This is a genomic window from Streptomyces canus (genome assembly GCF_030816965.1).
In the GTDB taxonomy this organism is placed as follows: domain Bacteria; phylum Actinomycetota; class Actinomycetes; order Streptomycetales; family Streptomycetaceae; genus Streptomyces; species Streptomyces canus_E.
Genome location: NZ_JAUSYQ010000002.1, coordinates 3009293 through 3121531, shown reverse-complemented (window position 1 = coordinate 3121531; position 112239 = coordinate 3009293). Strand labels below are relative to the sequence as shown.

Annotated in this window: 107 protein-coding genes, 1 tRNA gene, 1 other RNA gene and 1 pseudogene (2 of these 110 only partly in view); 48 read left to right on the top strand and 62 right to left on the bottom strand. The window is 70.7% G+C overall.

The window, feature by feature from the left end:
- Positions 1-73, bottom strand: the beginning of a protein-coding gene (locus tag QF027_RS15325; RefSeq protein ID WP_306981971.1) for a TerD family protein. It extends 725 nt beyond the left edge of the window; only the first 73 of its 798 coding nucleotides appear in the window; its start codon is at positions 71-73; the stop codon falls past the left edge of the window.
- 206 nt (positions 74-279) lie between these two features.
- Here QF027_RS15325 and QF027_RS15320 point away from each other — a divergent pair, with 206 nt between their 5' ends.
- The 3 genes from QF027_RS15320 to QF027_RS15310 are packed head-to-tail and all read left to right on the top strand — an operon-like array spanning position 280 to position 4771.
- Positions 280-1443, top strand: coding sequence for an HpcH/HpaI aldolase/citrate lyase family protein (locus QF027_RS15320; protein WP_306981972.1), 1164 nt, complete (start codon positions 280-282; stop codon positions 1441-1443).
- 23 nt (positions 1444-1466) lie between these two features.
- A complete protein-coding gene (locus QF027_RS15315; RefSeq protein WP_307075100.1) occupies positions 1467-3947 on the top strand; it encodes a phosphoribosyltransferase in 2481 nt (826 codons plus the stop codon).
- On the top strand, positions 3947-4771 hold the full coding sequence (locus tag QF027_RS15310) for an HAD family hydrolase (protein ID WP_306981975.1): 825 nt from the start codon (positions 3947-3949) through the stop codon (positions 4769-4771). Before QF027_RS15315 ends, QF027_RS15310 begins: the two co-directional genes overlap by 1 nt.
- On the opposite strand, the gene QF027_RS15305 is transcribed toward QF027_RS15310, so the two are convergent.
- Both QF027_RS15305 and QF027_RS15300 read right to left on the bottom strand, forming a co-directional pair.
- Positions 4746-5378, bottom strand: coding sequence for a DedA family protein (locus QF027_RS15305; protein ID WP_307075098.1), 633 nt, complete (start codon positions 5376-5378; stop codon positions 4746-4748). The two genes, QF027_RS15310 and QF027_RS15305, sit on opposite strands and share 26 nt — an antisense overlap.
- A gap of 57 nt (positions 5379-5435) precedes the next feature.
- A complete protein-coding gene (locus tag QF027_RS15300) occupies positions 5436-5660 on the bottom strand; it encodes an FmdB family zinc ribbon protein (RefSeq protein ID WP_053850450.1) in 225 nt (74 codons plus the stop codon).
- Between the two features lie 382 nt (positions 5661-6042).
- Between QF027_RS15300 and QF027_RS15295 the strand changes: the two genes are divergently transcribed.
- Positions 6043-7407: a carbohydrate-binding protein gene (locus QF027_RS15295; RefSeq protein ID WP_307075096.1), complete on the top strand. Its 1365-nt coding sequence runs from the start codon at positions 6043-6045 to the stop codon at positions 7405-7407.
- A 98-nt stretch (positions 7408-7505) separates the two neighbouring features.
- Here the strand turns inward: QF027_RS15295 and QF027_RS15290 are convergent, their stop codons facing one another.
- Both QF027_RS15290 and QF027_RS15285 read right to left on the bottom strand, forming a co-directional pair.
- The gene (locus QF027_RS15290) at positions 7506-8882 is read right to left on the bottom strand and encodes a hypothetical protein (RefSeq protein WP_306981985.1); all 1377 of its coding nucleotides are present in this window, start codon (positions 8880-8882) and stop codon (positions 7506-7508) included.
- Between the two features lie 80 nt (positions 8883-8962).
- A complete protein-coding gene (locus QF027_RS15285; protein WP_306981987.1) occupies positions 8963-9733 on the bottom strand; it encodes a DUF4097 family beta strand repeat-containing protein in 771 nt (256 codons plus the stop codon).
- Positions 9734-10121: 388 nt separating this feature from the next.
- Here QF027_RS15285 and QF027_RS15280 point away from each other — a divergent pair.
- Positions 10122-10193, top strand: a tRNA-Val gene (locus tag QF027_RS15280).
- Between the two features lie 48 nt (positions 10194-10241).
- Here QF027_RS15280 and QF027_RS15275 read toward each other — a convergent pair.
- Both QF027_RS15275 and QF027_RS15270 read right to left on the bottom strand, forming a co-directional pair.
- Complete coding sequence (locus QF027_RS15275; RefSeq protein ID WP_306981988.1) at positions 10242-10580, bottom strand: hypothetical protein; 339 nt, start codon at positions 10578-10580, stop codon at positions 10242-10244.
- A gap of 88 nt (positions 10581-10668) precedes the next feature.
- Positions 10669-11922, bottom strand: a complete 1254-nt coding sequence (locus QF027_RS15270; protein WP_307082372.1) for an MFS transporter — start codon at positions 11920-11922, stop codon at positions 10669-10671.
- A gap of 272 nt (positions 11923-12194) precedes the next feature.
- Here QF027_RS15270 and QF027_RS15265 point away from each other — a divergent pair, with 272 nt between their 5' ends.
- Positions 12195-12620, top strand: a complete 426-nt coding sequence (locus QF027_RS15265; RefSeq protein ID WP_306981990.1) for a DUF6003 family protein — start codon at positions 12195-12197, stop codon at positions 12618-12620.
- Positions 12621-12641: 21 nt separating this feature from the next.
- Here QF027_RS15265 and QF027_RS15260 read toward each other — a convergent pair whose 3' ends face one another.
- The 3 genes from QF027_RS15260 to QF027_RS15250 all read right to left on the bottom strand — a co-directional run bounded on the left by QF027_RS15260 (position 12642) and on the right by QF027_RS15250 (position 15024).
- Complete coding sequence (locus tag QF027_RS15260; protein ID WP_307075094.1) at positions 12642-13607, bottom strand: YihY/virulence factor BrkB family protein; 966 nt, start codon at positions 13605-13607, stop codon at positions 12642-12644.
- Positions 13608-13668: 61 nt separating this feature from the next.
- The gene (locus QF027_RS15255; protein ID WP_307075092.1) at positions 13669-14217 is read right to left on the bottom strand and encodes a YciI family protein; all 549 of its coding nucleotides are present in this window, start codon (positions 14215-14217) and stop codon (positions 13669-13671) included.
- Between the two features lie 33 nt (positions 14218-14250).
- A complete protein-coding gene (locus tag QF027_RS15250; protein ID WP_307075090.1) occupies positions 14251-15024 on the bottom strand; it encodes a hypothetical protein in 774 nt (257 codons plus the stop codon).
- A gap of 112 nt (positions 15025-15136) precedes the next feature.
- Here QF027_RS15250 and QF027_RS15245 point away from each other — a divergent pair, with 112 nt between their 5' ends.
- On the top strand, positions 15137-16333 hold the full coding sequence (locus QF027_RS15245) for an MFS transporter (protein ID WP_306981997.1): 1197 nt from the start codon (positions 15137-15139) through the stop codon (positions 16331-16333).
- A gap of 83 nt (positions 16334-16416) precedes the next feature.
- On the opposite strand, the gene QF027_RS15240 is transcribed toward QF027_RS15245, so the two are convergent.
- Positions 16417-17421 (bottom strand): alpha/beta fold hydrolase, encoded by a 1005-nt coding sequence (locus QF027_RS15240; protein ID WP_307075088.1) that lies wholly within the window; start codon positions 17419-17421, stop codon positions 16417-16419.
- 148 nt (positions 17422-17569) lie between these two features.
- Here QF027_RS15240 and QF027_RS15235 point away from each other — a divergent pair, with 148 nt between their 5' ends.
- Positions 17570-18082, top strand: a complete 513-nt coding sequence (locus tag QF027_RS15235) for a GNAT family N-acetyltransferase (protein ID WP_307075086.1) — start codon at positions 17570-17572, stop codon at positions 18080-18082.
- Between the two features lie 71 nt (positions 18083-18153).
- Here the strand turns inward: QF027_RS15235 and QF027_RS15230 are convergent, their stop codons facing one another.
- On the bottom strand, positions 18154-19068 hold the full coding sequence (locus tag QF027_RS15230; protein ID WP_307075084.1) for a ketopantoate reductase family protein: 915 nt from the start codon (positions 19066-19068) through the stop codon (positions 18154-18156).
- A 116-nt stretch (positions 19069-19184) separates the two neighbouring features.
- Between QF027_RS15230 and QF027_RS15225 the strand changes: the two genes are divergently transcribed.
- Positions 19185-19415, top strand: coding sequence for a DUF2277 domain-containing protein (locus tag QF027_RS15225; RefSeq protein WP_306982003.1), 231 nt, complete (start codon positions 19185-19187; stop codon positions 19413-19415).
- Between the two features lie 541 nt (positions 19416-19956).
- On the opposite strand, the gene QF027_RS15220 is transcribed toward QF027_RS15225, so the two are convergent.
- The 5 genes from QF027_RS15220 to QF027_RS15200 all read right to left on the bottom strand — a co-directional run bounded on the left by QF027_RS15220 (position 19957) and on the right by QF027_RS15200 (position 25910).
- Positions 19957-20568 (bottom strand): DedA family protein, encoded by a 612-nt coding sequence (locus QF027_RS15220; protein WP_306982006.1) that lies wholly within the window; start codon positions 20566-20568, stop codon positions 19957-19959.
- Between the two features lie 172 nt (positions 20569-20740).
- Positions 20741-21190: a DoxX family protein gene (locus QF027_RS15215; protein WP_306982008.1), complete on the bottom strand. Its 450-nt coding sequence runs from the start codon at positions 21188-21190 to the stop codon at positions 20741-20743.
- 87 nt (positions 21191-21277) lie between these two features.
- A complete protein-coding gene (locus QF027_RS15210) occupies positions 21278-23317 on the bottom strand; it encodes an FAD/NAD(P)-binding protein (protein WP_307075083.1) in 2040 nt (679 codons plus the stop codon).
- A gap of 197 nt (positions 23318-23514) precedes the next feature.
- The gene (locus QF027_RS15205) at positions 23515-25194 is read right to left on the bottom strand and encodes an alkaline phosphatase D family protein (RefSeq protein ID WP_307075081.1); all 1680 of its coding nucleotides are present in this window, start codon (positions 25192-25194) and stop codon (positions 23515-23517) included.
- A 71-nt stretch (positions 25195-25265) separates the two neighbouring features.
- Positions 25266-25910 (bottom strand): HNH endonuclease family protein, encoded by a 645-nt coding sequence (locus tag QF027_RS15200; protein WP_306982015.1) that lies wholly within the window; start codon positions 25908-25910, stop codon positions 25266-25268.
- A gap of 343 nt (positions 25911-26253) precedes the next feature.
- On the opposite strand from QF027_RS15200, the gene QF027_RS15195 reads away from it, so the two are divergent.
- On the top strand, positions 26254-26844 hold the full coding sequence (locus tag QF027_RS15195; protein WP_306982019.1) for a TMEM165/GDT1 family protein: 591 nt from the start codon (positions 26254-26256) through the stop codon (positions 26842-26844).
- Positions 26845-26862: 18 nt separating this feature from the next.
- Here QF027_RS15195 and QF027_RS15190 read toward each other — a convergent pair whose 3' ends face one another.
- Both QF027_RS15190 and QF027_RS15185 read right to left on the bottom strand, forming a co-directional pair.
- On the bottom strand, positions 26863-27873 hold the full coding sequence (locus QF027_RS15190; RefSeq protein WP_307075079.1) for an RNA-guided endonuclease InsQ/TnpB family protein: 1011 nt from the start codon (positions 27871-27873) through the stop codon (positions 26863-26865).
- Positions 27867-28097: a hypothetical protein gene (locus QF027_RS15185; protein ID WP_306982023.1), complete on the bottom strand. Its 231-nt coding sequence runs from the start codon at positions 28095-28097 to the stop codon at positions 27867-27869. Before QF027_RS15185 ends, QF027_RS15190 begins: the two co-directional genes overlap by 7 nt.
- Positions 28098-28416: 319 nt before the next feature.
- On the opposite strand from QF027_RS15185, the gene QF027_RS15180 reads away from it, so the two are divergent.
- Positions 28417-29085, top strand: coding sequence for an HAD-IA family hydrolase (locus QF027_RS15180; RefSeq protein ID WP_306982025.1), 669 nt, complete (start codon positions 28417-28419; stop codon positions 29083-29085).
- A gap of 67 nt (positions 29086-29152) precedes the next feature.
- On the opposite strand, the gene QF027_RS15175 is transcribed toward QF027_RS15180, so the two are convergent.
- Positions 29153-30097, bottom strand: a complete 945-nt coding sequence (locus QF027_RS15175; RefSeq protein ID WP_306982028.1) for a peptidoglycan-binding domain-containing protein — start codon at positions 30095-30097, stop codon at positions 29153-29155.
- A gap of 160 nt (positions 30098-30257) precedes the next feature.
- Between QF027_RS15175 and QF027_RS15170 the strand changes: the two genes are divergently transcribed.
- From QF027_RS15170 to QF027_RS15155, 4 genes are all read left to right on the top strand, one after another.
- Positions 30258-32303: an MDR family MFS transporter gene (locus QF027_RS15170; RefSeq protein WP_307075076.1), complete on the top strand. Its 2046-nt coding sequence runs from the start codon at positions 30258-30260 to the stop codon at positions 32301-32303.
- Between the two features lie 84 nt (positions 32304-32387).
- Positions 32388-33083, top strand: coding sequence for a hypothetical protein (locus QF027_RS15165; protein ID WP_307075074.1), 696 nt, complete (start codon positions 32388-32390; stop codon positions 33081-33083).
- A gap of 5 nt (positions 33084-33088) precedes the next feature.
- A complete protein-coding gene (locus QF027_RS15160) occupies positions 33089-33739 on the top strand; it encodes a hypothetical protein (protein ID WP_307075072.1) in 651 nt (216 codons plus the stop codon).
- 157 nt (positions 33740-33896) lie between these two features.
- Positions 33897-34289, top strand: coding sequence for a hypothetical protein (locus QF027_RS15155; RefSeq protein ID WP_306982035.1), 393 nt, complete (start codon positions 33897-33899; stop codon positions 34287-34289).
- A gap of 10 nt (positions 34290-34299) precedes the next feature.
- Here the strand turns inward: QF027_RS15155 and QF027_RS15150 are convergent, their stop codons facing one another.
- Together QF027_RS15150 and proP are read right to left on the bottom strand one after the other, a co-directional pair.
- Positions 34300-34971 carry an O-methyltransferase gene (locus QF027_RS15150; protein WP_306982037.1) on the bottom strand — a complete coding sequence of 224 codons (672 nt, stop codon included), beginning with the start codon at positions 34969-34971 and terminating at the stop codon, positions 34300-34302.
- Between the two features lie 86 nt (positions 34972-35057).
- The gene (gene proP, locus QF027_RS15145; protein ID WP_307075070.1) at positions 35058-36422 is read right to left on the bottom strand and encodes a glycine betaine/L-proline transporter ProP; all 1365 of its coding nucleotides are present in this window, start codon (positions 36420-36422) and stop codon (positions 35058-35060) included.
- A gap of 311 nt (positions 36423-36733) precedes the next feature.
- Here proP and QF027_RS15140 point away from each other — a divergent pair, with 311 nt between their 5' ends.
- Complete coding sequence (locus tag QF027_RS15140; RefSeq protein WP_307075067.1) at positions 36734-38782, top strand: bifunctional glycosyltransferase 87/phosphatase PAP2 family protein; 2049 nt, start codon at positions 36734-36736, stop codon at positions 38780-38782.
- Here QF027_RS15140 and QF027_RS15135 read toward each other — a convergent pair.
- Positions 38769-40007, bottom strand: coding sequence for a cytochrome P450 (locus QF027_RS15135; protein ID WP_306982043.1), 1239 nt, complete (start codon positions 40005-40007; stop codon positions 38769-38771). The genes QF027_RS15140 and QF027_RS15135 overlap by 14 nt on opposite strands.
- A 241-nt stretch (positions 40008-40248) precedes the next feature.
- Here QF027_RS15135 and QF027_RS15130 point away from each other — a divergent pair, with 241 nt between their 5' ends.
- On the top strand, positions 40249-41418 hold the full coding sequence (locus QF027_RS15130) for a steroid 3-ketoacyl-CoA thiolase (protein WP_307075066.1): 1170 nt from the start codon (positions 40249-40251) through the stop codon (positions 41416-41418).
- Here QF027_RS15130 and QF027_RS15125 read toward each other — a convergent pair.
- On the bottom strand, positions 41402-41584 hold the full coding sequence (locus tag QF027_RS15125; RefSeq protein WP_307075064.1) for a DUF397 domain-containing protein: 183 nt from the start codon (positions 41582-41584) through the stop codon (positions 41402-41404). The two genes, QF027_RS15130 and QF027_RS15125, sit on opposite strands and share 17 nt — an antisense overlap.
- The gene (locus QF027_RS15120) at positions 41565-42392 is read right to left on the bottom strand and encodes a helix-turn-helix domain-containing protein (protein WP_307075062.1); all 828 of its coding nucleotides are present in this window, start codon (positions 42390-42392) and stop codon (positions 41565-41567) included. Before QF027_RS15120 ends, QF027_RS15125 begins: the two co-directional genes overlap by 20 nt.
- Before the next feature lie 93 nt (positions 42393-42485).
- Between QF027_RS15120 and QF027_RS15115 the strand changes: the two genes are divergently transcribed.
- The 4 genes from QF027_RS15115 to QF027_RS15100 are packed head-to-tail and all read left to right on the top strand — an operon-like array spanning position 42486 to position 44475.
- A complete protein-coding gene (locus tag QF027_RS15115) occupies positions 42486-42878 on the top strand; it encodes an ATP-binding protein (protein ID WP_306982052.1) in 393 nt (130 codons plus the stop codon).
- A gap of 7 nt (positions 42879-42885) precedes the next feature.
- On the top strand, positions 42886-43509 hold the full coding sequence (locus QF027_RS15110; RefSeq protein WP_307075060.1) for a DUF6461 domain-containing protein: 624 nt from the start codon (positions 42886-42888) through the stop codon (positions 43507-43509).
- A 44-nt stretch (positions 43510-43553) separates the two neighbouring features.
- On the top strand, positions 43554-44009 hold the full coding sequence (locus QF027_RS15105; RefSeq protein ID WP_307075058.1) for a hypothetical protein: 456 nt from the start codon (positions 43554-43556) through the stop codon (positions 44007-44009).
- Between the two features lies 1 nt (position 44010).
- A complete protein-coding gene (locus QF027_RS15100; protein WP_307075056.1) occupies positions 44011-44475 on the top strand; it encodes a pyridoxamine 5'-phosphate oxidase family protein in 465 nt (154 codons plus the stop codon).
- A 48-nt stretch (positions 44476-44523) separates the two neighbouring features.
- Here QF027_RS15100 and QF027_RS15095 read toward each other — a convergent pair whose 3' ends face one another.
- Positions 44524-46791 carry an XRE family transcriptional regulator gene (locus QF027_RS15095; protein WP_307075054.1) on the bottom strand — a complete coding sequence of 756 codons (2268 nt, stop codon included), beginning with the start codon at positions 46789-46791 and terminating at the stop codon, positions 44524-44526.
- Positions 46792-46897: 106 nt separating this feature from the next.
- On the opposite strand from QF027_RS15095, the gene QF027_RS15090 reads away from it, so the two are divergent.
- A complete protein-coding gene (locus QF027_RS15090) occupies positions 46898-47731 on the top strand; it encodes an alpha/beta fold hydrolase (RefSeq protein WP_306982061.1) in 834 nt (277 codons plus the stop codon).
- A gap of 15 nt (positions 47732-47746) precedes the next feature.
- Here the strand turns inward: QF027_RS15090 and QF027_RS15085 are convergent, their stop codons facing one another.
- On the bottom strand, positions 47747-48445 hold the full coding sequence (locus tag QF027_RS15085; protein ID WP_306982064.1) for a YoaK family protein: 699 nt from the start codon (positions 48443-48445) through the stop codon (positions 47747-47749).
- A gap of 68 nt (positions 48446-48513) precedes the next feature.
- Between QF027_RS15085 and QF027_RS15080 the strand changes: the two genes are divergently transcribed.
- Positions 48514-48699 carry a hypothetical protein gene (locus QF027_RS15080; protein WP_307075052.1) on the top strand — a complete coding sequence of 62 codons (186 nt, stop codon included), beginning with the start codon at positions 48514-48516 and terminating at the stop codon, positions 48697-48699.
- A gap of 13 nt (positions 48700-48712) precedes the next feature.
- Here the strand turns inward: QF027_RS15080 and QF027_RS15075 are convergent, their stop codons facing one another.
- From QF027_RS15075 to QF027_RS15045, 7 genes are all read right to left on the bottom strand, one after another.
- A complete protein-coding gene (locus tag QF027_RS15075; protein ID WP_306982068.1) occupies positions 48713-49132 on the bottom strand; it encodes a transglycosylase SLT domain-containing protein in 420 nt (139 codons plus the stop codon).
- A gap of 285 nt (positions 49133-49417) precedes the next feature.
- Positions 49418-50227, bottom strand: coding sequence for an ECF transporter S component (locus tag QF027_RS15070; RefSeq protein WP_307075050.1), 810 nt, complete (start codon positions 50225-50227; stop codon positions 49418-49420).
- Complete coding sequence (locus tag QF027_RS15065) at positions 50224-52041, bottom strand: ABC transporter ATP-binding protein (RefSeq protein ID WP_307075048.1); 1818 nt, start codon at positions 52039-52041, stop codon at positions 50224-50226. Before QF027_RS15065 ends, QF027_RS15070 begins: the two co-directional genes overlap by 4 nt.
- On the bottom strand, positions 52038-53129 hold the full coding sequence (locus tag QF027_RS15060) for an energy-coupling factor transporter transmembrane component T (RefSeq protein WP_306982074.1): 1092 nt from the start codon (positions 53127-53129) through the stop codon (positions 52038-52040). Before QF027_RS15060 ends, QF027_RS15065 begins: the two co-directional genes overlap by 4 nt.
- Positions 53119-53748 (bottom strand): SCO2322 family protein, encoded by a 630-nt coding sequence (locus QF027_RS15055; RefSeq protein ID WP_307075046.1) that lies wholly within the window; start codon positions 53746-53748, stop codon positions 53119-53121. Before QF027_RS15055 ends, QF027_RS15060 begins: the two co-directional genes overlap by 11 nt.
- Entirely contained in the window at positions 53745-54935 is a 1191-nt protein-coding gene (locus QF027_RS15050) for a prenyltransferase/squalene oxidase repeat-containing protein (RefSeq protein ID WP_307075044.1), read from the bottom strand. The genes QF027_RS15055 and QF027_RS15050 overlap by 4 nt, the downstream gene beginning before the upstream one ends.
- A gap of 243 nt (positions 54936-55178) precedes the next feature.
- Positions 55179-56204, bottom strand: a complete 1026-nt coding sequence (locus QF027_RS15045) for an MBL fold metallo-hydrolase (protein WP_307075042.1) — start codon at positions 56202-56204, stop codon at positions 55179-55181.
- 168 nt (positions 56205-56372) lie between these two features.
- On the opposite strand from QF027_RS15045, the gene QF027_RS15040 reads away from it, so the two are divergent.
- From QF027_RS15040 to QF027_RS15030, 3 genes are all read left to right on the top strand, one after another.
- On the top strand, positions 56373-57830 hold the full coding sequence (locus QF027_RS15040; protein ID WP_307075040.1) for an aldehyde dehydrogenase: 1458 nt from the start codon (positions 56373-56375) through the stop codon (positions 57828-57830).
- Positions 57831-57836: 6 nt separating this feature from the next.
- Entirely contained in the window at positions 57837-58070 is a 234-nt protein-coding gene (locus QF027_RS15035) for a ferredoxin (protein WP_307075038.1), read from the top strand.
- Positions 58071-58381: 311 nt separating this feature from the next.
- A complete protein-coding gene (locus QF027_RS15030; RefSeq protein ID WP_307075037.1) occupies positions 58382-59245 on the top strand; it encodes a tetratricopeptide repeat protein in 864 nt (287 codons plus the stop codon).
- Between the two features lie 10 nt (positions 59246-59255).
- Here QF027_RS15030 and QF027_RS15025 read toward each other — a convergent pair whose 3' ends face one another.
- Positions 59256-59936: a TetR family transcriptional regulator gene (locus tag QF027_RS15025; RefSeq protein WP_373431004.1), complete on the bottom strand. Its 681-nt coding sequence runs from the start codon at positions 59934-59936 to the stop codon at positions 59256-59258.
- A 161-nt stretch (positions 59937-60097) separates the two neighbouring features.
- Between QF027_RS15025 and QF027_RS15020 the strand changes: the two genes are divergently transcribed.
- Genes QF027_RS15020 through QF027_RS15010 form a run of 3 tightly spaced genes read left to right on the top strand, consistent with a single transcriptional unit; the run spans position 60098 to position 63326 of the window.
- Positions 60098-61531 (top strand): glycosyltransferase family 4 protein, encoded by a 1434-nt coding sequence (locus QF027_RS15020; protein ID WP_307075035.1) that lies wholly within the window; start codon positions 60098-60100, stop codon positions 61529-61531.
- Positions 61525-62259: a class I SAM-dependent methyltransferase gene (locus QF027_RS15015; RefSeq protein ID WP_280857262.1), complete on the top strand. Its 735-nt coding sequence runs from the start codon at positions 61525-61527 to the stop codon at positions 62257-62259. The genes QF027_RS15020 and QF027_RS15015 overlap by 7 nt, the downstream gene beginning before the upstream one ends.
- Positions 62256-63326, top strand: a complete 1071-nt coding sequence (locus QF027_RS15010; protein WP_306982091.1) for a prenyltransferase/squalene oxidase repeat-containing protein — start codon at positions 62256-62258, stop codon at positions 63324-63326. The genes QF027_RS15015 and QF027_RS15010 overlap by 4 nt, the downstream gene beginning before the upstream one ends.
- 83 nt (positions 63327-63409) lie before the next feature.
- Here QF027_RS15010 and QF027_RS15005 read toward each other — a convergent pair whose 3' ends face one another.
- The 6 genes from QF027_RS15005 to QF027_RS14980 all read right to left on the bottom strand — a co-directional run bounded on the left by QF027_RS15005 (position 63410) and on the right by QF027_RS14980 (position 69407).
- The gene (locus QF027_RS15005) at positions 63410-63703 is read right to left on the bottom strand and encodes a hypothetical protein (RefSeq protein ID WP_028807437.1); all 294 of its coding nucleotides are present in this window, start codon (positions 63701-63703) and stop codon (positions 63410-63412) included.
- 40 nt (positions 63704-63743) lie between these two features.
- Entirely contained in the window at positions 63744-64754 is a 1011-nt protein-coding gene (locus QF027_RS15000; protein WP_306982094.1) for an LLM class F420-dependent oxidoreductase, read from the bottom strand.
- Positions 64755-64858: 104 nt separating this feature from the next.
- Complete coding sequence (locus QF027_RS14995) at positions 64859-65695, bottom strand: DUF5336 domain-containing protein (protein WP_307075032.1); 837 nt, start codon at positions 65693-65695, stop codon at positions 64859-64861.
- Positions 65696-65760: 65 nt separating this feature from the next.
- The gene (locus QF027_RS14990) at positions 65761-66678 is read right to left on the bottom strand and encodes an N-acetylmuramoyl-L-alanine amidase (protein WP_307075030.1); all 918 of its coding nucleotides are present in this window, start codon (positions 66676-66678) and stop codon (positions 65761-65763) included.
- A 22-nt stretch (positions 66679-66700) separates the two neighbouring features.
- Positions 66701-67354, bottom strand: coding sequence for a class I SAM-dependent methyltransferase (locus tag QF027_RS14985; RefSeq protein ID WP_306982100.1), 654 nt, complete (start codon positions 67352-67354; stop codon positions 66701-66703).
- 319 nt (positions 67355-67673) lie between these two features.
- On the bottom strand, positions 67674-69407 hold the full coding sequence (locus QF027_RS14980; protein WP_306982102.1) for an MFS transporter: 1734 nt from the start codon (positions 69405-69407) through the stop codon (positions 67674-67676).
- Between the two features lie 136 nt (positions 69408-69543).
- On the opposite strand from QF027_RS14980, the gene QF027_RS14975 reads away from it, so the two are divergent.
- Positions 69544-70791, top strand: coding sequence for an MFS transporter (locus QF027_RS14975; RefSeq protein WP_307075028.1), 1248 nt, complete (start codon positions 69544-69546; stop codon positions 70789-70791).
- A gap of 34 nt (positions 70792-70825) precedes the next feature.
- Here the strand turns inward: QF027_RS14975 and QF027_RS14970 are convergent, their stop codons facing one another.
- Positions 70826-71458 carry a response regulator transcription factor gene (locus tag QF027_RS14970; protein WP_306986708.1) on the bottom strand — a complete coding sequence of 211 codons (633 nt, stop codon included), beginning with the start codon at positions 71456-71458 and terminating at the stop codon, positions 70826-70828.
- Between the two features lie 410 nt (positions 71459-71868).
- The gene (locus QF027_RS14965) at positions 71869-73224 is read right to left on the bottom strand and encodes a sensor histidine kinase (protein ID WP_307075025.1); all 1356 of its coding nucleotides are present in this window, start codon (positions 73222-73224) and stop codon (positions 71869-71871) included.
- 284 nt (positions 73225-73508) lie between these two features.
- On the opposite strand from QF027_RS14965, the gene QF027_RS14960 reads away from it, so the two are divergent.
- From QF027_RS14960 to QF027_RS14950, 3 genes are read left to right on the top strand one after another with little or no spacing between them, the layout of a single operon-like run.
- Entirely contained in the window at positions 73509-74420 is a 912-nt protein-coding gene (locus QF027_RS14960; RefSeq protein ID WP_307075023.1) for a MaoC/PaaZ C-terminal domain-containing protein, read from the top strand.
- A gap of 31 nt (positions 74421-74451) precedes the next feature.
- A complete protein-coding gene (locus QF027_RS14955; RefSeq protein WP_069759340.1) occupies positions 74452-75528 on the top strand; it encodes a Zn-dependent alcohol dehydrogenase in 1077 nt (358 codons plus the stop codon).
- Positions 75529-75536: 8 nt separating this feature from the next.
- On the top strand, positions 75537-76481 hold the full coding sequence (locus tag QF027_RS14950) for a 3-oxoacyl-ACP reductase (RefSeq protein WP_306982109.1): 945 nt from the start codon (positions 75537-75539) through the stop codon (positions 76479-76481).
- 55 nt (positions 76482-76536) lie between these two features.
- Here QF027_RS14950 and QF027_RS14945 read toward each other — a convergent pair whose 3' ends face one another.
- Both QF027_RS14945 and QF027_RS14940 read right to left on the bottom strand, forming a co-directional pair.
- Positions 76537-76689, bottom strand: coding sequence for a hypothetical protein (locus QF027_RS14945; protein ID WP_086724430.1), 153 nt, complete (start codon positions 76687-76689; stop codon positions 76537-76539).
- 97 nt (positions 76690-76786) lie between these two features.
- On the bottom strand, positions 76787-78052 hold the full coding sequence (locus QF027_RS14940; RefSeq protein WP_307075020.1) for a hypothetical protein: 1266 nt from the start codon (positions 78050-78052) through the stop codon (positions 76787-76789).
- 197 nt (positions 78053-78249) lie between these two features.
- Between QF027_RS14940 and QF027_RS14935 the strand changes: the two genes are divergently transcribed.
- The 3 genes from QF027_RS14935 to QF027_RS14925 are packed head-to-tail and all read left to right on the top strand — an operon-like array spanning position 78250 to position 81062.
- Positions 78250-79098, top strand: coding sequence for a Nif3-like dinuclear metal center hexameric protein (locus tag QF027_RS14935; RefSeq protein WP_306982113.1), 849 nt, complete (start codon positions 78250-78252; stop codon positions 79096-79098).
- A complete protein-coding gene (locus QF027_RS14930; RefSeq protein WP_306986709.1) occupies positions 79095-79838 on the top strand; it encodes a zinc ribbon domain-containing protein in 744 nt (247 codons plus the stop codon). The genes QF027_RS14935 and QF027_RS14930 overlap by 4 nt, the downstream gene beginning before the upstream one ends.
- 12 nt (positions 79839-79850) lie before the next feature.
- Complete coding sequence (locus tag QF027_RS14925) at positions 79851-81062, top strand: bifunctional RNase H/acid phosphatase (RefSeq protein WP_307075018.1); 1212 nt, start codon at positions 79851-79853, stop codon at positions 81060-81062.
- On the opposite strand, the gene eda is transcribed toward QF027_RS14925, so the two are convergent.
- Together eda and yaaA are read right to left on the bottom strand one after the other, a co-directional pair.
- Positions 81045-81686 carry a bifunctional 4-hydroxy-2-oxoglutarate aldolase/2-dehydro-3-deoxy-phosphogluconate aldolase gene (eda, locus tag QF027_RS14920; protein ID WP_307075016.1) on the bottom strand — a complete coding sequence of 214 codons (642 nt, stop codon included), beginning with the start codon at positions 81684-81686 and terminating at the stop codon, positions 81045-81047. The genes QF027_RS14925 and eda overlap by 18 nt on opposite strands.
- A gap of 79 nt (positions 81687-81765) precedes the next feature.
- Positions 81766-82548 (bottom strand): peroxide stress protein YaaA, encoded by a 783-nt coding sequence (yaaA, locus tag QF027_RS14915; protein WP_306982119.1) that lies wholly within the window; start codon positions 82546-82548, stop codon positions 81766-81768.
- Positions 82549-82625: 77 nt separating this feature from the next.
- Between yaaA and QF027_RS14910 the strand changes: the two are divergent.
- The 6 genes and pseudogenes from QF027_RS14910 to QF027_RS14885 all read left to right on the top strand — a co-directional run bounded on the left by QF027_RS14910 (position 82626) and on the right by QF027_RS14885 (position 88583).
- Positions 82626-84058: pseudogene (locus QF027_RS14910) on the top strand (RNB domain-containing ribonuclease).
- A 168-nt stretch (positions 84059-84226) separates the two neighbouring features.
- Entirely contained in the window at positions 84227-84805 is a 579-nt protein-coding gene (locus tag QF027_RS14905; RefSeq protein ID WP_306982123.1) for a Uma2 family endonuclease, read from the top strand.
- Between the two features lie 50 nt (positions 84806-84855).
- The gene (locus QF027_RS14900; RefSeq protein WP_307075014.1) at positions 84856-85671 is read left to right on the top strand and encodes an AraC family transcriptional regulator; all 816 of its coding nucleotides are present in this window, start codon (positions 84856-84858) and stop codon (positions 85669-85671) included.
- Between the two features lie 18 nt (positions 85672-85689).
- Positions 85690-86691 carry a DMT family transporter gene (locus tag QF027_RS14895; RefSeq protein ID WP_307075012.1) on the top strand — a complete coding sequence of 334 codons (1002 nt, stop codon included), beginning with the start codon at positions 85690-85692 and terminating at the stop codon, positions 86689-86691.
- 514 nt (positions 86692-87205) lie between these two features.
- Positions 87206-87606, top strand: an RNA gene (gene rnpB / locus QF027_RS14890) — RNase P RNA component class A.
- A 521-nt stretch (positions 87607-88127) separates the two neighbouring features.
- On the top strand, positions 88128-88583 hold the full coding sequence (locus QF027_RS14885; protein WP_307075010.1) for a VOC family protein: 456 nt from the start codon (positions 88128-88130) through the stop codon (positions 88581-88583).
- Between the two features lie 92 nt (positions 88584-88675).
- On the opposite strand, the gene QF027_RS14880 is transcribed toward QF027_RS14885, so the two are convergent.
- From QF027_RS14880 to QF027_RS14865, 4 genes are all read right to left on the bottom strand, one after another.
- Positions 88676-89092, bottom strand: a complete 417-nt coding sequence (locus QF027_RS14880; RefSeq protein ID WP_306982131.1) for an OsmC family protein — start codon at positions 89090-89092, stop codon at positions 88676-88678.
- A gap of 207 nt (positions 89093-89299) precedes the next feature.
- Positions 89300-89806 (bottom strand): SsgA family sporulation/cell division regulator, encoded by a 507-nt coding sequence (locus tag QF027_RS14875; protein WP_307075008.1) that lies wholly within the window; start codon positions 89804-89806, stop codon positions 89300-89302.
- A gap of 543 nt (positions 89807-90349) precedes the next feature.
- Positions 90350-90985, bottom strand: a complete 636-nt coding sequence (locus QF027_RS14870; protein ID WP_306982136.1) for a hypothetical protein — start codon at positions 90983-90985, stop codon at positions 90350-90352.
- A 273-nt stretch (positions 90986-91258) separates the two neighbouring features.
- Complete coding sequence (locus QF027_RS14865) at positions 91259-92125, bottom strand: RNA polymerase subunit sigma (RefSeq protein ID WP_307075007.1); 867 nt, start codon at positions 92123-92125, stop codon at positions 91259-91261.
- Between the two features lie 387 nt (positions 92126-92512).
- Here QF027_RS14865 and QF027_RS14860 point away from each other — a divergent pair, with 387 nt between their 5' ends.
- Both QF027_RS14860 and qcrB read left to right on the top strand, forming a co-directional pair.
- Positions 92513-92785: a WhiB family transcriptional regulator gene (locus QF027_RS14860; protein WP_306982140.1), complete on the top strand. Its 273-nt coding sequence runs from the start codon at positions 92513-92515 to the stop codon at positions 92783-92785.
- 172 nt (positions 92786-92957) lie between these two features.
- Entirely contained in the window at positions 92958-94574 is a 1617-nt protein-coding gene (gene qcrB, locus QF027_RS14855) for a cytochrome bc1 complex cytochrome b subunit (RefSeq protein ID WP_306982142.1), read from the top strand.
- Between the two features lie 123 nt (positions 94575-94697).
- On the opposite strand, the gene QF027_RS14850 is transcribed toward qcrB, so the two are convergent.
- The 3 genes from QF027_RS14850 to QF027_RS14840 form a co-directional block, all read right to left on the bottom strand.
- Positions 94698-95195 (bottom strand): Ohr family peroxiredoxin, encoded by a 498-nt coding sequence (locus QF027_RS14850; protein ID WP_307075005.1) that lies wholly within the window; start codon positions 95193-95195, stop codon positions 94698-94700.
- A 238-nt stretch (positions 95196-95433) separates the two neighbouring features.
- Positions 95434-96330: an RNA polymerase sigma-70 factor gene (locus tag QF027_RS14845; protein ID WP_307075003.1), complete on the bottom strand. Its 897-nt coding sequence runs from the start codon at positions 96328-96330 to the stop codon at positions 95434-95436.
- Between the two features lie 102 nt (positions 96331-96432).
- Positions 96433-97266 (bottom strand): class I SAM-dependent methyltransferase, encoded by an 834-nt coding sequence (locus QF027_RS14840; protein ID WP_307075001.1) that lies wholly within the window; start codon positions 97264-97266, stop codon positions 96433-96435.
- Positions 97267-97524: 258 nt separating this feature from the next.
- On the opposite strand from QF027_RS14840, the gene QF027_RS14835 reads away from it, so the two are divergent.
- The gene (locus tag QF027_RS14835; protein ID WP_307074998.1) at positions 97525-98142 is read left to right on the top strand and encodes a DUF5134 domain-containing protein; all 618 of its coding nucleotides are present in this window, start codon (positions 97525-97527) and stop codon (positions 98140-98142) included.
- 24 nt (positions 98143-98166) lie between these two features.
- Here the strand turns inward: QF027_RS14835 and QF027_RS14830 are convergent, their stop codons facing one another.
- The 3 genes from QF027_RS14830 to QF027_RS14820 form a co-directional block, all read right to left on the bottom strand.
- Positions 98167-99558, bottom strand: a complete 1392-nt coding sequence (locus QF027_RS14830; RefSeq protein ID WP_307074996.1) for an aldehyde dehydrogenase family protein — start codon at positions 99556-99558, stop codon at positions 98167-98169.
- Positions 99558-100655 carry a phenazine antibiotic biosynthesis protein gene (locus tag QF027_RS14825; protein ID WP_307074994.1) on the bottom strand — a complete coding sequence of 366 codons (1098 nt, stop codon included), beginning with the start codon at positions 100653-100655 and terminating at the stop codon, positions 99558-99560. Before QF027_RS14825 ends, QF027_RS14830 begins: the two co-directional genes overlap by 1 nt.
- Positions 100656-100987: 332 nt before the next feature.
- The gene (locus tag QF027_RS14820; RefSeq protein ID WP_306982157.1) at positions 100988-101920 is read right to left on the bottom strand and encodes an SDR family oxidoreductase; all 933 of its coding nucleotides are present in this window, start codon (positions 101918-101920) and stop codon (positions 100988-100990) included.
- A 266-nt stretch (positions 101921-102186) separates the two neighbouring features.
- Between QF027_RS14820 and QF027_RS14815 the strand changes: the two genes are divergently transcribed.
- Positions 102187-102921 carry an alpha/beta fold hydrolase gene (locus QF027_RS14815; RefSeq protein ID WP_306982159.1) on the top strand — a complete coding sequence of 245 codons (735 nt, stop codon included), beginning with the start codon at positions 102187-102189 and terminating at the stop codon, positions 102919-102921.
- 217 nt (positions 102922-103138) lie between these two features.
- Here QF027_RS14815 and QF027_RS14810 read toward each other — a convergent pair whose 3' ends face one another.
- Both QF027_RS14810 and QF027_RS14805 read right to left on the bottom strand, forming a co-directional pair.
- Complete coding sequence (locus tag QF027_RS14810; RefSeq protein WP_307074992.1) at positions 103139-103426, bottom strand: hypothetical protein; 288 nt, start codon at positions 103424-103426, stop codon at positions 103139-103141.
- Positions 103427-103770: 344 nt separating this feature from the next.
- Positions 103771-104277, bottom strand: a complete 507-nt coding sequence (locus QF027_RS14805) for a nucleotide triphosphate diphosphatase NUDT15 (protein WP_306982163.1) — start codon at positions 104275-104277, stop codon at positions 103771-103773.
- A gap of 238 nt (positions 104278-104515) precedes the next feature.
- Between QF027_RS14805 and QF027_RS14800 the strand changes: the two genes are divergently transcribed.
- Positions 104516-105052 carry a GNAT family N-acetyltransferase gene (locus QF027_RS14800; protein WP_307074990.1) on the top strand — a complete coding sequence of 179 codons (537 nt, stop codon included), beginning with the start codon at positions 104516-104518 and terminating at the stop codon, positions 105050-105052.
- 295 nt (positions 105053-105347) lie between these two features.
- Positions 105348-108170: an ATP-binding protein gene (locus QF027_RS14795; protein ID WP_307074988.1), complete on the top strand. Its 2823-nt coding sequence runs from the start codon at positions 105348-105350 to the stop codon at positions 108168-108170.
- A 53-nt stretch (positions 108171-108223) separates the two neighbouring features.
- Here QF027_RS14795 and QF027_RS14790 read toward each other — a convergent pair whose 3' ends face one another.
- From QF027_RS14790 to QF027_RS14780, 3 genes are all read right to left on the bottom strand, one after another.
- Positions 108224-110149, bottom strand: a complete 1926-nt coding sequence (locus QF027_RS14790; protein ID WP_307074986.1) for an AfsR/SARP family transcriptional regulator — start codon at positions 110147-110149, stop codon at positions 108224-108226.
- Between the two features lie 300 nt (positions 110150-110449).
- On the bottom strand, positions 110450-111286 hold the full coding sequence (locus QF027_RS14785; protein ID WP_307074985.1) for an alpha/beta fold hydrolase: 837 nt from the start codon (positions 111284-111286) through the stop codon (positions 110450-110452).
- A 231-nt stretch (positions 111287-111517) separates the two neighbouring features.
- A protein-coding gene (locus QF027_RS14780; RefSeq protein WP_307074983.1) for a prolyl oligopeptidase family serine peptidase crosses the window boundary here: on the bottom strand, positions 111518-112239 show its 3' portion. Its footprint extends 1252 nt past the window's final position; 722 of the gene's 1974 nt are visible here — the last part of the coding sequence; its start codon lies off the right edge, out of view; it ends in the stop codon at positions 111518-111520.

The following is a 112239-nucleotide window of genomic DNA, read 5'->3' as shown; positions in this document are numbered from 1 at the left end:
CCCAGCGCAGCACGGCACGTACCGTGGTGGCTTCCAGCGGGACGTTCGACCCTTTCAGCATGGCGTGCGTCATGCGGTCATCCTGCCCTCTCGGTCCTGGTCACGACAACGCGGGGGTGCGGGGCACCGGTTCATGTCGTACCGGTGTCGACAAGGTCGTGTTTGTCTGCGTTACCTGAAATTCATGCCCGGTGGGAACCTCAGACATGGGTACCTACGTACTATTACCGGCCACCTGTGAACGGTTCACAGGCGGCACAGCCGTCACGGGGGAGTCATATGCGTCATTTCGGGCACATCGCCCCTGAGGTGCGTCAGCGCCTCTTCCACCAGGAGCCCTGCGAGTTCACCGCCGATTCCTCGGCCCGGCTGCTCTCCGCGGCTCTGGGCGCCACGCTCTACAGTCCGGCCACGCGGCCGCGGCTCGCCGACGACATCGTCAAGCAGACCGGACGCGGCGTGGTCTCGATGGTGCTGTGCCTGGAAGACTCGATCGGTGACGACGACGTCGCGGAGGGCGAGGAGAACCTCGTCCGGCAGTTCACGGACCTCGCGGACCGGCAGGTGGACCTGCCACTGCTCTTCATCCGGGTCCGCCACCCCGAGCAGATCCCCGATCTCGTACGACGGCTCGGTCCCGCCGTCCGGCTGCTGTCCGGATTCGTGCTCCCGAAGTTCACCGAGGAACGCGGCATCCCCTTCCTGGAGGCGCTCTCCGCCGCCGAGGTGGCGAGTGGACACCGGCTGTTCGCCATGCCCGTGCTGGAGTCTCCGGAGCTGCTCTACCGCGAGACGCGCGTAGAGACCCTGGAGGGCATCGCGCGCGCGGTCGACAAGTACCGCGACCGGGTCCTGGCGCTGCGCCTCGGCGTCACCGACTTCTGCTCCTCCTACGGCCTGCGCCGCGCCCCCGACATGACCGCCTGGGACGTCCAGATCGTCGCCTCCGTGATCGCCGACGTGGTGAACATGCTGGGCCGCGCCGACGGCACCGGCTTCACCGTGACCGGGCCGGTCTGGGAGTACTTCCGGGTCCAGGAGCGCATGTTCAAGCCGCAGCTGCGCCGTAGCCCCTTCCTGGAGGGACAGGCCGAGGAACTGCGCGAGGCGCTCATCGAGCACGCCATGGACGGCCTGCTGCGCGAGATCACCCTCGACCAGGCCAACGGACTGCTCGGCAAGACCTGCATCCACCCCTCCCACGTGCTGCCCGTGCACGCACTGTCCGTGGTCAGCCACGAGGAGTTCAGTGACGCGCAGGACATCCTGCGGCCCGAGCGCGGCGGCGGCGGGGTGCTGAGGTCGCAGTACACGAACAAAATGAACGAAGTGAAGCCGCATCGCGCCTGGGCCGAACGGACCCTGCTGCGCGCCGAGGTCTTCGGGGTGGCCAACGAGGACATCGGCTTCGTGGAGCTGCTCGCCGCCGGAATCTCCGGCTGACATTCGTGAACACCAAGGGACGCATGAACAAGGCAGTGAACGACCAGGTCTGGTCGGGGACGTGGGTCGCCGACCGGCTCGGCGTCGAACTCGTGGGCGACAGCCGGCTGACCGACCTGCTGGGACTGGCGCTGCGCCGCAACCCCAAGCGGGCCCATCTGCTGGTCTCCAACGTGCTGGGCAAGCACGTCCCGCAGTCGCCGTCGGTGGTCTACGGACAGGGCTTCGCGCTGGGCCGCAGGGTCCGGGACCTGCTGGGCGACGAGGAGGCGGCCCGGGCGGTCGTCCTCGGCTACGCGGAGACGGCGACAGGTCTCGGCCACTCCGTCGCCGACGGCATCGCTCTCGCCCCCTACCTCCACTCCACCCGCCGCCCGGTCCCCGGCGTGGCCCCCGCGGGCGGCTTCGAGGAGTCCCACTCCCACGCCACGTCCCACCTGCTCCTCCCGGAGGACCCCGCGCTCCTCGCCGGCGACGGCCCCCTGGTGCTGGTCGACGACGAGTTCTCGACGGGCAACACGGTCCTGAACACGATCAGGGATCTGCACGAGCGGTATCCGCGGGGCCGGTACGTGGTGGTCGCCCTGGTGGACATGCGGTCGGAGGAGGATGCGAGTCGACTGGACGACTTCGCCGGCGAGATCAACGCGCGGGTGGACCTGGTGGCAGCGGCTTCAGGCACCGTACGCCTGCCCGACGGCGTGCTGGAGAAGGGGCAACATCTGGTCGCCGAGTACGAAAGTGCCGTAGGGGCGCGGGGCTGTGTTGAATCTGCGGCTACCGCCGCGCGGGCGCGACCAGCCCCCACCCGCCCGCACCAGGCAATCAACCGCATAGACCTGTCGTGGCCCCGAGACCTCCCCGACGGCGGCCGTCACGGTTTCACTCCGGCGCACCGAATACGCCTGGAGTCCGCGCTTCCCGCCATGGCCGCAAGGCTCGCCGAGGCCCTCCCGGCAGACGCCCGCCGCGTACACGTCCTCGGCTTCGAAGAGCTGATGTACGCCCCCCTGAGATTCGCCCGCGAACTCGAACAGGTCGCTGAAGGTGTGGAGGTGACCTACTCCACGACCACCCGCTCACCCGTCCTGGCCGTGGACGACCCCGGTTACGCCATCCGCACCCGCCTCGTCTTCCCGGCCCACGACACCCCGGCGGACGGCCCCGGCGACCGCTACGCGTACAACGTCGCCGGAGCAGGTTTCGACACCGTGATCGCCGTCGTCGACGACACCGCCGACACCCCCGAACTGCACGCCCCCGACGGCCTCCTGGCCCAACTCGCCGCGCACACCCGGCAGGTCGTCCTCACCGTCGTCCCCAGCTACACCCCCGAAAGGCCCCCCATGCTCTCCGAGCCCCTCCGCGGCCCCGCCTTCTCCTCGTACGCCCCCGAGGAGGTCGGCTGGCTGCTCCAGGACCTCTCGGACGTCACGCTGGAGGCGCCGACCGAGGAGCGCGAGGAGGCCATCCAGAGCGGTGGCGCGCACTACGCGGAATCGCTGCCGGTGGAGTACCAGCCGAGCGACCAGTACCAGGAGCTGTTCCGGACGGCCCTCCAGGAGTCCTCCGCGAGGCTCGCCCAGGCGGTCGGCGCGGTGACGGAGATCGTGCTCCAGGAGCGCTCGCCCCGCCCCGTCCTGGTCTCCCTCGCCCGCGCCGGCACCCCCGTCGGCGTCCTGATGCGCCGCTGGGCCCAGTTCCGCCACGGCCTCGAACTGCCGCACTACGCGGTCTCGATCGTCCGGGGCCGCGGCATCGACGCCAACGCCCTGCGCTGGCTGGCCGGCCACCACGACCCCGCTGACGTCGTGTTCGTCGACGGCTGGACCGGCAAGGGCGCGATCACGCGTGAACTGGCGGAAGCGATAAAGCAGTTCGAGGCCGAGGGTGGTCCCGTCGGGTTCGACCCGGAGATCGCCGTACTCGCCGACCCGGGCTCGTGCGTGAAGACGTACGGCACCCGCGAGGACTTCCTCATCCCCTCCGCGTGTCTCAACTCCACGGTGTCCGGCCTGATTTCGCGCACGGTCCTGCGTGCGGACCTGGTCGGCCCGGACGACTTCCACGGCGCGAAGTTCTATCGCGAACTCGCCGGCGCGGATATGTCGGTGGAATTCCTGGACGCCGTCGCCGCCCGCTTCCCCGAGGTCGCCGAGGCGGTCGGCGCACAGGTCAAGGAGCTCCTCGCCGGCGACCGGGAGCCCACCTGGGAGGGCTGGGCGGCCGTCGAACGCATCAGTGAGGAGTACGGCATCCACGACGTCAACCTCGTCAAGCCGGGCGTCGGCGAGACCACCCGGGTGCTGCTGCGCCGGGTGCCCTGGAAGATCCTGGCGCGGGCCGGTGCGGGCGCCGACCTGGACCACGTACGCCTGTTGGCCGAGCAGAGAGGTGTCCCGGTGGAAGAGGTCGCCGAACTCCCGTACACCTGCGTGGGGTTGATCCACCCCAAGTACACGCGGGGCGCGACGGGCGCCGACGGCAGGGCGGTGACCCTCTGATGCCGACGCAGCCTCCGGTGCTCGTGGCGAGCGACCTCGACCGTACGCTCATCTACTCCGCCGCCGCCCTGGCGCTCACCATGCCGGACGCGCGGGCGCCGAGGCTGCTCTGCGTCGAGGTGCACGAGAGCAGGCCGCTGTCGTACATGACGGAGACCGCGGCCGGGCTGCTCTCCGAGCTCGGGGACACGGCGGTCTTCGTGCCGACGACGACCCGCACCCGCAAGCAGTACCAGCGCATCAACCTGCCGGGCCCCGCGCCCACTTACGCGATCTGCGCGAACGGCGGCCACCTGCTGGTCGACGGCGTCACCGACCTCGACTGGCACACCCGCGTCACGGCCCGCCTCGCCGACGAGTGCGCACCTCTCGAGGAGATCCGCGCGCACCTCCAGGAGACGGCCGATCCCCTGTGGGTGCGCAAGCACCGGATCGCCGAGGATCTCTTCGTCTACCTCGTCGTCGAGCGTGAACTGCTGCCCGAGGACTGGGTGAAGGAGCTCGCGGTGTGGGCCGAGAACCGCGGCTGGACGGTCTCCCTCCAGGGCCGCAAGATCTACGCCGTCCCCAAGCCGCTCACCAAGAGCGCGGCCATGCGCGAGGTGGCCCGGCGCACCGGGGCCTGCGTGACGCTGGCCGCGGGTGACTCCCTGCTGGACGCCGACCTGCTCCTCGCGGCCGACCGGGGCTGGCGGCCCGGACACGGGGAGCTGGCGGACGTGGGCTGGACGGCTCCGGCGATCACCGCGCTGCCGGAGCGGGGTGTCGCGGCGGGGGAGCGGATCCTGCGCGAGTTCCTCAGGACGGCTCGGACACCTCAGTAGGACTCGGCCGGCCTCGCCGCAGCAGTCGTACGGCGACGAAGGCCACGACCGCGAGCGCGGCGAGCGCGAGGACGACCTTCGAGTACGCGGACACCACGTCGGTGACCTGGGTCCAGTTGGCGCCCAGGGCGTGGCCCGCGAGGACGAACGCCGTGTTCCACAGGGCGCTGCCCAAGGTGGTCAGCGTCAGGAACACGGGCAGCGGCATGCGTTCGACGCCGGCCGGGACGGAGACGAGGCTGCGGAAGACCGGGATCATCCGGCCGAAGAACACCGCCTTGGTGCCGTGGCGCAGGAACCAGGCCTCGGTCCTCTCGATGTCCGAGACCTTGACGAGGGGCAGCCGGGCCGCGAGCGCCACCGTGCGGTCCCGGCCGAGGAGCGCGCCGACGCCGTAGAGCGCGAGGGCACCGATCACCGAGCCCGCCGTCGTCCACAGCAGCACGGCGACCACGCTCATCCGGCCGGTGCTCGCCGCGAAGCCGGCGAGCGGCAGGATCGCCTCGCTCGGGATCGGCGGGAAGAGGTTCTCCAGGGCGACGGCGATCCCGGCACCGGGCGCGCCGAGCGTGTCCATGAGGCCGTTGACCCAGGCGATGGCTGACATGGGCACACGCTAGGGAGGCCGACCTGAAGGCAGCCTGAAGAGGGGTGCGTACGGCGGTCAGCCGCAGCAGCCTCCGCCGCAGCAGCCGCCTCCACCGCCCCCACCCGCCTGGGGCGCCGGGGCCGACGCGGACGCCGAGCCGCCCACCGCCACCGTCGACAGCAGCTTCACCGTGTCGTCGTGGCCCGCCGGGCAGTCGGCGGGGGCGGAGGACTCGGCCATGGGACGGCTCAGTTCGAAGGTGTCGCCGCAGGTCCGGCAGCGGTACTCGTAGCGAGGCATGAGCACAGGTTAACCGGCGCCCCGGCTGGGTGCCCGAATTCTGATCTTTGTTCGATTAGTGTCATCCCGAACTGCTCGCCGCCGCCCGGTACTTCGAGCGGCGCCGCTTTCTCACGGTCACCGCGGCGAGGATTCCCAGCGATCCGTTCACACTCGACCGCAAGCAGGAGCGGGCCGACTTCAGGAACCGGGCCTCCAGCCCGCCTGAGGAACTGCCGGGCACCGGCGGCCGGTGTCGGCCCGCCGGCATCCCGTGCTCCGCCGGGCGGCCCTTTCTTGTCGTCCGATGCGTGGAACGGGCAGGAAGCGGACATCGTCTGTGGCGTTCTCGGCAAAACCTAGGGATTCGAGACCTTTTGTACTCGCACCGAGGAGATGCCTGATGGTCCACAGACACGCTTCGGCCGGCTGTGCCGCGTTGACGCTGCTCAGTGCCCTCGTGCTCACGGGGCTGCCCGCGGCCGCGGCCGTAGAGCCCCCCGCGCCGACGCCGGCGCCCTCCGCCACCGGGACGCTCGACGCGAACAATCCCTCGCCCGCGGTCCTGCGGGCGCTGAAGCGTGATCTGCGCCTGACCGAGGATCAGGCCAGGACGCGCCTGGTCAACGAGGCCGAAGCGGGCGCTCGCGCCGGCCGCCTCCAGAACGCGCTGGGCAAGCGGTTCGCTGGAGCGTGGGTGAGCGGCGACACCTCCGCGGACCTGACGGTCGCGACCACCGATGCCGCGGACACCCCCGCCATCGAGGCCGGTGGAGCGCGGGCAGTGGTCGTCAAAACCCCGCTGCAGGACCTGAAGACCGCCAAGGCGAAGTTGGACGCCTCCGTGACCGGCGAGGCCCTGGACACGCCGGTCCGCTACATCGACGTTCGGACCAACCGGGTGACGGTGCAGGCGAAGAGCCGCGGCGCCGCCAACACGCTCATCGCGGCCGCCGGCGTCGACAGCGCGATCGTGGACGTCAAGGTGTCGGCCGACCAGCCGCGCGCCCTGTACGACATCCGGGGCGGTGACGCCTTCTACATCGACGGCACGGCCCGCTGTTCCGTGGGATTCGGCGTCACCAAGGGCGACCAGCAGGGGTTCGCGACGGCCGGCCACTGTGGGAAGGCGGGGGCGAAGACCACCGGGTTCAACCAGGTCGCCCAGGGCACCTTCCAGGCGTCCGTCTTCCCCGGGCGGGACATGGCATGGGTGGGCGTCAACAGTGACTGGACCGCGACGCCCGCCGTCAAGGGGGAGGGCGGCCAGGACGTTCAGACCGCCGGCTCGGTGCAGGCCCTGACGGGTGCCGCGGTGTGCCGGTCCGGTTCCACCAGCGGCTGGCACTGCGGCACGATCGAGCAGCACGACACGAGCGTCACCTACGCCGAGGGCACCATCGACGGCGTGACCCGTACGACGGTGTGCGCGGAGCCGGGCGACTCCGGTGGCTCGTACATCTCGGGAGCCCAGGCCCAGGGCGTCACGTCCGGGGGTTCCGGCGACTGCACGAGCGGCGGAACGACCTTCTACCAGCCGATCAACCCGCTGCTCAGCACCTACGGCCTCACTCTCAGGACAAGCACCGGAACGAGCGGTGCCACCGTCCCCGAGGACGGTCAGACGGGTGGCTGGGCCGCGGGCCGGGTGTACGAGGCGGGCGCGCGGGTGACCCACGACGGCGTCTCCTACGAGTGCCTGCAGCCCCATCAGGCACAGGCCGCGTGGCAGCCGGCCCTCGCTCCGGCCCTGTGGCAGCGCGTCTGAGGACGCGGTGCCGAGAAAGCGGCGGCAAAAAGGGAGATTTGTCTGTCTCGTGCGAGATTCAATCTCCCGCTCGTGAGTAGTCGACGAGCGACGCACTCTCAGTGCGAGCCCCCGCGCTCCTCACGGATCTGCGAGACCACCCGCGCCACCGTCTGCCGTACCGCTTCCGTCTCGGTCAGGAAGTGCCAGTAGTCGGGGTGGCGGCCCTCCAGGGTGCCGATCGCCCGGTCCAGGCGGGCCACGGAGTCGTCCAACGGGCGGGCGTGCCTGGGGTCGGGGGTGTTGCGGCCGCTCATGGCGAGGCGTTGGGCGTCGCGGATGGCGAAGCGGGTGCGGTCGATCTCCTGCTGGGGGTCCTTCTGCACGGCGTTCAGCCGGCGCAGCCGGTCGCCGGCGGCGGAGACGGACTCGTCGGTGGTGTTGAGCAGGGCGCGGACCGTGGAGAGCAGGGAGGTCGCGTCCGGCCAGCGCTGTTCGTCCCGCGCGGCGCGGGCCTCGCGGAGTTTCTGCTCGGCCTGCCGTACGTTCTCCGTGGCCTGGTCCGGGACGTGCTGGAGGTCCTGCCAGCAGGCGGCCGTGAACCGGCGGCGCAGTTCGCTGAGCACCGGGTCGACCTGGCCCGCGCGGGTGGTGAGGGCCTCGGCGCGGGTGCGCAGGGAGACGAGCCGGTGGTCGATCTCCGCGGCCCGTTCCGGCAGCCGCTCGGCCTCCACCCGGATCGACTCGGCCTCCCGCGCGACCCGTTCGGCCCGCTCCAGGGTCTGCGGCACGCCGTGCTGTCCCGCGCCCTGATTGAGCTTGGTCAGTTCGGGGCCGAGGGCGGCGAGCCGGGCGGCGAGGTCGTCCGCCTTCAGCCCCGACTTCCGTACGGCGTCCAGGGCGTTGGAGGCGGCCAGCAGCCCCTGCCGGGCCCGCTCGACCGCCGGGGCGAGGCGGGCGAGCTGGGTCTCGGCCTTGCCCAGCAGCGGTCCGAGGCTGTCGCCGAAACGGTCCAGCTCCCGCTTGACGTTGACGAGGTCGTCCTTGGCCCGGGTGAGCTCGGTACGCGCGTGTGCGGCGACCGAGGCCTCCAGGTCGTCCCGGTCGAGATCATGGGCGTCGACGGCCTCGATGTAGTGACTACTGGCCTCGTCGATCCGCCCGCTGATCGCCTGGAAGTCGGCGACCGCCCGCCGGGCGGCGGGGGAGTCGTCCACGGCCGTGATGGTCTCGATCGAGATCCGCAGATCCCGCTGGGCGGTGTCCAGTTCGTAGAACGCGGCGGCGGCCGCGTCCTTCGCGGCCTGCGCCTCGGCCCGCTGGCTCTCCGCCCGTCCGCCGAACCAGCGCCGGGTGCCGCCGCCGGCGAACGCGGCCGGCAACGCGAGTGCGGCGAACAGGGGCAGACCGACGAGGGTGAGGGTGTCCTTGAGCGCCTGGCGGTGTGCGCGCGGCACCGACGACGACGAGTACGGCTGCGATGGTGTCGCCGTCACATCCCTCTCCCGTGCTGTGGTCCGTCCTGGCGGTGCCCGGTGTCATTCTCCCACCGGTAAGGGACGAACACACGGCCCGGTTAGTTCGCGGTTCGCACCGTGACCTTCCCGTCTCCGCTCTGGGCGGACACCACGTGGTCGCTGGAGTCGGACCGGGGCACGGACACGTCGACCCCTCCGTCGCCGGTCTTGGTGTCCACGCGGTAGGTGGCCTTCGGCAGCTCGACGGTCACGGAGCCGTCACCGCTGCGGGTCTCCACCCGGTCCGGTACGGCGCCGAGTTCCAGGTGGAGCGAGCCGTCGCCGGTACGGGCGGTGATGCGGCGGGAGGTGACGTCCGCCCTCATGGAGCCGTCGCCGGTGTGCAGCTCCAGCGGCCCACTGGAGTCGGTGACCCGCACGGAACCGTCGCCGGTGCTGATGCTCAGCGGCCGGGTGAACCCGCGGGCCCGCACACTGCCGTCGCCGTCCTGGATCTTCACGCTGATGTCCCGCGGCACCTCGATGCGGTGCTTGGCGGCGCAGTCGGCGACGACACCGCTGCACTTCATGCGCAGCACCAGCCGGTCGTCCTTCATCGACCAGGTCACCTCGGGGTCCTTGCCGACGGCGACGGTCCCCTGGAACCAGCGGGTGACCTCGACCGTGCCCGCCTTGTTCGAATCGGCGGCGACGATCTCCAGCGCCGAGTCGTCGGAGTCGACGGTGAGGGTGCGGCCGTGGAGGGCGAAGGACTTGTGGTCGGGGGTCTTGTCGTCCCCGGCGGAGGCGCCGCAGGCGGTGGCCCCCGCGACGACGAGCGCGACGACTCCGGCCGCGGTGGCGGCACGTACGGGAACGGAACGGACCATGACGATCTCCCCCTGATCTAGCCCTGGACGGGCGGCCGCGGGCAGTCCGCGACCCTGCTTCGACCCTAGGGACCGGGGCTCCCGCGGGGGATCCGGGTCGCTCCCGGATCGAGGGTGGGGTTTTCCCCCGTATCAACCCTGACTCCTGCCCTGACTCCGCCGGGCCCCGGCCAAGGGTTTGCAGCTGCTTCCCGGAGAGCGTGATTGAGGTCGAGTTGGCTCGATCGGGTGATGATCGGCCCGCAGGCTTGCGGTGCCCTGGGCCGATCGGGCTGACGTGATCATGCGATCTGGGACGCCGGGTACGGTGCCGGCGTGCGGGGCCCCCGCTCCACCGGAGCGGTTTGCGGGACAGGGTCCCGGGCAAGGTAGGCTGTCGACTCGTCTCGGGTGCGTAGCTCAGGGGTAGAGCGCCTGCCTTACAAGCAGGATGTCGGCGGTTCGAAACCGTCCGCGCCCACACCGGAAAGAGGACCCCGGCCGATCTTCGGCCGGGGTCCTTTGTCGTTCAGCCGGTTTCCGGCCTGCGGGACGCGTGCTTCAGCTTGGTGCGGGCGTCCACGCGTTCCGATGTCGCCACTTCCGTCCAGAAGCGGTGGGTGGTGACGAAGACCGCGAGTTCGTGTTCGCGCTGCCGGAGCTTTTCCACCTCGGCCTGTTCGTCGGGCGTCCAGCCGGGGGAGGCGGGGCGCTCCACCTTCCGCCAGCCGTTGCTGTCGCTGAAGCCGTCCAGCGGCGCGACCGACCAGGGAAGCCGCTTGAGCAGGGCCGACAGCTCGGCCCGGACCTGATGCAGCTCCTCCTGACCGGCGAGGAGGTCACTCGGAAAGTCATAGGTCGTAGCCACGGCACAATGCTACGCCTGTTCGATTTTGGGTTGCGAGTGGCTTCGGGAGGTTCATGCGAACGGGGGCGGTCGGTCCCGCCCACCGGCATCAGGGTGACGTCGGGTCGGTGCGTCCTTCGCGTGCTGGAAGCGACCGTCCCAGGCGAGCGAGCGGGGACAGGGCCATCACCACCGGGGACAGCAGCATGCCCGCCGCCGTCACCAGGAGACTGGTGCGCAATCCCCACTCCTGCGCGAGGAATCCGCCGAGCAGGGAGCCGAGCGGGGTCATCCCCATGCCGACGAACGTGATCGTGGCGGCCGCGCGGCCCTGCATCCCGTCCGGGGTGGCCGTCTGCCGGACGGCCATGACCGTGACGTTCACCAACTGGCCACCCGCCCCGAACACGAAGCCGACCGCGAGGAGCACGGGAAGCGTCACCGCGGTGGAGCCGTGCAGCGCGGGCACGCACAGGAACGCGCCGTCGCCGAGTGCCGCCGCGGACATGAGCACCACGCCGTAACCGAACCGGCCCGGCAGCCGGGCGGCCAGCACCGAGCCCAGGAGCGCGCCCGGCCCCGTCGCCGCGAGGGCCAGCCCGACGGCGGTGCCCGACAGGTGCAGCTCCCGCGGCAGGAAGAGCAGATAGACGGTCATCATGGCCGCGAAGCAGAACTGGAAGGCGGCCGAGGCCAGGCACACGGTCCGCAGCAAGGGGTCGCCGGCGACGAAACGGAGGCCCTCGTGGATACGCCGCCCTGTGCGAGGGGGCCGTTCCGAATGCGCCGGGATCGATTCGCGGTGACGGATCCGCCGGATCGACAGGAACGACAGCGCGAAGAACAGCGCGCCGGCGGCTGCGGCGATCGGCGCCGACAGCAGTGACACCAGCGCACCGCCGAGGGCGGGACCGCCGATCTGGGCCGCGGACCGGCTGCCCTCGAGCGCGCTGTTGCCCCGCACCAGCTGATCACGTCTCACCAGCCGCACGAGAGACGCCTGGTAGGCCACGTCGAAGAACACGGACAGGGCTCCCACGGTGAAGGTGACCACGAGCAGCGCGGGCAGGCCGAGCAGACCGAGGAGACCGCCCAGGGCGGCGGCGCCCAGTGCCAGGGTCCGGCCGGCGTCCGTCAGCACCATCACCGTGCGGGTCCGCCATCTGTCCACCCACGCGCCGACGAAGAGCGTGAGCAACAGGATCGGTGCCTGCCCCACCGCTCGCAGGACACCCAGCTGGCCGGCGCCGGCGTCGAGTGTCAGGACGGCGAAGAGCGGCAACACCAACAGAGTTGTGTGTTCACCGAGTTGGGAGGCCGTCTGGCCCACCCAGAGGCGACGGAAGTCACGGTCCCGCCACAGACTCGACGGGGCAGATCGAATGGAATCGGGTATATCGGAGGAAAAGGACGGCACGGAGATCCTCGGATCGAAGGCTGGCTGTGCCGCACCATCGAGGGCAGCACGCGATGACAGGCCGGTCACGGCCTACGACGTCAACGCGCGCTCGGAAAACCGGGCATGTCCTCGCTCCTCTTCGGTCACTCGCCGAACCAGAACATTAGCCGTGCGAGGCGGGGTAATGGGATGCCGATCAGCCCCTGTTGAGGAGCAGTACGGAGAAGGAGCCGAGGATGACCGACGACGCCTACCTGTTCCTGCTCGACGACGCGTCCGCGCAACTCGGCGTGGCCCCCGCCGCCGTCGGCGATCTCGCGTGCCTGGAGACTCCCGCGGTGCGCGCGTGGCTGGACGCGCAGGGGACCACGGCGACCTCCCCGCACCTGCGTCTGCTGCCACCGGAGGAGACCGCCGCCGTGCCCGAGGGGGCCGAGCGGCTGCCGGTGCCGCTGAGTGACGAGGAACTGAGCCGGGTCCGCCACCACCTGGCGCCGGAGTCGCTCGCCGGGGTCGAGGAGGAGCTGCTGGCCTACCGCGACTGCGCGGACGGCCGGGACGGCCTGATCGGACGCGCACTGGCCGCCGGCGTGCCGGCGCACCGCATCGTCGAACTGACCGGCGTGGACCCCGCGACGGTCACCGCCGCCGCGGAAGGCTGACGACGAGACCGCCGTCCGGCCTCACATCCCCGGGCCGGGATCCGGATGGACGACCGACTCGACGCCGGCGCGGGCCGCCTCCAGCTGGGCGGCGAACGCGATGCCGAGGAAGAGCGCGACGGCGGTGAGGTTGGCCCACAGCAGCAGGGCGATGAAGGCGGTGAGCGGCCCGTACACGGCGCCGAAGGCACCGCTCTCCTCGACGTACAGGGCGAGCAGCCAGGTGGCCGCCACCCACAGCAGCAGATGCACGGCCGAGCCGAAGGCCAGCCAGGTGTAACCGGGCTGTACACGGCGCGGCGACCAGCGGAAGATCACGGCGGAGGCCACCCAGGCCAGCGCGAGCCCCACCGGCAGGTCCAGCACACCCCACCAGCGCGGCCCGCCGCCCTCCCGGCCCGCGGACTCGGCCACCGCGTCGCCCACCGCCTCTCCGGCCACCAGCACGACGAACCCCAGCACCAGGGGCAGACCGGCGGCGAGCGCGAGCACGATCCCGCGCGCGTACTTGCGCGGGAAGGGACGGTCGCGCTCGATGCCGTAGATCCGGTTCGCGCCGCGTTCGATCTGGCCCATGGCCGAGGCGAGGTTCAGCAGCGCGAAGCCCAGACCGAGCCACAGGGCGAGCGTGCTCCAGACATCGCCGTGCGCGGTGCGCCGGGTCCCGTCGAAGGCGTCCTTCACGATGTCGGCGCTCGCGCCCGGCACGATCCGGCCGAGTGTGAGCTCGATGATCCGGCCCACGCCCTCCGTGTGCACCGACGTGGCGAGGCCGACCAGCGCCACGGTGCACGGAACCAGCCCGAGCACCACCTGGAAGGCGAGGGCCCGGGCATTGGTGAAGCCGTCGGCATAACGGAACCGCGCGAAGGAGTCGGCCAGCAGCCGCAGCCCGCCGTAGTGGCGCAGGGCGGTGAAGGCCTCGTCTCCGGAGAGCTCGTCCCCGATCATGTCCCTGGTCTGCGGGACGCGGACGGCGGTACCCATGGCGTGGACGCTCCTTGCTCGGACGGCTGGTCCCTGTGCGGTTGCCCCGAGAACCAGGTTGTCAGCGTCGCCCGCCGAACTCCCACTCGTGGACCTCCAGCGCGGCGTACCGGTCCGCGGTCAGCACGGCCCGTGCCCGGTCCGGATCCGGGGCGCGGACCAGGGCCGCCGTACCCAGCCAGGTGGTGGCGTCGTCCGAGAGGAGGGGGCCGTAGGCGATCAGGTCGTCCCTTTCGGGCGGTACGGCGACGTCGGCGGCCTCTCCCGAGCCGAGACCGAGCACCAGGTACCGGTCGCCGCCGGTCCGGCCGCCGGGGAAGTCCCGCATGGTGCGGCCCAGCAGGTTCCGCCAGCGGCGCAGCAATACGTCCCGGTACGCGCCGGCCTGGTAGTTGGGCTCGTCGAACGCGAACGCGCGGGCCGCGGCGGGATCGGGCAGCTCGACGATGTGCACGCTCCCGGTCGGGGTCTCACCGTCGGCGGCGAACGTCGGCCCGCGGGCGATCAGTTCGGCCGCGTACCGATCCATGTACGACCAGTGCGCTTCCGCCAGCTCCTCACGCAGAGGCAGGGAGCCGGGCCGGTCACGGTGGTAACAGAAGAACTCCATGACCACGGAGCCTCGTCCACGGGTGGCGTCATCTCAACGGCATTTCGCGGGCGGCGTGTTCGTCAGCTCCGAGAACATCGGGACCAGACGGGTGGCGAGTTCGGGACGGAAGCGTTCGAGTTCGGCCGTGACGACGCCGACCGTGGCGCTCAGGGCGCGGTGCAGCTCCGTGGCGGTGAGCGAGTGGACGAGAGTCGTCTCCAGCGCGGCCGAGAGGCCGCCGGGGAGCAGATGGGCGCCCTTCGCGTGCGCGGCCGGGTGGCCGAGTCGCAGGCAGGCCAAGGCGATCACGTGGTCGCGCAGGGCGCTGATCCAGTGTTCGGCCTGCCACCAGCGGGCGCGCTCGACGCACACGCGCGCGTGGAGGGCGTGATGCCACAGGAGACCGACCAGCGTGTCGCCGTCCGGGGGAGTGAAGGGTTCGAGGGGGCGGGTCCGGCCGAAGACCGTCCGCCATTGCGGGCCCCGCGGGCCGAACTCGGCCTCCGGAGCGAAGGTCAGGTCGATCTCCAGCCAGCCCGGCAGAAGGAACACGCGGATGACGCCGGCCCCGACGCGCAGGTCCCAGTGGTGCCGCGCGCCGAGATCGTCGTAGAGCCAGCCGGTCCACCGCTCCAGCGTCGGCGTCAGGTCGCCGCGCACGGCCAGGACCAGGTCGGTGTCCGACCAGCGGTCGCCCTCCCCGACGGCGTACGAGCCGGTGAAGGCGGCGCCCACGACGCTGTCGTCGGCCTCCGCGCGCGCGAGCAACCGCTCCCGTAGGCGGTCCCGTTCCTCGACCGTGAACATCGGACCCCTTTCGTCCAAGCGTCGTCGTTCCTTTGTCCATGGACCGATCCGCGGGCGGGACGCGAGGGTCGGTTCATGAACGCGGACCTTGAGGATTGTCGTGCATAGCCCGGTGATCGGACGGTCACGGATGCCAAGGGGGCTCGTCGCGCTGGCCGTCGGTGGGTTCGGCATCGGGCTGACCGAGTTTCTGATCGCGGGGCTGCTGCCCCAGGTGGCGGCGAGTTTCGCGGTGTCCGAGGCGGCCGCGGGGCGGCTGATCTCCGGATACGCGTTGAGCGTGGCGGTCGGTGCGATCGCCCTGACCGCGGCGACCGCGCGGTTGCCCCGCAAACACGTCCTGGTCGGCCTGGTGGTCCTGTTCGTCCTCGGCAACCTGCTGTCCGCGATCGCGCCGAGCTATCCGGTGATGCTGCTCGGGCGGATCGTCGCGGCGCTGTGCCACGGCTCGTTCTTCGGCATCGGGTCCCTGGTCGCGCGCAGTCTGGTCGCGCCGGAGCGCAAGTCCCGCGCGGTGGCCGTCATGTTCGCCGGGTTGACCGTCGCGAACGTGCTCGGCGTGCCGTTCGGCGCGCTGGTGGGGGAGCGCTGGGGCTGGCGGGCCGCGTTCTGGGCGGTCACCGTGGTCGGCCTGCTCGCGCTCGCGGGAATCGTCGCGTTCGTGCCGAGGAGGGCCGGACAGACACCGCCGACGGAACCGGCGGCCCCCACCGGCCTGCGCGCCCAGCTCGGCGCGTTCCGGTCCGCGCAGGTCTGGCTGACCCTGGCGGCCACCGCCCTCGGCTATGGCGGGATGTTCGGCGCGTTCAGCTATATCGCCTACACGTTCACCGAGGTCGGCGGCTTCTCCTCGGCGGATGTCGCCTGGCTGCTCATGGTGTACGGCGTCGGCCTGGTCGTCGGGAACCTGGTCGGCGGGCGGGCCGCCGACCAGGACCGTGACCGCGCGCTGGTCCTCGCCCTGGCCGGGCTCACCGTCACCCTGGCCGTGTTCGGGCTGCTCGCCACCAGCGCCACGGCGTCGGTGGTGCTGGCGTTCCTGATGGGGGTGTTCGGGTTCGCCGGTGTGCCCGGCATGATCACCCGCGTCACCGACTACGCGCACGGGGCCGCCCTGGCCGCCAGTGCCAACGTGTCCGCGTCCAACATCGGCAACGCGCTGGGCGCCTGGGCCGGAGGCCTCGCGATCACGGCGGGCCTCGGCTACACCGCACCGCTCTATGTCGGCGCCGGCATCGTCCTGACCTCCGTCCTCGTCATGACCGTCGCCGCGCATCGAGCGAGGCCGACCGGAAGACAGGCCCGCGAGTCGGCGGTCCGGAGATGACTTTCGCTGGACAACCCCGGCAGTGCTCCCCTCCGCCTCGAACTCCGCAACAGCGGCGACCGCGCGGCCACGGTGAACGTGCGCTACCGACCGGTCACGACCGATCCCAGCCAGTCGGTCAGGTGACGGCCGACCTCCTCGGGGCGTTCCTGCTGGATCCAGTGTCCGCAGCCCTCGAGGAGATGGGCGCCGCGCAGACCGGGGAGAGTGGTGGGGAAGGCGTCGATGGCGTCGGAGAGCCAGGTGGTGGAGGCGTCCAGGGTGCCGCCCAGGAAGAGAGAGGGCTGACGGATCGCCGCGCCCGCGTGGGCGGCGAGATCCTTCCAGTCCCGGTCCATCGCGCGGTAGCGGTTCAGGGCACCGGTCAGGCCCGTGCGCTCGAACTCGCCCGCGTAGACGTCGAGATCGTCCTCGGTGAGCCAGGCCGGGAGGCGGTCGGCGGGGAAGCGGTCGCGGAGCCGGCCGCCGGGTGCGACGAAGTGGGGGTCGGCGGCGGGCCGCGTGCCGGTGGGCACGAGGTGCGGGTCGGTCATGGGCATGGTGTCGGCGGAGAGCGCGGCATAGAAGCCGGCCAGCCAGCCGCGGACGTCCGGTTCGATCTCGCGCTCGGCCCGGCCGGGCTCCTGGAAGTAGGAGACGTAGAACTCCTCCTGCCCGCCGAGCCGCGCGAAGACCTCGCTGGGGCGGGGGCCGCCGGGCGGGGTGTACGGCACGCTCAGCAGCGCGACCGCGTGGAAGACGTCCGGCCTGAGCAGCGCCGAGTGCGCGGCGATCGTCGCGCCCCAGTCGTGCCCGACGACCACCGCGGAACGCTCGCCGAGTGCCTCCACCACGGCCGCGTTGTCCTCCACCAGCTCGGTCATCCGGTACGCCGCCACCGCCTGTGGCTTCGAGGAGCGGCCGTAGCCGCGCACGTCCACGGCGACCGCGCGGTATCCGGCCGCGGCCAGCACCGGCAGCTGGTGGCGCCACGAGTACCAGGACTCCGGGAAGCCGTGCAGCAGCAGGACCAGGGGCCCGCTGCCCTGCTCCACGAGGTGGATCCGGCCGGCGGGACCGGGGACCAGACGGTGGGTGCGGTGCGGCATGTGTCCTCCGTGCGTACGGATTACGGGTTACGGGTTACGGGTTACGACGATCCTGCGGGGTGGCGGCGGACCGGCGCGAGGTCTGTTGCCGGTTCGGCAAAACCGCAGGCCGGGGGCGTTGTCAGACCTGGCGCCTAGTGTGGCCGGCATGGATACGGAGCAGGTGCGGCTGGTGCCCTGGGCGGAGGGCGACTTCTGGCTGCTGGAGCGGACCAACAGCCCCGGGATGACCGACCACTTGGGCGGTCCCGAGAGCGAGGAGAAGCTCGTCGCACGGCATCGGCGGTACGTCGAGCTGTCGGCGGGGCGGATGTACCGCGTCACGCTCGCGGACGGCGGGGAGACCGTGGGCTCGGTGGGGTTCTGGCAGCGTGAGTGGCGGGACTCCCTGATATGGGAGACCGGGTGGGGGATCCTGCCGGAGTTCCAGGGGCGGGGACTGGCCGCGCAGGCGGCCCGCGCCGTCGTGGAGGAGGCACGGGCCGCCGGAGAGCACCAGTATCTGCACGCGTTCCCGAGCGTGGAGCACACCGCGTCGAACAGCGTCTGTCGCCGGGCGGGCTTCACGCTGCTCGGACAGGCCGAGTTCGAGTACCCGAAGGGGCGCTGGCTCACGTCGAACGACTGGCGGTTCGACCTGACGGGCGGCGACGGCGGCTGAGGGCGCGCGTGAGGGTGGCGGTGGGGGTCGGGGCGGTGGCGGTTGGGGCGGTGGCGGTTGGGGGTGGTCCGTCAGCGGGCGGCGTCCGCCAACTCCCGTACCACCCGGGTCGCGACGGGCACCTTCACCCCGTGCCGGTCCGCCGCGCGCAGCAACGCCCCGCCGATCGCGTCCAGTTCTAGGGGGCGGCCCGCCTCCGCGTCGCGCTGCATCGAGGACTTCGTCCGGGGCGGGAAGGCGTCGTAGCGGGCGAGGGCCTGGGCCGGGTCGGCGGGGCCGCCGCAGGCCGCGCTGACCGCGGCGGTCTCCTCGACCAGGGCGGTCAGCTCCTCGCGGTGGCGGGTGCGTACCTCGCCGAGGGGGAGGCCGTACAGGGTGGTGAGGAGGGCGAAGGGAGCGAGGAAGGACATCTTGGCCCACAGGGCGGCCGACTCGTCGTCCAGGACACGGGTCCCGGGGCCGGCCCCGGCCAGGGCGGAGGCCAATGCGTCGAGGCGCTCGCGGGGGACGCCGTCGCCGGTCAGGTCGAGCTCGGCGAAGGGGCTGCCGTGCTCGATGACGCCCGGCGCGATCCGTGTCGACTCGACGCGGATCACCGCGGGGGCGACCCGGTCCGGGCGGTAGCGGGTGCGCAGGGTCGCCGGGTGTTCCACGCCGTTCAGGAGGGGGACGACCAGGCCGTCGCCCAGGGCGGTGGGCGGGACGCGGTCGAGTGCGGAGTGGAGGGACGTGTGCTTGACGGCGATCAGGCAGGCGTCGACCGGTTCGTGCAGTTCGGTGCCGGCCTCCACGGGGGTCGTGAAGTCGCCGAAGGTGCCGCTGCGGATCTGGAGGCCGGCCGTGCGCAGGGTGTCCGCCGTGTCGTCGCCCGCCAGGCAGATCACGCGGTGTCCGGCGCGGGCGAGGAGCGCGGCGAGAAGGCCGCCGGTGCCGCCCGGGCCCAGGACGGCCAGGGTGAGTTTCTGGTGCGCCGAGTCGTGCGCCATGTCGGATTGTCCTCTCGTCGGTCGGCCCCGGAACCGGTGGCCGCCTCGTCAAGGATCATGACATTCGGACCGGGCGGACGGAAGCGCCGATCCGCTCGGGGAGGGAGACTGTCGGTATGTGCCGCAGTATCAAGACGCTTCGTCCGCCCGTGTTGCCCGAGGAGGCGACGGAGGAGGACATCCGGGCCGCCGCGCTTCAGTATGTGCGCAAGGTCTCGGGGTTCCGGGTCCCCGCCGCCCACAACCAGGAGGTCTTCGAACGGGCCGTGGAGGTGATCGCGGAGGCCACGGCGGAGTTGCTGGCGGGGCTGGAAGTCCGCGGAACGGCTCGGCGCGAGGCGGGGTGACCTGGGCGGCGCCGGGTGCGGGGGCAGGTCGCGCTCGCCGCAGGGCGGGTGCCGCTTCGGCTGGACCTGCCGGGGGCGCGGGGCTGTGTCCTGTGCGGCTCCGTCGCGTGGGCGTGGTGACCGTCCCGCACCGGCTGCGGCCGGCGCACGTCCTGTGCTTCCTCAGCCGGACTGCCTGGGGCCGCGGGGCTGTGTTGCGGCTCCGTCGCGTGGGCGCGGCCTGCCCTCACTGGCCGGCCCTCACCGGCTCGGGGTCGACGCACGTTCCGTGCTGCTCCAGCTGGAACTGCTCGTGCGCGGCGCGGTGTTCATGTGCGGCTCCGTCGCGTGGGCGTGACCGGCCCACACCGGCCTGCGGCCGACGCACGTCCTGTGCCCCCTCAGCCGGACTGCCCGGGGCGCGGGGCTGTGTCCTGTGCGGCTCCGTCGCGTGGGCGCGGCCGGCCCACAACCGGCCGGCCCCACCGGTCCGCCGCCGGCCCACATCGGCCGGACCCCGTCCACCCGCCCCCGACGTACGTCCTGCAGCCGCCGTCGGACGCTAGCGCGCTTCCGCTGCCACCGGACGTCGGCGCATCACATACGCCGCCCCCGCTCCCGCCCCGAACAGCGCCGCTACCGAGACCCCCGCTGCCAGCCAGGTCGCCCCCAGCCAGTGCGCGCCGAAGTAGCCGAGGGCGACGCTGTACGCGGCCCAGGACAGGCCCGCGAGGGCGGACCAGGGGAGGAAGTCACGGGCTCGGCGGTGGGCGGTGCCGGCGAGGAGGGAGACCACCGAGCGGCCGGCGGGGGCGAAGCGGGCGAGGACCACCAGGGCTCCGCCGCCCGCGGAAAGCGCCTCGCCGAGACGTTCCTGCGCCGTGGTGAGGCGACGCGAGCGGGCGATCGCGCGGTCGAGGCGCTCACCGCCCCGGAAGGCGAGGCGGTACGCCGCCAGGTCGCCCAGAACGGAGGCGGTCGTCGCGCACAGGATCAGGGCCATCACGTCCGGGACCTTGCCGGTCGCCGCGCTGCCCGCGGCCGCGGCCGTCGCGGCCGTGATGACCAGCACCCCGCTGGGCAGCAGCGGCACGAACACGTCGAGGAGCACCGACAGCGCGACCATGGCGTAAATCCATGGACTGCCGGTCAGTGACCCCAGATTCTCCAGCACCGCGACTCCCCGTGATTCCCCCGTAGACAGCCATACAGCGTACGCCTGGACAGGGACAGGAGATTCCCGGGGGGCTCATGAGATGGGTGCGGCATGTTCACCCGGCCGCCGCGTCCGAACGCGCCGGTGCCCTCCCCCACGGACGCGGGGGAGGGCACCGTACGCGATCGCCTCAGACGGCCACGGGCTCGGCCGCCGGCTTCCGCTCCTCGGCCGAGCGCTTCGCGAACAGCCGGTCCAGGCCGAACGCGCCGGACCCGGTGAAGACCAGCAGCAGGAAGGCCCAGCTGAACATCGCCGCGGCCTCGCCGCCGTTCTCCATGGGCCACAGGGCCGTGGGCTGGTGCACCTTGAAATACGCGTACGCCATGGATCCCGCGGCGACAAGCGCGGCGACGCGCGTGCCCAGGCCGAGCAGTACGAGGCCGCCGCAGACGAGCTGGATCACGGCCGCGTACCAGCCGGGCCAGGTGCCCGCTTCGAGGGTGCCGCCGTCGGTGCCCGAGACACCGCCGAGGACACCGAAGAGGGAAGCGGCGCCGTGACAGAGGAAGAGCAGGCCGACGACGATGCGGTAGAGGCCGAGGGCGTATGGCTGGGCGCTGTTCAGGCGTCCGGTCATTGTGGGGGACTCCTTCGGTCGGGTCGGTCCCACAGGGGGGTCGCCCCAGGGGGATGGAACCGAGTGAGCCATCCACGGTAGGTGCCCCTAATCAATGCTTGCAAGTTCAACATTTGGCCACTCGTTTGCCTCTGTGGTCCCTCCTGTTTCGCTCGCCGTCGCACGCAGAACGGCTCTCGCCACCGCATCGGCGTCCGAAAGCGTGACCGAATCCACCCCTGGGCGGGCGCCCGCCGCGGTCACCCAGTGCACTCCCTCCGTGGGCACACCGAAGGCGAACCGCCTTGCGTGGGCGAGTCCTTGACGGTCGATCAGGTGATACGGCCGCCGGGTGACGTCCAGGCCGCCGGTCTCGTAACCGTCGACGGTGTGCGGCCGGCACTGGCCCGTCTTCAGCAGCCGGGCGAGCAGATCGTCGGCGGTGCGCCGCAGATCCGGTTCCGGAAGGCGCGCCTCTATGAGGGTCGTCACGTGTACGGCGGACCCCGGCACCTCGGGCGAGCGGGCCACCCAGGTGCCGTCCGCCTCGCGGACCTCCAGGCGAGGGCCCAGCACGTCCACGGTGCCCGCTTCGATCAGCGCGGTCAGTTCCTCGATGCGGCGGCGGGGCGGGCCGATGGAGAGGAAGGCGTTGAGCGGGGTGTACCAGCGGTCCAGGTGGTCCCGGCGGGACGGGCCGGCGAGGCCGCGGTGGTCGACGATCTGCCGCAGTTCGTTGCGCAGGTCCCGCAGGACGTCGAGGGCCGCCTTCAGAGGGCCGGCGACATTGCCGAGCGCGGCCTCGGCGGCGTCCTGGCGCAGATGGCCGAGGAGCCAGTGCCGCCACGTGCCGGGGTCCGTGAAGGTCTGTCCGGTGTACGGCCGTGAAATGCGGTCCCAGGACCAGCGGTCGGCGTGCGGGATGCCGAACTCGTCCAGTACGGCGGCCTCTTCGGGGCCGCCGTGGTCCGTGGCGAGGAAGCGGTCCCTGAACTCCCCGTCCTCGACGAGGGCTTCGTAGTAGACCGTCTCCACCTCCTTCGCCACCAGCGGCCATATCTCCGTGAGGAAGTCGGGGGCCTCGCCGGAGTCGGCACGTTTGCGGAAGCGGGAGATCGTCTCGTCGGTGAGGACGAGGGGGAGGTGGCGGCCGAAGGCGCCCTTGGCGTTGTCACCGCGTGCCTGGTACGGGATGCCGCGGCGCGAACCGGCGTACAGGCGCGGCTCGTCGCCGGAGGGGAGATAGCGCAGGGTGCCGGTGTCCGAGCGGACGAAACGGCCACCGCGGCCGGTGGTCAGCAGGGCCATGTGGTCGAAGAAGTTCAGGCCCAGGCCGCGCAGCAGCACCGGCTCGTGCGGCCGTATGCGGGACAGGTCCACGTCGGCCGGGTTCGCGGGCGGGACGTGGTGCAGACCGTGGCGTTCGGCGTGGGCGGTGTGGCTGCGCTGGGGCGCGTCGGCGACGACCGGCAGATGCCCCTGGGCGAGGACCACGGCCGACAGCCCGTACAGCACGGTCCCGTCGTCCAGCGTCACCGTCTGCCGCCCGTCGACGGCGTCATCGACCCGCACGGCCCGCGCCGCGTGCACCTCGACACTCACGACCCCGGGCGCCTGCCGCACGATCCGGGCGAACACCCACTCCAGATAACGCCCGTACTGAGCACGGCTCGGATAGTCGTCGGGCCCGAGCGGGCCACAGGGGCTCGAACCTGTGCCGAGCCCCGAGTCGCTCCCGGACCACGACAGCCGGCCGGGGTCGGGCGTCCCGCCCGGTGCTGGTCGTCCGTCTCCGGTTCCGGGCCCTGTATCCCCCTCGGCACCGCACCCCGCCCCCCACTGTCCGCAGGCCCACTCGTGCAGGCTCGGTCCTGGGCGTATCGGTCCCGCGCAGTCCACGCTCTCGTCGGTGAACAGGGTGACCTGGGAGGCCACCGTGTTCATCAGGAGGTCGGGGGACTGGGTGGGGCGCCATACGCGGCCGGGGCCCGGTGGGGACGGGTCGATGACGTGGACCGTCACGTGGGCGCCGGGCGGGAGGAGTTCGGGGGCGGAGGCGCAGAGGCGTTCCAGGACGCTGGTGCCGCGGGGCCCCGCGCCGACCAGGGCGACGGAGACGGGCGCGTGGTCCGTGGTCGGTGCGGGCAAGAGCGGGACTCCCGGGCATGTGGGGCGCGTGGCGGAGCCGTGGAGCTCCACCGGAAGCGGACGGTCCGCCTCATCATGCCGTCGGGAGTACGGGGTGCCGAGGCTGGAGGGCCTGGACTGTGGGATGCATCACGAGCATCCCGTGCCACGGGCACAACAAACGGCAGCAAAGGCCGGAAGCGGCCGGAAGGAGCCGATTACCGGGCGAGCCGGGACGCCTCGCGCCCGCTCCCCCCGGTGAGTTCGGACTCCGAGACCGTCACCAGCCGCGTCCGCCCCTTGCCCGACTCCCGCGCCTGGTCCAGCCGCAGCCGCGCCGAACGCCCGCTCAGCGTCAGCGTCATGAGCTGGTTGCCGAACCACGGCCCGCCCGTGTGCCGCCAGGAGACCGGCGGTCGCTCGCAGCCGCCGTGCCGGGCGAGCCGCCGCCCGAGCGCCCGCGCGGTCGCACTCCAGCCGAAGCGGAAGCCGAACCGTATCCAGCGGGGCACGGAGTTGTGGACGGGCGAGCAGGTGAGCTGGAGGACGCGGGCCTCCGGTCCGCCGGAGTGCCACTTCGGCTCGGCCACGTACGCGTGGTGCACGTCCCCCGACAGCACCAGCACCGTCGCCGGCGCCTCGGGCCCCGAGCCCACCTCGGCGATCAGGTCCGCCAGCGCCGCGAAGGACTCCGGAAACGCCGCCCAGTGCTCCAGGTCGGCCTTCCGCCGCAGATCCTCCCCGAACCGGGCCCAGCGCGCCCCTCGGTCCCCCCGGCACAGCGCGGCGTCCCACGCCTCGGCATGGTGCACCAGATGCGGCAGCAGCCAGGGCAGCGAGGTGCCGATCAGGAGGTGGTCGTAGGAGGCGCGCTCCTCCAGGACCTGTCCGCGCAGCCACTCGGCCTCGCCGGGGTCCAGCATCGAGCGGCTCTCCTCGTCGAGGACGCGGGCCGCGCGGGAGTCCACCATGACCAGGCGCACCCGGCCGAAGTCGCGCCGGTAACTCCAGCGCACGGAGGCCGCGTCGGCCTCGGCCCGGCAGGCGAAGGCGCGCAACTCGTCGGTGCCGTCCGGGGATTGCCGTACGACGGCGTAGAGCGGGTCGGCGGCGAGCTCGGCCGGGGGGAGGTTGCCCAGGTGCTGGTAGACCCAGTAGGACATCAGGCCGCTCAGCAGCCGTTCCCGCCACCACGAGACGGCGCGCATGTCCTCGACCCAGGAGGCGGAGGTGTTCCAGTCGTCGATGACGTCGTGGTCGTCGAAGATCATGCAGCTGGGCACGGTGGACAGCAGCCAGCGCACCTCGGGGTCGAGCCAGGACTCGTAGTAGAGGTGGGTGTACTCCTCGTAGTCCGCCACCTGGTTGCTCGGCGGGTCGCTCAGATCGCGGCGTGCGGCCAGCCAGCTCTGGGTGGCCCGTGAGGTCTCGTCGGCGTAGACCTGGTCGCCCAGCAGCAGGAGGACGTCCGGCCGTTCGCCCTCCGGTTCGGCGGCGATACGGGCCGCGAGGGTGTCCAGGGCGTCGGGGCCCACGGGGTCCTTCTCGCCCTTCGGGGGCGAGGCCCAGCGGCAGGAGCCGAAGGCGACGCGGACGGTGTCCGTGTCGGCGGGCGTGTGGATGACGGACGGCGGAAACCCCGAGAAGGGGGCGTCGGACAGGGGCCACACGCGCGCGCCGTCCAGGAACACCTCGTACGACCGCTCGGTGCCCGGAGCCAGGCCGTCGACCGGGACGAGGGCGTAGTAGTGGCCCGCGATCTGGAAGGTGGGGGCCTCACCGCCGGTGCCGTCCGAGCAGCGCACCTCGGCGGCGCACGGACGGCTCGTCTCGACCCACACGGTCGCGGACGAGCCGTCGACGTACCTGAGCAGTGGTCCCAGCCGCAGTTCGGCCACGTGATCCTCCTCCGTCGCCCCGTACGGTACGGAACGGCGGAGGCCCGCGGCGAGGTTCCGTTACGGAATCGTCAGCAGTTGGCGAGGTAGCTCGTGAGCGCGCTCTTCTCCGCCGAGTCGACGGAGAGGCCGTAGTAGTACTTCACCTGGACCCAGGCGCGGACGTAGGTGCAGCGGTACGAGGTGACCGACGGCATCCACTCGGCCGGGTCCTGGTCGCTCTTGGACTGGTTCACGTTGTCCGTGACGGCGATGAGCTGCGGGCGGGTGACGTCGTTGGCGAAGGACTGGCGCCGGGCGGTGGTCCAGGCGCTCGCGCCGGAGTCCCAGGCCTCGGCGAGCGGGACCAGGTGGTCGATGTCGAGGTCGGAGGCAGCGGTCCAGGTGGCGCCGTCGTACGGGGAGTACCAACTGCCGCTGGTCGAGGCGCAGGCGGAGTCGGTGACGACGTTCGTACCATCCCGCTTGAGGATGTACTCACGGGTGTTGCAGGTGCCGCTGATCGTGATCCAGGTGGGGAACAGGTCGCGGTCGTAGCCGGTGCGGCTCTCGGTTTTCACGGTGAGCGAGGCGAGGTAGGTGCGGGCGGTGGCGGCGCTGACCGGCGTGGGGAGGGCGGCGGAGGCGGTCGGTCCGTTGAGGACCGCGACGGAGGCTATGAGGGCGGTGAGCGCCCCGAGTATGCTGAGCCGTCGACGCGCGTAGAACTTCGACATGCGAACTCCCTTGGGGGACGGGGATGTTGGAGCGCGAGCGTGGGAATGCTCGCGGCTCCGTGTTGCGGGGAGGTGTGCGTTCGGTAAGAAGTTAGTGACGCGTACATGACACGACAAGGTGTACGACAAAACGATCACGTACGATGGACGGCGTTGAAGGGGAGTAGCTCTTCGCCGGACCGTCGACATACTGCTCAGCTCGTCTGAGCCGGCGCCCGGAGGCAGGTCGCGTGCGGCCCGTCAGCGAGACCTTCGGCCAGTAGTGCACTGACTGTGTGCTGCCGTGCCGAGGCGTCGTTTCGCAGGAACTCTCGGTGGGGCAGCCCCGACCGATTGAGGACCCTTGATCAGCTTCACCGTGACGGCCGTCGTCTTCGGCGTCGTCTTCCTCGCCGAACTGCCGGACAAGACCGCGCTCGCCGGCCTCGTTCTCGGCACCCGTTACCGCGCCTCCTACGTCTTCGCGGGCGTCGCCGCCGCCTTCGCGCTGCACGTCGCGCTCGCCGTGGCGGCCGGCAGCGTGCTGACCCTGCTGCCGCAGCAGATCGTGCAGGCGCTGACGGGCGTGCTCTTCCTGGGTGGCGCGGCCGTCCTGCTGCTGAAGAAGGACGAGGGTGACGAGGAGATCCGCAGGCCCGAGGACCAGTCGTTCTGGAAGGTCGCCGGGGCCGGGTTCATGCTCATCCTGGTGGCCGAGTTCGGGGACCTGACCCAGATCATGACGGCGAACCTCGCGGCCCGATACGACGACCCGCTCTCCGTCGGCCTCGGCGCGGTGCTCGCGCTGTGGGCGGTGGCCGGCCTCGGCATCGTGGGCGGAAAGGCCCTGATGAAGCGGGTCCCGCTCAAGATCGTCACCAAGGTCGCGGCGCTGCTGATGCTGGGGCTCGGGCTGTGGAGCCTGTGGGAGGCCTTGAATCCTCCCCCCTCGTGAACGAGGGGGATTTCTGGCTCAGGCTGCCTGACGGAACAGCGTCCCGCCGGGTCTTGCGCCATCAGCACCAGCCGGGTTGAGACCAGCCCGGGCCAGCATCACGCGAGCGGAGTTCTTGTCTCTGGGCGAGACGGCTCCGCACGCGGCGCAGGCGTAGGTTCGTTCCGACAGCGGCAGGGCGTACTTGGTTCTCGCTCCGCACTGCGCGCAGTCCATCGTGGTGTGCGCGGGATGGACCAGGTCCACGATCCTGCCGTGCTTGCGGGCCATCTCCAGCAGGGCCTTCTTGGTGGCCCCGATGGCGGCATCAGCCGCCTTCCTCGCCATGGTCGACTTCGCCAGGAACTTCGGACGGAAGTCCTCCACGGCGATGGCGTCGTGGTCGGCCACCACGCGCTTGGCCCACTTGCGGCCGGTGTCCTGGCGTTGCCGCGACACCTTCTTGTACGCCTTGGCCCGAAGCTTCTTCGCCTCGCGGTAGCCCTTGGAGGCTGCCTGTCCTTTGGCGGGTTTGCGGCGGGCCATCATGCGGTCGTACCGCGACAGCTTCGCCTGGGCCTTCTTCCCGTGCCGGGCGTGGGGGAGGTCGTGGGCGTCGCTGGTGGTGGTCGCGGTCTGGCTGACGCCCCAGTCGATCCCGATCACCTGGCCGGTTCCGGGCAGCGGCTGGACTTCGACGGACACGACGAACGAGGCGTACCAGTGGCCGAGGCTGTCGCGGTACACGCGCACCGAGGACGGTTCGGCGGGAAGTTCCCGCGACCACATGACCGTCAGGGCGATGTTCCCGGCCAGGTGCAGACGGCTGTCCTTGAGCCGGAAGCCGCGCCTGGTGTAGTTCAGGCTCGGGTCGGCCTCACGCTTCTTCTTGTACTTGGGCATCCCGGCCCGGCGATACTGCGGCAGACGTTCGCGGATGTCCTTGTGCGCCTTCGCGCGGGGCTTGCCGAAGTCCCGGATGATCTGCTGCTGGGGAACCGATGACCCCTCACGCAGCCACAGCGTCTTCGCGCGGGCTTCGGTCAGCATCGTGTCGAGCCGGGCCGGGCCGGGCCGCACGCCGCCTTGTCCGCGTCCTCGGGTCGGTTCTTGTTCCAGAAGTGGGTCTGCTTGGACTTGGCGACGCACTCGTTCCAGACCCACCGGCACCGGTCCCACTCCGCCAGCAGCGCACGCTCAGCGGTCGACGACACACGCAGCCGGAACGTCCACCGAGCATGGACGGCGCCCCCGGCCCCCTTCACCACCGACATGACATCCCCCTCCCACACCCCGCCCGATCGCCCCAGCTCCACCAGCGAACACAGGCACACCCGTTCGCTTTCCGTCTTCGTCGGCGGCTTCGCGGGCGCTCCGCGCCCCAAAGGACCGGACACGGCGTGCGATTCCTCCCCGGTATGAACGCCGGGGCATCCTCGCAAGAAGCAGGTGAACTGTTCCGGGCGGTTTCCGGGGATGGTGGCGGGAAGCCGCTCGATTTTGTACCGTGGAGAAACAAAGTGGCTCCCGCTCGTTTTCCCTGACCGGCGGGCGGGGCCGCCTTGTCTCTTCCGTCTGCGCTTGGAGCTGCCGATGACGGCCACCGCCGCCCCCACCGTGCTCACCGCCCGCGCCCTCCTGCTCGACATGGACGGCACCCTCGTCAACTCCGACGCCGTCGTGGAGCGCATCTGGCGCCGCTGGGCCGAACGCCAGGGGCTGGGCGCCGACGAGGTCATGAAGGTCGTCCACGGCCGCCAGGGGCACGCGTCGATGGCCCTCCTGCTGCCCGACCGGCCCATGGAGCAGAACCTCGCGGACAACGCGCGCATGCTCGCGGAGGAGACCGCCGACATGGACGGTGTCGTGGCGATACCGGGGGCGCCCGAGTTCCTGGCCGCCCTGCGGGGGCTGCCCCACGCGCTGGTGACCTCGGCCGACGTCCCGCTGTCCACGGCCCGGATGGCGGCCGCGGGGCTGGGACTGCCCGATGTCCGTGTCACCGCCGAGTCCGTGGGGGCGAGCAAGCCGGACCCCGAGGGCTTTCTGAAGGGAGCGGCGGAGTTGGGCGTCGCGGCCGCCGACTGCGTCGTCTTCGAGGACTCCGGGGCGGGAATCGCCGCCGGTAAGGCGGCCGGGATGAGGGTCGTGGGAGTCGGGGCGCGAGCCGCGGTGCACGAGCCGGACGTGGTGGTGGCGGATCTGACGCAGGTGCGGATCGAGGCGGGGGAGGACGGCGGGATCCGGCTCTCCGTCGGGTAGATCCCCCCGTCCGCTGTCGGGTGGACCCCGCAGCCGGCCCCCGCCGGGCCCGCACGCGAAGAACGGCCTACGGCTCTGTCGTCTCCGACTCCAGCCGCTCCCGGGTCACCAGGTCGTACACCCCGTGCTCCGCCACCTGAATCCCCCGCTGCCACTGATACGCGGAGACCGCGTCCTCGACCCCCTCGTTGTAGTGCCCGCTCGCCTTGCGCGCGTACAGCCCGACCTGGGTGAGCCGCAGCTCGAGCTCGACGACCTCCGGTCCCTCGGACCCGCGCCGCAGAACCTGCGGAGCCGCCTCGTGTGCCGCGTCGGACCCGGCCGCCGAATCCGTCGCGGCGGAGGCCGTCGGGGTCGCCGAGGGCTCGCTGGACAGTGACGGGCTGGGCGAGGCGCTGGACCTCGACGGGGACGGGGAGGCCGACCGGCTCGCGCTCGCCGTGGCGGACGGGGGCGCGGAGGGCGGCCGTACGGACGCCGCGGCCGTGGACGGGGGCGCCGACGCCGCGGTCGTCGTCGCATCGGGGACCGCCGGCCGTACGTCGCCCCGTGCCGCCTCGTCCCGCACCGGCGACTCGTACGTGAACAGCCCGCCGGCGAACGCGGCCGCGGCGGCCACCGTCACGACCGCCCCGGCGGTGGCGAGGAGGACGGCACGGCGCCGGGTGCGGCGCGGCGGCCCGTCGGTGGTCCGGCCGGGTACGGAGGCGTCGGCCTCCACCTCGAACAGGTTCAGGTCGGTGCGGCTCGGGGCGGTCGGCGGCGGTGCCGGCACGCGCAGCGGCATCGTGACGTCCGGCGCGGGTGCCTTCGGCACCGGTGCGGTCTCGTCGTCCAGCTCCACGTACGGCCGTATGCGTAGCGGATCGAAGTCCTCCGCCGCGGCCGCCTCCGCCGTCCGCGCGTCCCGCAATGCGTCCGACGCGCGCTGCGTGCACCCGCAGGACGGGGTGTTGTCGGCCCCTCTCGGTGCCCGGCACTCCGGGCACAGATGGGCGTTCGACTCCGCCATGTGTTCGTCCCTCCCCTCACAAACTCCAGCGATTATGCAGACCCCCTCCACACCCGACGTTCGGAAGCCCCCGGAATACCGGCTTCCAACAGGACTCAACAGGCCATAACCGGTCACACCGATCACGATGGAGAGGAAACGAGAGCCCCAGGAGGTCTTCATGGCAGCGGACGCGCACGGTATGACGGGGGATGTGAGAGACACGCGAGACCAACACGTGTCCGGCAACGTCCTCGTCTCGATCGGGGCCCTGCTGCTCGGGATGCTGCTCGCCGCGCTCGACCAGACGATCGTGTCCACCGCGCTGCCCACGATCGTCAGCGATCTCGGCGGCATGGAGCATCTGTCGTGGGTGGTGACCGCGTATCTGCTGGCGTCCACGGCCGCCACGCCGCTGTGGGGCAAGCTCGGGGACCAGTACGGGCGCAAGCGGTTGTTCCAGACCGCGATCGTGATTTTCCTGATCGGGTCCGCCCTGTGCGGCATGGCCCAGGACATGACCCAGCTGATCGCCTTCCGGGCCCTGCAGGGGCTGGGCGGCGGCGGTTTGATGGTGTTGTCGATGGCGATCGTCGGCGATCTCGTTCCGCCGCGTGAACGAGGGCGCTATCAGGGGCTGTTCGGAGCGGTGTTCGGGGCGACGAGTGTGCTCGGGCCGTTGCTGGGCGGGTTGTTCACCGAGCACCTGAGCTGGCGGTGGGTGTTCTACGTCAACCTTCCGGTGGGCGTGGTCGCGCTGGCCGTGATCGCGGTGGTGCTGCGGATTCCCCGTAAGTCGACGAAACACGTCATCGACTACCTGGGGACCTTTCTCATCGCCGCCGTCGCCACGTCTCTGGTGCTGGTGGCCTCGCTGGGCGGGAACACCTGGGCGTGGGGATCGCCTCAGATCGTCGGGCTCGCGGTGCTGGGGGTGTTGCTGACGGTCGCGTTCGTGGGGGTCGAGCGGCGGGCCGCCGAGCCCGTGCTGCCGCTGAAACTGTTCCGGGTGCGGACCTTCACCCTGGCCGCCGTCATCAGCTTCATCGTCGGGTTCGCGATGTTCGGGGCCATGACCTATCTGCCCACCTTCCTCCAGGTGGTGCAGGGTGTCTCACCGACGATGTCCGGTGTGCACATGCTGCCCATGGTGTTCGGGCTGTTGCTGTCCTCGACCGTTTCCGGGCAGATCGTCAGCCGTACCGGCCGCTGGAAGGTGTTCCCGGTGGCCGGGACCGCGGTCACCACGCTCGGGCTGCTGCTTCTGCACCGGCTCGACGAGAGCAGTTCCACCTGGGTGATGAGCCTCTGCTTCTGCGTGTTCGGGCTGGGACTCGGGCTGGTCATGCAGGTGCTCGTGCTGATCGTGCAGAACGCCGTGTCGTACGAGGATCTCGGCGTCGCCACGTCCGGCGCGACCTTCTTCCGGTCCATCGGGGCGTCTTTCGGCGTCGCCATCTTCGGGACCGTCTTCGCGAACCGCCTCGGGGACAAGCTGGCCGAGGCCCTGCGGGGCGCTCAACTGCCGCCCGGAGTCTCGGTGTCGGGGATCGAGGCCGATTCCCGGGGGCTCGCGGAGCTGCCGGGCTCGCTGCGGTCCGAGGCGCTGCACGCGTACGCCTCGTCGATCACCGATGTCTTCCTCTACGCCGCGCCCGTCGCGTTTCTCGGGTTCGTGCTCGCGTGGTTCCTCAAGGAGGACCGGCTGCGGGGGTCGGTCACGGCACCCGACGTCACGGAGACGCTGGCCAGCAATCCCGTGGAGCGGTCGTCGTACGACGAGGTGTGCCGGGCGCTGTCGGTGCTCGGGACCCGGGAGGGGCGCCGGGAGGTCTACCGGGACATCACCACGCGGGCCGGTTACGACCTGTTGCCCGCGTCGAGTTGGCTGGTGCTGCGGATGCGGAGGTACGGGTGGGTGGAGCCGGCGCTGCTCGCCGAGCGCACGTCCGTGCCGCTCGGCGCGATCATCGAGGCGTCGCGGCAGGTGGAGGGGCGGGGGCTGGCGTCGCGGCAGGGGCTTGATCTGGTGCTCACCGAGCCGGGCCAAGAGGTGGCCGCGCGGCTCGCGGCGGCTCGGGAGGCGTCGTTGGGGGAGTTGCTGGGGGACTGGTGGGGACCCGACCGGCCCACCGATCTCGCCCAGCTGGTGAAGGATCTGAACGACGAGTTGTGCGGCTCCGACCGGGAACAGCCGCACGAGGGGCCCGCGGCCCGGTCGGGATGAGGCGCCTCCCAGGTCATGGCCCGATTGCCGCCTCCACACATGGGGAGACGGTTTGAACAAAGCGTTCAGGGCAACCCGGCAGACATGTCAACAGGCCTGATCATCGCTCTGATCGTGATCGTGGCGGCCGTCCTCGTCGTGGCGGCCGTCCTGACCCTGCGTGGCCGGGGCCCGCAGCACGGCCGGGGCCTGAAGCGACGCTTCGGGCCCGAGTACGACCGCGCCGTGGCCCGGCACGACGGGGACAAGAAGGCCGCCGAGCGCGAACTCGCCGAGCGCGTGGAGCGGCATGGATCCCTGCGCGAGCAGCCACTGGAACCAGCGGAGCGCCAGCGGTACGAGGACCGCTGGGCGGCCGCCCAGGAACGCTTCGTCGACTCTCCTCGGGAGGCCGTCGCCGAGGCGGACCGGCTGCTCGCCGAGCTCGCCAAGGCCCGGGGTTTCCCGGACGGCGGGCGGTACGAGGAACAGTTCAACGCGCTGTCCGTGCACCACGCGGACCATGTGCACGGCTACCAGCGGGTGCATGCGGTGGCGGGTGCCCGCGCGGACGCCCGGCAGGACGGCGACGGCCGGACGAACACGGAGGAGATGCGCGCCGCCATGGTGGAGGCGCGGGCCCTCTTCGAGGACCTCGTCGGCCCGCCGCGCAACCGCGAGGAGTCCCGTACACCCACCGGCGAGTCCCACCTGCGCGCGGGTCAGCCCCGCGACGGTCGCAGTGACGGCCGGGGGCACCTGCCGTGGGCATTCAACAGGCGTCACGCGAAGGGGAGTTGAGCGAAATGACGGATGCCGTGAGCGGGGCGGGCGAGGAGCGGAAGGGCCGGACCACAGGCGACCGCTCGGGTGCTCGCAGCCCCCTGGTGGCTCCCACCGAGACCGAGGCACCGGACGCCCGGGGACCCGTGACGGGACGTGGTGCGGAAGAGGAGCGTGGGGAGCGTCGTGAGTCCATACCGGGTGCGATGACGACTCCCGGGCGGGGCGACGAGGGCGGCTTCGGCGCCGACTCGGTTCCCGGCCGCGACAGGACCTCCGGTCTCGGTCGTGAGACCGAGCGGGGGCGGGACGCCGGTTCCGACACCGTCGGTGGAGTCGGTACGGGCGTGGGCGGGTCCTCGAGCCCCGAGAGCCACGAGGCCCGGCTGCTGCCGCACGAGGAGTGCGACAAACTCAGCACGCGGCTCCAGCACGCCGTCGCCGGGTTCGTGGACGAGCCCCGGTCCGCCGTCGAGGAGGCCGACCACGTGCTGGAGGAGGTCGCCGCGCGGTTCACCGATGCGGTGAAGCAGCGTCGGCGCACGCTGCGCAACTCCTGGCAGACCGGCGACGGCGGCCGGGACGACAAGGCGGTCGGCACCGGCGACACCGAGCAACTCCGGCTGGCGCTGCGGGACTACCGCGAGCTGACGGAGCGGCTGCTGCACAGCTGAGACATCGTCCATGAGTACGACCGGCCTGTCGCCCGGAGTCGGGCGGCAGGCCGGTCTTGGGTGCCTTGCACCGGACACGGCCGTGCCGGGCGATTTATCATGCGGCGGCGGTGGGCCAACGGGGCAGCCGCGCAAGGACCCTTCAGGAGGAGCGCACGTGCTCGAACTCACCATGGCCGTCGTCACCGCGGCGGAGGAGGGTGCCACGGCCGGGATGCAGATGACCGACGCGCCCAGTGACCCGGGCACCGTGCTGCGGGTGGGCCGGGACAAGTCCGTGTGCCGGCTCGCGACACCCGACGACTGGCTGTTCGTCTCCCGGGTGCACCTGGAGTTCCTGTGCGGGCCCGAGGGCGTCTGGCAGGTGACCTGGCTCCAGGGCTCGCAGCCCGATCCCTCGTCCGAGGTACGACTGGTGGCCGGGGCTTACGCGCAGCCGCTGGTCTACGGCGGCTCGGTGACGCTGCCCCGGGGCGGCAACGGCGAGATCGTCATCCGTGACCGCACCGCCCCGCGCAGCGTCAACGTCGGCTTCTACCACGAGGTGTGAGGGTGCGGGGTCACGGCAGCACGCGCGCCAGCGCGAAGCCGTCGTAACCCTTGCTGCCCACCGTCTGGATCGCCGTGGCGCTCAGCCTCGGGTGCTGTCCGATCAGTTCGAGCGCGGTGCGGGTGCCCTGGACGTCGGAGGCGGGGTTGCCGGGATCGGCCACCCGGCCGCCCCGCACGACGTTGTCCACCACGATCAGGCTGCCCGAGCTGGTGAGCTTGAGGGCCCACTCCACGTAGTGCGGGTTGTTGCCCTTGTCGGCGTCGATGAAGACCAGGTCGAAGGGGGGCGGGTTCTCGTCGGCCAGCCGGGGCAGGGACTCGAGGGCCGGGCCGACCCGCACCTCGACGATCTTGTCGAGGCCCGCGCGGGCGATGTTGCGGTTCGCGACCTCGGCGTTGACCGGGCTGTACTCCAGTGAGACCAGACGGCCGTCGGCGGGCAGGGCGCGGGCCAGCCAGATCGTGCTGTAGCCGCCGAGCGTGCCGAGCTCCAGGACCGTACGGGCACCCTGGATCTGGGCCAGGAGCTGCAGGAGTTTGCCCTGTGGTGCCGTCACGGCGATGGACGGCAGGCCGGCGGCCTCGCTGTCGCGCAAGGCCGCCCGGAGTACGTCGTCCTCCGGTGCCAGATGGGTGGTGAAGTAGTCGTCGACGTCGTCCCAGAGCTGCGACTCGCTCATGCACCTGTGCCTTTCATATGTCTAGTTAGAGCAGCTAACTAGTTGCGCTAACGAATATAGTCCGGCACCCGGTCTCTGTCAGCGGATTACCGCTGCGGCGGCGAGCCCGGCAGCGGCCGGCCCGCCGACTCCGTCATGAACCACACCGCCACACCGCCGATCACGGCCGCGGCCATCATGTAGTAGGCGGGCATCATCATGTTCCCGGTCGCGCCGATCAGGGCCGTCACCACCAGCGGGGTCGTGCCGCCGAAGAGGGACACCGAGATGTTGAAGCCGACCGAGAGGGAGCCGTAGCGCACCCGGGTCGGGAAAAGGGCGGGGAGGGCCGACGGCATCGCCGCGGTGAAGCAGACCAGGAGCAGGCCCAGCGCGCCCATGCCGAGCGCGATCGCGAACAGGCTGCCCTGACGGATCAGCAGCAGGGCCGGTACCGAGAGCAGCAGGAAGCCCGCGCAGCCCGCGGCGATCACCGGGCGGCGGCCGACGCGGTCGCTCAGGGCGCCCGCGAAGGGCTGGACGACCATCATCAGCGCCATCACCGCGAGGACGACGAGCAGGCCGTGTGTCTCGTCGTACTTGAGCTCGCTGGTCAGGTAGCTCGGCATGTACGACAGCAGCATGTAGTCGGTGACGTTGAAGACCAGCACCAGACCCACGCAGAGCAGCAGGGCCGGCCACTGGCCGGTGATCATCTCGCGCAGCGGGATCTTCGGGCGGCTCGACTCGGCCTTCTCGGTCTCCGCCGCGAACGCCGGGGTCTCCTCCAGGCGCAGCCGCAGATACAGGCCGATGACGCCCATCGGGCCCGCGATCAGGAACGGGATCCGCCAGCCCCAGGAGACCAGGTCCTCGGTGGACAGCAGGGCCGTCATCAGCGTGACCAGGCCGGCGCCGGCGATGTAACCGGCCAGCGTGCCGAACTCCAGCCAGCTGCCGAGGAAGCCGCGCTTCTTGTCGGGCGCGTACTCGGCGATGAAGGTGGAGGCGCCCGCGTACTCACCGCCGGTGGAGAAGCCCTGGACCAGACGGGCGGCCAGGAGCAGCAGCGGGGCGCCGACGCCGATCGTGGCGTACGACGGGATCAGGCCGATGGCGAAGGTGCCGGCCGCCATCATGATCATGGTCACGGCGAGGACCTTCTGGCGGCCCACCCGGTCGCCCAGCGGGCCGAAGACCAGGCCGCCGAACGGGCGGACCAGGAAGGCCGCGGCGAAGGCGCCGAACGTCGACAGGAGCTGGGCGGTCGGATTGCCGGACGGGAAGAAGACCTTCCCCAGGGTGACGGCGATGTAGCTGTAGACACCGAAGTCGAACCACTCCATGGCGTTGCCCAGCGCGGCGGCCTTGACGGCACGCTTCACGAGGGCCGGGTCGACGACGACGGCATCGGGGGTCTCGGGGCCGCGAGGGGCGTGGGCGGGATGGGTGAGGGCTGCGGCACTCGGCAAAACGTCGCTCGCCTGCCTTTCGACGGGGACAAGGGCAAAAAGCGACCATAGGCGGACTTGCCGGGCTTACGTCATGCTCAGGTCCGGTCGCGGAGCGTGCACAAATGTGCCGTATGCAGGTATCTCGTGCCTGGTCAGGGACGCGTCTTCCCGCGGCCCGTGTGATCCATCTCGCGCCTGGCTGAGCGACGGTACCCGCGGCGGACTATCGTCATTCGGACAAATGGAGGCGGACGTCAGGTGAAGCGGGGGTTGCCCGCGTCCTTCCTCTCGGACGTATGGCACGACCGGGATTGAGAGGCCGACGAGGCGTGGCGAACGCGGAGCACAGTGGGACTACGGAGGTCCAGGCGCGGCTGCGCGCGGCCAGGCTGGCCCTGTGGCTGGTGGCCGCCGTCCTCGCCGTCAGACAGGTGGCCGTCGTCCTCAGCACCCCCAGAGGCGAGCGGCTGACGGACCTGGAGACCTGGGTCGGCCCGGACGGCGTCCTGCATGTGAAGGGTTCGCTGTACGACTCGACGCAGTTCACCGGTACCCCGTTCGGGGGACTTGTCCTGAAGCCGCTCACCCGTGCCGCCGAACAGGCTCTCGGCTGGGGCTGGACCTTCGGCACCCTGCTCCTGGTCGTCGCCCTGGGCCTCGTCGCCGCCCGCGCCCTCCCCCAGCCGGTCGACCGCCGCACCTCCCTGCTCGCCGCGCCGGTCGCGATCAGCCTCCTCATGCTGTCGCTGCCCGTGCGCAACACGCTCTACCTCGGGCAGACCAGCATCATGCCGGTCCTGCTGGTCCTGGTCGCCTGCTTCGTCGTACGAGGTGAGCGGGTCAGCGGCCTGCTCATCGGTCTCGCCGCCGCCCTCCAGCCCACGGTCCTGCTCTTCGCGCCCCTGCTCTGGTTCACCGGCCGCCGCCGCGGCGCCCTGACCACGGCCGCGACCTTCGCCGCCGGCACCGCACTGGCCTGGGCCGCGATGCCGCACGACTCGTACACCTACTGGGTGCACCACGTCGCGGGCACCGGCCTCGGCGGTCCCGCCGACGACCTCTCCAACCAGTCCCTGCACGGCCTGCTGCTGCGTCTCGGTGTGGCCGGACCGCAGGAGATCTCCCTCTTCCTGGTCCTCGGCGTGGCCGTCGCCGCACTGGGCCTGCGGCGGGCCGTGCGCTACGCCCGCGACGGCCAGCTGCTGCTCGCCGTCGCGATCACCGGGTGCGCGGCGATCGCCGTCTCGCCGACCACCTGGCAGCACCAGCTGCTGTGGGTGCTGCTCGCGGTCGTCGGGCGGGTCGGCAAGCGTGCCTCCGACCGGTACGTCTGGCCCGTGGCCGTCGTCCTGGTGATGACCCTCCCGGCGACGATGATGCTGCCGCACATCTCGGCGCTGTACACCCTGCGGGACAACGTGGTGCTGCTGGCCGCGCTCGCCGCCGCCACGGTGATTCCCTTCCTGTCGCGGACCTCGCCGTACTACCGGTCGCCGATCCCCACGGCGTACGCGGCGCCGGTGCCCGCGCGGCTGCCGCGCGTGCCACTGCTGCCGTTCCTGCGGCGGGTGCTGACCCGGCCCAATCTGCTCCTCGAACTGCTGCTGATTCGTGTCACCTACGCCGCCTACCAGCAGGTCAGACTCGCGGCCACCGGCGGAACCAACTCCGCGGGGCGGGCCGCCGCCGAGGAGCACGGCCGGCAGATCCTCGATCTCGAGCGCCTGCTGCACATCGACATCGAGCACTGGGTCAACCACGCGGTCGTCAAGGTGGACTGGCTGCGCAACTTCTTCGACTTCTACTACGAGTCCTTCCACTTCGTGGTCCCGCTGAGCGTGCTGGCCGTTCTGTACTGGCGGCGGCCGGGGGACTACCGGTGGGCGCGGGCGTCGCTCGGGTTCGCGACCCTGCTGGCCCTTGTCGGGTTCTGGCTCTATCCGCTGGCACCGCCCCGGCTCATGCCGGCGCTGGGGGTCATCGACACCGTGCACGGCGTGCAGGACTTCTCCAAGCCGGACTACGGCACCCTCACCGCCCTGACCAACCAGTACGCGGCGATGCCCTCGCTGCACTTCGGCTGGTCGCTGTGGTGCGGGGTCGTCATCGCGATCATCGCGCCCCGGTGGTGGATGAAGGGACTCGGGCTGCTGCACCCGCTGTTCACCGTCTCGGCGATCGTGGCCACCGGTAACCACTGGGTGCTGGACGCGGTGGGGGGTGCGGCGGTTGTCGCCGGTGGGTTCGGGTTGTCGTATCTGTTCCAGGGGCCGCGGGCTCGGGTGGTGGCCGTGGCGGCGGAGGCCGATGCGGAGCGGGCCGGCGGCCTGGAGGGACCGTCGGCCCGGGGCGCCGGGGCAGGGGTCAGCTCAGGGTGACCTGGAGTTCCTTGACGCCGTTGATCCAGGCCGAGCGCAGGCGGCGGGGGTCGCCGGCCGCGCGGAGGTTGGGCATGGCGTCGGCGATGGCGTTGAAGATCAGGTCGATCTCCAGGACCGCCAGGGACTTGCCGAGGCAGTAGTGCGGGCCTCCGCCGCCGAAGCCGAGGTGGGGGTTGGGATCGCGGGTGATGTCGAAGGCGTCCGGGTTCTCGAAGACCTCCGGGTCGTGGTTGGCGGCGGCGTAGAAGATGCCCACCCGGTCACCCTTCTTGATCTGCTTGCCGCCCAGCTCCGTGTCCTGGGTGGCCGTGCGCTGGAAGGAGTTGACCGGCGTGGCCCAGCGGACGATCTCCTCCGCCGCCGTCGAGGGGCGCTCGGCCTTGTAGAGCTCCCACTGGTCGGGGTGGGTGAGGAAGGCGTGCATCCCGTGGGTGATGGCGTTGCGGGTCGTCTCGTTGCCCGCGACCGCCAGCATCAGCACGAAGAAGCCGAACTCGTCGGAGTTCAGGTTGCCTTCGTCCTCCGCCGCCACCAGGGTCGTGACGATGTCCTTCGCCGGGCACTGCTTGCGGTCGGCCGCCATGTTCATCGCGTAGGCGATGACCTCCATGGCCGATTCCTGGCCGACCTGCTCACTGATCGCGTACTCCGGATCGTCGTACGAGATCATCTTGTTGGACCAGTCGAAGATCTTCGCCCGGTCGTCCTGCGGGATGCCGATGAGCTCGGCGATGGCCTGGAGGGGCAGTTCGCAGGCGACCTGGGTGACGAAGTCGAAGGATTCGCCGGGCAGGGCGCGCGCGGTCTCGACGATCGCGTGGGCTCGGTTGCGGAGGCGTTCCTCCAGGGCGCGGATGGCCCTCGGGGTGAAGACGCGCTGGACGATTCCGCGGACGCGGGTGTGCTCGGGCGGGTCCATGTTCAGCAGGATCAGCCGTTGCGCGTCGATCGCGTCGCGCTCGATGCGTTCGTTGAAGCGGATGATCGCCGTGTTGAGGTACGACGAGAAGATCTCCGGGTGGGTGGAGACGTACTTGACGTCCGCGTGCCGGGTGACCGCCCAGTACCCCTCGTCCTGGAAGCCGGCGACGTTCCCCGGCTGGGGGATCCAGCGCACCGGTTCGGCCCGGCGCAGTTCGGCGAACTCCGGCAGCGGTACGCGACTTTGCAGCAGGTCGGGGTCGGTGAAGTCGAACCCGTCGGGAAGCGCTGGACACGACATCGGCAACTCACTCCAGCCGTTCGACAGCTTTCTGACGGCCCATCAGGAACAGAGCTGCCGTGAAGGTAATAACGGGTTCTACAAGTAGCAAGGGGCACGGAGCCCTCAATTGTGTGCACGACCCTTGCGGTGGTGGGCGGCTCGTCAGCAGACTGCAAAGCAGCGCGAAGTAGAACACGTACTAGTTATGCGTGTTCCAGGGAAGTTCCATGGATCCGTTCGGAGGAGAGGACCCGCACCCATGGCCGCCGAACCCGTGATCGTCGAAGCCGTCCGCACTCCCATCGGCAGGCGCGGCGGCGCGCTCGCCAACCTGCATCCCGCCTACCTGCTGGGCGAGACCTACCGTGAACTCCTCGGCCGCACCGGCATCCCCGCCGACGCGGTGGAACAGATCGTCGGCGGCACGGTCACCCACGCCGGCGAACAGTCCATGAACCCCGCGCGCACGGCCTGGCTGACCGTCGGGCTGCCGTACGAGACGGCGGCGACGACGGTCGACTGTCAGTGCGGCTCGTCCCAGCAGGCCTCCCACATGGTCGCCAACATGGTCGCGGCCGGGGTCATCGACGTCGGCATCAGCTGCGGTGTCGAGGCGATGTCCCGGGTGCCGCTGGGGTCGGGGTCGAAGCACGGGCCCGGGAAGCCGTTCCCGGACGAGTGGAACGTCGACCTGCCGAACCAGTTCGAGGCGGCCGAACGCATCGCACGCCACCGGCGGTTGACCCGCGAGAACGTCGACGCGCTCGGTCTGCTCTCGCAGGAGCGGGCGGCCGTCGCCTGGTCCGAGGAGCGCTTCAAGCGGGAGACGTTCGCGGTCCAGGTGCCGACCACCGAGGACGAACAGCGCGCCGGGCAGGGCATGTGGCGTCTGGTCGACCGGGACGAGGGACTGCGCGACACGTCCATGGAGGCGCTGGCGGGCCTCAAGCCGGTCATGCCGACGGCGATCCACACGGCGGGCAACTCCTCCCAGATCAGCGACGGCGCCGCGGCGATCATGTGGGCGTCGAAGCGGATGGCGCGGGCACTGAAGCTGAAGCCACGGGCCCGGATCGTGGCACAGGCACTGGTCGGGGCCGACCCGCACTTCCACCTCGACGGTCCGATCGACGCGACCCGTGCGGTGCTCGGCAAGGCGGGCATGTCCCTGAAGGACATCGACCTCGTCGAGATCAACGAGGCCTTCGCGTCGGTGGTGCTCAGCTGGGCCCAGGTCTTCGAGCAGGACCTGGAAAAGGTCAACGTCAACGGCGGCGCGATCGCGCTCGGGCACCCGGTGGGCGCCACCGGGGCGCGGCTCATCACGACGGCCCTGCATGAACTGGAGCGCACGGACAAGGAGTTCGCGCTGATCACGATGTGTGCGGGTGGCGGCCTGGCCACCGGCACGATCATTCAGCGGTTGTAGACGTCCAGTTGACGAAGGTGGTGAAGACGGCGGGGTCGATCGTGAGGATCGGTCCCGCCGGGGTCTTGGAGTCGCGGACGGCGACGGCCGCGACTGTCTCGGCGATCTCTACGCAATCACCGCCCTGGTCGCTGCTGTAGCTGGACTTACGCCAGTTGCTCTCCATAGCGGTCCTCCATCGCGCGTCGGATCAACTCCGCCGAGTCCTTGAGGGATAGAGCGGCGGCTCGAAGATGATCGTAACGGAGCGAGCAGTCCTTGACGGTGTCCGGATTCGCGGTCGGATGTCCGCTGCCGTATCCCTCGGTGTAGACGATGGTCGGGTCGCTGCCGAATCGGTAGAGGTTGAACGAGCCCGTCAGTCCGGCGTGCGCCCCTGCGGAGAACGGCAGTACCTGGATGTTGATCTGGGGATCGTTCTCGAAGGACAACAGATGGGTCAGTTGGCCACGCATCGTTTCCTTGTCGCCGATCTCCTGGTACAGCGCGGCCTCGCTGATGACCATCCAGAAGACCGGTGGCTCCTCCTTCTCGAAGATGCGCTGACGAGCCAGTCGTACGGCGGTGCGGTCGTCGAGGTCGTTGCGTCGGAGTGCGCTGAGCGTGGCGCGGGCGTAGGCGGGGGTCTGCAGCAGTCCGTGGATCATGGTGGCCTGGAAGGTACAGATCTCGGTCGCCCGTGCCTCCAGCTCGGCAACCTGCTGAAACCACGAGGGCAGTTGACTGCGCAGCACCAGGTCGACAAGACGGGTCAGTAACCCGTCCGATCCCAGCGCCGCGTCCGCCCGTTCGCTGAACTCCGGTGTCGGGACCTTCCTCGCCGTCTCGATCTGCCCGACCAGGGAGCCGGTATAGCTGAGGATGTCGCCGAGTTGACGCTGGGTCAGGTGGGCGGCTTCTCGGAGCCGGCGCAGCTCGAAACCGTAGTAGTCGCCGGGCGAGGCGCCGGGGTCGAGGGAGTGAATGCCGGTCACGCGGGGGTCCCCTCTCGGGTAACTGGGTCCACGGCTCAACCAGTTGTGTCCGTTCGATAGCCCAGAGTAGTCATGCGAGGTCACGCTCGTCCCGTGAACTCCTACATTCCCCAGTGGCGCCTGTCCCTCACCGCGGGCGAACATTCCGCCCGCCACATCCGCCGGATCGTCCGCTCGCTGCTGGACGAGTGGGGGCTGTCCCCGCTGTGCGATGCCGCCGAACTCGGCGTGACGGAGCTGGTCGCCAATGTCGTACGCCATGTTCCGGACCGTCGGTGTGTGGTGCTGGTGCTGCGGCTGGAGACCGGTGTCCGGGTGGAGGTCGCGGACGGGGCGCCCGAACTCCCGCTCCCGGCGGTCGAGTCGGACGCGGAGGCCGAACACGGCCGCGGACTCGTGCTGCTGGACGCCGTCGTGGACAAGTGGGGCATGGGGCCGAGATCGGGTGGCGGAAAGGTTGTCTGGTTCGAGTGCGGGCCCCGATGATGGCGACATGGCAGAGGGTCTTCGGTGGGTGTCCGAGGCCTACCCTTTCGGCTACAGCCTCATCTTCTGCGAGGGCCTCACGCCCGAGGAAGTACTCCGGCGACTCGGTGCCCGGCGCGAGTCCGTCTTTCCGCTGACCCGGCACGAGGCCCAGGAGATCGAGGTCCGCAACTCGATGGACGAGCCGTTCGGTCTGGACCACCTGGAGGATCTGGACGTCGAGGCCGTGGAGGAACTCGGCTTCCTGCGGCGCTCAGTGGACGCGGTCGTGCGGGCCGGGTCGATCGAGGGCTGGACCTTCGCCGTCCAGGCCTCCGCCTCGTACGTCTCGGCGGTGAACTACCTCCCCGCGCTCTCCTCGGGCAGCCGCGTCCTCGCCGCGAGCTGCGACGTCAACGCCGTGCAGCGGGTGGAGTACGCGGTCGACGGGCAGGTGCTGTCCTCCTTCGACCCCGGGGTTCCCGCGTACGACGACGGCGCGGACCCGTCGGCCCTCGCCTGGCCGGCGGCCGGCGGGAGCATGACTTCGCCGCAGGTTCTGGAGTACCTGGAGAGCCGGTTGGGGCTGTGGGTGCCGAAGGACTCCGAGGAGCTGCGGCTTCCGGCGGCGGGCCTGTCGACCCACCGATGACTTCGGCCCGCCTGTGCGGTCCTCACTCCGAGGAGGTGTTCGCGATGGACGCGACGGTACGGCAGGAGGCTCTGGAGCGGCTGCGGGTTCTGGTCGGGGAGTGGGTGGTGGAGGCGGAGTTTCCCGGGCAGACGGTGGGGGCCGGGCGGAGTGTGTTCGAGTGGACGCTGGACGGGCAGTTCCTGGTGCAACGGACCGAGGTGCCGAACCCCGCGCCGGACAGTACGTCGATCGTGTCGGTCGAGCCGGAGACGGGGGCGTACACGCAGCACTACTTCGACGCGCGGGGGGTCGTACGGCTGTACGCGATGACCTTCGACGGCGAGGTGTGGCAGTTGCTGCGTGAGGAGGAGGACTTCTCCCCGCTGTCCTTCCGACAGCGTTTCACCGGGCGGCTGAGCGCGGACGGCGACAGCATCCACGGCGTCTGGGAGCAGTCGACGGACGGGGCGGCGCAGTGGGAGACGGACTTCGCACTGACGTACCGAAGGAGCCGCTGACATGCGGCCCACGGCGGAGAACGCACGCGGGATCGTCGACGCGAGCCGGTACCTGGTGCTGGCCACGGCGGACGCGGAGGGGCGGCCCTGGAGTACGCCGGTCTACTTCGCGCATGTGGGGTGCCGGGAGTTCTTCTGGGTGTCCTCGCCGGAGGCGGTTCATTCGCGGAACGTCGCGGTGCGGCCCGAGGTGGGGATCGCGGTCTTCGACTCGTCGGTGGAGATCGGCACCGGGCAGGGTGTGTACATGCCCGCCGTCGCGGCCGAGCTCGTGGAGGGGGCGGCGGCAACGAGCGCGCTGGAGGTCTTCTCCCGGCGGTCGCTGGGGCACGGCGGGCGGGTCTGGACCCTCGACGACGTACGGGGCGACTCCGGGATGCGGATCTACCGGGCGGTGGCCGAGGCGCACTCGATGCTGGCGAAGGACGGGCGCCCGGATCACCGAGTGGCGGTCGATCCGGGCTGAGGTCGCCGACGGCTCGCCTTCGGCGGAGGCGAGCGCGGGATCGCCGGTCTACCCGAGGCGTTCGATCGCCGCTGCCGTCTCCGCCGCCGACACCGTGTCGTCGGCCGCCGCGAACAGTTCGTGTGCCCGGGTGAGGTGTTCGCGGGCCTCGGAGAGTTCGCCGCAGTGGCGCAGGGCCGTGGCGAGACCGGTGAGTGCCCGGGCCCGGAAGCGGTCGAGGTCGCCGCGGGCGGGGGGTGTGGTGACCGGCCGGTAGGCCGCCACCGCCTCCGGCCATCGTTCGAGGGCCAGCAGATCATTCGCGATCTCGTGGCGGAGAAGGGCCTGGACGAACTCGTTCAGGCCGGGAACATCCCCGGCGGAGGTGTCGAGCAGGGCCCGGTGAAGGGCCAGCGCCTCCTCGGCACGGCCGGATTCGCGCAGCGCCTTGCCGAGGACCCGCTGGGAGACCGCCTTCCCGGCGGTGTCGCCGACGGCCTCGAAGAGCCGGATGGCCTTCGCGGCGGCCTCCGCGGCCTCCGTGGGCCGCTCCAGGCTCAGACAGGCCCCGGTGATGTACGACCACGCCCAGGCCTGCTGGCCCTCATCGCTGGTCTCGATCGCCAACTCCAGCGCCTTGCGGGCGAGTTGTTCGGCCCGTTCGTACTGGTTCGCGCCGACCCCGTGGGCCCAGGCGAGGCAGTTGAGCTGGTGGGCCTCGGCCGCCCGGTCCCCGACGGCGGCCGCGGACCGGGCGCCGTACGAGAAGAGGGTCCGCCACTCGGGCCACTGGGTCCAGCGGTCGGAGAACCAGTACAGGGTGCGCGAGGTGTGGAGGATCTCCGCGTGCCGGCCCGCCGCGTACATCAGGGGCAGGGCACCTGCCCAGTTGGAGCGTTCGGCGATGAGCCATTCCTCCGCGTCCGCGGCGGACTCCGGGGTGGAGGCGGCGGGTTCGCCCGCCCACGGCTCCGGCGCGCCCGGCGCCTCGAATATCCGGCCGGCCGCCGAGGCCGAGCGCAACAACCAGTCCGCCATGCGCAGTTGGACCTCCCGGGCCACCGACTCGGGCTCCTCGCCGTCGAGTCGCTCGCGCGCGAAGAGCCGTACGAGATCATGGAGGGCGTACCGGCCGGGTGCGGTCTCCTCCAACAGACCCCGGTCGACCAGGAGGTCGAGAACGTCCCCGGTGGTGAGCGGGTCCTCGCCGGTCAGGACGGCGGCGAGGTCGGGCCCGGTGTCATGGCCGGGGATGAGCGAGAGCCGGCGCAGCAAGAGCCGGTGCGGTTCGGTGAGTTGGCCGTAGGAGAGGGCGAGAGCCCCGCGTACGGCGAGGTCGCCCGCGACCAGGCCGCTCAACCGGCGTTCCTCGTCCGCGAGGTGGCTCACCAGGCGGGCCGGCGTCCAGCTCGGGCGGCTGGAGAGGCGGTTGCCGACGATGCGCAGGGCCAGCGGGAGGTGTCCGCACAGCTCGGTCAGCCGGGTGATCGCCTCGGACTGTCCGTCGGTGCGCGGGGCGCCGAGGATCCGCTCCAGGAGGGTCGCCGACTCCCTGCCGCTGAGCCCGCCGAGCCTGATCCGCCGTACGCCTTCGAGTCCGGCCAGCGGTCGTCTGCTGGTGACCAGCACGAAGCTGCCCTCGGCGTCCGGCAGCAGCGACCTGGTCTGGGTCTCGTCGGCCGCGTCGTCGAGGACGACCAGCGCCCGCCGGGTCGCGAGCATGGCCCGGTAGACGGACTCCCGGGCCACCGGGTCGACCGGGATCCGGTCAGGCGGGTGGCCGAGTGCCACGAGCAGGAGGACCAGCGCCTCGGCGGCCGGCAGCGGGGAGTCGCTCATGCCGTGCAGCTGGACGCAGACGCTGCCGTCCGGGAAGGAGTCGGTCAGCCGTCGTACGGCTTCCGCGGCCAGGGTGGTCTTGCCCTGCCCGCCGGGCCCGAAGAGCACCGCCGCACGCGTGCGCGTGCCGGTGGCGAGGGCCTGCAGCTCCGCCAGCTCGTGTTCCCGTCCGGTGAAGTCCGGGACGGTGCGCAGGAGATACGGCGGGGTCGGCGGGCCCCCGCGTTCCCGGCCGGTGTCGGCGAGCCGCTGGAGGCGCTCGCGCTGCTCGGTGTCGAGCCGGAGGGCGGCGGCGAGCGCGTCGACCGTACGTCGCTGGGGCCCCCGGCTGCGGCCGCGCTCCAGGTCACCGAGCGCGCGGACGCTGACCCCGGACGCCCCGGACAGGTCCTCCAGGGTGAGCCGGGCGGTCCGGCGCAGGGAGCGCAGCATCACGCCGAAGGCGGTGCCACCGGGGGGAGCCTCGGGCTGCGGTGGTTCAGGTGCATGACTGGTCATCACGACAATTAGAACAAGCGCTCTCTACTTCCGCCTGCACTTCTGCCTGGTGACCATGAGCCACCCGTGGTGAGCTGATATCTCCCTACGAGGAGGACCAACCGAAATGCCGTACATCACCGTTGGCGACGAGAACAGCGCGCCGATCGAGCTCTACTACGAGGACCACGGCACCGGACAGCCGGTCGTCCTGATCCACGGCTACCCGCTCGACGGCCACTCCTGGGAGAAGCAGGTCCCGGTCCTGCTGGAGGCCGGCCACCGCGTCATCACCTACGACCGCCGCGGCTTCGGCCGTTCCTCGCAGCCGACCACAGGCTACGACTACGACACCTTCGCCGCCGATCTCGACAAGGTGCTCACCAGCCTGGACCTCACCGACGCGGTTCTCGTCGGCTTCTCGATGGGCACCGGTGAGGTGGGCCGCTACCTGGGCACGTACGGTTCGGGGCGGGTCGCGAAGGCCGTCTTCCTGGCCTCGCTCGAGCCCTTCCTGCTGAAGACCGACGACAACCCGGCCGGCGTGGACCAGGCGGTGTTCGACGGGATCCTGGACGCGGTCACCAAGGACCGGTACGCCTACTTCGACGCGTTCTACCAGGACTTCTACAACCTGGACGAGACGCTGGGCAGCCGGATCAGCGAGGCGGCCGTGCGCAACAGCTGGAACGTGGCCGCGGGGGCCTCGGCGCACGCCTCGGTGGCCTGCGTACCGACCTGGATCACCGACTTCCGGGCCGACGTGGCGAAGATCGACGTACCGTCGCTGATCGTGCACGGCACCGGTGACCGCATCCTGCCGATCGACTCGACCGGGCGGCCCTTCCACGCGCTGCTGCCCTCCGCCGAGTACGTCGAGATCGAGGGCGCGCCGCACGGTCTGCTGTGGACGTACGCGGAGGAGGTCAACGCGGCACTGCTGGACTTCCTGGCCAAGTAGCCCTCGACAAAGGGTTCACTCGCGCCCCGAGGCGGTCACCGCCAGCAGGGCCACCAGCCCCGCCGCGATCGCCAGCGGAATCCCGAGGCCGTGGTGGAGCACCAGCCACGCGCCGAGCGCGGCCCCGGTGACCATCGCGATCACGGATGCCGTACGGCGGGGGGAGCGGGTGCCGGGGCCGCCGCCGGCCCGGGAGTCGGCGGCGAGGCCGGTCAGCGTCATGGTCAGCACGGTCGTGGTCAGGTCAGGGACGCCGAGCTTGCGGACCGTGGCGTTGCGCAGGCCCATGGCGAAGGCGGTCACGGCGATGAGGGTGTAGGCGGTGGCCGTGGCGCCGGGCGCGGCGAAGGCGACCACCGCCGAGATCCCCAGCAGCACCGCCTCGGCCGCGAGCGTGAGCCGGGCCCAGGTCCGCCGGGAACCACCGCCGAGCCGTACGGCGACCCGGCCACCCGCCATGGCGCCCACGACGAAGGACCCCAGCGAGGTCAGCGTGTGCAGCACCGAGAAGCCGGGCGCCCCGGCCGCCGCGAACCCGAGCACGACCACGTTGCCGGTCATGTTCGCGGTGAAGACATGCTCCAGGCCCAGATAGCTGACCGCGTCGATCAGTCCGCTGACCACCGTCAGCCCCAACAGCACAACCACCAGGCGCAGTCCGCGCGCCTCGGGATCGTCGGCCGTCTTCGGGTCGGTGCTGCTCTGTTCGCTCATCGAGTCTCCGGGCGGCCGGACGGGCAGGGTGCACGCAAGTCCACCACGGATGCGGGGGACTCTCGGACGTGCGGCTGTACGCCGGTGCCGGCGACACCGACGTGCCCATCGGCAACACCCGGACATGCGCCCGCACCCTCGCAGGTCAGGGAGCGAGGGTGCGGGTGGTCGAGCAGGGAGCCGTGGATCACTTCGGCTCCCTCGCCGTGTCGGCGCCGCAGGTGGTGCGGCTCTTCGACGGCGTCCGGGGGTGATGCGCGCGGCGGCTCAGTACCAGCCGTTGGCCTGCCAGAAGGCCCAGGCGGCGGTCGGGCTGCCGTAGCGGGAGTTCATGTAGTCCAGGCCCCACTTGATCTGGGTCTTGGCGTTGGTCTTCCAGTCCGAGCCGGCGGCGGCCATCTTCGAACCGGGCAGGGCCTGGACCAGGCCGTAGGCGCCGGAGGAGGAGTTCATGGCGTCGACGTCCCAGCCGCTCTCGTGCTCGACGATCTTGCTGAACGCGGCGTACTGCGCGGCGTTCGGGATCATCTTGTGCGCGACGGCCTTGGCCTGGGCGGGCGAGTTCGTGGTGGCCGCCTGAGCCGGCGCCGCGGTCAGGACCAGGCCGGCGGTGGCGGCGGCCATCGCGACGGTGGTGATGGCCTTCTTCGGAGAAGAGATGCGGCGGGCGATACGGGAGACGGACACGGAGAACCTTTTCTTCGGGGACGTGGGTGCCGCTCGCAGACCCGGGGGACATGCATCGGCGCCGAGGCCCGTGGGCTTGTCGGCGCCGTGCGACGTGGTCCAGAGAAACAGGCTCGGAAGGCGTCCGCAATGACCCCATTTACTAGTTGTGGTCGAATCGCCGGGAAAGGGAAGCCGTGTGATCCGGCTCTCAAACCGCAGGTCGGAGGGGGTGCCTAGCGGGCGTTATATCTGAGATATTCCTACTGCTCCCGTTAGTAGGTGAGCTGGGTCATGTGGGGTGCTTCACCGCCCGGACGCCTCGAATGTGACCTGGGCCTCGAAGGCGGCGCGACGGGTGGCCCGGCGGAGCGCCCTGAGGAGGGCCGGACCGAGGGTGAGCGTCAGGACGACGGTCACCAGGGCCCGGCCGAGGTCCCAGCCCAGGGATGTGGCCAGGCAGTACGTGACGAAACGGGCCAGGTTGGCGGGGACGCCGGCGTGCGGGTCGAAGGCGATGTTCGAGGCGAGGGCGCCCATGAAGGGCCAGCCGGCCATGTTCATGGCGGTGCCATAGGCGAACGCGGCGAGGAAGCCGTACGCAGCGAGCAGGCGGACCTCGGCGCGGCCCCTTGTCCGCTCGGGGCCCGGCAGCAGGCCCGCGCCCATCGTGAACCAGCCCATGGCCAGCATCTGGAACGGCATCCACGGGCCCACCCCGCCGGTGAGCAGGGCGGACGCGAACATCGTGACGTTGCCGAGCACGAAGCCGAAGCCGGGGCCGAGAACCCGGCCGCTGAGCACCATCAGGAAGAACATCGGCTCGATGCCGGCCGTACCCGCGCCGATCGGCCGGAGTGCCGCGCCGGTCGCGGCGAGTACCCCGAGCATGGCCACGGCCTTGGGGCCCAGCCCCGACTCCGCGATCGCCGCCGCGACCACCGCGACGAGGAGGACGAGGAGTCCGGCGAAGAGCCAGGGGGCGTCCTGGGTGTGGGTGCCGACCCGGGAGGTGGGCGGGGCGAGGAAGGGCCAGCCGAAGGCGACGACGCCCACGGCGCTGACCAGGGCGAGAGTGAGCAGGGAGCGGGGGCCGAGGCGTACGGCTCGGGTCATGGCAGGGCCTTCCTCACCTGGGTCACCGTGAGCCACCGCTGAGGGGCGAGGATCTTGCTGACCTGCGGGGCGAAGGAGGGGGAGGCCGTGATGACGTCCGCCGCCGGGCCGTCGGCGATCACCTCGCCCTCGGCCAGCAGGATCACCCGGTGGGCGAGCTCGGCGGCGAGTTCCACATCGTGGGTGGCCAGCATGATCGCGTGGCCGGTGGCGGCGAGTTCCCTCAGCAGAGCGACGAGGCGGGCCTTCGCCGCGTAGTCCAGGCCGCGGGTCGGTTCGTCGAGGAGCAGCAGGGGCGGGCGGGCGGCCAGGACCACGGCGAGGGCGAGGGTGAGCCGCTGTCCTTCGGAGAGATCGCGGGGGTGGGTGTCGTCGGTCACGCCGGGGAGGAGGTCGTCGACCAGTGCGCGGCAGGTGCCGGATGCCGCGCCGGCGTCCTGGTCGGCGGCCCGGCATTCGGCGGCGACCGTGTCGGCGTAGAGGAGGTCCCGGGGCTCCTGGGGGACGAGGCCCACGCGGCGGACGAGGTCCCGCGGGGTGGTGCGGTGCGGCCGGGCGCCGCCGACGTGGACGGTTCCGGCGGCGGGTTCCACGAGGCCGACCAGGGTGGTGAGGAGCGTCGACTTCCCGGCGCCGTTGCGGCCCATGAGGGCGATGGTCTCGCCGGGGCGGACAGTGAGGTCGATGCGGTTCAGGGCCTGGATACGGGCCCGGCGGACGGAGAGGGAGCGGACTTCGGCGAGGTGGGGGGTGGCGGGGGGTGCGGGTGGAGTGGCTCGCCTGCGGAACGTCCGCCTTCGGCGGGGCGTTCCGTGGCTCCCACCCGCACCAGCCGTGCCGCTCTCGTCGTCGGCTGCGGGTTCGCTCTGCGGGGTGGGTTCGCCTTTGGTGGCTGCGGGTTCGCCGTGCGAGGTGGTCTCGCCGTCGGTGGCCGCGGGTTCGACGTGCGGGACGGTCACATCGGATATGGGCGTCGGCGTGGCGTCCACGGGAGTGCGTCCGGACAGCCGGTCTCTCAGGTCTGCCGCCCTGCGGCGTGCGTCCCGCACTGTCAGCGGGAGGGGTGACCAGCCGGCCAGGCGTCCCAGGTCCACCACCGGCGGATACACCGGGGATACGGCCATCATCTCGGCCGGGGTGCCGAAGACCGGTGCTTCCCCTCGGGCGGGCAGGAGGGCGACCTGGTCGGCGTACTGGATGACGCGTTCCAGGCGGTGTTCGGCCATCAGGACCGTGGTGCCGAGATCGTGGACCAGCCGTTGGAGGACGGCGAGGACCTCCTCCGCCGCCGCGGGGTCCAGGGCCGACGTCGGTTCGTCCAGGACCAGGACCCGGGGATGCGGGGTGAGGACCGAGCCGATCGCCACGCGTTGCTGCTGGCCCCCGGAGAGGGTGGCCAGGGGGCGGTCGCGCAGGGGTGCCAGGCCCAGCAGGTCCAGGGTCTCCTCCACCCGGTGGCGCATCACCGTCGGCGGCAGACCCAACGACTCCATGCCGTAGGCGAGTTCGTCCTCCACGGTGTCCGTCACGAAATGGGACAGCGGATCCTGGCCCACCGTGCCGACCACGTCGGCCAGTTCGCGCGGCTTGTGGGTACGGGTGTCGCGGCCGGCCACCGTGACCCGGCCGCGCAGGCTGCCGCCGGTGAAGTGCGGGACGAGCCCGCTGACCGCGCCGAGGATCGTGGACTTGCCGACCCCCGACGGGCCCACGAGCAGCACGAGTTCCCCCTCCGGCACCTCGAAGTCGACGCCTTGGACGGTGGGTTCGGACGCCCCGTCGTACGTCACGGAGACATCCTCGAAGCGGATCACGACGACGGCTCCTTGGGCGTGGGGGCGAGGAAGGCCGGCAGCAGGCCGAGCAGGACGGCCGCGGCCGGCAGGAGAGGCAGGGTGGGGGCGACGAGCGGCACCACGCCGGGGTGCAGGGCCGCCGGATCGGTGGCGCCCGCGAGGAACATCGCCGCCGCCACGGCCGCGCCGGAACCGGCGGCCAGGAAGGACCGGACGTCCCAGCGGTCCGGGCGGTAACGGGTGCGCGGGGTGCGGCGGCCACCCAGCCGCAGACCCGCGAGGGCGGCGGTGAGGCCGGCGAGCAGGACGGGGATGCCGTACGTGCCGCCCTCGGCGGTGAGGAGTCCGTACGTTCCCGCGCAGACACCGAGCAGGCCGCCGAGGGTGAGCGCGGTGGTCGTACGGCGGACTCGGGGCGGGACCTCGGCCGTACGGCCGTAGCCGCGGGCGTCCATCGCCGCGGCGAGGGCGACCGAGCGCTCCAACGCGCCCTCCAGCACCGGGAGTCCGACCTGGAGGAGACCGCGGATGCCGGTGTCCGGGCGGCCTCGCAGGCGGCGGGCGGAGCGGAGGCGCTGGGCGTCGGCGATGAGATGGGGGGCGAAGGTCAGGGCCACCACCACGGCGACGCCGAGTTCGTAGAGGGCGCCGGGGAGGGACTTGAGGAGGCGGTGCGGGTTGGCGAGGGCGTTCGCCGCGCCCACGCAGATGAGGAGGGTGGCCAGTTTCAGGCCGTCGTAGAGGGCGAAGACGAGGGACTCCGCGGTGACCCTGCCGCCCAGCCGGATGCCCTGCGCCCAGTCGGGGAGCGGGAGTTCGGGGAGGGTGACGAGCACGTGCGTGCCGGGTATGGGGGAGCCCAGGGTGATCGCGAAGAGGAGACGGACCAGGAGGACGGCCAGGGCGAGTTTGACGAAGGCGGCGTAGGAGCGGGACCAGGGAGTGGTCCGGCGGCAGGTCGCCACCACGTACGCGGAGGTGGTGATGAGGAGGGCGAGGAGGAGGGGGTTGGTGGTGCGGGTGGCCGCGATCCCGAGGGAGAGGGACCACAGCCACCAGGCGCCGGGGTGCAGGGGCGCGGAGGGAACAGGTGAGCTAGGCGGCATTCCCGCGCCGCCTTGTTTGCCACACCGCCGCCGCTCCCAGCAGGGCGATCGCCGCAAGGCCCGCGTACAGGCCCACGGACGGGCCGCCGTCCGGGCCGCTCTCCTCCGGGCCCGTCTTCCTCCCCGTCACCTGCTCCCCGCACCCCGTCTCCGGATATCCCGCGATCGCGCACAGCAGGGCGTTGGTGTGGTAGCGGAGCGGCTTGGCGGCCGTCGCCAGGGCCTCCGCCGTCGTCGCGTCGCGGGGTACCACCGCGCACTCGGTGCGCCGGGCCGGGGGCGTCTCGCCGGACGGGGCGTCCGAAGCCGTACCGAAGTCGAGGACCAACGCCACGCGCTTACGGCCGTCCCGCGCCGCCGTGTCCCCGCAGATCGCCGTGAACGACGCCGTCCCCCGGGGCGTGTTCGCGTCCGCCGAGTCCTCGCTCACCGCGAAGCGGAAGCCCTGGACGTCGCCGTCGGAGGGGACCGCCGTCGAGGGGCCCTCGGTGGCGTAGGTCCAGGTCGAGCCGGTGCGGTCCCAGAAGGACCAGTAGCGGTACCCGGCAGCGTGGGCCGGACTCGCGGTGGCCAGGAGGAGGCCCGCCAGGAGGGAGAGCAGGAGCGCCCGCCGGGTCACGGCTGCTTCCTCTTGTTGCGGCTGCTGAGCAGGAAGCCGATGCCCGCGCCGGCGGCGAGACCCGCGCCGACCATCCACCAGACGGACGTGTCGGAGTCGTCGTCCTGGGACGTGGCGGCCGACGTCGGCGCCGGTGTCGGGCCCGTCGCGGTCAGTTGCTCCACGAGGTCCGTGCCGCCGAAGTCGCGTGGGTCGGCGCCGCCGGTCTTCGCGGCGAGGATCAGCTGGGCGTAGGCCGCGGGGCCGCTCTGCTCGGCCCACTTCGCGGAGTTCCGCTCCAGCCAGCGCAGCGGACCCGTGGCCGCCGCCGTCCCGCCCCGCGCGGCCAGCGCCACGACCGCGTCGGCCGTGTTGCCGTAGTCGGGCTGGTTCTCGGAGCCGGGCAGGGCGGAGGTCAGGTGGCCGTCCTTCGCGACGGCCTTCGCCAGGTAGGCGGCGCCGTTGGCCGCCGCATCCTCCGGGGTGGGGCGGGCCGCGTCCGTGCAGGCGGCGTTCTTCTTGTCGCCGGCCTTCACCGAGACCATGCCCTGGCCCAGCGCACCGACGACGGCCGCCGCGGTCGCGTCCGCGTTGGCCGTGAGTTGGCCCTTCTTGTCCGGCTGATAGGCGAACGCGCCTCCGTCGGCGCACGGCAGGGACAGCTTCAACAGGGCGTCGTAGGGCGCCTTGCCGCCTTTGAGAGCCTTGGCCGGGTCGTCGCCGGAAGCCTTCAGCGCGCCGATCACCACCGACGTCGAGTTGGCGTCGCTGGCCCCGCCGGGGGTGTAGCCCCAGCCGCCGTCCTTGTTCTGGACGGACTTCAGCCAGGTCACCGCCTTGCCGACCGCGCTGTCGTGCTCGCCGGACGCCGACAGGGCCTGGACGGCGGCGGCCGTGCTGTTGGTGTCGACCATGACCTTGGCGTCGCAGGCCCTCGCCGGATCCGCGCGGAACGCCGGGAACGCGCCGTTCGCGCACTGCTGGCCGGCCAGCCAGTCGACGGCCGCGTCGGCGGGCTCCACGTCCACCCGGTGCAGGGCGATCAGGGCGAGGGACTGGCGCCAGACCCCGTCGTACGTGGGATCCGTGCTGCCGTACAGCCCGGAGGGGGACGAGGGAGCCGGGGACGGCGAGGCGGCCACGGCGGGTGGGGCCGTACCGATGGCGACGGTGGCAGCCAGGACCGCGGCGCTGCGGCGGACGTTCATGATCGGCGGATGCCCTTCTCCCTGCGGAGAGCCGGGCGGCGCGGGAGGACCCCCGGGCGGCTCGGCTCCGTATACCTCGACGGTGCCGCGCACCGGCCGGTCACCCAGGCCCTTGAGGCACTGGGGAAGGGGAAGCGCCGGAATCGCACCGGCTTCCCCCCGTACGGCATGTGATGACGACCCGGCTACTCTACTCGTCCGTAGGGAAGCGTCTGAGAGCCGCCTGTGGAGCCTCGGCGCGGGCTAGACAGCCACGTACGTCACCGGATCGCTCCCCGTCACCGCCTCCGCGCGGCCCAGCTTCACCAGCCGTCGCAGATGCGCCTCGGCCTCCGAGACCGCGATGTTCCGTGATCCGTAGGGGATCTGGTCCCAGGGCCGGTTCCACTCCATGCGCTCGGCGAGCTGCCAGGGGGTGAGGGGCTCGGCGAGGAGGGAGCGCAGGTCGGTGAGACGTTCCTCGTGGTGGGCGAGCAACTGCCCTACGCGGGCGCTCGCGTCGGTGAAGACGTGCTGGTGGGCGGGGAGGACCTCGGCGGGGGTGAGCCGCCCGACGCGTTCCAGGGAGTCGAGGTAGTCGCCGAGGGGGTCGGTGACGGTGGCGTCGTCGGGGTCCTCGTACAGGCCGATGTGCGGGGTGATCTCGGGGAGCAGATGGTCGCCGGAGAACAGCCGCCCGTGACCCGGCAGTCCGGACGGGTGCTCCTCCTCCAGGTGCAGGCAGACATGACCGGGCGTGTGTCCCGGAGTCCAGAGGGCGCGGAGCCTGCGGCCGGGCAGGTCGAGGAGTTCGCCGGGGACGATCTCACGGTCGGGCAGGGCGGGCGAGAACCCGGGCAGTTCGCGGCCCCGCGCGGTGCGCAGGGGGGCCACGTGGTCCTCGGGGGCGCCCGCGGCCACCAACTTGGCCGTCATATAGGTGAACCAGCGCTCGGCACGGGTCTCGCGGGTGCGCCGCACGATCGCCGAGTCCGCGGCGTGCATCGCGATCCAGGCCCCGGAGGCCTCCCGTACCTTGCCGGAGAGGCCGTGGTGGTCGGGGTGGTGGTGGGTGATGACCACGCCGTGGATCTCGCCCACGTCGGCCCCGCACGCGGTCAGCCCCTCGGTGAGGGTGTCCCAGGAGTCCGGGTCGTCCCAGCCGGTGTCGACCAGCACCGGCCCCCGGTCGGTCTCGACGACGTACACGAGGGTGTGGCCGAGCGGATTGTCGGGGATGGGCACCTGAACGGACCGGACGCCGCCACCATGGTCGTACACCTGCGCCATGAGCTCCCCAATCACCGCGATCCCGTCATCATAACTAGAACGAGTTTCGACGGTAGCCCGAGGTCACCAACAGCCGCGGTGCGCGGGCCGTGGACTCCTCGGAGTGGAACTGGTATCAGTTCCGTATCTGATGGTTCGTCAGCAAGCCGCCCCTGGGAGGCGTTCGCCATGACCGAGCTCGTGGAACACGGACAGCTGTTCATCGGCGGGGAGTTGACCGACCCCCTGGGCAAGGACGTCATCGAGGTGATCTCCCCGCACACCCAGGAGGTCATCGGACGGGTGCCGCACGCCTCGCGCGCGGACGTGGACGCGGCGGTCGCCGCCGCACGCACCGCCTTCGACGAGGGACCCTGGCCGCGGATGTCGCTCGACGAGCGCATCGAGGTCGTCACCAGGATCAAGGACGCCATCGCGGTCCGGCACGAGGAGATCGCCCGCGTGATCTCCTCCGAGAACGGCTCCCCGTACTCCTGGAGCGTCCTCGCACAGGCCCTCGGCGCGATGATGGTCTGGGACTCGGCGATCACGGTCGCACGCAACTTCACGTACGAGGAGACACGTGACGGAGTCCTCGGCCGCATCCTCGTGCGCCGCGAGCCGGTCGGGGTCGTGGCGGCCGTGGTGCCCTGGAACGTCCCGCAGTTCGTCGCCGCCGCCAAGCTCGCGCCCGCGCTGCTCACCGGCTGCACGGTGGTGCTCAAGCCGTCGCCCGAGTCGCCGCTGGACGCGTACATCCTGGCCGAGATCACCAAGGAGGCCGGGCTGCCGGACGGCGTCCTGTCCATCCTCCCGGCCGACCGTGAGGTGAGCGAGTACCTGGTCGGGCACCCGGGGATCGACAAGGTCTCCTTCACCGGCTCGGTGGGCGCGGGCAAGCGCGTGATGGAGGTCGCCGCCCGCAATCTCACGCGTGTGACCCTGGAGCTGGGCGGCAAGTCGGCGGCCGTCGTCCTCCCGGACGCGGACCTCGAGGCGGCCGTCGCCGGGATCGTCCCGTCCGCCTGGATGAACAACGGACAGGCCTGCGTGGCCCAGACCCGCATCCTGCTGCCCCGCTCCCGCTACGACGAGTTCGCCGAGGCCCTTGCCGCGGCGGCGAGTGCACTGGTCGTCGGCGACCCGCTCGACCCCGCCACCCAGGTCGGCCCCCTGGTCGCCGAACGCCAGCAGCGCCGCAACCTCGACTACATCCGCATCGGCCAGGAGGAGGGCGCCAAGATCCTCACCGGTGGCGGGCGCCCGGCGGGCCTGGACCGCGGCTGGTACGTCGAGCCGACACTCTTCGGCGACGTCGACAACTCGATGCGGATCGCGCGCGAGGAGATCTTCGGACCGGTGATCTGTCTGCTTCCCTACGGAGACGAGTCCGAGGCGGTGAAGATCGCCAACGACTCCGACTACGGCCTGTCCGGCAGCGTGTGGACGGCCGACGTCGAGCGCGGCATCGAGGTCGCGCGGCAGGTCCGTACCGGCACCTACAACGTGAACACCTTCAGCCTCGACATGCTCGGCCCCTTCGGCGGCTACAAGAGCTCCGGGCTGGGAAGGGAGTTCGGCCCGGAGGGCTACGGCGAGTACCTGGAGCACAAGATGATCCATCTGCCGGCCGGCTGGGAGGCGTGAGCGGCGATGGGAGACCGCTGGCGCGTCGAGGTCGACCGCTCCCTGTGCATCGGCTCCGCGCAGTGCGTACACACCGCCCCCGACGGCTTCCGCCTGGACACCGCCCGCCAGTCCCACCCCGCCGACCCGGAGGCCGACGCCAACGAGAAGATCCTGGCGGCGGCGGAGAACTGCCCGGTGGAGGCCATCATGATCACGCTGCTGGGGAGCGGGGAGCCGGTGTTCCCACCGGAGGAGTAGGGGCCGAGAAGAAGTAAGGGCCGAAAAAATCATGGAGCGAGGGGGTGCATTCCCGGACGAGCGTTCTATTCTGGACATAGGCCTACGAGGCGAGTGAGGGAGTCCGACCGAAGTAGCCGACTTGGGCGAGAGGCGCAGGCTTCCGCCGGGGCCGACGTCGACGGTAGGGCTGAGAGGCCGAAGAGCAGCGGGAAGGCTCGACGGCGACCCCCAGAACCTGATCCGGACCATGCCGGCGAAGGGAACCCGTCTCGTAGGTCCTCTCGCGCGATGGCGTACGCTCCTGCGGTCGTCGTGGGAGTGGGGTGGGCGTGCGGAAGTCCGAGGCCAAAGAGCTGATCAAGCAGGCACGTGACGCCTGGGACGCCGAGGAGTGGCTGCGCGCCGCCGAGCTGTACGAGCGGGTGCTCGCGCACTTCCCGGACCTGAAGGCCAGCGCCGCGTGGTGGTACGACGCCGCGCTCGCCCACAAGTTCCTGCGGAACTGGGCCAAGGCGTACGAGCTGGGCCGGGAGGCCGCGGCCCGCTCCCCGCGCGGCGAGGGCGACCCGGCGTACTGGAACCTCGGCATCGCGGCCACGATCCAGCGGGACTGGGCGACGGCACGGGACGCGTGGAGCGGCTTCGGCATCGAACTCCCCGACGGGGAAGGGCAGATCGACGCCCGCCTCGGGTACGCCTGCGTGCGCCTCGACACCGGCGGCGAGCGCGAGGTCGTCTGGATCGAGCGGCTGTGCCCGACCCGCGGCCGGGTCGTCAGCGTGCCCGTCACGGGCGGGCGGCGCTACGGCGAGATCGTCGTCCACGACGGCGAACCGAAGGGCGAGCGGGTCGTCGAGGGGGTGAGCTGCCCCGTCTTCGACGAACTCCTGCTCTTCGAGGAGTCCGAACTGCCCACCCTGGAGGTCACCGTGGCCGCGGGCGAGAAGGCCGACCTGGAGGCACTCCTGGAGCTGTTCACCGGCCACGGCTTCGGCGCCGAGCCGGCGAGCAGCGTCCGCATGCTGTGCGCCTGCTGCAGCGAGGGCACCCACGAACAGGAGCGCGCCGTCGGCGCCGGCGCCCAGCAGGTCTCCCTCGCGGCCCCCGAGGAGGAGGCCCGGCGGCTGCTGGAGCGGTGGGCGGGGGAGACGGCGATCGGCCGGAGCTGGAGCGGACTGGGGGCCGTCGGCTGACGCCGGGGCGCTAGGACCGCGGTTGCGTGAGGTCGATCAGTCGGCACACCGTCTCGATGTCGATCTTCACCTGGGCGATGGAGGCCCGGCCCGAGAGCCAGGTGATCAGGGCCGAGTGCCAGGTGTGCTCGATGACGCGGACCGCGGAGAGCTGCTCGGGCGTCGGGTCCTCAAGCCCCATGGCGTCCAGGATGATCAGCGTGGTCTGGTGGGTGACCTGGTCGACCTCCGGGCTCACACTGCGGTCCGCGAAGGTCAGTGCGCGGACCATCGCGTCCGCCAGGTGCGGCTCGCGCTGGAGCGCCCGGAAGGCCCGCATCAGGGTCTCCGCGACCCGCTCGGCCGCCGTCTCGCCCTGCGGGGGCTTCTTGCGGAGCGTGCCGTGCATGTGCTCCAGCTGGTCCTGCATGGTGGCGACCAGCAGATGGATCTTGGAGGGGAAGTACCGGTAGAGGGTGCCGAGCGCCACCTGTGAGGACTCCGCGACCTCCCGCATCTGCACCGCGTCGAACCCGCCGCGGCTCGCCAGCTGCGCGCTCGCGTGCAGGATGCGGCGGCGTCGCGCCTCCTGCCGCTCGGTCAGCGGCGGTGCGTCGGGTCGCGCGGTGCCGGCTTCCACTCTGGCGGGCTTGGCCACCTTGTCCACCTTGGGTTCCGTGACAGTCCGTGAGGATGTGTGATCACTCAGCATGCCAGGGTCCCGGTCGTGGCGTGAATCACCTGATCCACCGCTCACAGGACCCCTACCTGCCGGTAGATTCAGAGCCTCCTGAACGATCAAGTCTGAAACTTGTTCTAGATTACCTTCTCGTCGTAATCTCGCGGGACAGTGCAGGCAGAAGGGGGCCCAGAGTGACCGCTGAGGCCAGTCAGGCAGGGGCCCTTGACGGCCCGGCCGCCGACGGCGAGCGACCGCTCCGTATCGCGCTCCTCACCTACAAAGGGAACCCGTTCTGCGGCGGCCAGGGTGTCTACACACGCCACCTCTCCCGCGAACTGGCCCGCCTCGGCCACCGCGTCGAGGTCATCGGCTCCCAGCCGTACCCCGTTCTTGATCCGGGCTACGACGGTCTGAGCCTGACCGAGCTGCCCAGCCTGGACCTCTACCGCTCCCCGGACCCCTTCCGCACCCCGAAACGCGACGAGTACCGCGACTGGATCGACGCCCTGGAAGTCGCCACGATGTGGACCGGCGGCTTCCCCGAGCCGCTCACCTTCTCCCTGCGGGCCCGACGTCATCTCCGGGCCCGCAGCGGTGAGTTCGACGTGGTCCACGACAACCAGACCCTCGGCTACGGCCTGTTGGGCGATGTCGGCGCTCCGCTGGTGACCACCATCCACCACCCCATCACCGTGGACCGGCAGTTGGAGCTGGACGCGGCCGAGGGCCGGCTCCAGCGGCTGTCCAAGCGCCGCTGGTACGCCTTCACCCGTATGCAGAAGCGCGTGGCCCGCCGCCTGCCGTCCGTGCTCACCGTCTCCGGCACCTCCCGCCAGGAGATCGTCGACCACCTGGGCGTGCGCGGCGACCGTGTCCACGTCGTCCACATCGGCGCCGACACGGACCAGTTCTCGCCGGATCCGTCGGTGCGCGTGGTGCCGGGCCGGATCGTCACCACCTCCAGCGCGGACGTCCCCCTCAAGGGCCTCGTCTTCCTCGTCGAGGCGCTGGCGAAGGTCCGCACGGAACACCCCGGGGCGCACCTGGTCGTCGTGGGCAAACGTCCGGCCGAGGGCCCGGTCGCCCAGGCCATGGAACGCTACGGCCTCGAAGGCGCCGTCGACTTCGTCAAGGGCATCTCGGACGCCGAACTGGTCGACCTCGTCCGCTCGGCCGAGGTCGCCTGCGTGCCCTCGCTCTACGAGGGCTTCTCACTCCCGGCGGCAGAGGCGATGGCGACAGGCACCCCGCTGGTCGCCACGACGGGCGGCGCGATCCCCGAGGTCGCAGGGCGCGACGCGGAGACATGCCTGGCGGTACCGCCGGGGGACCCGGGCGCACTGGCGACCGCCCTGAGCCGTCTCCTGGGCGACCCGGACCTGAGGGTGCGACTCGGCCGGGCCGGACGTGAGCGGGTACTGGCGAAGTTCACCTGGGCGAAGGCCGCGGAGGGCACGGTGTCCCGGTACCGCGAGGCGATCGCCGGGTCCGCCGCCGAGGCCCCGCCCCGCTCCCCGGCCAAGCCCCCCGCCCGTTCCGCGGCCTCAGCAACGGGCGGCGCACCGCTGACCGCCCCACGAGTGACCGACGCCGATCTCAATCCCGAAAGCAGGGCCACGTGCTGACCGTCGACTTCTCCCGGTTCCCGCTCGCGCCGGGCGACCGCGTCCTGGACCTCGGCTGCGGGGCCGGCCGGCACGCGTTCGAGTGCTACCGGCGCGGCGCGCAGGTCGTGGCGCTGGACCAGAACGCCGAGGAGATCCGCGAGGTCGCGAAGTGGTTCACGGCGATGAAGGAGGCCGGTGAGGCACCGGAAGGGGCCACCGCCACCGCGATGGAGGGCGACGCCCTGGCCCTCCCCTTCCCCGACGAGTCCTTCGACGTTGTGATCATCTCCGAGGTGATGGAGCACATCCCGGACGACAAGGGCGTACTCGCCGAGATGGTCCGGGTGCTGAAGCCGGGCGGGCGGATCGCCATCACCGTCCCGCGCTACGGCCCCGAAAAGGTCTGCTGGGCACTGTCCGACGCCTACCACGAGGTCGAGGGTGGCCACATCCGCATCTACAAGGCGGACGAGCTGCTCGCGAAGATCCGCGAGGCCGGCCTCAAGCCGTACGGAACCCACCACGCGCACGCCCTGCACTCCCCGTACTGGTGGCTCAAGTGCGCGTTCGGCGTCGACAACGACAAGGCGCTGCCGGTGCAGGCGTACCACAAGCTGCTGGTCTGGGACATCATGAAGAAGCCGCTGGCCACCCGGGTCGCCGAGCAGGCACTGAACCCGCTGATCGGCAAGAGCTTCGTGGCGTACGCGACCAAGCCGCACCTTCCGCGGGTGGCCACCTCGTGACCACTCCCCGGACAGAACACCTCGTCCTGCCCGGGGTCCTCACCGCCGAGCAGGCCGCCGCGACCGTCGCCGGGATCCTGGCCGCGCAGCGGGAGGACGGGGCGATCCCGTGGTTCCGCGGGCACCACCTCGACCCGTGGGACCACACCGAGGCCGCGATGGCGCTGGACGCGGCGGGCGAGCACGAGGCGGCCGAGCGGGCCTACGCATGGCTCGCACGGCACCAGAACGAGGACGGTTCCTGGTACGCGGCCTACCAGGACGGGGACTTCGCACAGGTCACCGACCGGGGCCGCGAGACGAACTTCGTCGCCTACATAGCCGTGGGAGTGTGGCACCACTATCTGTCCACCGGCGACGACATGTTCCTCGACCGGATGTGGCCGACGGTGTACGCGGCGATGGAGTTCGTGCTGGAACTCCAGCAGCCGGGCGGGCAGATCGGGTGGAAGCTGGAGGACGACGGCACGGCCCTCACCGACGGCCTGCTCACCGGCTCCTCCTCGATCCACCACGCGCTGCGGTGCGCCCTCGCGATCGCCGAACAGCGCGAAGAGGCCCAGCCGGACTGGGAGTTGGCGGTCGGGGCGCTGCGGCACGCGATCCGCCGGCACCCCGAACGCTTCCTCGACAAGGACCGCTACTCGATGGACTGGTACTACCCGGTCCTGGGCGGGGCGTTGACCGGCGCGGAGGCCAAGTCCCGTATCGAGGAGGGCTGGGAGCGGTTCGTCGTGCCCGCTCTGGGGGTGCGCTGTGTCGTCCCCAACCCGTGGGTGACGGGCGGGGAGTCGGCCGAACTCGCGCTGGCTCTGTGGGCGACGGGCGAGTCCGACCGGGCGCTGGAGATCCTCCAGTCCATCCAGCATCTGCGGGACGCGGAGAGCGGGCTGTACTGGACCGGGTACGTGTTCGAGGACGGGGCGGTGTGGCCGCGGGAGCTGACCACGTGGACGGCGGGATCGCTGTTGCTGGCCGTCGCCGCGCTGGGTGGCCATGAGGCCACCTGCACGGTGTTCGGCGGGGAGCGCCTGCCGCTGGGGCTGGACCCGGACTGCTGCGCCTGAGAGCTCGGGGGGTTCTGCGCGACAGCGAGTGCGCGTTGTCAGTGGCTGGTCGCGCAGTTCCCCGCGCCCCTACGGGGCACGTCTCAGTGGCGGTGGGCCCGGTTGGCGATGGCGTGGCCCACGAACAGGTAGACCACCGCTGCCAGGCCGTAGCCCGCGACGACCCGGGCCCAGGCCTCGTCGAACGTGAAGAGGTCGTAGGACCAGCCGGCGAGCCAGCGAGCGGCGTCGTGGATGAACTGCACGAAGTCGTTCGCACGGTTGGCGTCCAGCAGGTACATCAGGATCCACAGGCCCAGGATGAGGGCCATGATGTCGGCGACGACCGCTATGACCGTCCCGGCTGAGTTGGCACCACGGCGCGTATGAGTGGACATGGTGTTCGAATGGCCCCGAATTCCCTGACGAAACCTGGCGTCACGCGTTGAGCTCCGCCAGCACCCGCAGCGACTCTCGGTCCGGGGCCAGGGCCAGCAGGTCCGTCACCGGGCCCTTGCGCCACGACTCCAGCCGCTCGGCGATGCGTTCGCGCGGTCCGACCAGGGAGATCTCGTCGGCGAAGGCGTCCGGCACGGCGAGCACGGCCTCCTCGCGGCGGCCTTCGAGGAACAGCCGCTGGATCCTGCGAGCCTGTTCCTCGTACCCCATCCGGGCCATCAGATCGGCGTGGAAGTTGCGGGCCGCGTGGCCCATTCCGCCGATGTAGAAGCCCAGCATCGTCTTGACCGGCAGCAGCCCTTCGGCCACGTCGTCGCAGACCCGCACCTGGGCCATGGGGGCGACGAGGAAGCCCTCCGGGGCGCCGGCGAGCGAGGTCTCGTAGACCTCGGGCCGGTTCGGCGACCAGTACAACGGCAGCCAGCCGTCCGCGATCCGGGTCGTCTGGGCGACGTTCTTCGGCCCCTCGGCGCCCAGGAGGATGGGCAGATCGGCGCGCAGGGGATGCGTGATCGGCTTGAGCGCCTTGCCGAGTCCGGTGCCGTCCGGGCCCCGGTAGGGGTGGGAGTGGAAACGGCCGTCCAGCTCGACCGGCGCCTGCCTCCTGAGGACCTGCCGTACGACGTCGACGTACTCCCGGGTCGCGGTCAGCGGCGACGTGGGGAACGGACGGCCGTACCAGCCCTCGACGACCTGCGGCCCGGACAGCCCGAGCCCCAGCATGACCCGCCCGCCGGAGAGATGGTCCAGGGTGAGGGCGTGCATGGCGGTCGTGGTGGGAGAGCGGGCGGCCATCTGGGCAACGGCCGTACCCAGCCTGATCGTCGACGTCCGCGCCGCGATCCAGGTGAGCGGTGTGAACACGTCCGACCCCCACGACTCGGCCGTCCACACCGAGTGATAGCCGAGCCGCTCGGCCTCCTGGGCCAGCGGCACATGGCGGGGGTCGGGGCCGCGGCCCCAGTAGCCGAGCGCAAGACCGAGTCGCACGACGCCTCCTGACGGTATGTCAGATATTCGGGAGCGCTCGCGAATGTACGGCAACGGCCCCCCGCCCGGAAGGGGCGAGGGGCCGTCCTACGACCTCGAAGGGCTCAGCCGCGCTGGATGCCGCTCGTGTCCTGCAGCACGCCACGACGGCCGTCCTGCGTCTGGGCGACCAGACCCGGACCGCGCTGCTCGACGGCCAGGTACCAGGTGCCCGGCGCGAGTTCGGCGATCGGCGTCGGCGAACCGTCCTCCGCGAACAGCGGGCGCGGCACCGGCACGGCGAACCAGAACGGCGAGAACTCCGCGGCCGGCGGCTGCGGGGCCTGCGCCTGCGGCTGAGGCTGCGCGCCGAACGGCTGCCCCGGCTGCGGCTGACCGCCGTAGGGCTGACCCTGCGGCCCGGGCTGCCCCGGCTGCTGGGCTCCCGGGTAGCCGTAACCACCGGGCGGCTGGGCGCCGTAGGGCTGCGGCTGGGGCGGCTTGGGGGCCGGGACGAGGCCGGCCTGGAGCGCGGGGACGAGGGGTGTGGCGACGGCGGCCGCGGCCATGACCAGGGTGGCGACGAGAGCGAGGATCAGGCCGATACCGGCGCTGACCGTGTCCGAACTGGAGCCGTAGTCCGCGGCGCTCAGTGGATCGAACACGTTCCCGAGCGCGCTCCAGGCGGCGAACACCGTGAACGCGGCGCCGACTTGACCGAGGTCGAGCCCCGCCACCTTGGGGAGCTGCGGCAGGCCGCGCGACAGAACGACGAGGGCGGCGCCGATGATGCCCGCGAGGACAACCCCCATCACGACCGGGCCGCTCGCCCAGGCGCTGGGGAGGTCGGCGTCGTCGGGGGCTCCGTCGACCGAGTAGAGATCAAGGAACGACGCGATGAACAGCAACACCGCTGCACCGATCACCACGCCGTCGCCTCGAGTGAGGGAGCGGATATTCACTTCAAGTCCTTCGTAGGTCGTTGTCGGTAGACCCTATCGTCCGCCCGGCGGAGCGTACGAGGGGATCAGCGCGCAGATCGTCGGCCGTGCAGGAAACTCACGATTCCTTCAGAGATTCCCTGCGCCGCCTTCTGCCGCCAGGCCCCGCTCGTGAGCAGGGCCGCGTCCTTGCTGTCGCGCATGTTGCCGCATTCGATGAACACCTTGGGAACCCTCGAGAGGTTGAGGCCGCCCAGGTCTGTGCGGGTGTCCAGTCCGGTGCCGTCCCCGATGTAGTTGGAGCGGCCGGTGCCCGTCGCGCGTCCGAAGTCGTCCGCGATGCGCTCGCCGAGTCGGGCGGAGGGTGCGACGATCCGGCGGGTGTCGGCGATGCCCTGGTGGACGCGGCCCGGAAGGATCACGTGGTAGCCGCGCTGCCCGGCCCCCGCGCCGTCCGCGTGGATCGACACCACCGCGTCGGCCTTCGCGCTGTTGCCGATCCTGGCCCGCTCGTCCACACAGGGGCCGTAGGGCCGGTCGCCGTCCTGGGTCAGTTTCACCGTCACGCCCTGCTTCTCCAACAGCGTGCGCAGCCTGTCGGCGACGTCGAGGGTGAACTTCGCCTCCGCGTAACCCGAGTTGGTGGACGTCCCCGTCGTGTCACATTCCTTGCGGTTCGTCCCGATGTCCACCTTGCGATTGATCTCGGCCGTGTGCCGGAAGTTGGTGAGGTTGTGTCCGGGGTCGATGACGACGACCTTGCCCCGGAGCAAGCCGAGCGGCTTCTTGTCCTCGGCGGTGGTGGAGGAGACGGTCGGCGGAGCGCTCGCGCGCGGACTCGCCGCGGCCGTCGTCCCGCCGCCGTCGGCCGCCCCGCTCACCCCCGCGTACACCAGCCACCCGAGCAGCGCGCCCGGCACGAGCACGGCGAGGGCGAGGGCCAGCGGGCGGCGCCGGGGGCGGCGGGGCTGGGGGGCATCGAATTCAGGGCCTGCGTACGACACGTCTGCGACTCTAACCGCGCTCTCAGATCCCCGCCCGCACCCGCCGCAGCACCCGCAGCGAGTCGGTCGCCGAGACCTCGGTGAAGGCGCCGGAGGCGAGGGCCCGGAGGTAGACCCGGTAGGGCGCCTGCCCGGTGAACTCGTCCTCCGGCTCGGGGAACACGTCGTGGATGACGAGCAGCCCGCCCTCGGCCACGTGGGGGGCCCAGCCCTCGTAGTCGGCGTTGGCGTGCTCGTCGGTGTGACCGCCGTCGATGAAGACCAGGCCGAGGGGGGAGTTCCAGACCGCCGCGATCTGCGGCGACCGCCCGACGAGGGCGACCACGTGCTCCTCCAGCCCGGCCCGGTGGAGGGTCCTGCGGAAGGTGGGCAGCGTGTCCATCAGGCCGAGCTCGGCATCCACCGTCTCCGGATCGTGGTACTCCCACCCCGGCTGCTGCTCCTCACTGCCGCGATGATGATCGACGGTCAGCGCGGTGACCCCGGCCTCCCGGGCCGCGTCGGCCAGCAGAATCGCGGACCGGCCACAGTACGTACCGACCTCCAGGAGCGGCAGCCCGAGCCGCCCGGCGTCCAGAGCGGCTTCATGAAGGGCCAGCCCCTCACCCAGGGGCATGAACCCCTTGGCGGCCTCGAAGGCGGCGAGGATCTCGGGCTTGGGTGCGGCCGCGGACATGGGGTTCCTCTCGGTCGTACGTGTGGGCAGGCGTCGTACGACCGCCATGCCGCCGTACGCCCCTCCGGACGCCCCATGCTGCCGCACCCTCCGCGCGACGGGGGACAGGGGGTGCGGAACGTACGGGGAGGGGGCGCGGGATGCACGCGGGAGCCACCGACCGTCGAGCTGCCGGAGCCGGCCAGGGTGGGGCCGGGGCGTCGGGACGGGCGGGTTCGGTCGGAGTGGGCACCGTCGGTTCTACGGCCTTCCGGGCTCCCCCGACGCGACACATCCCCGCCCCGGGGTGGGGCGGGGATGTGGGTCGGCTTCGTGTCGGTCAGGTGGTGACCGTCTCGCCCGGCAGGGCCAGGTCGAGGTCGATCGCGCGGTCGTCGCCCGCGTGGGTGGCCGAGGAGGCCAGGGGACCGTGGCCGGTGGCGCGGGCGGCGAGGACGTAGGCGCCCTGGGCGGGGACGGTGAGGGCGTACGTGCCGTCGTCACCGGACAGCGTCGCCCCCGCCTGCCGCCCCCGCCGATCGATCAACGTGACCTTGGCCCGGGGGACCGGAGCACCGGAAGCGTCGAGGACACGGCCCCGGAACCCCCGCAGAACCGCCTCGGCACGCTCCAGGTTCGCCTCCTCCTCGCTGCTCGCACGCAGCTGCGGCGCCCGGTTCGGCTTCGGCAGGAACAGGGCCATCAGCAGCCCGACCGCCACCGCGCCGGTCGCGATCAGGAAGGACACCCGGAACCCGTGCATGGTCGGTATCGCGACGCCCCCGACGTTGTCCGCCGTGTTCGCCAGCACCATGCCGATCACGGCGCTCGACACGGACGTACCGATGGACCGCATCAGCGTGTTGAGCCCGTTCGCCGCCCCCGTCTCCGAGGCCGGGACCGCGCCCACGATCAGCGCGGGCAGGGAGGAGTAGGCGAGCCCGATGCCCGCGCCGAGGACCACCGCGATGACCAGGCTCTGCCAGGCCGCGCTCATGAGGCCCAGCCCGGCGCCGTAGCCGATCGCGATGATCAGCATGCCGAGGATGAGGGTGAACTTGGGGCCGTACTTCGCCGACAGCCGGGCGTAGACGGGCGCCGTGAACATCATCGTCAGGCCCAGCGGAGCGACCAGCAGGCCCGCCACGACCATCGACTGGCCGAGGCCGTAGCCGGTCGCCTTCGGGAGCTGGAGCAGCTGGGGAAGGACGAGCGAGACGACGTAGAACGAGACGCCCACCATGATCGACGCCAGGTTGGTGAAGAGGACCGCCGGGCGGGCCGTGGTGCGCAGGTCGACCAGGGGGGCCTTCACCCGCAGTTCCATGACGCCCCACAGGACGAGCACGACCGCGGCGGCGGCGAAGAGGCCGAGCGTGGTGCCCGAGGTCCAGCCCCAGTCGCTGCCCTTGGTGATGGGGAGGAGGAAGAGGACGAGACCGGTGGAGAGGCCGATCGCGCCCAGGACGTCGAAGGTGCCTTCGGCGCGTGCCGGGGACTCCGGTACGACGAGGAGGGTGAGGACGATCGAGAGGGCGCCGAGCCCGGCCGCGCCGTAGAAGAGGGCGTGCCAGTCGGCGTGCTGGGCGATCAGTGCCGCGAGGGGCAGCGCCAGTCCGCCGCCGACGCCGATCGAGGAGCTCATCAGGGCCATGGCCGAGCCGAGCTTCTCGCGGGGCAGCATGTCCCGCATCAGGCCGATGCCGAGGGGGATCGCGCCCATTGCGAAGCCCTGGAGGGTGCGGCCGGCGATCATCGTGAGCAGGTCGCTGGTGAGGGCGCTGACCAGGGCGCCCACGACCATCACGGCGAGGCTGAGGATGAGCAGGCGGCGCTTGCCGTACAGGTCGCCGAGGCGGCCCATGATCGGGGTGGCGACGGCGCCCGAGAGCAGGGTGGACGTCAGGACCCAGGTGGCGTTGCTGGGCGCGGTGTCCAGCAGTTGCGGCAGGTCTTTGATGACGGGGACGAGCAGGGTCTGCATCACCGCGACCACGATGCCCGCGAAGGCGAGCACCGGGACGACAGCGCCGGACGCTCTCCGGGTGGGCTGGTCGGTCGGCGTGTGCGTCATGTGAGGGAGGCCTCCGGGCCTGGAAGATCGGCTTACGTGTGGCTTGAACTACGTATGCATGGGCAACTATTCCGATGCTTCGGCGTACTAACGATTTCTTTATATTCTCTTGGGGAAGCGGAGCCGGGTTGAGAGCATGACGCCCATGCTCGACGCCGCTGAAGTCGCCCGCAGACCCCGCGGTCCCCGGTCCGCGCCGCCCGCCTGGCTGGTGGTGGCGCTGGCGTGCGCGGGACAGTTCCTGGTCGTGCTCGACGTGTCTGTCGTCAACGTGGCGCTGCCGTCCATGCGCGCCGACCTGGGCATGAGTGAGTCCGGACTCCAGTGGGTCGTGAACGCCTACGCCATCGCCTTCGCCGGATTCATGCTCCTCGGCGGCCGAGCCGGTGACCTCTACGGCCGCAAGCGGATGTTCCTGGTCGGCCTCGGCCTGTTCACGGCGGCTTCGCTGGCCGGCGGGCTGGCCCAGGGGGACGCCCAGCTGCTGATCGCGCGGGCCGTGCAGGGGCTGGGCGCGGCGGTACTGGCGCCCGCGACGCTGACCATTGTCACGTCGGCCGTCCCGGAGGGGGCCGCGCGGGCCCGGGCCATCGCCACCTGGACGGCCGTGGGCGCGGGGGGCGGCGCCGCGGGCGGATTCGTCGGCGGACTTCTGGTGGACACCCTGTCCTGGCGCTGGGTGCTGCTGATCAACGTGCCCGTCGGTTCGCTGGTCCTGCTGGGCTCGCTGCTGTGGCTGACCGAGAGCCGCAGCGGGGACGGGCGGCGCCTCGACCTGCCGGGAGCGGTGCTGGTCACCGGGGGACTGGCGGTATTGGCGTACGGCATCTCGCAGACCGAGGCCGAGGGGTGGACGGCGGCCGCCACCCTGCTCCCGCTGGCCGCCGGCCTCGCGCTGGTAGGGGGCTTCCTCCTCGTCGAGTCCCGTACGGCCGCCCCGCTGATGCCCCTCGGACTGCTGAGGGTGCGGGCGGTGGCGTCGGCGAACGCGCCGCGGTGGGCCAAGAAGGTGGTCCTCGACCACGACGCCGTCGCGGTCGAGGACTTCCGCCCGAAGTTCCTGGCCAGGACCACCATGGCCCGCAAGGCCGCTGACGCCACCATCGGCGCCACCAAGGCCGCCCTGATCGAGATGGGCCGCAAACACGGGCGGGACATCCGCCTGGTCCACCCCGCGCACACCACGATGGACTGCGCGCACTGCGATGCGAGAGCCAAGCACGCAATGCCGCTGGGTGAGCGCACCTACACCTGCACCGCGTGCGGAAACGTGTCCCCACGGGACAAGAACTCCGCACGCGTGATGCTCGTCCGGGCTGGTCTCGACCCGGCTGGTGCTGATGGCGCAAGACCTCCTGGGGCGCTGCTCCAGGAGGCGGCCTGAGCCAGGAATCCCCTCCCTTCAGGGAGGGGAGGATTCAAAGCCAACCCTGCTGCCGGGCCGCCCGTACCGCCTCCATTCGGTTGCGGGTGCCCGTCTTGCCGATGGCGGAGGAGAGGTAGTTGCGGACGGTGGACTCGGAGAGGTGGAGCCTGCCGGCGATGTCGGCGACCGTTGCGCCGTCCGTGGACGCCTTGAGGACATCGCACTCGCGGGCGGTGAGGGGGTTGGGGCCGGCGCTCAGGGCGGCCGCGGCGAGGGCGGGGTCGATCACGGTCTCGCCGGTCAGAACCCGGCGGATCGAGACCGCCAGCTCCTCCACGGGACCGTCCTTGACGAGGAAACCGGCGGCACCCGCCTCCATGGCCCGGCGGAGGTAGCCGGGTCGTCCGAAGGTGGTGAGGATCAGCACCCGGCAGTCCGGCGCCTGCTCGCGCAGTTCGGCGGCGGCGTCCAGACCGCTCATCCCCGGCAGCTCGATGTCGAGCAGCGCCACATCGGGGCGGTGGACGAGCGCCGCGTCCACGATCGCGTCCCCGGCCGCGACCTGGGCCACGACCTCGATGTCCGCCTCCATCCCGAGCAGCAGCGCGAGCGCCCCACGCATCATGCCCTGGTCCTCGGCGAGCAACACGCGGATGGACCTGGCGGGCCGGTGCTCCCGGGGCATCTCGTTCACGACCCAAGAGTAGGGCGCCCCGGCGGGAGCGGTGGTGGTGCGACTTCGTTGCGCCGACGCGCCTGGTCCTTGAGAAGAGAACAGTGGACGGACCGGTACGGCGTCACCTGGTCACATCGCCGATCCGGGCCCCGCGCATCGCCCCCGCCGGCTCCCCGGGCCGCTCCGGCGCCTCCGACTCGACCGGCAGCTCGGCCCGCACCACGAATCCGCCCCGTGGCCCGGGCTCGCCTCCAACCACCCACCACGGCGTCACCTGGCCACATCGCCGATCCGGGCCCCGCGCATCGCCCCCGCCGGCTCCCCGGGCCGCTCCGGCGCCTCCGACTCGACCGGCAGCTCGGCCCGCACCACGAATCCGCCCCGTGGCCCGGGCTCGCCTCCAACCACCCACCACGGCGTCACCTGGCCACATCGCCGATCCGGGCCCCGCGCATCGCCCCCGCCGGCTCCCCGGGCCGCTCCGGCGCCTCCGACTCGACCGGCAGCTCGGCCCGCACCACGAATCCGCCCCGTGGCCCCGGGCCCGCCTCCAACCACCCGCCAGCCGCGGCCAGCCGCTCGGCGAGCCCCTTGAGACCGGTGCCGCCGACGGCCGGGACGGGCACCGTTCCGGCGTTCTCAGGGGCGCGCTCACTCACGGTCGGCGCCGTGCCCGCCGCCGTTCCCCGGCCGTCGTCCGAGACCCGCAGCCGTACCCGTTCCGCCGAGCCCTGCACGGAGATCTCGCAGCGCTCCGCCCCGCTGTGCCGTACCGCGTTGGTGACCGCCTCGCGGACCACCCAGCCCAGCAGGGCCTCGGTCTGGGCGGCGAGCGGGTGGCCGGAGCGGTGGACGACCGGCTCGATGCCCGCGGCGCGCAGGGCCGAGGCGGCCAGGTCGAGGTCCGTGCTGAGGCTGCCCTCGCGGTAGCCGGTCACCGCCTCGCGGATCTCGGTGAGTGCCTGGCGGCCGACCGACTCGATGTCGGAGACCTGGACGAGTGCCGCGTCCAGATCACGGGAGGCGAGGCGCCGGGCCGCCTCCGACTTCACCACGATCACCGACAGCGTGTGCCCGAGCAGGTCGTGCAGATCGCGGGAGAACCGCAGCCGCTCCTCCTCGACCGCGCGCCGGGCCAGTTCCTCGCGGGCCTCCCGCAACTGCCGTACCGCCTCCGAGAGGGACATGATCGCGGCCGTCACCATCGTGGAGATCCACGTGGCGTACGCGGTGTCGAGCCCGCCCCAGCCGTCGCGGAAGACGGAGGCCGCGCCGGCGACGACGGTCACCACCGCACCCACCCACCGCAGGTGCGGCAGCCGCACGACCGCGCCCGTCGCCAGCCCGAACAGGGGGAAGAACAGCAGCCAGTTGCCGCCGTACGCCAGGGCCAGACCGCAGGTGACCAGTCCCATCAGCACCAGTGCCACCCGGGTGGAGACCGCGTCCCGGGTCTCCTTGTGGAAGGCGCGGAAGGCGACGTAGATGTAGAGCGAGTTGAAGGTGAGCAGCCCCAGGCCGCCGATCCAGGGGTCGGGAGTCTCGCCCTGGAAGAGGTTGGAGAAGGCGCCCATCCCCATCAGCAGCCAGGGCAGCAGACCGAACCCGCTGCCCAGGCCCGCGTTCGCGGGGACCTCCCCTGCCTTCTGCGCGGCCTTGTACTCGGCGTTGAGGCGCTTCTTGTTCGCCTCGTAGTACCGCTGGTGCTTCCGGGCCTCGCGGACCTTCTCGCGGATCTCGTCCACGCGGCACGAGAGCCTGTCCCCTGTTGTCATACCGACGACGCTACGTCTCGCGGAATCCGCCCGGCAGATGTGCGTGTACGGACTTGGGCAGTACAAATGTCACGGTGCCGGAACCCGGGCGAGCCCTACCTGACGACCCACCTGACACTCCGTCAGGAGTCTTCACAACTGCGGTGGGCTCGGCTATACAGAGGGCGCCGGACTGGAACGCGTTCTAGGTCGGCCCGCGACGACCTCGGTGCGGCCGACGGTGCGGACGGCCGTACCGAGGTCTTGACTCCGCCACGGTCGGATCCGCCACTGTCAGGAGCCGTATGCCCATCGACCCAGCCAAGGCCCTCGCCGCCGAGCCCCGGACCGGCGAGATCTCGTGGAACTCCAAGGACGTCCAGCTCTACCACCTCGGCATCGGGGCGGGCTCGCATCCTGACAAACCCAGCCCCGCCACCGATCCCGACGAACTGCGCTACACCCTCGAATCCCGGCTGCACGTCCTGCCGAGCTTCGCCACGGTGGCGGGCTCGGGCTCACCGGGAGTGATCAGCGGTCTGTCCATGCCCGGCATCGACGTCGATCTCGCCAAGGTCCTGCACGGCGGCCAGGCACTGACCATCCACCGTCCCCTCCCCGTCCAGGGCACCGCGACCGCCACGAACCGCATCGCCGCCGTGTACGACAAGGGCAAGGCGGCCGTCCTGGTCATGCGGACCGACGTCGCGGACACCGAGGGCCCGTTGTGGACCAACGACGCCCAGATCTTCGTACGCGGAGAGGGCGGCTGGGGTGGCGACCGAGGGCCCTCCGCTCGCCTGGACCCCCCGGCCGGCGAGCCCGACCGGACCGTGCGGCGGCCCATCCGCGAGGACCAGGCCCTGCTCTACCGCCTCTCCGGCGACTGGAACCCGCTGCACGCCGACCCGGAGTTCGCCAAGGTCGCCGGGTTCGAACGGCCCATCCTGCACGGGCTGTGCACCTACGGCATGACGCTGAAGGCGGTCGTCGACACGCTGCTCGGCGGGGACGTGACCCGGGTGCGGTCGTATGTCACCCGGTTCGCCGGGGTCGTGTACCCGGGGGAGACCCTGCGGATCCGTATGTGGCACACGCCGCGGTCCACCCGGGTCGCCGTCGGCGCGGTCATGGGGGTCCCCCCGCGCGAGCGAAGCCGAGCGTGGGGGAGGGACGACGCGCCCGTCCTCGCCGACACCATCGTCGAACACTCCTGAACCCAGAACGCCGTACGAGGGGAGCCGCACCATGCGCGCAGCCGTACTGCACGAGATCGGCCAGGAAAAGCTCGAAGTCCTCGATGACGTCGAGGCGGTGGGCTTCGGGCCCGGCAGGGTACGGATCCGGGTCCGGGCCACCGGACTGTGCCACTCGGACCTGTCCGCCATGGCCGGGGTCCTCCCGCAGCCCGCGCCCTTCGTTCCCGGGCACGAAGGCGCGGGCGAGATCCTCGAAGTCGGGGAAGGAGTCAGCCACCTGAAGGCCGGCGACCGGGTCGTCGTCTGCTGGCTGCCCGCCTGCGGGGCCTGCCCCGCCTGCAAGCGCGGCCAGACCGAACTGTGCCTGGCCGGGTTCATGAACGCCGGCACCCCCAACTTCAGGCGCCCCGGCGGCGATGTGTTCGGCTTCGCGGGCACCGGCACCTTCACCGAGGAGGTCGTCGTCGACGCGGGCTGCGCGGTGCCGATACCCGACGACGTGCCCTTCGACATCGCGGCACTGATCGGCTGCGGGGTCACCACCGGACTCGGCGCCGCGCTCAACACCGCGGACGTGGAAGCCGGTTCGTCGGTCGCCGTCATCGGCTGCGGCGGCGTCGGCATCTCCGCCATCCAGGGGGCCCGTCTCAAGGGCGCCGCCGAGATCGTCGCCGTCGACCCGGTCGCCTCGCGCCGCGAGGCCGCCCTCGAGTTCGGCGCCACCCGGGCCGTCTCCCCGGACGAACTGGCCGACGCCAAACAGCAGGTGACCGCGGGCGAGGGCTTCGACTACGTCTTCGAGGTCGTCGGCAAGTCGGCGACCGCCAGGACGGCGTACGAGACCACCCGGCGCGGCGGCACCCTCGTCGTCGTCGGCGCGGGAGCCATGGACGACTTCCTCCAGCTCAACATGTTCGAGCTGTTCTTCGACGAGAAGCGCATCCTGCCGTCCATGTACGGCGGTGGGGACGTCCTGCGCTCCTACGAGCGGACCATCGCCCTGTGGCGGGCCGGCCGCGTCGATCTGGACCGTCTGATCACCCACCGCGTGCCGCTGAGCGAGATCAACGAGGCGCTCGACCAGATGCGCACGGGGGCCTCGCTCCGTACGTGCATCGAGATCTGAGGGCCGCGATGACCGAGCCACTGCCACTCGAAGGGCTCGCGGCGATCGTCACCGGCGCCGGCCGGGGGCTGGGCCGGGCCGAGGCACTGGAACTGGCCCGGCTCGGCGCGGCCGTCATCGTCAACGACTACGGACAGCCGGGCCGGGACGGTTCCGGCGAGGCCTCCGCGGGCCCCGCCGAGCAGGTCGCCGACGAGATCCGGGCCGCAGGCGGACAGGCCGTCGCCCACACCGGGGACGTGGCCGACCACCAACAGGCCGGCGTGCTCGTCGAGTTGGCGATCAGCGAGTTCGGCAAGCTCGACATCCTCGTCAACAACGCGGGCATCCTGCGCGACCGCATGGTCTTCTCCATGACCGAGGGCGAGTGGGACGCGGTGATCCGGGTCCACCTCAAGGGCCACTTCAACACGACCCGGTTCGCGGCCGCCCACTGGCGGGAGCGGTCCAAGGCGGCGGGAGGGCCGGTGTACGGCCGTATCGTGAACACCTCCTCGGAGGCGTTCCTCGCCGGGTCCGCGGGGCAGCCCAACTACGCCGCCGCCAAAGGCGGAATCGTCGGGCTCACCACCTCGACGGCCCTCGCGCTCGCCAAGTACGGCGTGACCGCCAACGCCATCTGCCCGCGCGCCCGCACCCGGATGACCGAGGACGTCTTCGCCGGCCTCGAACAGCCCGAGTCGGGACTCGACCCCCTCGCCCCCGAGCATGTCGCCCCGCTCGTCGGCTACTTGGCCTCACCGGCCGCCGAGCGCGTCAACGGCCAGCTGATGGTCGTACACGGCGGGATGGTCGCGGTCGTCGAACGGCCGCGGGTGCAGGCCAAGTTCGACAGCAAGCAGGACACCTTCACCTACGACGAACTGGACGCCCTGCTCACCCCGCACTACGCGCGGCGGCCGGCGGGGGAGACGTTCGCGGCGGCCGAAGTGCTGGGACTCAAAAGGGAGTAGACGCGCAACGGCCCGCTCCTCGGACAAGGAGCGGGCCGTGTGTCGTCGTCTGCCCTCAGGCCGCGGCCTCGGTCTGCTCGACCGACTTGCGGTGACGGCCACGCGGGGCCGTCTCGCTGTCCTGGACCGAGACCGGGCCCCGGTGCTTACCGTGGCCCGTGGACTCCTGGACGTCCGCAGTCGACTGGTTCGTGCTGGCGTCGCTCATGGAAGAAATTCACCCCGTCAACATGATCTTTCTTTACAGCGGGGCGAGTTTAACCAGAGCACTACGGGCCGAATCCAGGCGGCCGGGCCAACCGGCACTACTTCGTTACAAGATTGCCCAACGGGGCTTGCTGCAAGGGCACAGGACGTGCCGCGCCAGTCTCCGGAGGGCCCGGTTCGGGCGACCGCGCGGCCGTACCGCCGCCGCCCTCCGGATCCTCCGGGCCCGCGTGCCCCGCCCCCGTTCCCCCCGTTCCCCCCGGGCCCTCCGCCTCCCCGGTGAGGGCCTCCCTCCGCGGTGCCGCCGCCCACCGCGCCACCCCGCACGGCGCGTCCGCCGTCGTGTACGGCAGGAGCAGTTCACCGGCCTCGGTCCACAGTCCGGAACCCACCAACCACCCCTCGGGCCCCGGGAGATGCTGGACCTGCCGTGCGGAGGGCCGCCACACCCCCACCCAGCCGCCCGTCGGGCCGTCGATCCGCAGCGCCACACCGCAGCTCTCCGGCGTCAGCACCTGCCCGGGCTGGATCGCGAACGGCGTCACCGCGCAGTCCGGCACCCGCAAGCACTCCGGGAACCGCACCGGCAACGTGCTGCCCAGCACCCCCCAGCCCAGCCGCGCCCGCCCGGGAGAGGGCGCGTCCGAGGAGATCAGCAGCAGCCCGCTGTCCGGGTCGGCCAGCAGCAGCCGGTCATCACTGCCGTCGGCGATCTGCAGCAGCGGCGACACCTCCCCGGCGCGCCCCAGGTCGACCACGACCGCCTTGGTCCGCCCGCCGGCCTCCCGGTCCAGGGCCAGCATCCGCCCGGTCCGGTCCAGCCACACCCCGCCCGAGCAGCGCCCCGGGATCTCCGCGAGGTGCTCAGGGCCGAAGGCACCGCCCGCCACCAGCCACACGGCACTGGAGCGCGGGCCCACGGCGAGGGCGTACGCCTTCTCACCGCCGGGTGCCGGCGGCAGCAGCCGTAGGACCGCCCCCTCCTCCGGGCACTCGACCGCGCCCAGCGGCAGCTCGCCGGTGCTCGGGCCGGTCGGGTAGAGCAGCGAGAAGTTGTGCCGCCCGTCCGCGAACCGCCTGATCAGCACCCGTCCGTCGCCCATCGGCTGCACCTCGGTGCCGGGCTCCTCGGGCTGGTTGCCCGGCAGCGGCACCGCGTAGGGCTCCGGCCCGTCCAGCGTCCAGCGCTCCGGGAACCAGCAGCCGCCGTCCTGGGCGAGACGGGCCGCGTAGGAGCCGTCGACGGTGATCACGCACTCGGTCCGCGGCGTCTTCCCGTTCTCGGCGATCGCGCACTCCGTCCGCGGGGTCTCCCCGTTCTCGTTCTCGTTCGCCGCCGCGGATTCGATGGCACAGGCCGTCATCGTCCGGTCACCTCCAGTCACGAAACTAGTTTTCGCACCCACAGGCATGGGACGGGCGGGCACCCCCTTCACACAAAGGGGTGGCACAGGAACGATTCGCCTGAGGAAACCGAGGCGACTGTGCTCGCCGGGGCACGGGTTCCCGTCGACCGACGGCACAGGTTCAGCAGGACAGACCAGGCAGGTAGCCTTTCCCCGTGCCCCGTCTGTCTGAAGTCATCGCCGCGCTGGAGAACCTGTGGCCCGCCGAGCGGGCCGAGTCCTGGGACGCGGTCGGCACCGTCGTGGGCGACCCCGACCAGGAGGTCACGCGGGTCCTCTTCGCTGTCGACCCGGTCCAGGAGATCGTCGACGAGGCGGTGAAGCTGGGCGCGGACCTGCTGGTCACCCACCATCCGCTGTACCTCCGGGGCACGACGACCGTGGCGGCCTCGCACTTCAAGGGCCGGGTCGTCCACACCCTCATCAAGAACGACATCGCGCTGCACGTCGCCCACACCAACGCGGACACCGCCGACCCGGGCGTCTCGGACGCGCTCGCGGGCGCGCTCGACCTCAGGGTCGTACGGCCGCTGGTGCCGGACCCGACGGACACGTCGGGGCGCCGGGGGCTGGGGCGGGTGTGCGAGGTCGACCCCCCGATGACCGTCCGCGAGATCGCCGCGCGGGCCGCCGAGCGCCTGCCCGCCACCGCGCAGGGCATCCGCGTGGCCGGCGATCCCGAGGCCACGGTCCGCACGATCGCCGTCAGCGGCGGCTCCGGCGACAGCCTCTTCGACCAGGTCCGCGCGTCCGGCGTCGACGCCTTCCTCACCGCGGACCTGCGCCACCACCCGGTGTCAGAGTTCATCGCGGCTCGCGCCCACAGTCCTCTCGCGCTGCTCGACGCGGCGCACTGGGCCACCGAGTGGCCCTGGTGCGAGCTGGCCGCCGCCCAGCTCGACGAGATCTCCGACCGCCACGGCTGGGACCTGCGCGTGCACGTCTCCAGGACGGTCACCGACCCCTGGACCAGCCACTCCCCTTCACCTGGAGCCCCCAACTGAACGCCGCGCCCGCCGACCAGATCCGACTCCTCGACGTCCAGGACCTCGACGTCCGCCTCCAGCAGCTCGCCCACAAGCGCAGGTCGCTGCCCGAGCACGCCGAGATCGAGTCGCTCACCAAGGACGCCACCCAGCTGCGCGACCTCCTGGTGGCCGCCCAGACCGAGGAGAGCGACACCGCCCGCGAGCAGACCAAGGCCGAGCAGGACGTGGACCAGGTGCGCCAGCGCGCCGCCCGCGACCAGCAGCGCCTGGACTCCGGAGCCGTGACCTCGCCCAAGGACCTGGAGAACCTCCAGCGCGAGATCGTCTCCCTCGCCAAGCGCCAGGGCGACCTCGAGGACATCGTCCTGGAGGTCATGGAGCGGCTGGAGTCCGCGCAGGAGCGGGTGGCCGAGCTGACCGAGCGGGTCGCCTCCGTCCAGTCGAAGATCGAGGACGCGACCGCCCGCCGGGACGCGGCCCTCGAGTCGCTGGACGGCGAGATCGCCTCGGTGACCAAGGAGCGCGAGGTCATCTCCGGCACCGTCCCCGCCGATCTGCTCAAGCTCTACGACAAGCTCCGCGCGCAGCAGGGCGGCATCGGCGCGGCCAAGCTGTACCAGCGCACCTGCCAGGGCTGCCGCCAGGAGCTGGCCATCACCGACATCAACGAGATCCGCGCGGCGGCGCCCGACACCGTGGTGCGCTGCGAGAACTGCCGCCGGATCCTGGTGCGCACGTCCGAGTCCGGCCTGTAGGGGGCGTTGGGCGTGCGGGAGTTCATCGTCGAGGCCGACGGAGGCTCGCGGGGCAACCCCGGCCCCGCCGGCTACGGCTGCGTGGTGCTGGACGCGGCGACGGGGGAGACGCTGGTCGAGACGTACGAGTACCTCGGCGTCGTCACGAACAACGTCGCCGAGTACCGGGGTCTGCTGGCCGGCCTGCGCGCCGCGCACGACCTCGACCCGTCCGCCACCGTGCACGTCCGCATGGACTCCAAGCTCGTCGTCGAGCAGATGTCGGGGCGCTGGAAGATCAAGCACCCGGACATGAAGCCGCTCGCTCTGGAGGCGGGGCGGGTGTTTCCGCCGGGGCGGGTGACGTACGAGTGGATCCCCCGCGAGCAGAACAAGCGGGCGGATCGGCTGGCGAACGAGGCGATGGACTCGGGGGCGTCGGCGAGTTCGGTACGGCAGGGGGCTCCGGCCGCCTCTTCCCGCCGCGGGGCGGCGGAGTCCCGGGGCGGCGGAGCCGCTGGTGCCAAGGCGGAGGCCGACGTGCGTGCTGCCCGGGCCGAGGCCGACGTACGGGCCGCCAAGGCTGTCGCCAGTCCCGGCTGGGCCCCGGCCGACATGGGGGCTCCGGCCACCTTCGTGCTTCTGCGCCATGGTGAGACCCCGTTGACTCCCCAGAAGCGGTTCTCGGGGAGCGGCGGTACCGATCCGTCGCTGTCCGACATCGGCAGGGAACAGGCCGAGAGGGCTGCCGAAGCCCTGGCCAGGCGGGGCACGATCCAGCACATTCTCGCCTCGCCGCTCACCCGGACCAGGCAGACGGCCGCCGCCGTGGCGGAGCGTCTGGGCATCGAGGTCACCGTCGAGGACGGCCTGATCGAGACCGACTTCGGCGCCTGGGAGGGCCTGACCTTCGGCGAGGTGCGCGAGCGCTACCCGGACGACCTGAACACCTGGCTGTCCGACCCGGAGGCCGAACCCACCGGGGGCGGCGAGAGCTTCGCGGCCACGGCGACCCGGATCGCGGCGACCAGGGACAAGCTCGTCGCGGCGTACGCGGGCCGCACGGTCCTGCTCGTCACCCACGTCACCCCGATCAAGACGTTCGTACGCCTCGCCCTCGGCGCCCCGCCCGAGTCCCTGTTCCGCATGGAACTCTCGGCGGCCTCCCTGTCTTCGGTCGCGTACTACGCCGACGGCAACGCGAGCGTACGGCTCCTCAATGACACCTCACACCTGCGCCCGTAGCCCCGACGCCGCGCGGGCCAGCTTCTCGACCCGTGCCCAGTCCCGCGCGGCGATCGCGTCCGCCGGCATCATCCACGTCCCGCCCACACAGCCGACGTTGGGGAGGGACAGGTAATCCGGCGCGTTGCCGGGCCCGATCCCTCCCGTCGGACAGAACCGCGCCTGAGGCAACGGCCCGGCGAGCGACTTCAGATACGCCGCACCTCCGGCGGCCTCCGCCGGGAAGAACTTCATCTCCGTCACACCCCGCTCCAGCAGTGCCACGACCTCCGAGGTCGTCGACACCCCCGGCAGGAACGGCGCCCCGGACCTCCGCATCGCCTCCAGGAGTACGTCCGTCCAGCCCGGGCTGACGAGAAAGCACGCACCGGCGGCCACTGCGTCCCTCACCTGCTCCGGCGTGATGACGGTCCCCGCACCCACCACCGCGTCCGGCACCTCCTCCGCGATCGCCCGGATCGCGGCCAACGCGGCCGGCGTCCGCAGCGTCACCTCGATCGCGGTAAGTCCTCCGGCGACCAGGGCGCGGGCGAGCGGTACGGCGTCGGACGCGTCCTGGAGCACGACGACGGGGACGACGGGCGCGATGTCGAGCAGCGAGGAGTGCGGCGAGGAGGAGGCCATGGCGTCATCCTGCCGAAGCGGTGCGATGTGCGCAAAGGTCGTTGCACCCTGTGCAATGGTGCCTTGTGCTGCGGCGCCTTCAGTGGATCTCGTCCACCAGCACATCCAGCGCCCACGCCTGCCCGGCCTTCGCGGGCGCCGACGCCTCCACCACGTACCCGAGCTCCCGCAGCACCTCCACCAGCTCGGCCGGGCCCTTCGGAGAGACTCCCGCCGACAGCAGACTGCGCACCATCCGCCCCTTGGTCGCCTTGTTGAAGTGGCTGACGACCTTCCGCGTCGGCGCGTGCAGCACCCGTACGGTCGCCGTCCGCCCCGCGACCTCACCCTTCGGCTTCCACGCGGCCGCGTACGCGGAGGACCGCAGATCGAGCACGAGCCCGTCGCCCGCGGCCTCGGTCAGCACAGAGGCCATCGGCGCACGCCAATGCGTGCCCAGCGCTCCGAGCCCCGGCAGCTTCACCCCCATCGAGCAGCGGTACGACGGAATCCGGTCCGTCACCCGGACCGCTCCCCAAAGCCCCGAGAACACGAGCAGCGAACGCCCGGCACGCCTCTTCGCGGCCGCGTCCAGAGAAGCCAGGTCGAGGGCGTCGTAGAGGACACCCGTGTAGATCTCCCCGGCGGGCCGCGCGCCGGCGGTCCTGAGCTCGACATTCTTCGCGATCTCGCCGCGCAGTCCCTCGCTCAGCCCGAGCACCTCGCGGGCTTTCTCCTCGTCCCCGGCGCACAGCTCGACGAGTTCCTCGAGGATCGCCGCACGGGCCTCGGTGAGCCCCGGCAGCGACAGCGTCTCCAGCTTCAGCGGGGCGCCACGACCGGAGGACGCCTTGCCTTCGGAGGGAGGCAGCAGGACAAGCACGGGATCGATCTCCTTCGGTTGAGCTCCGAGACAGCGTACGGCGTGCTCCTCGGTGGTCCCGGTCCTACGCTCGCTGTATGCCCCGCCGCCGCATACGCGTGACCGACGCCCTCTTCATGAGCGCCTTCACGGCCCTGCGCGCCGAACTCGGCGTGCCCTCGGGCTTCCCGCCCGAGGTGACGGCAGAGGCGGAGCGAGCGCCTCTCCTGAAGGCGTACGACGACGCCACCGACATCCCCCTCTTCACCATCGACCCACCCGGCTCCACCGACCTCGACCAGGCGATGCACCTCTCCCGGCGGGGCACCGGCTACCGCGTCCGGTACGCCATCGCCGACGTCGCCGCCTTCGTCGTACCCGGATCGACGCTGGACGCGGAGACCCACCGGCGCGTGCTGACCTGACCCTGTACTTCCCTGACACCCGGGTCCCCCTGCACCCGCCGCTGCTCAGCGAGGGCGCCGCCAGCCTCCTCCCGGACCAGGTCCGCCCCGCCGCCCTGTGGACGATCGACCTCGACGCGGACGGCCGTACGACCGCCGCCGACGTCCGCCGCGCCCTCGTCCGCAGCCGGGTCGGGCTCGACTACGAGAGCGTGCAGAAGGCGATCGACTCGGGCACCGCCGAGGAGCCGCTCGCGCTGCTGGCGGAGGTGGGACGGTTGCGGGAGGCGCTGGAGGTCGAGCGGGGCGGGATCTCCTTGCGGGTGCCCGAACAGGAGATCGTCGAGCGGGACGGCACATATGTACTGACGTACCGCGCCGGCGTTCCCGCCGACGGTTGGAACGCCCAGATCTCCCTGCTCACCGGCATGGCGGCGGCAGACCTGATGCTCGCATACGGCACGGGCGTCCTCCGCACCCTGCCCGCCGCCCCCGACGGCGCGGTGGGACGGTTGCGCCGTACCGCCCACGCCCTGCACATCGACTGGCCGCACCATGTGTCGTACGCGGCGCTGGTGCGTTCCCTGGACCCGCGGAACCCCCACCACGCGGCCTTCCTCCAGGAGTGCACGACCCTGCTGCGCGGCGCCGGCTACACGGTCTTCCGGGACGGGGTCCTGCCGGCCATCACCACCCATGCGGCCGTGGCCTCGCCCTACGCCCACTGCACAGCGCCCCTGCGCCGCCTCGCCGACCGGTACGCGTCGGAGATCTGCCTGGCAGCGGTGGCGGGGACGGCCGTACCGGACTGGGTGCCGGCGGCTTTCGAGGCGTTGCCCCGCGAGATGGCCGAGGGCGGCCGGCTCGCCGCGAAGGCCGAACGGGAGTGCGTCGACATCGTCGAGGCGGCACTGCTGCAGGACCGGGTGGGGGAGGTGTTCGACGGGTGCGTGGTGGACGTGGAGGAACGCCGACCGACCGTCGGGACCGTGCAGTTGGAGACACCGGCCGTGATCGGGCGGGTGGAGGGGGCGGGGCTCGAGCTGGGGGAGCGGCTCAGGGTCAGGCTCACGCAGGCGGATCCGGCGACTCCTGAAGGGGCGAAGGTGCGGTTCGCGCCTGCCTGAGTCGATGCCCTGTCGCGTGTACGAGAGTGCCGGCGTGGTAGGGCAGCGGGCTCGTCGACTGACGTCGCTCATGATCGTGTGCCACGATCGAGGGAACGGTTCCCGATCTCTCGGACAGGTGATCTTCCGATGTCCCAGTCTGGCGAGCGACAGAAGGAGGGGCGTGACATGACTGCCATGGCCCACGAGCCGCTCACGCAGGAAGAGGTCCTGCTGGAGGGCTTTCTCGCCCTGGACACCCCGGAGGGTTTCCGGGCCGAGCTGATCGAGGGGGAGATCGTTGTGACGCCGCCGCCGGACGGGGATCACGAGGACTACATCGAACTGGTCGTGAACCAGGTGTACAGGCGGTCGGGGACCGATATGCAGTTCTCCGGGAACAAGGGGCTGAAGTTGCAGAGTGGGAGCGACTGTCTCAAGGATCACGTGATCCCGGACGGCACGTTCGCTCCCAGGAAACTGCGGCTCTACCGTGGCGCCGACTCCTGGATGCCCTGCGACGGCGTCGCCATGGTCCTGGAGGTGACGTCCACCAAGCCCAAAGCCGACCGTGAGGCCAAGCGCCGCTGTTACGCCCGCGGCGGCATCCCGCTCTACCTGCTGATCGATCGCGAGGCGTCGTCGGTCACGCTGTTCAGTGACCCGGAGAAGGGCGACTACCGGGAGCACTGCACCCGCCCCTTCGGCAAGCCGCTCAGGCTCCCCGAGCCCTTCGCCTTCGACATGGAGACAGCGGACTTTCTGTGAGAGTTGCGGCGTTGCACCCTGAGGTCGACGGACAGAGGGGGCGGCGCCGCATGGAACAAGCACGGTGGACGAGAGCACGGCTGGGCCGCTGCGGCCCCCCGCTGGACCTCCTGACCGCCCGCTTCGACCGCCACGTCTACGCCCCGCACGCCCACGACGAGTACACGATCGGCGTCTGCGTGGGCGGCTCGGAGCTCATCGACTACCGCGGCGGCCACATCCGCACAGGCCCCGGCTCGATCGTCGTCCTGGCCCCGGGCGAGATGCACACGGGCGGCCCGGGAAGCGCGACGGACGGTTACGCGTACCGGGCCCTGTACGCGGCGCCCTCCCTCATGTCGGCCGATGCGGACCTCCCCCACTTCCGTGAACCCCTCCTGGACGACCCGGAGCTGGCCGCAGCCCTCCTCTCCGCCCACTCCGAACTCAGCGCCTGCCCCGACCCGTTGGAGACGGAGTCCCGCCTCCCCTGGCTGCTGACGGCCCTGGCCTGCCGCCACTCCACGGCACGCGTGACGACCTGCGTGATCCCCGGCGCGGAGGCGGTGGCGAGAGCGGTACGCGACCGTCTGGCCGACGAGTTGCTGTCGCCGCCCTCCCTCGCCGACCTGGCCGCGGACCTGGGCCTGTCCCGCTACCAGCTCCTCAGAGCCTTCCGTACGACGATGGGGGTACCGCCGTACGCATGGCTGGCCCAGTACCGGGTCGGCAGGGCCCGAACCCTGCTGGAGTCCGGCCGGCGCCCCTCCGAGGCGGCCGCCCTGGTGGGCTTCGCGGACCAGGCCCACCTGACGCGCTGGTTCCGCCGGGTGCTCGGGGTGACCCCGGCGGCGTACCGCAACAGCGTTCAAGACAGCCGCCGTTGACCCGATGAACATGGCCGTATGACTGCACGCGGCTGGTTCCTGTTCTCCCTGATGGGAGTGGTCTGGGGCATCCCCTACCTGATGATCAAAGTGGCGGTGGACGCTCCGCTGTCCGCGGCGACGGTGGTGTTCGTACGCTGCGCCCTGGGCGCCCTGCTCCTGCTGCCGTTCGCGATCCGGCAGGGCGGCCTGTCCTCGACCGTACGGTCGCACTGGCGCCCCATGCTGGCCTTCGCGGTGATAGAGATCATGGGCCCCTGGTACACGCTGACGGACGCGGAACGCCACCTGTCCAGCTCGACGGCCGGCCTGCTGATAGCGGGCGTACCGATAGTCGGCGTGGTCCTGGCCCGCTTCTTCGGGGACACGGAGAGGCTGGGAGCGCGGCGGGTGACGGGTCTGGGGCTGGGGCTGGCCGGCGTAGGGGTCCTGACGGTCCCGCACCTGACGGGCGGGGACGCGAAGTCGATGGCGGAGGTGCTGGTGACGGTGGTGGGCTATGCGACGGCCCCGCTGATAGCCGCGCGGCACCTGAAGGACATCCCGTCCCTCCAGCTCACGGCCCCCTGCCTGGCGCTGGCGGCCCTGGTGTACGCCCCGGGCGCGGCGCTGACCTGGCCCTCCTCGGTGCCCTCCGCCTCGGTCCTGGCAGCTCTCGCAGGCCTGGGAGTGATCTGCACGGCGGTGGCCTTCGTGGCCTTCCTCGAACTGATCAAGGAGGTCGGCCCGACGAGGGCGACGGTGATCACGTACGTCAACCCGGCGGTGGCGGTGGCGGCGGGGGTGCTGTTCCTGTCCGAGCCCCTGACGGTGGGCGTCGGTGTGGCCTTCGCCCTCATCCTGGCGGGCTCGGTGCTGGCGACGGCGGGCCCGGTCAAGGTCACCGCGGAACCATCCTGCTGCGAGTCCCCGGCCACATGGCACCCACGGCAGACGAGCCGGGCGGACGGTCGCGTGGAGTCCCCTCTGGGAGGGCTCTCCGAGCACCGTCCGGGCTCCACAGGGCAGGGTGATGGTTGACGGCCACCCTGGACCACCAGCGCCCAGCGCGACCTGAGCAGCTGAGCAGGACCCCACCGCGAGCAAGGTGAAAAGGCAACACCCTGGTGTTTGTGCGTGGGGCCGTCTCCCCGGCCGCCGCGAGGCGAGCGGGCGACAGGACCCGCGCAGCCCCCGAATGTCGTTGCCGTCCGACACCGCGGATGTCTGGTCACACAGGCCAGGCAGCGTCCACGTCCAGCTGCCTCCAAAGGCGAGACGCACGCGGTCCAAACCGGGCTCAGCCACGGGCGAGGCCCTCGGTGGCAGCGGACGGGGCCCGGACCGGGTGACGGCTTCCTTCCGGCTCGACCGAGCGGGGTGCGACGTCAGCCGGGCGCGAGGGACAGGGTGACCGGAGAGTTCTGGCTCGGCTACTCGACGAAGGAGCTTGCGGCTGGGCCGCAGATCAAGGAGACGCCGGATCCGCTCGTCGGTCGCTGATCGAAGAAGCAAGGAGCCGCGCCTGGTCGGCTACCATGGTCGACACGGCAGACGAGCCGGGCGGACGGCCGCGTGGAGCTCCTCAGGGGCTTCCCGAGGAACGTCCGGACTCCACAGGGCAGGGTGATGGCTAACGGCCACCCGGGGTGACCCGCGGGACAGTGCCACAGAAAACAGACCGCCCGGCGCTCAGGCGCTGGGTAAGGGTGAAACGGTGGTGTAAGAGACCACCAGTGCCCAGGGTGACCTGGGCAGCTAGGTAAACCCCACCCGGAGCAAGGTCAAAAGGAGCGCCGTCAGACGCTCTGCGCGGACGTTCGAGGGCTGCCCGCCCGAGTCCGCGGGTAGACCGCAGGAGGCCGGCGGCAACGTCGGCCCTAGATGGATGGCCGTCTCCCCGGCTGCCGTGAGGCGACCGGGCGACAGAATCCGGCGTACAGCCCGACTCGTCTGCTGTCATGGCCTTGACCTGGTGGTTTGCCCAGGTCAAGGCCATTTCTTGAGGGACCGAGATTCCCGTTCCCACCCGCAGGCTTCCGGAAGTACCGCGTGATCGTGCAACGGTCGTGAAAGGGGAAAGCGGCTGGCGGAGCGGGACTTGGCTCGTCAGACGGGGTGCCGAGCGAGTGCTGCGCAGACTGCGGAACCTGCCCCGCACGACACCGCGTCGTCACCGCCGACTGCCGTCAGATCCTCCGCCTTGCCCGCCACTGGCCCTGGACTCATATCGTCACCGACGCCCTCGGATGGCTCGATCAGCTGCCGCCCCGGGCTGACCAGCCGTTTCCCGCCCCTGCGAGGAGCCCCAGCTACCGGCCTGTGAGCTTGCCTGTCACGGAAGAGAGAGGTGCGCGGTCAATCATCTGCGGCACTCTGCGGATATCTCACCAGCCTGGTTCAGCTTGTGGCCACGCGCTGAATCGAGCAAGACGCTGCCGTGTGCGACCACTTCGGCGACCGAGGAATGACAAAAAATGGAACTACATGGTGATCTCCCCGCACCCACACACGGCCTGCTCATCACGCACTTCCTGACCGTGCGCGACGTCGCTGTCTCGCGACGGTTCTATGCGGACGTCTTCGGGGGCGAGGTCGTTATGGAGGAGAACCCGGCGATCGTGAAGATCGCTAACAGTTGGATCATCATGAATCCCGGAGGTGGACCCACTCCCGACAAGCCGGGCGTCACACTGGAAGCACCCCAGGACGGCGACCGGGCATCCTGCTTCCTCAACGTGCGTGTAGCCGATATGGCTGGCTTTTACGCACATGCCGTGGCTAACGGAGCCCACTTCCTCACCGAACCGGTCGACCGCGTCTCCGAGCTGCGCTGCTACCTGCGCGACCCCGACGGATACCTCATCGAGGTAGGCCAGTCGACTGGTTTGATCAAGGGTCTCCGAGCGAAACCCTCTCCAGACCCGAGGTGATGTCACCGCTGCAGCCCGAGTGCCAAAGGCCGAGCAGGGGGAAATCTCGGATCGGCTCCGGTTGCTGCCGGCGCAGGGGCGCCCAACTTCCCCTACGCGGGCGGTCCGGGCTGAACGGTTGACTCCTGCCGCACGGTGGAGAGGGTCACCACCGAGACACTATTCGTCAGTAGTCGGTGCACCGGGCAGCGGCCGGCCACTGCCAGCAGCCGTTCTGACTGGGAAGGTTCGAGTTCGCCGGAGAGGTGGATCTCCTTGATGATCTCTGAGTCCGAACCGAACCTGAGATCTACGTCGACCTGATGCAACGGCCAGCTGTGCCGGTCGGCATAGGCGCGTACCGCCATCGAGGTACAGGACCCAAGTGCCGCCAGGAGCAGCTCTCCTGGGGTGGGACCGGTGTCGGAACTGACGGGCTCCGGTTCATCGGATCTCAGAAGGTGGGTGCCGATCACAACGGTGCGTGCGAGGCGTGTGCCCTCGCTGACGGAAACGGTGCGCGTGGACATCAGTCAACCTCTCTGGGGAGGACAAGCAATCTGCGGCCTTCGCGTCCCTGGGCAGGGGCACGAACCTCGGCGCTACCAGTAAGACAACGCTCACCGTGCAGGTGTGACACAGGTTCCCGGCAGCGGGGGATCTCCTGAGCCTGGCTCAGGAGTGAAAACCCGAGCGGGCCGGGCACTCGGGGCAGGCATCTGTTCCGCTCAGACTTTTCACGTGTCGTTCAGGAGTTGGGCGCTGGCGCTCTGAATGTCCAGATAGCGCGTCTCTTCTCCCAGAGGTACAACCGCCAAGGTGCGTTCAAGGAAGGCCTTGATCACTATCGCCGGCGCGGCGACCAGGTCTGTTGAGTCACCCGAGTGCAGAGAAATGAACACGAGCTCCGCACCTCGGATCCTGGCGGGCCAGATCTGCACGTCACCGAGACCACTGAGCCGCCGTAGACCGGACACCAGGAGTTCGCGGCCGAATGTCCACTCGACGGACCTATCGGTGCCCACATTGAACTCCAGGCCCACTGAGAAAGGTTCGGCGCTGTCATACCGGAGATCTGTTGTCGCCTGCGGGTATTCATGACCTTGAACCAGTCGTACGAGGGTGCGGCAGGTCACCGTCTCGCTTCCGATTCCCGTACGTTCCGCGTGGACACCTTCATGGCGGTGGTTTTCCGCGTCAGCACACCCGCGATCGTCGTCGGTGTCGAAGGCGTTCCCGCTCATCAGTGTCATCCCTTCCTGTTCTTCCCGGACCGACGGGCGCCGAATGGATCGGAGACTTCGCACCTCTGCACCGGGTCGATCGGGCTACTGCAAGTCTCCGGTCGGTCAAGCTCTGAGACATCAGTCATCTGACTATGGGAGGAGGGCGGGACCCGCCACGCTCGTGGTACCGAGCAGGGGACACCGTGCGTGAGATCTGGCGCAAGGTCCGCGTGCGGGCTGTCTGGACGACCGCCTTCGTGGCTCGGGGCAACCCACGCCGGAGTGAGCAGCCCGAGGCCGCCGCCCTGTGAGGGAGGCCGACAGCGCAGTCAACAACATCTCAAGAGTGTTTTCGGCAGTGCCGACCACGCTTGTTAGTGGGTATACTGATCACAACGTTCGCGACGTCATGTTCGACACGGTCATCGTGAAGATGTCGCACGTTGGCACCGAGGTCTCAGAGCAGACCTGGTGCGGTGCTCCGGGTGCCGTCCTCCCCCCGTGGACGGTGCCCGGAGTCACGCTGATCAGGTGAGCAGCAAGGCTTGGTCGCCGACGGTCTCAGACCTGCTTGGCGTAGAGGCCGCGCCCCGTCCGCCGGATGCGAGAAGTGCCTACCAGCCGGTCCAGGGTGCTGCGGACCGCGTTGATGCTCCCGCTGTCCTTGTCGCGGCCGAGGGCCGCCGCGACATCCCGGGCCCGCACGTCGGCGTCGCCGGCTCCCTCGAAAAACTCCAAAATCTGTTCGGTGAGTTTGCCGTACTTCTTGTCATCGTCGCCGTCATCGTTGGTGTGAGGCGCGGGGGTACGGCTGACCGCGCCGGCCACGGCCGGGGAGGCGGAGTCCCCCGGATCCCGTCGGCTCACCGCCGGCTGCTGTTTCTGGGCACCACGTGTGATGGTGGCGTCGTCCGCGGATTCCGAGGAGGAGGTGCCCTCCTGTGGGGGCACGGGTGCTGAGGGGCGACGCCGTTTCGTGGACATCGCGGCCGCCGCGTCGACTGCCTGCGGCTGGGCACCTCCGTGCATGAGGGCTTCGAGGGCAGTGAGGGCCCGCTGTACGGAGCCGAGATGAGCGACGACCGCGGCGAGCTCCCTCTCCAGCGCCTGCTTCTGAATCTCCAGGCGGGCCAGATCCTCTTGAAGGCTCTCGGCGGTGATCTCGATGTTGTGCGCCGTGTGGCTTGCGGAGACCATGTGTCCTCTTGTCCTCAATACTTTTGCGTGCTCGTCAGGCACACCTCTGGTGCCGCTCGCTCGCCCCATACGATGAGACGGGTGCCCCGGAACATCATAGGCGGATGCGCACAACCGTGGTCGGACCAGGCGCCGTCCGATGTGGACCGCCCGCTTGCACGTCCCTTCCGGTATGGGGACGGGTGCCACCCGGACTGACCCGTGCGAGGAGACAGTGGCAGTCGGTGACTGCCGGTCGCCCAAGACCATGCCCGCTCCCAGGGCCGTGCGGCACTATCGAGCGGCGCTGGACCGGTTCCATGAACGGAGCTTGTCGGGGTTCAGGGTGACCCAGATCTGAACGACCTGGGATCCGGCGACGTCCAGGCTGATGACCCCGGCGACCTGGCGGTCGTAACGAACGACAAGACCGGTACGCCCATTGACGGGATGGGTGTCCAGGGTGGTGCGAGGGTGCCGGGCAAGCAGCGTCAGCAGGCTGCGGGTGACCTGCTGTCTGCCGTGGACGGGCCGGACCAGGGCTCGTATCTTGCCACCGCCGTCGAAGTAGACGGTCACGTCCGGTACGAGCAGGGACGCCAACAGCCCGGCTTCCTCCGCCACGCAGGCGTCGTGAACCGCGCCGGTCACCGCGTCGTGCTGCTTCGGCGTCGTGGGCCGTGCGCGCCGGTGCTGCAGACTGCGGTGTGCATGGTCGGTGAGCTGCCCGCACTCCGGCTGTGGCTGACTGCCGATGTCGGCGACCGTACTCCGCGTCGTCCCGAAAGCGTCGTTCAGTACGAGCGCCGCCTGTTCGGTCGGAGACAGGGATTCCAGCGTGTTCAGCATCACCTGGTGGATTTCCTGTGACAGCATCTCGTACCGCTCCGACGCCGGCTCGGCGACCGTACGTGAATGCTCCCGGTCCTGTTGGGCAAGCCGGGCCACGCAGATACCGCCGACGGTCTTCACGAGCCAAGCGCGCGGCTCCACGATCCGCGCCAGCTCATGATCGGACAACCCGTACCACAGCCGATAGGCCTCATCGACGACGTGCTCAGGTCCTGGACCGTTGCCGAGCATCCAGTACGCGACCTCCAACAGGTGCTGCCGTTCCTCGGTCAGCTCCGCGATCGGCACCACCTGTCCGACGGACTTCATGCGCATCCTTCCTCTCACCTACCACTTCAGCGGCTCCACCGTCCCGCCGGCGGATACCTGCTGTGACGAGTCCGCACCAGAGGAAGTTGAGCGGCAGACGACGAGGCCCTGGTACGAGACAGAGACAGGACAGCCAAAGACATTGTGACATCGGCATAACAGACAGCGGAAGCATCGTTCACGGTAAAACAATGACTACAGTGCGTCACCGAGTCGACCCCCTGGGCTTCGCAATCGGTGGCCGACAGGCCCCCGGTGTCACATATACCCCGACCGCTCGGTCTCATCTGTCAGAGACCTGACGGGTGTCTACAGCCGCAGAGGCTCCCGCCGTACGACGAGTTGAGCCGTTGAATCCTACGCATCTCGCACCGCAGGAGGTTCTTCGTGGACTGGCATGAATCGGCGATCTGCCAAGGCACTGATCCTGATCTGTTTTTCCCTGTCGGCAATGCGAGCAGTGGCCCCACGCTCATCCAGATCACTGAGGCGAAGGCAGTGTGCCACCGATGCCCGGTGATCGACCAGTGCCTGAGCTGGGCCCTCGACGCCGATCCGGTGGAGGGAATCTGGGGCGGCACCACAGAAGCGGAACGGCGGGCCATGAGGCGGCGGAGTGCGGCACGTGCCGACCGGCCCACGGCGAAGCCCGCGGCGTGATCGCGCGCATACCGAGACGCCGTACGAGTCTGGAGTGATCGGGCGGTTGCTCCTGGCCGCAACGTCGGTTCGGCACGGGTGTGTCACACCATCACTGGCCAACCGGTCGTAATGAGGACAGAGCATCAAAATCCGGCCGAGGCAGCCGTGGGCGAGGAATGAGTGATGAACGATGAGCAACGAGAGCCGGCAGGCCGCACCACAGCAACGGCCAAAAGGTGAGAGCGTCGCCCGTTGGGTCGACACCCGCCTGGGCACCCGTGGCGTGACCAGGGTTGCCGCGCGAAGGGTTTTCCCTGACCACTGGTCCTTCATGTTGGGGGAGATCTGTCTCTACAGCTTCCTCATCCTCATCGTCACAGGCGTTTACCTCTCCTTCTACTTCCATCCCTCATCAGCACCGGTGCAGTACCAGGGAAGCTACGTCCCCCTCCAGGGCCAACTGGTGTCGGAAGCGTTCAACTCGACCATGCACATCTCCTTCGATGTCCGTGGCGGGCTGCTGATCCGGCAGGCCCACCACTGGGCGGCGCTGGTGTTCGTCGCCAGCATGCTCGCGCACATGATGCGGGTCTTCTTCACCGGGGCGTTTCGCAAGCCGCGCGAGCTCAACTGGGTGTTCGGCTTTCTCCTCCTGATCCTGGGCATGTTCGGTGGCCTGACAGGCTACGACCTACCGGACGACCTTCTCTCGGGCACCGGGCTGGCGGTCGTGAACGGCACCCTCCTCTCCGTACCGATCATCGGCACCTACCTGTCGTGGTTCCTCTTCGGCGGCGAGTTCCCCGGCAATGACCTGGTGGCTCGCTTCAACACGATCCACGTCCTGGTGATCCCGGCCGCCATGCTGCTGCTGATCGTCGCCCACGCGGTCCTGGCGCTGCGCCACAGGCACACCCAGTACCCCGGGCCAGGGCGTACGGAAGAGAACGTCGTCGGCCTGCCGTTCAAGGTGCACGCCGTGAAGACGGCGGCATTCGGCCTCATGGTGTGCGGATTCGTCTTCGTCATCGCGGCGATCGCGCAGATCAACCCCATCTGGCAGTACGGCCCCTACCGGGCCGACCAGGTGTCGGCAGGATCCCAGCCCGACTGGTACATGGGCGTGGCCGACGGGTTGCTGCGCGTCATGCCTGGCTGGGAGATCGACGCCTGGGGCCACACCCTGGCCCTCGACAACCTCATACCGCTGGGCGTGGGTGTCGGCCTCTTCCTCGCGCTGGGTGCCTACCCCTTCATCGAGTCGTGGGTTACCGGCGACGATCGAGAGCATCACCTCCTCGACCGTCCGCGGAACCGGCCTGTGCGTACGGCACTTGGTGCCGCGTGGCTGAGTGTCTATGCCGTGGCCCTTCTCGGCGCCGCGAACGATGTGATTGCCACGCGCTTCCACGTCTCTGTCAACGCGGTGACGTGGGCCGTCCGTATCGGCCTCTTCGCCGTGCCCCTAGTCGTCTTCGCCGTGACGAAACGCTGGGCCCTGGCCCTCCAGTTGCGCGACCGGGAGAAGGTGCTGCACGGTCGCGAGACCGGCGTCATCAAACGCCTTCCGTACGGCGAGTTCGTCGAGGTGCATGAACCGCTCAGCCAGGAACAGCTGCACATCCTCACGGCGCATGAGCAGGACAAACCTCTTACGGCAGCCCAGGCGGGAAGCGTGAACGGCAGCCCCACCCGGGCGCAACGGCTGCGGGTCAGGCTCAGCCGGAGCTTCTACGGGGACGGAGCCCAGATACCCAAACCCACGGTGCAGGAATACAAGGAGATCACCAGCAGTCACCGGAGCTGACATGCGGAGTGCCGGCTCACGTGCAGGGAACCGATCCCCAGCCAGGAACTCACGGCGCAGGGCGTCGGTCCATGGCCAGGAGGGCCGGCACGTGAGGACGCACCCATCGTCCGCGCTGGTCCGCTACGGGGCCAGTGTGATGGTGGTCGGGGTTCCCTGCCACGCCATCCTTGCGTAGGGGCACAACGAGTCGGCCGTCTCGAGCAGGGGAGCCGCGATCTCGCGGTCGATGCCAGGCCACTTCACCACCAGATCAACCTGGAGCAGGTAGCCACCGTCCGCCGGATCCCGCCCGAAGGCGACGGTTGCTTCCACCGAGATCGTGGAGGGATCGAGTTCCTCCCGCCGGGCCACCAGGCTCAGGGCTCCGTGGTAACAGGCCGCGAAGCCGGCTGCGAACAACTGCTCAGGGTTCGTGCCCTGACCGTCCCCTCCGAGTTCGGCCGGCATGCGCAGATCGAGGTCCAAGGCTCCGTCCGACGAACGTGCCTTGCCCGAGGCCCGACCGTGTGAGACCGCGCCGCCGTGTACGGTCACCGTCGTGGTGTAAATGGGAGAGAAGGACGCCCCGTCGTAGTCCTTCTCGATGGACAGATCGGGCAAGTGGATCCGCTCGGTCACGACATGACTCCGGCATCGTCGCGGCACGCGCCTCCCGGTGGAATGTGCTTCTGGCGGGCCGGGCTGTGCGCCCAGCTGCTGGCACGGGCCACCGTGCCGCTCATGACCATCGTCACGTTGTCTTTTCCTCACGCTTCGTAGGATCCCGGATCCCGGATTCCGGACGACCTGTAGACCGATGAGTGACGACCCTTGTGACACGCGCCCAGTAAACGATCGCCCGACTACGCGGAAGCGGTCACTCGTTCAGCGACGCCACGTAGGGAGACAGCTTGGCCGGGTTCATCACCCACATGATCCGGTCGATGCCTTCCGCCGACACATCTACGGTCAGCAGGGCCACAGCTGCTCCGCCGGAAGAGATGAGGACGGCCGGCCGACTGTTGGCCTCGACCCACCGGATCTCCGACTCGGGCCAGAACCGTGGCGCGAACGCGGCGAGGTACTTGGAAACGTGCACGCGTCCGAACACCGGGATCTTCGAGGCACCACGAATGCCTCCGCCATCGGAGTAACTGACGACGTCTGCGGTGAGCACATCCTCGAGCACCGCGAGATCACCTGTCTGCGCGGCGGTGAGAAACACTTGCAGCAGGCGGCGGTGCTCGCTCGGACTCACGCGTTCCCGGCGCTCGGCGGCCAGGTGCTTGCGCGCACGGCTCACCAGCTGACGGGCGTTGGCCTCACTGATCTCCAAGATGCCCGCGATCTGCGGATAGGGGTAGCCGAAGGCCTCCCGCAGGACGTACGCGCCTCGCTCCACCGGGTTCAGCTTCTCCAGGAGGAACAGCACCGCCAGTTCGAGCGCCTCAGCGCGCTCCGCGCCCAGCTGAGGGTCCTCGACGGTGTCGACCGGCTCGGGAAGCCACGGTCCGACATACGATTCCCGCCGTACCCTCGCGGACTGAGCGAGGTTGATGGCCAGACGTGTGGTGATCGTGGTGAGGAAGGCCGTCGGCTCCACCACCTTCGTGCGGTCCGTGTTCTGCCACCGCAACCACGTCTCTTGAAGAATGTCCTCCGCCTCCACCGTGCTGCCGAGCAGGCGGTAGGCGATACCGAAGAGCTGCGGACGTGCCGCGAGGAAGTGTTGTGTCGCCTTTTCGAGGGAGTTGGCGTCGGCCTCGGCGTGCATAGGTGTCCCTTCGGCTGCAACGCCACCATGTTACAAGTCGCAGAAGCCAAGTGTGTCCGCGGCTCGGGCGCACGCTTTGCCGTCTCGCCGAGCGTAACGGAGTCATTGCGGGTGGGGACCGAGAGTCATCGCCAGCACGGCCGGATCTTCCCACGCCGGCTGCGGCACGAATCCGTGATCTTCCAGATCCTTGATCATCTCCGTGCGGGACGCCGGCCACATCCAGAAGGTTTCCGTGTGCTCACGCAGCATGAGCCCACTCTCCCGCACCCAGTAATCGAAGCGTGTGCGGATCCGGTCCCCCTCCGCCGACAGCACCATGCGGCCTCCGTACTCGTGTCGCCCGACTTGTTGCTCCGGGAAGCGACGCTCGGTCACCTCGCCGGGAAACAGGCCCGACGGCGGAAGCTGAAGGAGCAGTGAGCCGCCCGGTACCAGGGCCTCGGCGAGAGCCGGCCACAGAACGTGTCGCGCGGAGGGTGACAAACAGGCGATCATGTTGTGACAGATCGCGAGATCAGCCACATCTCGGAGCCCCGCCTCACCGAGAGTCGTGGGATGGACGGTGACCCGAGCCCTCAGCTCGGCGGACAGGGAGGCCAGGCGCGTCATCAGCGGTGTCCGCATGGCGTGTGCGGGTTCGATGGCGTGTACGTCCACCTGAGAGGCGAGAAGGCTCATCAGGGTCACCCGTCCGGTTCCGGCTCCTACATCCAGTACACCGAGCCGGGCGCTTTCCACAGCGCGGCCGTAGAGACGACGTACCCGCACCGCGTCCTGCTCGGCCTGAAGGACGTCGTAGAACTCGGCGCTGACCACGTAGTCGTCCTGGCGAACCCGGACCGGCCGTGACGTGTGTACAAGGGTGCGCATATCCAGCAAGACCAATCGTGTGCGGTACCTGTGACACTCTCCCGAGGAACGGGTGGCGGCCACTCATGTCACAGATCCACGGCCTGCCCGGTCATCCCTTGCACAGCGTTCATGAGCCGGGCAAGCCCGCTCTGCCATACGAGCACGGCGACGTGTTGACGTAGGCGCCCGTCCGCTCGGTGCGGACGTTGACGCGCGCGCCGCACGGCCCGGCGCGGCGGCACCGCCTGCGCGGTTCGCGGCTCACCGGCTGGAGCGCCATCGCTCACACACGCCGGTTCCTGAAGAACCGGTCGGTTCCCTAGGAGAGTGCGCCAAGGCATGAGTCCCTCCGACGTCGTGTACTGCATGCTGACGGCGCTCTTCGTGGCCGCGGCTGTCCACGGACTGCGCCGCGGCCTGCTGTCCGGCAGACCGGGATGGCGCGCCCGTGTCGATCATCTGCTGCATGCCGCGATGGCCCTGGTCATGGCGGCGATGCCGTGGGGCTTCGCCCAAGCGGTGCCCGCGGCGGCACAGATGGGATTCTTCGCCGCCGCCGCGTCGTGGTTTCCGCTGACCGCTGTCCGCCGCCAGGAATCCGTACTCCGCGCACAGGTCAGGAGGCTGCCCCAGGCGGCGGGGATGGCGGCAATGGGCTGGATGGCATGGACGTCCCGCTCCATGGCGGGTCCGTCGCACGAGAACCTGGCCGACGGTCCTGCCCCGGCACGGCATCTCGCCCATTCCGCAGGGGATTCAGCCATCGCTGACGTGGTCGTCACGATGCTGGTGCTGTACCTCCTCGGCTGTGCTCTGCAGTCGCTGACCCGCGAGATGCCCGCGCTGCGCTCCACCGCCGACAGGAGAGACGCCGGAACTGCGAGGGATCCCTACGGCTGTTTCTGGGACGGGTCGATGGCCCTGGGGACGGTCATCATGCTGCTCATGCACCACTGAACGGACACGACGGCCGACCCCGTCTCACCAGGCGTCGAAGACGGCTTTGCTGCGCATCAGGAAATCCGAGAGGTAGCTGTCGTGGGGCACTCCCGGAGCCATCCAGTAGGTGGGCTGATCGCCGATGTACAGGTTGGCGATGGTGGGTTCCGAGAGCAGGGCGTCCAGCAGTTCCCCGTCGCGCGTCAGAGCCGACAGCACGAGCGTGTCCCTCAGCGGGGCAATGCCGTCCGACCGGCTCCAGGGTGCGACCCACACGCAGGGGAAGGGCAGTTCGCTGCGCAGCTGGACGGCGTCGGCGCTGTCGGTCTGGTGGACGGCGGGGCGCAGTACGGCACTCCCGTCGCCGAGATCGTCGGCGATCCCGTCTCCGCCGAGCCAGGCGCGCGTCCCCGCGGCCACGGTTCCCAGGTATGCGCTGAGGGCCTGTGCCCGCTCCCGCGGACAGACCGGCAGAACCGCCCTCTCGTCCTGCGGAGGGAGGCTGGGCAGTGCTGACAGGCGCGCCGCGATGGCCTGGGCGAGAGGTGCTGGATCGCCTTCGAAAAGGACCGCGGTGGCGTTGACACACGCGGTTCCCCCTTCGTCGGCGACGGACGCCACGATCGTGTCCACGTGGTCACGCCAGTCCGTGTCCGCGGTGATGAGGATCTTCGACCGGCCCGGTCCTTGCGGCAGGACCCCGGGATCGTTCGCGTACTTGGCGACGACGTCGTCACCGCCGTACACCAGGGCCCGGTCGGCGTCGCGGACCACCGTGTCGGCGGTCCGGTGGTCGGTGGGCAGCAACACGAGCTGGTCGTCTCGTACCCCGGCCTGACGCAGCGCCCCGACCAACCGGTACGGGGTGAACGGCTCACGCCTCGACGGGCGGACGGCGACGCGGTAACCCAGCGCCAGCGCCTCCAGCCACAGACGGTGAACGCCGGGGTGGTTACCGGAGGCGTTGACGGCGAACACGTCGCCCTGACGCACCCAGACCGCGTGTCCCTCGCGGACGGCAGAGTCACGCAGACCGCCGGCCGCGCCCACCGGCCTGCCCCGCCAGGCGGACGAGCGGGCCTGCCGTACGAAGCGAGCCGTGCCCTCGGTCGCGGCGTGCACCACCGACAGGGGGGTGCCCGACGTCCGGCTCACGAGGTGCTCGTACTCCCGCACGTTCAGACCGCCTATCGTGCCGGAGGCGAACGCGTCGGCCGCCGCCGCGAGCAGGGCGTCGAGGTCGGCCGCGGGTATCGGCCCGGCCTGCCGCAAGGCGGCCATCGCCCGCGTCACGAAGAGCGGCGGTACCAGGCTCAGCCGCGCGACCTCGGTGCCGGTCACGTCCGTCACCGAGGTCGGAACACGCGTCCGGTAGGCACCCCGAGGGCCCAAGGCGTCCAGGTACAGGGGGTCGGCCACGTTCACGGTTGTCATCAGTAGACGCCTTCGATCACCGTCTCGCCCTTGACCGTGGGTACGGGCGCGACGTCCGCTACGGCGTCGCCCGCGTGGCCTTCGTCCGGGCGGACCCGCAGCGCGGTGTCCCGCTCCATGTTGTTCGGGATCAGCATGGACTTGCTGACGTGGCTGACCACCACCTGACCGCGTTCGCCGACCTCCACCTGTTCCCCGGTGCCGGGATCCACGACCGTCAGGAAGACGTACGGCGACACCGGGTCGAACACGCACGGCTCCGAGGCCGTGAGACCGACCCTCTCCATGAGCGCGGTGAGCATCAGGGTGTTGCCGTACATGCCGATGACCGGCACGTCGGGGAAGACCTCGGTGCTCAACAGCTCCCGTGTGTCGGGGTCCATGTGCGTACCGCCCCAGATGATCGCTTTGGCACTGCCGTTGATCATCTCGACGAGACCGTCCTCACGGGCGAACCGCTCCAGGAGGGGGGTGGTGGCCGCGATGACGCCGATGTCCTGGCTGAGCAGGATGCGCCGGCACTGGTCGACAAGGTGGTCGGTGTAGGCGTCCACGTCGTCGGCCCGGCCCGCGGCGACCAGCTTCCTCACCCACCGGGGGTCCATGTCGACGCTCAGGCCCACGCTGCCGAGACCCGCCGCCGCCCGCTGCAGCACGTCTCCCACGAGGTGCGGCCCTGTCGGCGCCACCGTCAGCCACAGACCGCCGTCGGGCAGTCCGTGTGCCCTGAGCCGTCGGTTCACCTGCTCAGTGCTGTGCCGCATCCAGTCGTCCAGCTGGATGACGCGCTTGGGTGCTCCGGTCGTCCCGCCGCTGTCGAACACGTTCAGCAGCCTGGCCCCGGATCCGTAGCCCCTGGGGATGAGATCCGCCACCCGTACCCCGCGCAGTTCGTCCGCCAGGTCGGGAAACAGGCCCAGGTCCGCCACGCCCTTGACGTCGTGCCGGGGGTCGAAGTTGAGCCGTGCGGCCCGCTCGAGCCAGTACCGGGAACCGGTCGCGGGGTCGAAGTGCCACCGCATGGCCGCCCGGACGAACTCGTCCGGGTCCACGCGGTCGAAGGGACCGGCGTCCAGAATGGTCAACTCGTCCGTCATCGCAACGTCCTTTCTCGAAGCCCGTAAGGCCGGTGCCGGGGTGCGGGGCAGGACCGGCGCGGCCGGCACCCACGGGACAGGCTCGTGTCTGTGCCACCCCGCTGCGGTGACGCGCGGGCGCACCACCCCGATGGGTGCACCAGGCCTGACGGCCACGTCCCCCCATACAAGACCGAGGTCCTCCGGTTTGTGTGACACCCGTCGCGGGGCGAGGAAAGGCGCGAACTCAGCGCGGACCGGGCTGCCTTACGGTCCGTCAGGCACGTTTCCGCGTCCGGCCTGGTCGGTGTGAACGCCGACGCAGTCACGCTGCCCTGGTCCGTCGGACGCCTTCAGACCGCCGCGAAGGTGACTCCGGTGAGACGCTCGGACAGCTGCCAGAGCCGGGACGCGTCCGCCTGGCTCCGGGCCGATTTGTAGATCGCCAGTTCGGTGGGACTGCCCGTGAACTGGCCCAAGCCGTCGGGGCCGTACAGACGCCCGCCCTTGGCTTCCGGGCTCGTCGCCGCGTACAGCAGCGGACGCAGGCCTGCGTCGACGGTCTGCACGAAGACGCCCCAGCGTGCGAGCCGCCTCATGATCGCCGCGTGGGGCGCGGGACGGGCGCGGCCGAGGTTGGGCCCGGCCGCGTAGAGATTGGTCAGAGTCGTACCGGGATGGGCGGCGTTGCTGACGAGGCCCCAGCCGCCCGATGCGCTGCGCCGCTCCAGTTCCAGAGCGAACAACAGGTTGGCCAGCTTGGACTGTCCGTACGCGCGCACCGGGGAGTACCGCTTCACACCCTGCGGGTCGTCCCAGTTGATCCGGCTGTTACGCGCGGCGCTGCTGGTCACCGTGGTCACACGAGCCTGCCCCGCCCGCAGTGACGGCATCAGCCGCCCGGTGAGGGCCACATGACCGAGGTAGTTGGTTCCGAACTGCAGCTCGTATCCGTCCTCGGTCGTGTGCCGCACGGGCGGCGTCATCACGCCCGCGTTGTTGACGAGCAGGTGGATCGGCCTGCCTTCCCCGTTGAGCGTGTCGGCGAGGGCCTCCACCGACGCCAGGGAAGCCAGGTCGAGGGCGCGAAGGGAGATCCGCGCATCCGGCACGCTCGTCCGGATCTGTTCGAGGGCGGTGGTTCCCTTGGCCATGTTGCGTACCGGCAGGATCAGCTCGGCGCCGGCATGAGCGAGGCGTGTGGCCAGCCCAAGGCCGACGCCGTCGCTCGCCCCGGTGACCACGGCCAGCTTTCCTCGCAGGTCGGGCTCCGTCATTTCGTTCATCACACACTCCTGGTCGGGCGGCACTTCCGGGTCACCAGCGTCCACGCGGTGCGCGGCCCGATCCATGTGCTGATTGACCATGGATCAATCGGACATGACATGAATCACCGGGCACCATCTGAAGAAACGACCCGAAGCCGGTGAGGGCGACAACACCGTGTGACACGATGTTGTTCCTGGCAATATGGTTGCCGGACACCTCACGCGAGGTACGGCTGCTCGTCCCACGGCAGTCGGCCCATCCCCGATCGACGAAGGGCACCCCCATGCCTGCCATCTTGATCCACGGCGTCCCCGATACCCACCACGTGTGGGACGACGTACGTCGGCACCTCTCCCGGACCGACGTGGAAGCCTGGGACCTGCCCGGGTTCGCCGCCGCCCGGCCGGACGACTTCGGGTCCACCAAGGAGGAGTACGTCAGTTGGCTCATCGACCGGCTGGAGCGGATCGGTGAGCCGGTCGACCTGGTCGGTCATGACTGGGGCTGCATCTTCACTGCCCGTGTCGCGTCCCTTCGGCCCGATCTCGTGCGTACCTGGGCCGGGGGCAACGGCCCGATCAGCTCCGACTACGTCTGGCATCCGCTTGCCGTGACATGGCAGGACCCGGTCGAAGGCGACCGCTTCATGAACGAGCTGCAAGCCGAGTCCTTCGCCGACGACTTGGTAAAGGGCTTCGACCTCCCCGTCGGACCGGCCAAGGAGATGGTCAGCCGCGTGGACGGGGTGATGAAGGACAGCATCCTCAAGATCTACCGCTCCGCGGTGACCATGGGGGCGGAATGGGAACCGGCACTGGCGAACGTGTCCGCGCCGTCTCTCGTGTTCTGGGGAGCGCTCGACCCCGCCTGTCAGATCGAGTTCGGTGAGAGGCTCGGCGCGTCCCTGCGCGCCTCCAAGGTCGCCAAGCTCGATTGCAACCACTGGACGGTGCTCGAGCGGCCGGCAGAGGTCGCCGCACTCCTGGAGGCTCATTGGGCGGCCTTCCCCAACGGCTGACGCGTCGGGGACGGGATCCACCCATGCGCGCCTGGAGCGGAGGGAGCAGGCTCATCCCCTCGACGCCACACGGGGATCGGGTACGGGAAACCGACCCGCGCCCGAGCACAGCGTTCAGCGTGAGTGTCGTGCCCGGCGAGGACGCCCTGTCTGACGCGTTCGGCCAGTCGGGCGCGGGCCGCCTCTCAGTCCCTCCGCGAGCAGAGCGCCATGATCGTCAAGGGCGACATGTCGTAGAGCCGTCGAGCCACGTGAGACACACGTCGTCGGAGTCGGCGACGCCGTGTCGGAGGCCGTCGCCCGGGTCCGCCCGCTTCTGAGCTTCGGCGGAGGCCGCCGAACGGCGCAGGTGCCGTAAGGCCGCGGAGGCGGCCTCGATACGTGCGTCCACCGCATCGAGGGCCTCTCGGAGCAGACGCTCGTGGGCTTCCAGGAGGGCGGCTTCTGCCGCCAGCGTGGCGCCGATCGCGGCACGGTCCGAGCGCGGGTCAGGGTTTCGCGGCATTTTCTGTCTTCCTCGTGCTGAAACTGGGTGTCCGGCAAGTCCCAAGTGATGCGGGGGCCGTGGAGACTGCGGGGCGCGGCGGCGCCGGTTGACGCGCCGACATGGATCTGAGCCGTCGGAGACGCGCGCGAGCAGCGTGGTCCGTTCCGTCGGCGTCGGTGCGGGCGTCGGCGCTGGAGCGGATGCCCAGGCGGCGATCCCCGATGGTGGCAGGCACTGGCCACGCTCGCTCCCTTCCTCGCCGAGAGGCTTCGCAGGCCGCCGGCGCAGGCCCTCACAGCTCATGACCGAGTAGCTGGGGAGGCTGTGACGGCTGCATCAGCTGCCGGATGCCGACCCCGGATTCAGCGGAGCCGGTCGGGGGCATGGCCGAGAAGCCCGTAATGGCGGAACCCGGCTGTTCCTCGCGGTTCCGCTTCGGGCCACAGGCAGTCCAGGACCGCGGCGGACGGCGGGAACAGCGCGGAAGGGACCGCCGCGCGGGCGAACCAGTCCCAGCGCACGATCTTGTTCGGCTCGGTCACCCGAGGCGTACCCGTTGCGCTCTCGGTGACCGCTGCGGCCGTCACGCGGGTCAGACCGTTGAGGCCGTCGACGAGAACCGCCAGTACCCGTACGGCCGTCGCGGGCACCACGAGCCCGGTCTCCTCCGCCAGTTCCCGGGCGGCGGCCGTCTCGAAATCCTCCCCGGTGTCGACCTTGCCGCCAGGAAGTTCCCAGCGGCCGTCATGGCCGAGCCCGAGCAGGACGCGACCCGCGGAATCGAGGACCGCGAGGCCGACACCGGTGAGGCTGTTCGGGGCGGGTCGGGCGCGTTCGGGGCGTTCGGTGCCGTGTTCAGGAGAGTTCATCGGGCCATTCCACCTCGCGGAGCTGCTGAAAGCATCGGCGAGCCGACTGCAAAGGCCCCCGTGCCCGGGTGACGTCTGCGCTGCCGCTGTCGCCGACTGTCGCGGCCTTTTCGCATGCCCGACTGTCACATCGCCCCGCGTTGCCCGGTCTCATGCCTGGGCCCATCGCACGGAGGCCGGTGGGTGAACGGGACCGCCGACGAATGTCGCTCTCCTGCCTGCGGAAAGGGAAGAGGACATGCGTCACGAACCACTGATCGTCCGGTCAGGTCAGGGTGACACCGAACGCGTGGTCGCCCTGCACCGTCGGTGCTCCGCCCACACGTTGTGGAGCCGCTGCCACAGGGCGATGGGCGATCCCGGTTCCTACCTGGGGGCGCTGCTGTCCCGCCGAGGGTCGGTGCACCTGGCGGTCCGGGGGCCGTCCGGACGTCTCGTCGCGGTGGGCCATCTGATGCCGGACAACGGCAACGCCGAGGCAGCGCTCCTGGTCGAAGACGCCTGGCAGAACAAGGGGCTGGGGACCCGACTCCTGGACGGTCTCGGCCGCAGCGCCGTCGAACAGGGCTGGGGAGAGGTCTACGGCCTCATTCTCCCCGGGGACGAGCGCATGACGGCCATGCTGCGCCGTACCGGTGTTCCGATCCGCCATGTCCGGGAGGGGGGGCGTGACGACAGCTCGGGCGCAGACCAGCGACATCGCCGGCGTCCTCTTCCCGCAGCGGGGACGACTCTGCCGGCGTCGGCCGGTTCGTGCGGGGCGGGGCGCCGTTGAGCGTCCGTGGCGTCCGCGCGCGGAGTGACGTCCATGTGCCGTCGCGACACCGTGTGTACTCAACCAGTGTGACCTGCGACTACTGCCAGGTTGAGTTGGCTGAAAAGCTTGAGTTGTGCCGATTGCATCTCTTCGAGGAGCAAACTGTGTAGGTTACCCTCACAGCAAGGTTCAAACGACACAAGTTCGGCACATGATCGGTGGCCGCGGGCGGGGAAGAGATGTGCGTGCCTCACCACCCCGGGGACACGGCTGGACGCGTCGTCGGCCTGACGTGGGCTGGGAGGGGCGTCCGGTGAGAGTCACCAACCCGCTGCTGCTGGGTGTCACCAGCCCGTTGGTGGGGCGCGACCGGGACCTGGAATGGGTTTCCGGCTTCCTGACGCACACGGACTCCGGCGGCGCCCTGCTGTTGTCCGGAGAGCCGGGCGTGGGGAAGACAGCGCTCCTGGACGCCGTCGCGAAGTCGGCGGTGGACGCCGGCACTCGCGTGCTGCGTGCAGCGGGCGTTCAGTTCGAGGCGGACGTCAGCTATTCGGCACTGAACCAGGCGCTCCTGCCGCTGCAGGACGCGTTCGACACCCTGGACGCCACTCATCGGGACGCCATACGCGTCGCCCTGGGTTTCGGCGTCGGTCAGCCGCCGGACCGCCTGGTCGTCTCCAACGCCGCCCTGGCCGTGCTGCAGGCCGCGTCCGAGGAGGCCGAGAGCGACGTGCTGGTCATCGTCGACGATCTTCCCTGGGTGGACCGGTCGAGCGCCGCCGTCTTCGCCTTCATCGCCCGCAGGCTCGCCGGCAGCCGACTGAGGTTCCTGGCCGCCATGCGCTCCGGAACGGCGGGCTTCTTCGAGAGCGGTGGCCTCCCGACGTACGAGCTTCCTCCCTTGGACACGGAATCGGCCACCCGCCTGGTCGACGAACGATTCCCGAACCTGGCCCGTCAGGTCCGTCAGCGCCTGCTGACCACCGCGCAGGGCAACCCCCTGGCCCTGCTGGAGCTGCCCAACGGGCTGCGGGCCAAGCAGCGCAGGGCGCTGGAGACCCTGCCGGCCGTCCTGCCGCTCAGCCAGCGCCTGCAGTCCATGTTCGTCTCCCGCATCCAAAGCCTCCCGGCGGCGACGCAGGACCTGCTCCTGCTGGCCACCCTGGAAGGGAGCGGCGACCTCGGCGTCCTGCATGCGGCGGCGCGGAAACTGGGCGGTGAGGGCGACCTGGAAAACCTGGTGCCCGCCGAGCGGGACCAACTGCTGTCCGTGGACGAGGGCACCCGCCGGCTCGTGTTCCGCCATCCACTGATCCGCTCCGCCGTGGTCGAGGCCACCACCAGCAACCATCGGCGCGCCGCGCACCGGGCCCTGGCCCAGGTGTTGAGCGACCGGACGGAGGCCCGGGCCTGGCACCTGGGAGAGTCGACCTTCGCCCCTGACGAGCACGTGGCCGCTCTGCTGGAGCAGGCGGCGCGCCACGTCCTGAACCGCGGTGACGCCGTGGCCGCGATCGCGGCGCTCACCAGGGCCGCGGACCTCAGCCCGCGAGGCCCGGACCGTGCTCGCCGGCTGGAGGAGGCGGCGTACATCGGCGCGGAGGCGATGGGAGCGCTGCAGAGTGCGTCACAACTCCTCGAGGACGCGCGGCGCGCGGACCCGGACTACGCCAACTCACCGCACTCGGCGGCCGCCGCCGCGGTCCAGCTGCTGCTGAACAGCGACGGCAACGCGAACACGGCCCACCGTCTGCTGGCCGGCGCCATCGAAGAGGGCACACACGGCTACGAGGCCGAAAACGCCGCGATCGTCGACGCGCTGCACCTGCTCCTGCTGCTGTGCAACTACGGAGCCAGGGCGGAGCTGTGGGAGTCCTTCCACACGGCGCTCTCCCGGATGCGACCCGAACCGCCGGAGCTGTTGTCCGTCGCCGGCAGCACGTTCTCGGATCCGGCCCGTACCGAAGCCGCGACCCTTCGGCAGCTCGACCGGCTCGTCGACGGTGCGGTGAACGAGACCGATCCCGTCCGGATCGTGCGCATCGGAATCGCCTCGATCTACCCGGACCGCCTGGCGGCCCTGCGGGAGCCGTCATGGCGTCTCGTACGTCAGGGCCGGGAAGGCGGCCCGGTGCGCAGGACCCTCAGCGGCCTGCTGTACCTGAGCCTCGACGACTTCCACACCGGGCGGTGGGACGAGATCGTGGAGCTGGCAGACGAAGGACTCGAGCTGTGTGCGAAGACCGGGTACAGCTTCTTCTCCTGGTACTTCCACTTCACGAAGGGGCTGGTGGCCGCGGTGCGCGGCGATGTCGAAACAGCCCACGAGCTCGCACAGGGCATGACGGACTGGGCGTCTCCGCGCGGCCTGCGGTCGGTGGTGCAGTACGCACATCAGGTGCACGTCCTTGCCTACCTGGCGACCGGTGACTTCGAAGAAGCGTTTCGGCACGCGCATGCGATCAGCCCGGCGGGCAGTCTGGCGCCGTACGCCCACCACGCGCTCTGGGTCTTCTTCGAGCTGGTGGAAGCTGCCGTCCGCACCCGCCGCCGGGCGGAGGCGGTCGCGCATGTGCGTGCTGTACAGAAGTCGAGCGCCGAGACGCTGTCCCCCCGGCTGGCGCTCCTGGCCGGCGGCGCTGCCGCCCTCGTCGCCGAGGACGACGACGTGTCGGCCGATCTGTTCGCCAAGGCGCTGTCCGCGCCGGACGTGGACCTCTGGCCGTTCGACCGGGCCCGTGTGCAGTTGGCGCAGGGTGAGCGCCTTCGCAGGGCCCGGGCGACCCTGGAGTCGAGGGGCCCGCTGCTGTCCGCACTCCGCACCTTCCAGCAGCTGGGTGCCGGTCCCTGGGCGGAGCGCGCGGCGAAGGAACTGCGTGCCGCCGGCCAGTCCGTCGCGAACCACGAGGAGCGAGGCGGGGCGGAGGAACTCACACCGCAGGAACGTGAGATCGCCGAGCTGGCCGCCTCCGGCCTCACGAACAAGCAGATCGCCGAGCGGCTCTACATCTCGCACCGCACGGTCAGCGCGCACCTCTACCGCATCTACCCCAAGCTCGGCATCAGCTCGCGTACGGCCCTCCGGGACGCGCTGGCCGCCCGGGACACGGAGCCGGGCGAGCGGAAACCCTGACACCTGCCCCGGCCCACCCGACCTCGACGTGTGCGCGGACTTCCCCCATGCCGTCATGGAGAGCCGCTCACACTCGGCACAGCCGGTGGTTCACGGTGGTTTCGAGTGACCGGGTCGTCATGAGCGCGGTTGACTTCCCCCGCGTAGGTGCGCAGGAGCGTGTGGCACGTGTAGTGGCCGGGGGCCTGTTCCGTGAGGAGATGGTGGTCGGTGAGTTCGACGATGTGTTGCTGAGCGATGCGCGGGTCGCTGCCGCCGGTGAGGCTCAGGGCGCTGGGGACGGTGATCTCGGCTGCGGGATGAAGGCTGAGGAGCCGGAAGAGGTGGGCGGCGCCGGGGGAGAGGCATCGGTAGGTGTGGTCGAACCGCCGTCGGGGGTCCGTGTGGGAGTCCCAACCGGCGAAGGCGTTCAGGGTTTCGGTGTCGGCGCGGAGGTGGGCGGCGAGGGCGGTGAGGGGGAAGGTGGGGTTGGCGTCAGCGCGGGCGGCTGTGACGGCGAGCGCGAGGGGGAGGCCGGCGCAGAGATCCACGATCTCCCGGGTGGCGGTGGGCTCGGCGCGCGTTCGGCGGATTCCCAGACGGCGATCGAGGAATTCCAGGCCTTCCGCCGGGGTCATGGGGTGGACGGTGATGACGTGGGCGTTGTCCGTGACGGTGAGGCCCTCAAGACGGCGGCGGCTGGTGACGATGGCGAGGGTGCCGGAGGTGGCGGGAAGCAGCGGGCGGACTTGTTCGCAGTCGCGGGCGTCGTCGAGGAGGACGAGGAGGCGCCGGTTGGCCAGTGTCGTCCGGTACAGGCTGGTGAGCGCGGTGTCGCTCGCACTCGTGCCGGTGACGTCGAGTGCGTCAAGGATTTCCCGCATCGCCTGTCGACTGGTGAGGGGAGGGTTCGTCGGGTGGTGGCCTTGCAGGTCGAGATGGATCTGACCGCCGGGGAAGCGGTCGGCGATCCTGTGGGCCCAGTGCACCGCCAGCGTTGTCTTACCCACTCCGGGCATGCCGCACAGGACCGCGGTCGTGCCGTACGAGCGGCTCTGCGCGGGCGTGGGCAGAAGTTCCATGCACTGCTCGACAGCTTGGCCTCGACCGGTGAACGGAACACAGTCTCCGGGGAGTTGGGCCGGCCTTGCGACGCCGTCGCTCCGGAAGAGCGGGACCGTCGGCGCCCGGCTGGAAGCCGGGACCAGAGCCGGGCCGGTCGCCCCGTCGGACGGCATGAGCCGGAGCAGGCGCTCCCGGGCGGCGCGCAGGTCGGGTCCGGGTTCTGCTCCCAGGTCCTCGGCCAGGGTGCGCCGGATGATCTCGTACTGCCGAAGTGCCTCGCCCTGCCGACCGGTGGCGGCCAGCGCGGCGATGATCCGTGAGTGCAGCGCCTCATCGAGGGGATGGTGGTCCACCGCGCGGCACAGTGCGGTGAGCACTTCCTCCGTCGCCCTCGGCGCCGCTGTCAGGACCACATCGGCGGCCTCCTTCGCCGTCGCCACGAACTCGTGCCCCACCGAGGTGAACAGCGGATGCCGCGCCACTGGCGTGCCCGCCGCCACCACCGGATCACGCCACAGACGCACCGCCTCCAGGAAATACCGCGCTGCCCGTGCGGGCTCGCCCGCTCTCACCGCCTGCTGCGCCTGTGCGCGCAGGCCACGAAATCGCAGCAGATCGGATGTGGAGGTGTCGACCAGCAGCCGGTACCCGCCGGCGGTACGCACCAGATGCTCGGCCTGCGTCCGGCTGGGCAGCCCCGGTTCCAGTGTCCGCCGCAGCCCACCGATGTGCCGGTGCACCACGTTGACCGCACTCGACGGGGCAGTACGGTCCCACAGGACGTCCACCGCCTCGTTCAGGGTCACGGGTTCGGGCGCACGCAACAGCAGCAAGGACAGCAGCGCCAGCCGCTTCGGCGGCCCGATCTCCAACTCGGTCTCCCCGCGCACGGCGCGCACGGCACCGAGAATCGAGTAACGCACTGACGCGTTCATCTCGCCGCTGCCCTTGCCTTCCCTACGTCGTCCACGGACCCCGGGATCCCGAAACGGCCGTCTGCCCGGCGGGGAGCGTGACTGCCCTGAAGAACTGCCGCTTCACTCTTGCCCGTGACGTACGGCTGACGCATCGGTCACGTGACCGTGGCCGGCGGAGCAGTCATACGCAAACGCCCCGGTGCGGCGCGGAGGGGGCAGTGCGGGCGCGGGGAGTCGCCGGTGATCCATGACGGACGGCACATTCGGTGGTGGGAACTGCCGTGACGGGAACGGCAGTTCTCGAGTGCTCTCGTCACCTCACGCGGTGTCCCCGGAGACGGAGGAGAGGAACTCGACCACTGCGGTGGTGAATTCTTCGGAGCTCTCGATATGGCCCAGATGCCCTGTCCTGCGCAGGACGGCGAGCTGTGACCCGGGAACCGCCTCGTGGATCATCCTGGCCCAGTGCGGCCCACAGATGAAGTCGTCGTCTCCGACCAGCACCAACGTGGGGGCGGTGAGGGCGGACAGTTCTTCTCGTACGTCGAACGCGGGACCCTCGCCCCAGGACGGTGCCGCGTACATGCGCAGGGCTTGGCGCCCCGGGGCGAAATCGTCCTCGCGGCCCCAGTAGTCGTGAAAGTAGGCCGGAGTGATCGTGCGCAGGACCGCCGTCGCGCCTTCGTCGTCGAACCGGTCGGGCCGGCTGCTCAGCCCGGCGACGTAGCCGGCCACCTCAGGGTGCTCGGAGACGTGGTGACGGGCGAAGTGCTCCAGGTTGGCGACCGCGGTCCGCCAGAAGTCGTCACCGGTCACCGGAGAGGTGTCGTAAAGGATCAGCGAGGCCACGCGGTCCGGGTGATCAAGAGCGTAGCGTTGGGCCACGAACCCACCGTGAGAATGGCCGAGCAACATGATGTGCGGCAGCGCCAGATGCTCGATCACCGCGTGCAGAAAGTGTGTGTACGTGGACAGGTTGTAGTCACGGGGATCGGCCAGCCGGCCGGACGCACCCGTGCCGACGGGCTCCAGGTACACCATCGTCATGCTCCGCTCCAGTTCGGGCATGCGCAGATATTCCCAGCCGATGCCCGGTCCCCCAGGGTGGACAAGACATACGGGGCCGGTGCCGGTGACGTGATAGCGCTGGTCCACGACAGAGGTTCCGTGCCGTACGGAGATGGTGTGAGTGGCGGGAGAGAGAGGCGAGTCCGGGTCAACGGCGGGGCGAGAAAGGGCCGTCGGCCCCTGTGCGGCGTTCACATCTCCGAGATGCTGCGGCATCCGGGCACCCAGTGCAATACGTTGTGCCCCGCATCACACACTGTCTCGCCAGGCGTTCACACTGTGCGGCCGCCCGGAGGCCCGGAGCCGGTCTCGTCGACGCTAGGACACAGCGAAGCGGAACACGTCCGCGTACAGCCGCAGTTCCTCTTCGAGGCACGTCATGAGCGTGGACTGTCGGCGAAAACCGTGGCCCTCGCCTTCGAAAGTACGGTACTTGTAGGGCACGCCGTGCCGGGACAGAGCACCGGTGAACACGTCTGCCTGGGAGGGCGGACACACGACGTCGTCCAGTCCCTGGAAGAGCAGCAGCGGTACGTCTATCCGGTCCGCTTGATAAATCGGGGACCGGGCGCGGTAGAGGTCCGCGCGCTCTTTCGGACCGACCAGCGAGTCCAGGTAGTGCGACTCGAAGTCGTGTGTCCCTCCCGCGGACAGAGCGAGGAGATCCAGAACGGGACAGTAAAGCGTGGCACAGGCGTACAGGTGGCGATCGTGTGCCGCGACCGACAGCGCCGCGGTGAAACCGCCCGCGCTGACGCCCCGGATCGCCACTCGCCCCGCGGCGGCCGTGCCCTCGGCGATCAACTCCTGTGCGACCACGGCACAGTCCTCGACGTCCACCACGCCCCACTGCTCGCGCAGTCTCTCGCGGTAGGCGCGTCCGAATCCCGGCGTGCCACCGTAGTTGACCTCCGCCACGGTGATGCCCCGAGAGGTGAAGTAGGCGATCTCCGGATTGAGAGCGAGAGGAGCCCTCAGACCGGGCCCACCGTGCGCCCAGATCACCAGCGGGGACACTTCGCCGGACGGGCCCGAGAAGG

Coding starts and splice junctions, on each gene's coding strand:
- QF027_RS15320 (WP_306981972.1), top strand. CDS start 280: ATGCGTCATTTCGGGCACATCGCCCCTGAGGTGCGTCAGCGCCTCTTC.
- QF027_RS15315 (WP_307075100.1), top strand. CDS start 1,467: ATGAACAAGGCAGTGAACGACCAGGTCTGGTCGGGGACGTGGGTCGCC.
- QF027_RS15310 (WP_306981975.1), top strand. CDS start 3,947: ATGCCGACGCAGCCTCCGGTGCTCGTGGCGAGCGACCTCGACCGTACG.
- QF027_RS15305 (WP_307075098.1), bottom strand. CDS start 5,378: ATGTCAGCCATCGCCTGGGTCAACGGCCTCATGGACACGCTCGGCGCG.
- QF027_RS15300 (WP_053850450.1), bottom strand. CDS start 5,660: ATGCCTCGCTACGAGTACCGCTGCCGGACCTGCGGCGACACCTTCGAA.
- QF027_RS15295 (WP_307075096.1), top strand. CDS start 6,043: ATGGTCCACAGACACGCTTCGGCCGGCTGTGCCGCGTTGACGCTGCTC.
- QF027_RS15285 (WP_306981987.1), bottom strand. CDS start 9,733: ATGGTCCGTTCCGTTCCCGTACGTGCCGCCACCGCGGCCGGAGTCGTC.
- QF027_RS15265 (WP_306981990.1), top strand. CDS start 12,195: ATGACCGACGACGCCTACCTGTTCCTGCTCGACGACGCGTCCGCGCAA.
- QF027_RS15260 (WP_307075094.1), bottom strand. CDS start 13,607: ATGGGTACCGCCGTCCGCGTCCCGCAGACCAGGGACATGATCGGGGAC.
- QF027_RS15255 (WP_307075092.1), bottom strand. CDS start 14,217: ATGGAGTTCTTCTGTTACCACCGTGACCGGCCCGGCTCCCTGCCTCTG.
- QF027_RS15245 (WP_306981997.1), top strand. CDS start 15,137: ATGCCAAGGGGGCTCGTCGCGCTGGCCGTCGGTGGGTTCGGCATCGGG.
- QF027_RS15240 (WP_307075088.1), bottom strand. CDS start 17,421: ATGCCGCACCGCACCCACCGTCTGGTCCCCGGTCCCGCCGGCCGGATC.
- QF027_RS15235 (WP_307075086.1), top strand. CDS start 17,570: ATGGATACGGAGCAGGTGCGGCTGGTGCCCTGGGCGGAGGGCGACTTC.
- QF027_RS15230 (WP_307075084.1), bottom strand. CDS start 19,068: ATGGCGCACGACTCGGCGCACCAGAAACTCACCCTGGCCGTCCTGGGC.
- QF027_RS15225 (WP_306982003.1), top strand. CDS start 19,185: ATGTGCCGCAGTATCAAGACGCTTCGTCCGCCCGTGTTGCCCGAGGAG.
- QF027_RS15215 (WP_306982008.1), bottom strand. CDS start 21,190: ATGACCGGACGCCTGAACAGCGCCCAGCCATACGCCCTCGGCCTCTAC.
- QF027_RS15200 (WP_306982015.1), bottom strand. CDS start 25,910: ATGTCGAAGTTCTACGCGCGTCGACGGCTCAGCATACTCGGGGCGCTC.
- QF027_RS15190 (WP_307075079.1), bottom strand. CDS start 27,873: ATGCTGACCGAAGCCCGCGCGAAGACGCTGTGGCTGCGTGAGGGGTCA.
- QF027_RS15185 (WP_306982023.1), bottom strand. CDS start 28,097: ATGTCGGTGGTGAAGGGGGCCGGGGGCGCCGTCCATGCTCGGTGGACG.
- QF027_RS15180 (WP_306982025.1), top strand. CDS start 28,417: ATGACGGCCACCGCCGCCCCCACCGTGCTCACCGCCCGCGCCCTCCTG.
- QF027_RS15175 (WP_306982028.1), bottom strand. CDS start 30,097: ATGGCGGAGTCGAACGCCCATCTGTGCCCGGAGTGCCGGGCACCGAGA.
- QF027_RS15170 (WP_307075076.1), top strand. CDS start 30,258: ATGGCAGCGGACGCGCACGGTATGACGGGGGATGTGAGAGACACGCGA.
- QF027_RS15165 (WP_307075074.1), top strand. CDS start 32,388: ATGTCAACAGGCCTGATCATCGCTCTGATCGTGATCGTGGCGGCCGTC.
- QF027_RS15160 (WP_307075072.1), top strand. CDS start 33,089: ATGACGGATGCCGTGAGCGGGGCGGGCGAGGAGCGGAAGGGCCGGACC.
- QF027_RS15150 (WP_306982037.1), bottom strand. CDS start 34,971: ATGAGCGAGTCGCAGCTCTGGGACGACGTCGACGACTACTTCACCACC.
- QF027_RS15135 (WP_306982043.1), bottom strand. CDS start 40,007: ATGTCGTGTCCAGCGCTTCCCGACGGGTTCGACTTCACCGACCCCGAC.
- QF027_RS15130 (WP_307075066.1), top strand. CDS start 40,249: ATGGCCGCCGAACCCGTGATCGTCGAAGCCGTCCGCACTCCCATCGGC.
- QF027_RS15125 (WP_307075064.1), bottom strand. CDS start 41,584: ATGGAGAGCAACTGGCGTAAGTCCAGCTACAGCAGCGACCAGGGCGGT.
- QF027_RS15110 (WP_307075060.1), top strand. CDS start 42,886: ATGGCAGAGGGTCTTCGGTGGGTGTCCGAGGCCTACCCTTTCGGCTAC.
- QF027_RS15105 (WP_307075058.1), top strand. CDS start 43,554: ATGGACGCGACGGTACGGCAGGAGGCTCTGGAGCGGCTGCGGGTTCTG.
- QF027_RS15100 (WP_307075056.1), top strand. CDS start 44,011: ATGCGGCCCACGGCGGAGAACGCACGCGGGATCGTCGACGCGAGCCGG.
- QF027_RS15095 (WP_307075054.1), bottom strand. CDS start 46,791: ATGACCAGTCATGCACCTGAACCACCGCAGCCCGAGGCTCCCCCCGGT.
- QF027_RS15090 (WP_306982061.1), top strand. CDS start 46,898: ATGCCGTACATCACCGTTGGCGACGAGAACAGCGCGCCGATCGAGCTC.
- QF027_RS15085 (WP_306982064.1), bottom strand. CDS start 48,445: ATGAGCGAACAGAGCAGCACCGACCCGAAGACGGCCGACGATCCCGAG.
- QF027_RS15070 (WP_307075050.1), bottom strand. CDS start 50,227: ATGACCCGAGCCGTACGCCTCGGCCCCCGCTCCCTGCTCACTCTCGCC.
- QF027_RS15060 (WP_306982074.1), bottom strand. CDS start 53,129: ATGCCGCCTAGCTCACCTGTTCCCTCCGCGCCCCTGCACCCCGGCGCC.
- QF027_RS15050 (WP_307075044.1), bottom strand. CDS start 54,935: ATGAACGTCCGCCGCAGCGCCGCGGTCCTGGCTGCCACCGTCGCCATC.
- QF027_RS15045 (WP_307075042.1), bottom strand. CDS start 56,204: ATGGCGCAGGTGTACGACCATGGTGGCGGCGTCCGGTCCGTTCAGGTG.
- QF027_RS15040 (WP_307075040.1), top strand. CDS start 56,373: ATGACCGAGCTCGTGGAACACGGACAGCTGTTCATCGGCGGGGAGTTG.
- QF027_RS15035 (WP_307075038.1), top strand. CDS start 57,837: ATGGGAGACCGCTGGCGCGTCGAGGTCGACCGCTCCCTGTGCATCGGC.
- QF027_RS15025 (WP_373431004.1), bottom strand. CDS start 59,936: ATGCTGAGTGATCACACATCCTCACGGACTGTCACGGAACCCAAGGTG.
- QF027_RS15005 (WP_028807437.1), bottom strand. CDS start 63,703: ATGTCCACTCATACGCGCCGTGGTGCCAACTCAGCCGGGACGGTCATA.
- QF027_RS14985 (WP_306982100.1), bottom strand. CDS start 67,354: ATGTCCGCGGCCGCACCCAAGCCCGAGATCCTCGCCGCCTTCGAGGCC.
- QF027_RS14980 (WP_306982102.1), bottom strand. CDS start 69,407: ATGACGCACACGCCGACCGACCAGCCCACCCGGAGAGCGTCCGGCGCT.
- QF027_RS14975 (WP_307075028.1), top strand. CDS start 69,544: ATGACGCCCATGCTCGACGCCGCTGAAGTCGCCCGCAGACCCCGCGGT.
- QF027_RS14970 (WP_306986708.1), bottom strand. CDS start 71,458: ATGCCCCGGGAGCACCGGCCCGCCAGGTCCATCCGCGTGTTGCTCGCC.
- QF027_RS14965 (WP_307075025.1), bottom strand. CDS start 73,224: ATGACAACAGGGGACAGGCTCTCGTGCCGCGTGGACGAGATCCGCGAG.
- QF027_RS14960 (WP_307075023.1), top strand. CDS start 73,509: ATGCCCATCGACCCAGCCAAGGCCCTCGCCGCCGAGCCCCGGACCGGC.
- QF027_RS14955 (WP_069759340.1), top strand. CDS start 74,452: ATGCGCGCAGCCGTACTGCACGAGATCGGCCAGGAAAAGCTCGAAGTC.
- QF027_RS14950 (WP_306982109.1), top strand. CDS start 75,537: ATGACCGAGCCACTGCCACTCGAAGGGCTCGCGGCGATCGTCACCGGC.
- QF027_RS14945 (WP_086724430.1), bottom strand. CDS start 76,689: ATGAGCGACGCCAGCACGAACCAGTCGACTGCGGACGTCCAGGAGTCC.
- QF027_RS14940 (WP_307075020.1), bottom strand. CDS start 78,052: ATGACGGCCTGTGCCATCGAATCCGCGGCGGCGAACGAGAACGAGAAC.
- eda (WP_307075016.1), bottom strand. CDS start 81,686: ATGGCCTCCTCCTCGCCGCACTCCTCGCTGCTCGACATCGCGCCCGTC.
- QF027_RS14905 (WP_306982123.1), top strand. CDS start 84,227: ATGACTGCCATGGCCCACGAGCCGCTCACGCAGGAAGAGGTCCTGCTG.
- QF027_RS14900 (WP_307075014.1), top strand. CDS start 84,856: ATGGAACAAGCACGGTGGACGAGAGCACGGCTGGGCCGCTGCGGCCCC.
- QF027_RS14895 (WP_307075012.1), top strand. CDS start 85,690: ATGACTGCACGCGGCTGGTTCCTGTTCTCCCTGATGGGAGTGGTCTGG.
- QF027_RS14885 (WP_307075010.1), top strand. CDS start 88,128: ATGGAACTACATGGTGATCTCCCCGCACCCACACACGGCCTGCTCATC.
- QF027_RS14880 (WP_306982131.1), bottom strand. CDS start 89,092: ATGTCCACGCGCACCGTTTCCGTCAGCGAGGGCACACGCCTCGCACGC.
- QF027_RS14875 (WP_307075008.1), bottom strand. CDS start 89,806: ATGAGCGGGAACGCCTTCGACACCGACGACGATCGCGGGTGTGCTGAC.
- QF027_RS14870 (WP_306982136.1), bottom strand. CDS start 90,985: ATGGTCTCCGCAAGCCACACGGCGCACAACATCGAGATCACCGCCGAG.
- QF027_RS14865 (WP_307075007.1), bottom strand. CDS start 92,125: ATGAAGTCCGTCGGACAGGTGGTGCCGATCGCGGAGCTGACCGAGGAA.
- qcrB (WP_306982142.1), top strand. CDS start 92,958: ATGAGCAACGAGAGCCGGCAGGCCGCACCACAGCAACGGCCAAAAGGT.
- QF027_RS14845 (WP_307075003.1), bottom strand. CDS start 96,330: ATGCACGCCGAGGCCGACGCCAACTCCCTCGAAAAGGCGACACAACAC.
- QF027_RS14835 (WP_307074998.1), top strand. CDS start 97,525: ATGAGTCCCTCCGACGTCGTGTACTGCATGCTGACGGCGCTCTTCGTG.
- QF027_RS14830 (WP_307074996.1), bottom strand. CDS start 99,558: ATGACAACCGTGAACGTGGCCGACCCCCTGTACCTGGACGCCTTGGGC.
- QF027_RS14825 (WP_307074994.1), bottom strand. CDS start 100,655: ATGACGGACGAGTTGACCATTCTGGACGCCGGTCCCTTCGACCGCGTG.
- QF027_RS14820 (WP_306982157.1), bottom strand. CDS start 101,920: ATGAACGAAATGACGGAGCCCGACCTGCGAGGAAAGCTGGCCGTGGTC.
- QF027_RS14815 (WP_306982159.1), top strand. CDS start 102,187: ATGCCTGCCATCTTGATCCACGGCGTCCCCGATACCCACCACGTGTGG.
- QF027_RS14810 (WP_307074992.1), bottom strand. CDS start 103,426: ATGCCGCGAAACCCTGACCCGCGCTCGGACCGTGCCGCGATCGGCGCC.
- QF027_RS14805 (WP_306982163.1), bottom strand. CDS start 104,277: ATGAACTCTCCTGAACACGGCACCGAACGCCCCGAACGCGCCCGACCC.
- QF027_RS14800 (WP_307074990.1), top strand. CDS start 104,516: ATGCGTCACGAACCACTGATCGTCCGGTCAGGTCAGGGTGACACCGAA.
- QF027_RS14790 (WP_307074986.1), bottom strand. CDS start 110,149: ATGAACGCGTCAGTGCGTTACTCGATTCTCGGTGCCGTGCGCGCCGTG.